The sequence below is a fragment of the Pseudoalteromonas luteoviolacea genome, assembly GCF_021654285.1.
Lineage (GTDB): Bacteria > Pseudomonadota > Gammaproteobacteria > Enterobacterales > Alteromonadaceae > Pseudoalteromonas > Pseudoalteromonas luteoviolacea_J.
Map to the genome: position 1 here is coordinate 57,672 of NZ_JAKFZS010000006.1, position 115,343 is coordinate 173,014.

99 protein-coding genes and 1 pseudogene (2 of these 100 cut by a window edge) are annotated in these 115,343 nt (G+C 41.1%); 48 read left to right on the forward strand and 52 right to left on the reverse strand.

Annotated elements, in window-relative coordinates; genetic code table 11:
- Positions 1-459 (forward strand): annotated as a pseudogene (locus L1077_RS06825) (ISAs1 family transposase); it begins 603 nt to the left of the window's first position.
- Between the two features lie 209 nt (positions 460-668).
- On the opposite strand, the gene L1077_RS06830 reads toward L1077_RS06825, so the two are convergent.
- The 4 genes from L1077_RS06830 to L1077_RS06845 all read right to left on the reverse strand — a co-directional run bounded on the left by L1077_RS06830 (position 669) and on the right by L1077_RS06845 (position 5,385).
- Positions 669-1,175, reverse strand: a complete 507-nt coding sequence (locus L1077_RS06830; RefSeq protein ID WP_063364339.1) for a hypothetical protein — start codon at positions 1,173-1,175, stop codon at positions 669-671.
- A 171-nt stretch (positions 1,176-1,346) separates the two neighbouring features.
- Positions 1,347-2,213, reverse strand: coding sequence for a hypothetical protein (locus L1077_RS06835; protein ID WP_237136146.1), 867 nt, complete (start codon positions 2,211-2,213; stop codon positions 1,347-1,349).
- Complete coding sequence (locus tag L1077_RS06840; RefSeq protein ID WP_237136147.1) at positions 2,213-4,681, reverse strand: fimbria/pilus outer membrane usher protein; 2,469 nt, start codon at positions 4,679-4,681, stop codon at positions 2,213-2,215. The genes L1077_RS06835 and L1077_RS06840 overlap by 1 nt, the downstream gene beginning before the upstream one ends.
- A gap of 8 nt (positions 4,682-4,689) precedes the next feature.
- On the reverse strand, positions 4,690-5,385 hold the full coding sequence (locus L1077_RS06845) for a fimbrial biogenesis chaperone (protein ID WP_237136148.1): 696 nt from the start codon (positions 5,383-5,385) through the stop codon (positions 4,690-4,692).
- A 450-nt stretch (positions 5,386-5,835) separates the two neighbouring features.
- Here L1077_RS06845 and L1077_RS06850 point away from each other — a divergent pair, with 450 nt between their 5' ends.
- The gene (locus L1077_RS06850) at positions 5,836-7,620 is read left to right on the forward strand and encodes a S41 family peptidase (RefSeq protein ID WP_237136149.1); all 1,785 of its coding nucleotides are present in this window, start codon (positions 5,836-5,838) and stop codon (positions 7,618-7,620) included.
- Between the two features lie 56 nt (positions 7,621-7,676).
- Here the strand turns inward: L1077_RS06850 and L1077_RS06855 are convergent, their stop codons facing one another.
- From L1077_RS06855 to L1077_RS06905, 11 genes are all read right to left on the reverse strand, one after another.
- Entirely contained in the window at positions 7,677-9,194 is a 1,518-nt protein-coding gene (locus L1077_RS06855; protein WP_237136150.1) for an NAD(P)-binding domain-containing protein, read from the reverse strand.
- Between the two features lie 2 nt (positions 9,195-9,196).
- Positions 9,197-10,936, reverse strand: coding sequence for an ABC transporter ATP-binding protein (locus L1077_RS06860; RefSeq protein ID WP_237136151.1), 1,740 nt, complete (start codon positions 10,934-10,936; stop codon positions 9,197-9,199).
- 4 nt (positions 10,937-10,940) lie between these two features.
- Positions 10,941-12,227, reverse strand: a complete 1,287-nt coding sequence (gene darE / locus L1077_RS06865; protein ID WP_237136152.1) for a darobactin maturation radical SAM/SPASM protein DarE — start codon at positions 12,225-12,227, stop codon at positions 10,941-10,943.
- A gap of 12 nt (positions 12,228-12,239) precedes the next feature.
- Positions 12,240-12,905, reverse strand: coding sequence for an ABC transporter ATP-binding protein (locus L1077_RS06870; RefSeq protein WP_237136300.1), 666 nt, complete (start codon positions 12,903-12,905; stop codon positions 12,240-12,242).
- Between the two features lies 1 nt (position 12,906).
- Positions 12,907-14,145 carry an RND transporter gene (locus L1077_RS06875; protein WP_237136153.1) on the reverse strand — a complete coding sequence of 413 codons (1,239 nt, stop codon included), beginning with the start codon at positions 14,143-14,145 and terminating at the stop codon, positions 12,907-12,909.
- An 11-nt stretch (positions 14,146-14,156) separates the two neighbouring features.
- Positions 14,157-16,457, reverse strand: coding sequence for a darobactin export ABC transporter permease subunit (gene darB, locus L1077_RS06880; protein WP_237136154.1), 2,301 nt, complete (start codon positions 16,455-16,457; stop codon positions 14,157-14,159).
- 13 nt (positions 16,458-16,470) lie between these two features.
- On the reverse strand, positions 16,471-17,535 hold the full coding sequence (locus L1077_RS06885; protein WP_237136155.1) for a hypothetical protein: 1,065 nt from the start codon (positions 17,533-17,535) through the stop codon (positions 16,471-16,473).
- Between the two features lie 62 nt (positions 17,536-17,597).
- Positions 17,598-17,774, reverse strand: a complete 177-nt coding sequence (gene darA / locus L1077_RS06890) for a darobactin family peptide antibiotic (RefSeq protein ID WP_237136156.1) — start codon at positions 17,772-17,774, stop codon at positions 17,598-17,600.
- A 1,131-nt stretch (positions 17,775-18,905) separates the two neighbouring features.
- Positions 18,906-20,165, reverse strand: a complete 1,260-nt coding sequence (locus L1077_RS06895; protein ID WP_237136158.1) for an extracellular solute-binding protein — start codon at positions 20,163-20,165, stop codon at positions 18,906-18,908.
- Between the two features lie 2 nt (positions 20,166-20,167).
- Positions 20,168-22,180: a HAMP domain-containing methyl-accepting chemotaxis protein gene (locus tag L1077_RS06900; protein ID WP_275424207.1), complete on the reverse strand. Its 2,013-nt coding sequence runs from the start codon at positions 22,178-22,180 to the stop codon at positions 20,168-20,170.
- Positions 22,181-22,461: 281 nt separating this feature from the next.
- Positions 22,462-24,201, reverse strand: a complete 1,740-nt coding sequence (locus tag L1077_RS06905) for an amidohydrolase (protein WP_237136160.1) — start codon at positions 24,199-24,201, stop codon at positions 22,462-22,464.
- Positions 24,202-24,272: 71 nt separating this feature from the next.
- Here L1077_RS06905 and L1077_RS06910 point away from each other — a divergent pair, with 71 nt between their 5' ends.
- On the forward strand, positions 24,273-24,956 hold the full coding sequence (locus L1077_RS06910) for a response regulator transcription factor (protein ID WP_237136161.1): 684 nt from the start codon (positions 24,273-24,275) through the stop codon (positions 24,954-24,956).
- Positions 24,946-26,127 (forward strand): sensor histidine kinase, encoded by a 1,182-nt coding sequence (locus L1077_RS06915; protein WP_237136162.1) that lies wholly within the window; start codon positions 24,946-24,948, stop codon positions 26,125-26,127. Before L1077_RS06910 ends, L1077_RS06915 begins: the two co-directional genes overlap by 11 nt.
- Positions 26,128-26,189: 62 nt before the next feature.
- On the opposite strand, the gene L1077_RS06920 is transcribed toward L1077_RS06915, so the two are convergent.
- The gene (locus L1077_RS06920; protein WP_237136163.1) at positions 26,190-26,648 is read right to left on the reverse strand and encodes an OsmC family protein; all 459 of its coding nucleotides are present in this window, start codon (positions 26,646-26,648) and stop codon (positions 26,190-26,192) included.
- Between the two features lie 134 nt (positions 26,649-26,782).
- On the opposite strand from L1077_RS06920, the gene L1077_RS06925 reads away from it, so the two are divergent.
- From L1077_RS06925 to L1077_RS06935, 3 genes are all read left to right on the forward strand, one after another.
- Positions 26,783-27,712 (forward strand): LysR substrate-binding domain-containing protein, encoded by a 930-nt coding sequence (locus L1077_RS06925; protein WP_237136164.1) that lies wholly within the window; start codon positions 26,783-26,785, stop codon positions 27,710-27,712.
- 292 nt (positions 27,713-28,004) lie between these two features.
- Positions 28,005-28,931 carry a hypothetical protein gene (locus tag L1077_RS06930; protein ID WP_237136165.1) on the forward strand — a complete coding sequence of 309 codons (927 nt, stop codon included), beginning with the start codon at positions 28,005-28,007 and terminating at the stop codon, positions 28,929-28,931.
- 93 nt (positions 28,932-29,024) lie between these two features.
- Positions 29,025-29,279 carry a hypothetical protein gene (locus tag L1077_RS06935; protein WP_237136166.1) on the forward strand — a complete coding sequence of 85 codons (255 nt, stop codon included), beginning with the start codon at positions 29,025-29,027 and terminating at the stop codon, positions 29,277-29,279.
- 400 nt (positions 29,280-29,679) lie between these two features.
- On the opposite strand, the gene L1077_RS06940 is transcribed toward L1077_RS06935, so the two are convergent.
- Positions 29,680-29,964, reverse strand: coding sequence for a SelT/SelW/SelH family protein (locus tag L1077_RS06940; RefSeq protein ID WP_237136167.1), 285 nt, complete (start codon positions 29,962-29,964; stop codon positions 29,680-29,682).
- A gap of 50 nt (positions 29,965-30,014) precedes the next feature.
- On the reverse strand, positions 30,015-30,908 hold the full coding sequence (gene nhaR, locus L1077_RS06945) for a transcriptional activator NhaR (protein WP_237136301.1): 894 nt from the start codon (positions 30,906-30,908) through the stop codon (positions 30,015-30,017).
- A 143-nt stretch (positions 30,909-31,051) separates the two neighbouring features.
- Between nhaR and L1077_RS06950 the strand changes: the two genes are divergently transcribed.
- From L1077_RS06950 to arfB, 6 genes are all read left to right on the forward strand, one after another.
- Complete coding sequence (locus L1077_RS06950; protein ID WP_237136168.1) at positions 31,052-31,345, forward strand: hypothetical protein; 294 nt, start codon at positions 31,052-31,054, stop codon at positions 31,343-31,345.
- A gap of 367 nt (positions 31,346-31,712) precedes the next feature.
- On the forward strand, positions 31,713-32,981 hold the full coding sequence (locus L1077_RS06955) for an efflux RND transporter periplasmic adaptor subunit (protein ID WP_237136169.1): 1,269 nt from the start codon (positions 31,713-31,715) through the stop codon (positions 32,979-32,981).
- A gap of 8 nt (positions 32,982-32,989) precedes the next feature.
- Positions 32,990-33,679 carry an ABC transporter ATP-binding protein gene (locus tag L1077_RS06960; protein ID WP_237136170.1) on the forward strand — a complete coding sequence of 230 codons (690 nt, stop codon included), beginning with the start codon at positions 32,990-32,992 and terminating at the stop codon, positions 33,677-33,679.
- 11 nt (positions 33,680-33,690) lie between these two features.
- Complete coding sequence (locus tag L1077_RS06965; RefSeq protein ID WP_237136171.1) at positions 33,691-35,019, forward strand: ABC transporter permease; 1,329 nt, start codon at positions 33,691-33,693, stop codon at positions 35,017-35,019.
- Between the two features lie 13 nt (positions 35,020-35,032).
- Positions 35,033-36,238 (forward strand): ABC transporter permease, encoded by a 1,206-nt coding sequence (locus tag L1077_RS06970; RefSeq protein WP_237136172.1) that lies wholly within the window; start codon positions 35,033-35,035, stop codon positions 36,236-36,238.
- Positions 36,239-36,446: 208 nt separating this feature from the next.
- Positions 36,447-36,860, forward strand: a complete 414-nt coding sequence (arfB, locus tag L1077_RS06975) for an alternative ribosome rescue aminoacyl-tRNA hydrolase ArfB (protein ID WP_237136173.1) — start codon at positions 36,447-36,449, stop codon at positions 36,858-36,860.
- On the opposite strand, the gene L1077_RS06980 is transcribed toward arfB, so the two are convergent.
- The 4 genes from L1077_RS06980 to L1077_RS06995 are packed head-to-tail and all read right to left on the reverse strand — an operon-like array spanning position 36,850 to position 40,164.
- Positions 36,850-38,100: an ATP-binding protein gene (locus L1077_RS06980; RefSeq protein WP_237136174.1), complete on the reverse strand. Its 1,251-nt coding sequence runs from the start codon at positions 38,098-38,100 to the stop codon at positions 36,850-36,852. The genes arfB and L1077_RS06980 overlap by 11 nt on opposite strands.
- A 6-nt stretch (positions 38,101-38,106) precedes the next feature.
- Positions 38,107-38,799: a response regulator gene (locus L1077_RS06985; RefSeq protein ID WP_237136175.1), complete on the reverse strand. Its 693-nt coding sequence runs from the start codon at positions 38,797-38,799 to the stop codon at positions 38,107-38,109.
- Positions 38,799-39,200: a DUF3019 domain-containing protein gene (locus L1077_RS06990; protein WP_237136176.1), complete on the reverse strand. Its 402-nt coding sequence runs from the start codon at positions 39,198-39,200 to the stop codon at positions 38,799-38,801. Before L1077_RS06990 ends, L1077_RS06985 begins: the two co-directional genes overlap by 1 nt.
- Positions 39,190-40,164 carry a MipA/OmpV family protein gene (locus L1077_RS06995; RefSeq protein WP_237136177.1) on the reverse strand — a complete coding sequence of 325 codons (975 nt, stop codon included), beginning with the start codon at positions 40,162-40,164 and terminating at the stop codon, positions 39,190-39,192. The genes L1077_RS06990 and L1077_RS06995 overlap by 11 nt, the downstream gene beginning before the upstream one ends.
- Before the next feature lie 155 nt (positions 40,165-40,319).
- Here L1077_RS06995 and L1077_RS07000 point away from each other — a divergent pair, with 155 nt between their 5' ends.
- Positions 40,320-42,464: a beta-propeller domain-containing protein gene (locus L1077_RS07000; protein WP_237136178.1), complete on the forward strand. Its 2,145-nt coding sequence runs from the start codon at positions 40,320-40,322 to the stop codon at positions 42,462-42,464.
- An 80-nt stretch (positions 42,465-42,544) separates the two neighbouring features.
- Here L1077_RS07000 and L1077_RS07005 read toward each other — a convergent pair whose 3' ends face one another.
- From L1077_RS07005 to L1077_RS07020, 4 genes are all read right to left on the reverse strand, one after another.
- On the reverse strand, positions 42,545-43,072 hold the full coding sequence (locus tag L1077_RS07005; RefSeq protein ID WP_237136179.1) for a GNAT family N-acetyltransferase: 528 nt from the start codon (positions 43,070-43,072) through the stop codon (positions 42,545-42,547).
- A gap of 27 nt (positions 43,073-43,099) precedes the next feature.
- Entirely contained in the window at positions 43,100-43,834 is a 735-nt protein-coding gene (locus tag L1077_RS07010) for a 5-oxoprolinase subunit PxpA (protein ID WP_237136180.1), read from the reverse strand.
- Positions 43,835-43,851: 17 nt separating this feature from the next.
- Positions 43,852-44,649: a D-glutamate cyclase family protein gene (locus tag L1077_RS07015; protein ID WP_237136181.1), complete on the reverse strand. Its 798-nt coding sequence runs from the start codon at positions 44,647-44,649 to the stop codon at positions 43,852-43,854.
- A 72-nt stretch (positions 44,650-44,721) separates the two neighbouring features.
- Entirely contained in the window at positions 44,722-46,497 is a 1,776-nt protein-coding gene (locus tag L1077_RS07020) for a glycoside hydrolase family 3 protein (protein ID WP_237136182.1), read from the reverse strand.
- A 215-nt stretch (positions 46,498-46,712) separates the two neighbouring features.
- Between L1077_RS07020 and L1077_RS07025 the strand changes: the two genes are divergently transcribed.
- Positions 46,713-47,504 (forward strand): substrate-binding periplasmic protein, encoded by a 792-nt coding sequence (locus L1077_RS07025; RefSeq protein WP_063364303.1) that lies wholly within the window; start codon positions 46,713-46,715, stop codon positions 47,502-47,504.
- Here L1077_RS07025 and L1077_RS07030 read toward each other — a convergent pair.
- Both L1077_RS07030 and L1077_RS07035 read right to left on the reverse strand, forming a co-directional pair.
- Positions 47,501-47,905, reverse strand: a complete 405-nt coding sequence (locus L1077_RS07030; protein WP_237136183.1) for a phosphate ABC transporter substrate-binding protein — start codon at positions 47,903-47,905, stop codon at positions 47,501-47,503. The two genes, L1077_RS07025 and L1077_RS07030, sit on opposite strands and share 4 nt — an antisense overlap.
- A gap of 12 nt (positions 47,906-47,917) precedes the next feature.
- On the reverse strand, positions 47,918-49,117 hold the full coding sequence (locus L1077_RS07035; protein ID WP_237136184.1) for a hypothetical protein: 1,200 nt from the start codon (positions 49,115-49,117) through the stop codon (positions 47,918-47,920).
- 258 nt (positions 49,118-49,375) lie between these two features.
- On the opposite strand from L1077_RS07035, the gene L1077_RS07040 reads away from it, so the two are divergent.
- The 5 genes from L1077_RS07040 (at position 49,376) to L1077_RS07060 (ending at position 56,411) form a co-directional block, all read left to right on the forward strand.
- On the forward strand, positions 49,376-50,995 hold the full coding sequence (locus tag L1077_RS07040; protein WP_237136185.1) for a methyl-accepting chemotaxis protein: 1,620 nt from the start codon (positions 49,376-49,378) through the stop codon (positions 50,993-50,995).
- A gap of 105 nt (positions 50,996-51,100) precedes the next feature.
- Positions 51,101-51,820 carry a winged helix-turn-helix domain-containing protein gene (locus L1077_RS07045; protein WP_237136186.1) on the forward strand — a complete coding sequence of 240 codons (720 nt, stop codon included), beginning with the start codon at positions 51,101-51,103 and terminating at the stop codon, positions 51,818-51,820.
- 135 nt (positions 51,821-51,955) lie between these two features.
- Positions 51,956-52,516: an RNA polymerase sigma factor gene (locus L1077_RS07050; RefSeq protein ID WP_237136187.1), complete on the forward strand. Its 561-nt coding sequence runs from the start codon at positions 51,956-51,958 to the stop codon at positions 52,514-52,516.
- A complete protein-coding gene (locus L1077_RS07055) occupies positions 52,509-53,567 on the forward strand; it encodes a FecR family protein (RefSeq protein ID WP_237136188.1) in 1,059 nt (352 codons plus the stop codon). Before L1077_RS07050 ends, L1077_RS07055 begins: the two co-directional genes overlap by 8 nt.
- Before the next feature lie 12 nt (positions 53,568-53,579).
- On the forward strand, positions 53,580-56,411 hold the full coding sequence (locus tag L1077_RS07060) for a TonB-dependent receptor (RefSeq protein WP_237136189.1): 2,832 nt from the start codon (positions 53,580-53,582) through the stop codon (positions 56,409-56,411).
- Between the two features lie 61 nt (positions 56,412-56,472).
- On the opposite strand, the gene L1077_RS07065 is transcribed toward L1077_RS07060, so the two are convergent.
- The 3 genes from L1077_RS07065 to L1077_RS27560 form a co-directional block, all read right to left on the reverse strand.
- Positions 56,473-58,584: a hypothetical protein gene (locus L1077_RS07065; RefSeq protein WP_237136190.1), complete on the reverse strand. Its 2,112-nt coding sequence runs from the start codon at positions 58,582-58,584 to the stop codon at positions 56,473-56,475.
- Between the two features lie 293 nt (positions 58,585-58,877).
- On the reverse strand, positions 58,878-61,136 hold the full coding sequence (locus L1077_RS07070) for a calcium-binding protein (protein WP_237136191.1): 2,259 nt from the start codon (positions 61,134-61,136) through the stop codon (positions 58,878-58,880).
- A gap of 502 nt (positions 61,137-61,638) precedes the next feature.
- Positions 61,639-62,619, reverse strand: a complete 981-nt coding sequence (locus L1077_RS27560; RefSeq protein ID WP_237136192.1) for a GlxA family transcriptional regulator — start codon at positions 62,617-62,619, stop codon at positions 61,639-61,641.
- Positions 62,620-62,713: 94 nt separating this feature from the next.
- Here L1077_RS27560 and L1077_RS07080 point away from each other — a divergent pair, with 94 nt between their 5' ends.
- Positions 62,714-63,319: a LysE family translocator gene (locus tag L1077_RS07080; RefSeq protein WP_237136193.1), complete on the forward strand. Its 606-nt coding sequence runs from the start codon at positions 62,714-62,716 to the stop codon at positions 63,317-63,319.
- Between the two features lie 71 nt (positions 63,320-63,390).
- Complete coding sequence (glyA, locus tag L1077_RS07085) at positions 63,391-64,743, forward strand: serine hydroxymethyltransferase (RefSeq protein WP_237136194.1); 1,353 nt, start codon at positions 63,391-63,393, stop codon at positions 64,741-64,743.
- Positions 64,744-64,815: 72 nt separating this feature from the next.
- On the opposite strand, the gene L1077_RS07090 is transcribed toward glyA, so the two are convergent.
- Together L1077_RS07090 and L1077_RS07095 are read right to left on the reverse strand one after the other, a co-directional pair.
- Positions 64,816-65,550, reverse strand: a complete 735-nt coding sequence (locus tag L1077_RS07090; protein ID WP_237136195.1) for an MBL fold metallo-hydrolase — start codon at positions 65,548-65,550, stop codon at positions 64,816-64,818.
- Positions 65,547-66,164 (reverse strand): chemotaxis protein, encoded by a 618-nt coding sequence (locus L1077_RS07095; RefSeq protein WP_237136196.1) that lies wholly within the window; start codon positions 66,162-66,164, stop codon positions 65,547-65,549. The genes L1077_RS07090 and L1077_RS07095 overlap by 4 nt, the downstream gene beginning before the upstream one ends.
- Positions 66,165-66,335: 171 nt before the next feature.
- Between L1077_RS07095 and L1077_RS07100 the strand changes: the two genes are divergently transcribed.
- The 9 genes from L1077_RS07100 (at position 66,336) to L1077_RS07140 (ending at position 78,559) form a co-directional block, all read left to right on the forward strand.
- Positions 66,336-68,615, forward strand: a complete 2,280-nt coding sequence (locus L1077_RS07100) for an EAL domain-containing protein (protein ID WP_237136197.1) — start codon at positions 66,336-66,338, stop codon at positions 68,613-68,615.
- 664 nt (positions 68,616-69,279) lie between these two features.
- The gene (locus L1077_RS07105; RefSeq protein ID WP_023398377.1) at positions 69,280-69,489 is read left to right on the forward strand and encodes a cold-shock protein; all 210 of its coding nucleotides are present in this window, start codon (positions 69,280-69,282) and stop codon (positions 69,487-69,489) included.
- 329 nt (positions 69,490-69,818) lie between these two features.
- Complete coding sequence (locus L1077_RS07110) at positions 69,819-70,484, forward strand: GntR family transcriptional regulator (protein WP_237136198.1); 666 nt, start codon at positions 69,819-69,821, stop codon at positions 70,482-70,484.
- Between the two features lie 23 nt (positions 70,485-70,507).
- Positions 70,508-71,386 carry a methylisocitrate lyase gene (gene prpB / locus L1077_RS07115; RefSeq protein WP_237136199.1) on the forward strand — a complete coding sequence of 293 codons (879 nt, stop codon included), beginning with the start codon at positions 70,508-70,510 and terminating at the stop codon, positions 71,384-71,386.
- An 83-nt stretch (positions 71,387-71,469) separates the two neighbouring features.
- Positions 71,470-72,591, forward strand: a complete 1,122-nt coding sequence (prpC, locus tag L1077_RS07120) for a bifunctional 2-methylcitrate synthase/citrate synthase (RefSeq protein ID WP_237136200.1) — start codon at positions 71,470-71,472, stop codon at positions 72,589-72,591.
- A 102-nt stretch (positions 72,592-72,693) separates the two neighbouring features.
- A complete protein-coding gene (gene acnD / locus L1077_RS07125) occupies positions 72,694-75,282 on the forward strand; it encodes a Fe/S-dependent 2-methylisocitrate dehydratase AcnD (protein ID WP_237136201.1) in 2,589 nt (862 codons plus the stop codon).
- Positions 75,283-75,337: 55 nt separating this feature from the next.
- Positions 75,338-76,513 (forward strand): 2-methylaconitate cis-trans isomerase PrpF, encoded by a 1,176-nt coding sequence (gene prpF / locus L1077_RS07130; RefSeq protein ID WP_237136202.1) that lies wholly within the window; start codon positions 75,338-75,340, stop codon positions 76,511-76,513.
- A gap of 119 nt (positions 76,514-76,632) precedes the next feature.
- The gene (locus L1077_RS07135) at positions 76,633-77,238 is read left to right on the forward strand and encodes a LysE family translocator (protein WP_237136203.1); all 606 of its coding nucleotides are present in this window, start codon (positions 76,633-76,635) and stop codon (positions 77,236-77,238) included.
- A 22-nt stretch (positions 77,239-77,260) separates the two neighbouring features.
- A complete protein-coding gene (locus L1077_RS07140) occupies positions 77,261-78,559 on the forward strand; it encodes a class I SAM-dependent methyltransferase (protein ID WP_237136204.1) in 1,299 nt (432 codons plus the stop codon).
- Between the two features lie 3 nt (positions 78,560-78,562).
- On the opposite strand, the gene L1077_RS07145 is transcribed toward L1077_RS07140, so the two are convergent.
- Entirely contained in the window at positions 78,563-79,336 is a 774-nt protein-coding gene (locus L1077_RS07145) for a putative porin (RefSeq protein WP_237136205.1), read from the reverse strand.
- A 162-nt stretch (positions 79,337-79,498) separates the two neighbouring features.
- Between L1077_RS07145 and L1077_RS07150 the strand changes: the two genes are divergently transcribed.
- The 3 genes from L1077_RS07150 to L1077_RS07160 all read left to right on the forward strand — a co-directional run bounded on the left by L1077_RS07150 (position 79,499) and on the right by L1077_RS07160 (position 81,063).
- On the forward strand, positions 79,499-79,879 hold the full coding sequence (locus L1077_RS07150) for an STAS/SEC14 domain-containing protein (RefSeq protein WP_237136206.1): 381 nt from the start codon (positions 79,499-79,501) through the stop codon (positions 79,877-79,879).
- Between the two features lie 86 nt (positions 79,880-79,965).
- Positions 79,966-80,664 (forward strand): SDR family oxidoreductase, encoded by a 699-nt coding sequence (locus tag L1077_RS07155; RefSeq protein WP_237136207.1) that lies wholly within the window; start codon positions 79,966-79,968, stop codon positions 80,662-80,664.
- Between the two features lie 147 nt (positions 80,665-80,811).
- Positions 80,812-81,063 carry a YdcH family protein gene (locus L1077_RS07160; RefSeq protein WP_211036658.1) on the forward strand — a complete coding sequence of 84 codons (252 nt, stop codon included), beginning with the start codon at positions 80,812-80,814 and terminating at the stop codon, positions 81,061-81,063.
- A 107-nt stretch (positions 81,064-81,170) separates the two neighbouring features.
- On the opposite strand, the gene L1077_RS07165 is transcribed toward L1077_RS07160, so the two are convergent.
- From L1077_RS07165 to L1077_RS07175, 3 genes are all read right to left on the reverse strand, one after another.
- On the reverse strand, positions 81,171-81,575 hold the full coding sequence (locus L1077_RS07165) for a hypothetical protein (protein WP_081216640.1): 405 nt from the start codon (positions 81,573-81,575) through the stop codon (positions 81,171-81,173).
- A gap of 130 nt (positions 81,576-81,705) precedes the next feature.
- Positions 81,706-83,043: an NAD(P)/FAD-dependent oxidoreductase gene (locus tag L1077_RS07170; RefSeq protein ID WP_237136208.1), complete on the reverse strand. Its 1,338-nt coding sequence runs from the start codon at positions 83,041-83,043 to the stop codon at positions 81,706-81,708.
- Complete coding sequence (locus tag L1077_RS07175) at positions 83,043-83,600, reverse strand: GNAT family N-acetyltransferase (RefSeq protein ID WP_237136302.1); 558 nt, start codon at positions 83,598-83,600, stop codon at positions 83,043-83,045. The genes L1077_RS07170 and L1077_RS07175 overlap by 1 nt, the downstream gene beginning before the upstream one ends.
- 303 nt (positions 83,601-83,903) lie before the next feature.
- Between L1077_RS07175 and L1077_RS07180 the strand changes: the two genes are divergently transcribed.
- A complete protein-coding gene (locus L1077_RS07180; protein WP_237136303.1) occupies positions 83,904-85,319 on the forward strand; it encodes a chitinase in 1,416 nt (471 codons plus the stop codon).
- Positions 85,320-85,356: 37 nt separating this feature from the next.
- Here the strand turns inward: L1077_RS07180 and L1077_RS07185 are convergent, their stop codons facing one another.
- The 3 genes from L1077_RS07185 to L1077_RS07195 all read right to left on the reverse strand — a co-directional run bounded on the left by L1077_RS07185 (position 85,357) and on the right by L1077_RS07195 (position 89,837).
- The gene (locus tag L1077_RS07185; protein ID WP_237136209.1) at positions 85,357-86,715 is read right to left on the reverse strand and encodes a hypothetical protein; all 1,359 of its coding nucleotides are present in this window, start codon (positions 86,713-86,715) and stop codon (positions 85,357-85,359) included.
- A 187-nt stretch (positions 86,716-86,902) separates the two neighbouring features.
- Positions 86,903-88,306 carry a hypothetical protein gene (locus L1077_RS07190; protein ID WP_237136210.1) on the reverse strand — a complete coding sequence of 468 codons (1,404 nt, stop codon included), beginning with the start codon at positions 88,304-88,306 and terminating at the stop codon, positions 86,903-86,905.
- A gap of 145 nt (positions 88,307-88,451) precedes the next feature.
- Positions 88,452-89,837, reverse strand: coding sequence for an FG-GAP repeat domain-containing protein (locus L1077_RS07195; protein WP_237136211.1), 1,386 nt, complete (start codon positions 89,835-89,837; stop codon positions 88,452-88,454).
- A gap of 277 nt (positions 89,838-90,114) precedes the next feature.
- Here L1077_RS07195 and L1077_RS07200 point away from each other — a divergent pair, with 277 nt between their 5' ends.
- On the forward strand, positions 90,115-91,341 hold the full coding sequence (locus L1077_RS07200; RefSeq protein ID WP_237136212.1) for an RsmB/NOP family class I SAM-dependent RNA methyltransferase: 1,227 nt from the start codon (positions 90,115-90,117) through the stop codon (positions 91,339-91,341).
- Positions 91,342-91,447: 106 nt separating this feature from the next.
- On the forward strand, positions 91,448-91,699 hold the full coding sequence (locus L1077_RS07205) for a DUF2999 family protein (protein WP_063364275.1): 252 nt from the start codon (positions 91,448-91,450) through the stop codon (positions 91,697-91,699).
- 55 nt (positions 91,700-91,754) lie between these two features.
- Here the strand turns inward: L1077_RS07205 and L1077_RS07210 are convergent, their stop codons facing one another.
- The 3 genes from L1077_RS07210 to udk form a co-directional block, all read right to left on the reverse strand.
- Positions 91,755-94,763 (reverse strand): TonB-dependent receptor domain-containing protein, encoded by a 3,009-nt coding sequence (locus L1077_RS07210; RefSeq protein ID WP_237136213.1) that lies wholly within the window; start codon positions 94,761-94,763, stop codon positions 91,755-91,757.
- Positions 94,764-95,146: 383 nt separating this feature from the next.
- Positions 95,147-96,370: a NupC/NupG family nucleoside CNT transporter gene (locus tag L1077_RS07215; RefSeq protein WP_046354077.1), complete on the reverse strand. Its 1,224-nt coding sequence runs from the start codon at positions 96,368-96,370 to the stop codon at positions 95,147-95,149.
- A gap of 17 nt (positions 96,371-96,387) precedes the next feature.
- Positions 96,388-97,017, reverse strand: a complete 630-nt coding sequence (gene udk / locus L1077_RS07220; RefSeq protein ID WP_039610702.1) for a uridine kinase — start codon at positions 97,015-97,017, stop codon at positions 96,388-96,390.
- 310 nt (positions 97,018-97,327) lie between these two features.
- Between udk and L1077_RS07225 the strand changes: the two genes are divergently transcribed.
- The 7 genes from L1077_RS07225 (at position 97,328) to L1077_RS07255 (ending at position 103,923) form a co-directional block, all read left to right on the forward strand.
- Entirely contained in the window at positions 97,328-98,542 is a 1,215-nt protein-coding gene (locus L1077_RS07225) for a phosphopentomutase (RefSeq protein WP_237136214.1), read from the forward strand.
- 17 nt (positions 98,543-98,559) lie between these two features.
- Entirely contained in the window at positions 98,560-99,261 is a 702-nt protein-coding gene (gene deoD / locus L1077_RS07230) for a purine-nucleoside phosphorylase (protein WP_237136215.1), read from the forward strand.
- A 288-nt stretch (positions 99,262-99,549) separates the two neighbouring features.
- Positions 99,550-100,575 carry a hypothetical protein gene (locus tag L1077_RS07235; RefSeq protein ID WP_237136216.1) on the forward strand — a complete coding sequence of 342 codons (1,026 nt, stop codon included), beginning with the start codon at positions 99,550-99,552 and terminating at the stop codon, positions 100,573-100,575.
- Between the two features lie 93 nt (positions 100,576-100,668).
- Positions 100,669-101,688 carry a hypothetical protein gene (locus tag L1077_RS07240; RefSeq protein WP_237136217.1) on the forward strand — a complete coding sequence of 340 codons (1,020 nt, stop codon included), beginning with the start codon at positions 100,669-100,671 and terminating at the stop codon, positions 101,686-101,688.
- 54 nt (positions 101,689-101,742) lie between these two features.
- The gene (locus L1077_RS07245; protein WP_237136218.1) at positions 101,743-102,483 is read left to right on the forward strand and encodes a ferredoxin--NADP reductase; all 741 of its coding nucleotides are present in this window, start codon (positions 101,743-101,745) and stop codon (positions 102,481-102,483) included.
- A 71-nt stretch (positions 102,484-102,554) separates the two neighbouring features.
- Positions 102,555-103,010, forward strand: coding sequence for a nuclear transport factor 2 family protein (locus L1077_RS07250; protein WP_237136219.1), 456 nt, complete (start codon positions 102,555-102,557; stop codon positions 103,008-103,010).
- Positions 103,011-103,185: 175 nt separating this feature from the next.
- Positions 103,186-103,923 carry a substrate-binding periplasmic protein gene (locus L1077_RS07255; protein ID WP_237136220.1) on the forward strand — a complete coding sequence of 246 codons (738 nt, stop codon included), beginning with the start codon at positions 103,186-103,188 and terminating at the stop codon, positions 103,921-103,923.
- A 27-nt stretch (positions 103,924-103,950) separates the two neighbouring features.
- On the opposite strand, the gene L1077_RS07260 is transcribed toward L1077_RS07255, so the two are convergent.
- Positions 103,951-104,142 (reverse strand): hypothetical protein, encoded by a 192-nt coding sequence (locus tag L1077_RS07260; protein ID WP_237136221.1) that lies wholly within the window; start codon positions 104,140-104,142, stop codon positions 103,951-103,953.
- A 291-nt stretch (positions 104,143-104,433) separates the two neighbouring features.
- Here L1077_RS07260 and L1077_RS07265 point away from each other — a divergent pair, with 291 nt between their 5' ends.
- A complete protein-coding gene (locus L1077_RS07265) occupies positions 104,434-106,989 on the forward strand; it encodes a reprolysin-like metallopeptidase (protein WP_237136222.1) in 2,556 nt (851 codons plus the stop codon).
- Entirely contained in the window at positions 106,986-107,357 is a 372-nt protein-coding gene (locus tag L1077_RS07270; RefSeq protein ID WP_237136223.1) for a hypothetical protein, read from the forward strand. Before L1077_RS07265 ends, L1077_RS07270 begins: the two co-directional genes overlap by 4 nt.
- A 53-nt stretch (positions 107,358-107,410) precedes the next feature.
- On the opposite strand, the gene L1077_RS07275 is transcribed toward L1077_RS07270, so the two are convergent.
- The 5 genes from L1077_RS07275 to L1077_RS07295 all read right to left on the reverse strand — a co-directional run bounded on the left by L1077_RS07275 (position 107,411) and on the right by L1077_RS07295 (position 110,793).
- Entirely contained in the window at positions 107,411-107,836 is a 426-nt protein-coding gene (locus L1077_RS07275) for a hypothetical protein (RefSeq protein ID WP_237136224.1), read from the reverse strand.
- 11 nt (positions 107,837-107,847) lie between these two features.
- Positions 107,848-108,636 carry an HvfC/BufC N-terminal domain-containing protein gene (locus L1077_RS07280; protein ID WP_237136225.1) on the reverse strand — a complete coding sequence of 263 codons (789 nt, stop codon included), beginning with the start codon at positions 108,634-108,636 and terminating at the stop codon, positions 107,848-107,850.
- Positions 108,623-109,468: an MNIO family bufferin maturase gene (gene bufB, locus L1077_RS07285; protein ID WP_237136226.1), complete on the reverse strand. Its 846-nt coding sequence runs from the start codon at positions 109,466-109,468 to the stop codon at positions 108,623-108,625. Before bufB ends, L1077_RS07280 begins: the two co-directional genes overlap by 14 nt.
- Before the next feature lie 59 nt (positions 109,469-109,527).
- Positions 109,528-109,992, reverse strand: a complete 465-nt coding sequence (bufA2, locus tag L1077_RS07290; protein WP_237136227.1) for a BufA2 family periplasmic bufferin-type metallophore — start codon at positions 109,990-109,992, stop codon at positions 109,528-109,530.
- Between the two features lie 324 nt (positions 109,993-110,316).
- Complete coding sequence (locus tag L1077_RS07295; RefSeq protein WP_237136228.1) at positions 110,317-110,793, reverse strand: GNAT family N-acetyltransferase; 477 nt, start codon at positions 110,791-110,793, stop codon at positions 110,317-110,319.
- A gap of 194 nt (positions 110,794-110,987) precedes the next feature.
- On the opposite strand from L1077_RS07295, the gene L1077_RS07300 reads away from it, so the two are divergent.
- Positions 110,988-111,827, forward strand: coding sequence for an SPFH domain-containing protein (locus L1077_RS07300; RefSeq protein ID WP_237136229.1), 840 nt, complete (start codon positions 110,988-110,990; stop codon positions 111,825-111,827).
- A gap of 73 nt (positions 111,828-111,900) precedes the next feature.
- Here L1077_RS07300 and L1077_RS07305 read toward each other — a convergent pair whose 3' ends face one another.
- Positions 111,901-113,634: a hypothetical protein gene (locus L1077_RS07305; RefSeq protein ID WP_237136230.1), complete on the reverse strand. Its 1,734-nt coding sequence runs from the start codon at positions 113,632-113,634 to the stop codon at positions 111,901-111,903.
- A 577-nt stretch (positions 113,635-114,211) separates the two neighbouring features.
- Here L1077_RS07305 and L1077_RS07310 point away from each other — a divergent pair.
- Positions 114,212-114,361 (forward strand): hypothetical protein, encoded by a 150-nt coding sequence (locus tag L1077_RS07310; RefSeq protein ID WP_237136231.1) that lies wholly within the window; start codon positions 114,212-114,214, stop codon positions 114,359-114,361.
- Positions 114,362-114,428: 67 nt separating this feature from the next.
- Here L1077_RS07310 and L1077_RS07315 read toward each other — a convergent pair whose 3' ends face one another.
- Entirely contained in the window at positions 114,429-114,869 is a 441-nt protein-coding gene (locus tag L1077_RS07315) for a nuclear transport factor 2 family protein (RefSeq protein WP_237136232.1), read from the reverse strand.
- A 277-nt stretch (positions 114,870-115,146) separates the two neighbouring features.
- Positions 115,147-115,343: the 3' end of a pentapeptide repeat-containing protein gene (locus L1077_RS07320; protein WP_237136233.1), read on the reverse strand. 1,384 nt of this gene lie beyond the right edge of the window; only the last 197 of its 1,581 coding nucleotides appear in the window; its start codon lies beyond the right edge, outside the window — the gene reads right to left on this strand; it ends in the stop codon at positions 115,147-115,149.

Here is a 115,343-nt window from a genome sequence, read left to right on the forward strand (position 1 = left end):
CCAACAAAAATTTGATGCTGGCAAAGGGGGTATGGAGATGAAAGTGACTTCAGATAAGGGGCATGGCCGGGAGGAAACCCGAACTGTTTACAAGCTTAGATAAAGGCGTTAGGCAAGATTGGGCTTGCTATTAAAGCCATTATTGACGTTGAGCTAAAGGACAAAAAACCAGTATTGATACACATTATTACTTAAGCTCATCAACAGATAACTCTCTTCATCAAGAGCAATTCGACAGCACTGGCTGATAGAAAATCAACAGTACTGGATTTTGGATGTCGTGTTCAAAGAAGGCAACAGTGCAACCCATGACCCATTAAGTGCTCAGCATATGGCGCTATTTAGGCGGGTTGTTCGTATATAGTTAAGCAGCACACAAAAAGTAAAGGCTCAATTCGCAGCAAACTCGTTGCAGCAAGTTTCGACGATGATCTTAGAGCTGAGCTTTTGTTTGGTTAATAGGAATTAACAAAGTGTGCTCGCACCCTGATATTTGAAAAATATTTTACAGGAAAGTATGAAGTCGGTTTTGCGAATACAATATTTAATTGGAATAATGAGTGGTTTAGTGTTTTTTATAGCTTGATGGGCTAATTAAAAAATTAACCCATCATCTTATATTAGGCAGTGAAGATTAAGCCATAAAAACTTTGCCGCCTAATATTGAATTAGTTCGGGCTTACAGTAACGGTAATAGTATCAGAGTAAGTACCTGCGTCATTTAAACCGTTTGACTGAGGTGTGATTTTAAGTGAAGTTGCTTGTGTTTCACCAGAAACACCTGTACCAGCTGCTGTTGCTTTTGAATGCTTGTAAGTACCTGTTTGTAAATCAATGCCAGATGTATCACCGATGTTCAGTGTATAAGCAATTTTACTGCCCTGTGCATTGTTTGCTACTAAGAAACCACCATTTGCAGAGGTATATTCTGTTGTTGCGTTTTCACCAGTGTTACACCAAACATCAAGAGTACCGATTTCTTGAGTTTGCTGAGTAGAATCAAGTTTCAGACCTGTGATGCTGTTGTTACTACCACTGCTAGTTTTACACATTGGCTCAATCGTACCTTCAAAAGTAAACTTCGCCTCAGTGCCAGTTGTACTTGATACAGCCGCCGCAGCTGTGATTGATGTGAATGCAGTTGCAACGAATAGTGATTTTAATAGTGTTTTCATGGCTTTTCCCCTTTAAAAAACAGAAGTAGTTTTTATATCTAATTTTAATTTCTAGGTGTGTTCACCTAGTTGGCTAATTAAAAGCAAAGGGTGTGCCAATAATAAAAATTTATTCCAAAAAAATTGTGTGTTTCGTCATAAAAGTTTGTTAATTCTTTTTAAATCATAATGTTATCTTGGGTAAACGGTTAATGATAAATTATCTCTATAGTAACCGGCTGGCATTAATTCGACATTGCCCAAAATGAACTCAAAGCCATACCACTTATTTTTGACGCCTGGATTGAAGTTGTAACTACGATAAATCTGATCAGCTGACGACATTTTGACGTTATCAAAGCTGACTGAGTAATTAATAAGCGCATTGGTGTTGGTTTCATGACGCAAACCATTGAATTCTGAGTCCAAAACGATATCGTATGAGCTATTACTGAGTATCTTTATACCCCAATAAAAGCGCATATTACTTTTTAGCTCTCCGAGGTTAATTTGATATTGACCGTGACTGCCGGCGACTTTGCCTTGGCTGTTGTTGTCTAGAGAAATCGAAACTTGCGGTTCTGAATAGTAAGTCATGTCAAAATATTGTTCTTCAACAATTTGATTGTTTTTGACAATAGAGACTCTAATCGCTCCGTTGTAAGCACCTGCAGGGAATAAGCTGTAATGACGCAGTCGAACCCACATTTGTGTGGTGCGTTCATTCAATGGAGATTTCCAAATGCCATTTCTGACTTTAATTTTCTTAAATTGGGCATCAAACAATTTGGCATACTTGTCTTGGGTTGGCCCTTCAAATACCATGGAGTAGTAATAAACATCTTCTACCCAAATTTCGTCTGCACAGTTTAGCAGCTGCTCAGAAACTTGAACTTTTAGTGGTAAAAAAACGGTAACTCTATTTGTATGCTCAGTGATGATGTCGGTTGAATTAGAAGTGACCCATAAGTTGCCGTAACAGCTATACCAGTCTGCGCGAGCCTTGGCACTGAGTATCAAAAAACTCAAAATCATTAAGGTCAAGATTTTGATTTTCATTATTGTGTGCCTCCTTTAGGCTGCGCAATGTGTGTGGAGATAGTACCTAGCCTAACAAACCTGTGTGCTGTATCAGCAATACTGAATTGCCCGCTCAGTTCATCCAGTTCAATACGATAGTGGCCGGTGCTAATACCTTCGACAACAAAGCGTCCTGTTCTATTGGTAAAGAATGCCCAGCTTTGCGCCTGTGTATCGGTCGTATTTTTATTATCCGAGTCGCCAGCGTACTGTTTGATGATACGTCCTCGTTTCATTGCAATTGGTGTGCCTGAGTGATCAACCAATGTGCCTATCACGGTATAAGATAAGTCAGAACCAATTTGAATATGATGTCCTGTGACTGCGCCTCCGACCTTAACATACATACCTGGCCCCCAGTCATAGCCAAGTGGCGCATTGGGTACATCAATATTGAGTTGCGCTTTACTGTAACCACTGCCTAAGTCTATAAGTGAACCAATTTGATTACTTGGCTTTGATTGAGCTCGTCCCGCTCTGTCGATATTGACCAGTACATCTGCGTCTTGCAACGTTTTATGTTTGGTAATAACGGCAAAGGGTGCTGTTGTGGTTGCACTCATACCGACGTGTCCGTCGGCAATACCTAGGCTGGTTGATAGATTTACACTGCTGGTACTGTCGGAACCGATACCATAGCGAGAATAGTTGCTGGTACTGACATCCGCTCTCATAAATGAACCGGTATAGCTGGCCTCTAATTGTTCTTGCCTAAAGTCTTCGCCTTGCTCAGCCAAGACTTGATATCCGTAGTCATTGACAAAATTGTAATTTGTTTTGCCATAACTGGCGCTGGTGACTTTTGTGCGGCTATTATATTGCGCTCGGGCTCTATGATTTGAACGGCGGCTATCATAGTTCCAGGTAAAGGTGAGGAAAAGTTTGTTATCCGAGACAAACCGCTCATCCTCACTGTCGCTAAAGTTGTAACCTAGCCTAAAACGGATGTCTTCATAGCGTACATTGAATTCAGCAGTGATAATGTCTGTTGTTTTATTGTCATCATTGTCTGATCGAGCAGCATTGAGGTTAATATCCATATGTTGATTGATAAAATAACTGTAATCAACAAATGCACGATTACGATTGTTGAAAGTATTAAACTCAAGCCATGGGGTATTAGTAAAATTGTGGCTGATCTCGTAGCCAAGGCGTAAATTAGGAGAGCCAAAGTTACCATGTCCCCATACACTATGCTCCGTTTCTACTGAATAAATGTTGCCTGTAGTGCCATCTTTATCGCTTTGGGAGTAACGTAATGAAATATTACCGAGAGGACTATTTATGGTTGCCAAAGAGCCAATTACATGACCAATGGGGTGTACTGAACCGTTAAATCCAAAGGTAAAATTGTCACTTAAACCGTATTCGTAGGTACCAGATATTAGTAAATCATCATCGTATTCAAAACGTCTTTCTTCAAATGTTGACAAATAACCGATAGCAAAAGAGTAGTCACTTAAACCTTTGGCAAGTAATCTTGCATTATAGTGTGTCGTAAAATTGAACTCTTCTGTTTCACCATTAGGGTAAGTGGCGATAACGCGAATGTTGTTTTCGCCTGAAGTAAGAGGAAGATCACTGAGATCATAACGACCGGCATTTAGGCGTAGTCGAGAGATTAAAAAGTCATTAATGTAGACTTCCAATATGGCCATGCGTGGTAAAACAAATTGTTGGCTATTGCCAGGCGTTATACTGCGTTGTGGCTGTAACTTAGAGTAGGCTTTGCTTAAGCTGAACCCAGCCAGCTGTGCGCCAGATAAATGTCCTGTGCTCGTAATACTGGTATCACCCAAGGTTAAGCGTAGCGGCTTGTTAGGTTGATCGTAATAAAGTGCAGTTTCTCCTCGGTAGACTTTGCTGTCTCTGCGACTGCCATCTTCCCAAAATAATGAACTGCGCATGTTGACGCCATCCCCGCCGCCAATATTTGCATTCATCAGCCACTCAAACTGAGATCTATGGTCATCATGGTTATTAAAACGTTCATGATTTAAATTAAGGTTGTTCAACATGGCCCAATAAGCTTCTCCTTTGGGCTGCTCAAAATGGGTTTGTCGACCATATGACAAGCTATCAGTTGCCATGGCTGCTTCTGACAGTGTCATATCAATGATGAGATCTTGAGGTTGTAATTTTAACTCAATACCTTGCGCCGAAAACTCTTCTGGTGTGATGGCTTTTTCACCTTGAGTGGTAAGCCACATAATAACATCTTGGCTTAGTTGAGGGCTTAGTTGCTGTTTAAACTCAGCAGCAGAGACGGATTTTAGTTCAAAGCCGTCTGTGGTGGCAGAAATTTGCCCCACCTCGGCAAGATATAGCCGTACTGGAAAGTCCATCTCGAATGAGGCTGAAAAAACACGAGTAGCCCAGAATAACAGAAGTGTGATTAACACACTTCGCAAACGAGTAGGCCAGATATAAGCGCCTATTTTAAACATGGGCTAAATTACTTTTGATTAAATAGGTTGATCAGCTTTGCGCTTTTACTTGGCTTCTCATTTAGAATAGACTGCAAGTCAACTTCCATTTTATGTCCCGGCATAATAAAGCGACCAGAGGTAATAGATTGAAGCTGTGCCCATTCGATATTAGTTTCGCCATTATGGAATTGATAATCAAAGGTCGACAAATCTAAAACGCGCTTCCCAGAATTGGCAATTGTGAGAGTACAATCTTCAATTTTTTCACACTGGACAGAGCTTTGTGCTTGCGCATTTATTCCTTCTGGACTGACAAATACCAGAGTGGCGAAATTAAAGACCATTTTTACCCCAGATTTGTCATCTTCTTCAGGTAAAGGAAGCTGCTTAAAAACGATGCGGTATGAGTGTGTTTCTTTTAGCTCTGGTGAGCCTAAGTATTTGGCGCGAAATACTTGATAGCTGTTTGCTGCAACTTCGACCTGTGGAGGAAGTACGATGAAATCATCTTCTGCTGGTACAAGTACTTCCTGCTGGTTTTCATCAAATGTACGTTTATATACTTCTATTTCGATTGGTAATGTGTTCTCACTGGGATTTTGCAGTCGGTAAGTAACCAATGACTTTTTACCATGTGCTGCAAGGTCAACAATCATAGGTTGAACTTGATAGGCCAAGGTAGGGAGTGATAACGAGAAAAGTAAAAACATAAATAAACGCATTTGACTTCCAACAAACAAGCTTGAATATAAAATTTGCTATACGATACCTTTCCTAGTTTCTAACACAAGCATAATTTGTGTACTTATGAGAAATAAGTATTAGTAGTTTAATCGATTTTGAGTATGAAACAGATTTTTATCAGATCGACTATTTGATTAGAAGCATGCATGGCAGTCGTCTTTAATTTTTCATCGTTCAGGTTCAGGCTCTAAACTACTGTGCAATTTCCTAAAATAATATACTTTTTTAGAGTTTTATTATGTGCTCGCTAGAACGAATTTTGGATATCGAGGTTTAACTTTTGATTGAGCACGATACTAAACAAGCCTTTATTTGGATAAGTTGATATAGATGACTTATTAAATATTTCATCTTATTTGTTAGTAAGTTGACATTAAAGTTGATTTTTATTGACTATAGGTTGTGCAAAATAATAACAAGGAATTGGCATGACAACAAAATATATGAGCTTCGGGGCGTGTGCGCTCGCATTAATTACTATCAGTAGTACGTCTTATGCAAGTAATAAATTTGCGCAAGCATCATCAGATTTCGTTTTCGATAAAGATCAGTACCAAGCAGCATTGCCTGATATTCTTGAGTTTAGTGAATTAGTACACAGGGTGCGTTATTACTATCCCAGTCATGCTGTATCAAATACACAATGGGAAGACTTTTTAGAACATAGCATTAGTAAGATGGTGGAAGCGCCTACTACACAAAGGTTAGAGACGGGACTGTCGCTGTTAAAGAAGGTTGCACCGCATATTTATAGCAATTCAAACCAGCTGCCAACATTCAATGATACCGACGTTGTAAATACGTGGATAAATATTGGCGCTAGAACAATGAATGGTAATTTTCGAGTCATGCAGACCTTTGAGTATGGCAGTATTTCAAGTTGGGACGTGACATCTAAACGTGATGTATACGCTGATGTATATGCTGGGCAATCCATCTATTGGCCACTTTATTTAGAATATCAGCAAGGTCTAAGCGGGCAGGCTTACACATCTTCCAATTTGGGTACTTCTTTGGCTTCCCCCCCAAAATGTATGGCTGCATTGAGTATGATATGGGGAGAAATCAATCATTTTTGGCCTTATTTTGAACAGGTTCCGGTCAATTGGAAAAATAGCCATGAAAATTTACTCACAGCCTGTACAGGGGCAGCGGCAAATATAGAACGTGAAGTGCAAAGAGAGTTTACTAAACTTCAAGACAATCACCTTTTTATTATGCTGCCAGAGCAGTTTTCTAAATTTGGTGACTATCGACTTCCGCTTGATTTAGAGTACATTGATGGCAAAGCCATCTTAAGTAAAAAAACGCATTATTTGACTTTACAAGCAGATATTGGAGATGAATTAATTGCGATTGATGACGTATCAATAGAAGATCTTATCAATGCTGAGTTAGGCAAAACATTTAGAAGCCCGCATGTTGAAAAAAGAATTGCTGTTTCTAGGTTTCATCGCAGTTATAAAACCCCGGAGCTTGTTAAGCTGACCTTTAAAAAGTTATCTGGTGAAATATTTACAACCACAACGGGCACCGTACATAAAGATGTGATGGGGCCACTACATGATCATCTACCAGAACAGCCTTTGCTAGCAGATCTCGGTGATGGCGTCGTTTTATTTAGACTGTTTAAAATGGCTGATGAAGCAGAGTTAGAGCAAGCGGTAGAGGCGTTAAAAAGCGCCAAAGGGATAGTGCTAGACATGCGCAATTATCCTAGTAACTTCTCGTTGACGTTAAGGTTTTTAAGTTATTTTACAGATAAACTCACAACGGTAGGGCCTTTTATTGTTGCAGCTCAGAGATTACCAGAACAAGCGGACTCCGTTGTATTATCAGAGCCACCAAGATTGCCTGATACCGAAAAGCTGTTCAACGTGCCTACAGTTGTCATGAGTGAGCGGAAAAATCAAAGCGCCGGTGAGCATATGCTGATGTTTGTCCAAAGTATGGGGTTCCCAATTATCGGAGAAGTAACAAGTGGTATTAATGGAGACATCATGGTTGGTGAAGTGTTTAAAGGTGATAACGACAGTGCGATTACATACGTGTATACCAGTAAACGCTCCGATCAAGTGGATGGCAGTAAGCTGATTGGCGTAGGTATTCAGCCTGATCACTTGGTACCAGTTACGCAACTATCATTTGCTACAAACAATGATATTCAATTAGAAAAAGCCCGACAAGTGCTTGATGATATGATGGGAAATTAGATATAAGTAGAGTAGATATGGCGCCAAATGGCGCCATATAGATATGTAGAGTAAGGTTAGGCCTCAAATTGGCTTGTTAAAATAAACTCTTTAATACCATTATCAAGTTTATCTAAATCTTCCCATTCGCTATAAATGTCTTCCAGCATGTGTATTTCGTCAATGCATTCACCACCTTGATATTTCATGATGATGGGATGCAAAAAGCCATGTGTTGAAAACTTGGGTTTTTCGCTCTCATCTTTTGGCAGTTTGTAACTGAATTCAAGCGTATAGCCACTGAAGTTTTTAAATAACTCATCTTGTTCAAAGACTAATTTAGGGATACTTTCGTAAAACTGAAAGTTATTCTGCGCATCAAGTGCGTAAACATCATATACGTTACCAAATAAAAACCAGATGGTGGTTGCACGTCGAATTTGCTCGCTGATGGCATCATATAAATCTGTTTCTGCTGTGATTGTTTGCTTAGCTTGCCATGTGCGATTTTGGAGCTTGTTCACCAGTATCTCGGCCAGCGTTTGTGCATTGTGTCGAATGCCATGTACAAAGGGGGTAGAGGAGTCTTTGTAATCATTGCACTGCATATTCGCGCCACAGAAAAACAGATTATCAATATTGGTACTTTGCCATTGATGGTTGAGCTTGGGGAATTTGTCCATCAAGCATAAGTCAGGCTTTAAATCAGCACTATAGTGATCAAAATTGCATTTAAAGCCACTGCAATTGACGATATGATCGTAAGTGTTGAGCTCCCGCTCTCCATCCTCTGAGAAAATCATATCCACTAAGTATTGGCCTTGCTCGGTCGGTTTAATTGACGCAATGGTGCCGTTTAGGATGGCATTTTGTTGCTTGAGGAAAAAGGTATCTAAAAAACCTTGATTGACTGAGCGCAAGTGCCCTGGGTAGTGGCTAACCCATGCAAAATTAAAGTCTTTAGGGCTTATTACATGCGTATTCGCTGATACTTCCATCAGGCTGTCAGCCGTTTCAAAAGCAGAGTTTCCTTTACCAAGGATCAAGATGCGTTTATTTTTAAATTGAGAGACGTCATTGCTCATTTCTGTGTAGGGGATCACATGCTCGATACCATCAATGTTAGGCACATTTAACTCACCAATACCGGTTGCATCGACTAAGATATCAGCGTTGTAAGTTTTGTTGTTACGGCAGTTAATTACAAATTGCGAGTTGGTTTTTGTTATTGAATCGACATGGGTATTAAATTGGATGGGTAATTCATAGCGTGTGGCAAATTGAGCCATATACTCGACCAGCTTATCACTACTCGGGTAGTAACTTTGGTCAAAGTCCTTAAATGAAAAGTCATCATCATCATTGAGCAATGAATTCCAATCCCAACGCAGGTTTTTGGTTTTATCGTCGAATCCGGTATGCACTTTATTTATTGAAATAAGTTTGCGATGTACAGGGTATGTAGCGAAGAAGCTACCTGGAATATCGGCGCGTTCAAGCACAACATGAGACACGCCTGCTTTGTTTAAAAAGTAACTGAGCTGCATCCCGGCAGGGCCTGCGCCAATGATAACAACTTGGTGGTTTGACTCCATTATTAACACTCCTTTTGTAATGACTTAGTCTGTTCACTGATTTTTATAAAGTGTTCGTTGGTAATGATTTGATTGGGTGGCTGAGCAGCCGCAATTTTACCTTTTTCGATGACTAGCACCTGATCAGACAGATTGATACTGTTTAAGTTGTGTGTGATGACAAGGACGATTTTATTCCTCGCGATTTCTCTTAGGTGCTGATGCAGTATCGATTCTGTGGCCCTGTCCAAAGAGTTAGTGGCTTCGTCAAGTATGAGTATGCCGCAGTCACTGTATAGTGCTCTTGCAATGGCAAGGCGTTGTTTTTCGCCACCGGACAAATTGTTGGCATTAGTACTGATATTACTGTCGATTGTGATCTGATTGTTTTTTATAACACGGTCAAACTGTGAGAGTGCAAGTGCGCGGTTAAGCCTCAGCTCATCAATCTTTTTATCGTTATCGACAAGCGTAATATTTTGCCAAATTGTGCCATTGAAAAAAAATGGGTCTTGCTCAATCAGTGCTATGTGTTTGTGTGGATTGCCTTGTTGTGATTTTGCTTCAGCATCAGACAATAAGATTTTGCCTTGGTAGTTATAATACAGCCCAGAAATGAGTTTGATCAGTGTACTTTTTCCAGAGCCAGAGCGACCGACAATGGAGTAAATATGATTGCGCTGAAAAGTGTAGTTGATCCCATCGAGGGCTTTGTCTTTATTATTCTGATAGCTAAACGACAAATCACAAAGTGATATATGCTTGATATCTTTGGCTGGTTTTGTGCTGATGGCGTGCAATTCGTAGTCACATTGCAATAACGTTTCTAAGTTGTTGATTGCACTTTTTGCTTTGGCAGTCACGGTATTAATATCGCTGATCGAGGCAAATGAATATGACATTAAAAGCAATACCATAACAAAAGCGACCAACTCACCTGATGCCATTGCCCCTGAAATGACGTTATGCCCGCCTATCCAAAGCACCAAGATAACACTTGAAAATCCGCCAAATATAATCAAGCCTGAGACAATAGACTCTAATGAGTGCAGCCTTTTTGTCGCGCGGTAGACGTCACTTGCTTTTGACTCTATTTGTTTGGAGAGTAACCCTTCCATTTTGTGCACTTTGATAGATTGGATACCACTGAGAGATTCAATGATGGCGGCGTTGAGCATAGAGACCATCTCTCGTTTATGATTATTGGCTTGTGAGACTTTTTGGCTGATACGAAAGATCATTAAGATCACCACAGGCACGGCAACGATAGAAACGAAGGTCATATAGATATTGGTAGCAAGCAAATAGATAAATCCACACAGCAAGGTGGCAGATGCTTGTATTAAAATACTCAAAACAAAGTGGACATAGACATTAATGGCTTTGATGTCGTAATCGACATTAGAATACAGTTTAGACGGCGCTGTTTGGTCAAAGAGTTGCTGTTGCTTATACATTAACCGGCCAATGGCAAAGCTCATCAACTTGGTGCTCATCATTTCTTTGACATCAAATACGAGTTTTTGTCTCAGGGCATTGCTTGCTACAAAGGTAAGTAACAGAAGTAAAATGATGGCAACAAATTGGTTCAGTTTGGTTGTAGTGACCTCTTGTTTAAACAGCAGCTCAACGGTATAAGCAATCCCAAATGAGCTGCAAACGACAAGGACGTTTAGCATAACAATACACGTTATTGCCCAGTAGCGTTTGGCACATAACGACTTCAGTTTTTGATAAACGGCCCCTTCTACATTGAATTGCATATGTTTAAATCGACTCTTCAATGACTTTTAATAATTTGCCTGTGCCACAACATTTATCGTCGTAGTCTTCTACATGTCGGGCATTGATTACACGATCATGAGGGCAACCGCCATTACAAATTGAAAACCACTTACATTCATGCATGCGAGAGTGTGACTCAACCTCTTCTTGTACTGAGGTTTGGTTATGCTTGGAGTTGGCTAGCAGCGTGGCTAAATCTGAATCCAGCAATGAACCATAAATACTACCTATGTCGCCAACATATTTATCACAGGGCGACACGTCCCCGTTTGGCTCGATGGTAATGATCTCTTGTGAACAGTTGCCAGCCCAATAACAGGCAGAGAGTTGTTTGCTTCTGTCTGCTAATACGTCCATAAAGTTTTCGAACATGCGGATCTGAATAATGCCGCGATATTGGGCATGCCAAACGGTATAAACTCGACTTAAAAACTCGATATACTCTTTGTAACTAATATAGGCATCGCCAATATCATCGCCGGGCTGTGCGCGGTTATCAGGAACAATGTTTAAAAACTCAATGTCATTGAGCTCAATCGATGCGAGGTAACTGAGCAACCGCTGCGGACTTATATTGTACACATCTCTATCAACGACGATCAGTGCGCCATAGGGGATCCCATATTCTTGCAAACGCTTGATCCCTTCGGCAACTTTCAGACTAGTCGGGCGTCCACGGACATCTAGCCGACGGGTATCGTTGATCTCAGGTACCCCATCAAAGCTAATTCCAACGGCCATGCCAATACCCTGTAAAAAGGTGAGCCATTCTTTTGAGATATTCACCGCATTTGATTGCATCGTATTGGTAATAAAATGATCTTTGCGTTTAAACTGCTCTTGCAGCCAGATCAGTTTTTTGAAAAATGCAGGACGTAATAGTGTGACTTCGCCACCATGCCATACGAACTCGACCCTTGAGACATTGGGAATAGCCAAGATGCGCTTTACAATGGAAATGAGGTTTTCAAATTTGACCGTTTGGTTTGGTCCCTCAGCCCATGAGTGGCAATAAGTACACCTGAGATTGCACAGTCGTGTGGCTTTTAGTACCACAACTACTTTGCTTGCGTTGAGTGGTTTGGCTTCAAAATAGGCGTTCTTCTCTCGTTTAAATAACGCAAGTTCTTCTTCATCAAGCATTTCACTGGCTGGGATTTCGCCTATCAATTGTGACGCTAAACGAGAGTATTGGTAATCCGTTAATTCTAGCTGATTGACGGGATTAACGGGTTCTTCTATTACTTTGACGGAAATATCTCCGAGCATGATGTATTCTCCCTAAATGACCAGTTCACCTTGAACCATTTTTACTTGCCGATTGGCCATGCTCGCCGCTTTGTCGCTGTGCGTTACCATGACGATTGTGGCATCGCAGGCGGTATTTGCATGGTGTAGAATATCGAGTACTGTTTGCCCTGTTTTCTCATCCAAGTTACCTGTTGGCTCATCGGCTAAAATGATGCTGGGCTGACATGCCATGGTTCTGGCAATGGCAACACGTTGCTGCTGTCCACCTGAGAGCTGGCTTGGATAGTGGTCGCGCCGCGATGCTAGAGATAGCTTGTCTAGTTCTTGTTCCGCTAAAACCATGCGCTCTTTTAGCTCCACCCCTCTGAATTTAAGAGGCAGCATCACGTTTTCGATCACACTTAAATCTGGGATCAAATTGAATGACTGGAATACATACCCTAAGTGCTCACGACGGTATTTGAGCTTCTTTTTTTGGGATATGCCCGCAACGCTTGTGCCGTTTAGTTCTATGAGACCTTCATCAATATCTGAAAAAAGGCCTATCGCATTGAGTAGCGTTGATTTACCAGATCCCGATTTGCCTGTAATAGCCAAAAATTCGCCTTTTTCGACCTGTAATGACACGTTGTTGAGTGCAGTCGTTTTTAACTTTTTGGTGTAAAAATGCTTGTATACATTTTCTAATTTGATCATGTTACTCAATGTACAGCTCCTCTTTATAATTCTTATTCCAATCCAAAATAATGAGCTCTTTGCCAAGTATGTTGGGGTTATCTACGAGCACTTTATCGCCAATCTGGTCCTTGATTTTCAACAGTGTTTTAACTGCTTTGGACTGGTTGCTTTTCAACAAATAAATAAACGTGTCGTTATTTTCTTTAAATGTGGCATTCAAAGGGACGCTCGGAAGTTCCGCGTCCGCAGTGTCTGTAAGGGATACTTCAATGGATTGGCCAACTTTGACTTGCGTATTCATACTCTGCTGGAAGGGCACTTCAAGGTGCATACGAAATTTACCCTGCTTTACCAGAGGGAAAATTTTGATGATGTTCAATGCAACATTGCGATTCTTGATACTTCCCACGGCTTGCATGGCGTCGTGAACACGGCTTAAATAGTACTCACTGAGTTCAACCTCAATTAAAAAGTCATCAATGAGATCTAAAGAGCCAAACTCTTGCTTAGGTAATATTTGCTGACCAAACTCAATATCAAAGCCGGATAAATTGCCTGAAATAGGCGCTCTTATCACCAGTTGTTGTTCACTTTCTTGTAGCTTGATCAGGAGGGTGTTGAGTATATCTACCGTATCATTGATTTCGCTAAGTTGATATTTAATATGATCTTTCTGTGATTGGTAATAACTTGCCAATACTTGTTTTTTTGCGTGCCAACGGGTGAGGTTACTCTGTACGTCCTGTACTTCCGACTCTTGTGTTAGATTATTTCGTAGTAGCTGTTGTTTTTGAGTAAGCTCCCTTTCCAATACACTGACTTGAAAAATGGCATCCTCTAATGACAGCTTTGAGGTCTTTAATTCTCGACGCAGGTTTAAGCGCATATTTTTAAGATTGCTTATTTGCTCTGATATTTGTGCAATCTTTTCTGTGAGCTTGAGGATGTAATCGTAGTTTTCTAACTCAAGGAGCACCTCGCCTTTTTTTACGAATGAATTTTTTTTATTAAGATAATACTTAACGCGACCGCCAATATCTGAAGATAGCTTAATTGACTTCCTAGGTTTGATGGTACCCACTGAAGTGATGTTTGGATTTACGCTGGCAATTTTAACGCGATTAACGTCTTTAATCGGTATGCTGGAGATTGACTGATTGCTGTATAAAAGCCCCAGTGCAATTGGCAGTATAACGATGATTATGGCAAACATGATTTTAGCTTTGCTGTGTTTTGGCTGAGCTATAACTGTATCCATCTCGTGACTCCTTATTCTGACAGGTACTTTTTACTTATTACGCCAAAATTCAATGAAATGATAAAAGCGATAAGTGTCGCAACGACAAAGAGCGACAGTGAATAGTGGTAGAAGCTAAATTGCATGTGATCTAATGGGATCAATTGCTGGTAGAGAGTGATATAACCGAGCAGTATGCCAACGAATGATGAAGTAATGTATAAATAGACATTCTTTTTAAATATAAAGCTAAAGGTGGCGGTTAAGTCTGCGCCAAGTTGCTTCATTATATGCAGCGAGTCGCTATGCCTTTCAACATCCACCAGTGAATTAGCAATGGTGTTCATCGCAATCAAGACAATGTTTAAAATAACGACAAGAAGCAGGTAGAACACGATTTTACTCAAGTCTGAAAACTCTGCGTCTAGGGCTTGTTCACTAGGTGTTAGAGATAATTGAGGCATTAAGTTTGTTGGACGTTTGTGGTTTACCAGTAAGGTGTTTGTCTTGGTGTCATCAAGCACTATCATAATGGGATCAAAGTCAGCTTTCACTTTACCTAGATAGAAGTTACTCACTACTTGTACAATTTCGACGTCAGTCAAACCTGCTCCGAAATCGGCATAAAATTGATGGTTGATGAGCTGCTCTACCTGAATATTGTCGAACAGTTTGGAGAATGCTTGGGTGACAATGACACGAGTTTTTCCATCGTCATGATTGATCTTGTTCAGCGCTAAGGTCGTTTGGTTACTGCTTAAAACTTCAAGCGCCAGCACTTGCGCAATACTAGGGCCTGCAAAAAAGTAGTGAACAGGAGTAAGTTGCTCATCTAACTTTTGCTGAGCTGTTGACACTGAAATGTAATTCGCTGATTTATCGAAAGGGCGCCAACTACTTACTTCTGACACCCTGCCGTGGTTGGTATTTATATTATCCCGAATGCGAGTAGGCAAACGGTCATTGTGTCCGTCTAATTTTGCATAATGTGTGCGGCTAATATCATAACCATAGTCTGCTTGTTTAGCGGATAACAATTCGTATGTCACGCTCACAGCGACAAACATAACCATAGTCGTTATGAGTGTTTGCATGACGATGGTCAATTGCGTCATCCACATCGTGCTGAGCCCTGCGGATCTTGAAATTGCTTGATTATCTTGTGTAATCACAATTTTACGTATCACAAGGCTGATAATTGCAATGTACGTTAAGACGAGCAATAACAACATACATGCTGAAATTAACCACATATGTGTGGTGCCCAGTATGGTTAAAAGTGGAAACTCAGCGCTTAGAAATTGCATGCCGAAATAAAATACAGATAAAGATAATACACTGGCAACAAGTAGAGATAGTTTGTTGTCAAGTAACGCGCTCAGTGCAATTTGACCATAACTGCCGCCAATACTTAATAAGGTTTTTATGCGCTCTAAGTGTGAGATCTGGATAGAAGACACGGCGCTTAAAAACCCGATGCAGCCGAGTAAAAATGAAAACCCACACACGCCGTAAATGAGATATAAACTTGACTTAGCAAATGTAGTTCCTAGTTCATCAGGTAGCGACAAATCATAATGTAATTGAGAGATAGGGCGCTTAGATAAGTGAATAAATGAAGAAGGTGTGAAAGGGGCGCCAGGTATTTGGGGGGCATTTTCTAACACGATCTGCTCTAGATTCAGAGATGTATGATTTTCTAATTCAACGAATAAATGTACATGTGTGTCATACCAATTACCGTATTGTGATTGAATAACAGGCTCAAAGGTGGAGGCAAAAGCAATCATGAGGTCAGGTTTAATTGATAAGCTCTTATCTAACTCTAATACTTGTGCAATTTTGAACCTGCCCAATTGACCTAGCTTTAGAGTTTGTCCGATTAGACTGGCAGGGTTATTAGTGAGTTGTCGGGCAAATGTGTGTGACAAATATACCTGATTATTTTCGACTGCAGAGATACCATTTGAACTGAGTGACAGCATATTAAAAGCCGCGCCATTAAGTGCATATACCTGTGCTTCTTTTATTTCAGTGGTATTGTGTAATACGTTGATTATTTCTCTATGTGCTATTCCGAGGCGCTTGATATCATTGAGTGAAGATAGCGCAGGTATTAGTGCAGCAGGGGCTTGAGAGCTATTAACTTGCTCTCCATTAGGTAAATTAAACAGGGTTTCAATTTTATAAATATTGTCAGCAACACCATTGTTAATTCTATTATCTGCAAATACGAATGCAATGATTACACCGAGTAAAATAGTGCCTAATGACAGAGAAAAAACTCCCGTTATAGAAGAAAGTCCCTTTGGGCTGCTTAAAAACTTCAACATCTTCAATTCCTATCTATTTTAAGCGCTCTAATGTTTCGATCAGTTTTGTGTTTATGATTTCGTCTGAGTTCTTCGCTATCCGCACAAACTCTGCCTGCTTAAAGCCTATTGATGCTTGTTGCAAGTATTTGTTTGCATTATCGGTTTTAAAGCTGGCAAAGGCTTTTTGCCAAAAGTTTCTTAACCCATACCAGGTGTAACAAGCTTGAATATAGGTGTTGGGGTCCAGCATTCTACCTGTCCAAGGCGATTTGATTGTCTGAGGGTGAAACTTGGTAGGCAAACAAGGCTCGTAAAGCTCTGCAATATCAAATAAGTTATGGGTCATCTCATGCACAATGGCATCTGCTAGTGTTTCAACACTTACTTCATTGAGATGTGGGTTTATTAACACCACAAGTCCGTTGCATATATTGGTAGATGCGCAATTGAATTTATTTTTATTGGTGTCAAATCGAACAGTGATAGAATAGATACTGGCTTTTAAAACATTAAAGCACGCTGGAGAAACGGACTGGATATAATCTATTGCAGCGATAATTTTTGGCATTGTGCTTTCGATAAGCAATTGCGAGACCCCAGTGTCACCCCAAGGGATATCTCTTTGCTCACCGCGAGCAAGATCACTAAAGTAATCAATGAGAATACCTGTTTCTTTGTGTCGGTAGTTACTCTTATACATTGTTTGGGTGAGTGTGCTATATGCTATATCAGAGCGTAAGTTCCAGATTAGTTCTGATTGCTCGATTAAAGCACTATTGGATATAACCTGATTATCTAACTCAGCAAATTTTAGTTCGTTGAGAAAGAGTGATTTTATGTGATCAATATAATCATCTTTACCACGGCTAGTAAAAATGGCTTTCCATAGTTTTGGGAGCTTGAAAAATTGATAAAACTCCTCAGAAGATAGAGTACTCGAAAGCTTATCAAATAATTCCGAGAGCTCTTTGTGTGATAAGATTTCTTTCTTAAAAATGTCTACCAAAAGATCAATCTTGCATTGGCTGAATATATCAGCAAAACCATCGCTGTTAAACTCTAAACACTTGGGCAATTCTTGAGTAAGTGTATTCATGCTTTTGTCCTTAAAAAGCTGCTAAATACAAGTGTTTAGCAGCATGGTTATCACGTCTTAGGTTACTTTTCGAATGACTTCGACCAGTTCCAAGCTGTGATAGGAGGCGCAACAGAAATGCTATCAACACGTGCCTGGTCAACATTAGCAATGTTTAGTGTTTGATCTGAAAAGCTGCTTTTTAGCGCATCAAGTTTTTCAGAGATAGATACTTTCTCTTTAGGTGCTTCAACAATCATTTTTAATTCCTTCTTAAATTTAATTTATTTCATTGAGGAAAATCCTCCATTTCCTTGTACATTATGTTACTTATTTGTGTCAAATCTGTATTTATTTAACGTTTTGGGCGTTTATTGTGCATGAATAAATGGGGTTTTATGATGTCTATTTTGTTTTTTGAAATAATATGTTGTGAGGTATCGAGCGCGGGCATATTCTTTTTGTGTCTCAACTTCAATCTCATAAGCACTTTATGGATATAAAGACGTATTTATTTACATTCATTTTTCAATGAAAGAATAGTTTGCCCTTTTTAAATTTATGAAATATATGGTTTTAATTTTTTATATTGTTTATTGGGTTTGATTATCATTACACTTTTTTTGAGGGGGATGCTTTATATGATTATTTTTAGCTATGTATTTTATTTTGTTAGTGACAACAGATATTTTTTTGATAAACAAGCTAGGCTTTAAAAATTAAAAATAATCACGATTGAACTAATTTATCATATTTGTTTTTTCTTGATCTAAATCAATTTTTTCTGGTGATTTATAACTTATTCCTTTTGTCAAATTTTAAAGTATTTATTTAATTTTTTTGAAGTTCGGCTTAGCTGGCTTAATCTAGCGTCAAGTTTGATGAGCTTAGCCGTTTTTAACCTGGTTATGGTTCAGCTTTCTCTTATGTTAAGAACTTATTTAAGTGTATGTATATTGGGCCTTTATGTTATCTGACTCATACAATAGTGAGGTGAGTACAACAAGCTAGTTTGGTGGCTGACAATAGAAGCTTTACCAAATCAAATAAGAATGTTGAGTGCTTCAGGACAAAGTGATCGCTCGTTTTCTCTTGTGACTGTTTTTTCGTGATTTTTTTTAATTTTCCAAAACTTTTAGCCGCCTTTGACTATGCTTGTCATAGCTGACTTTAGCTGTACTTATATCGTTTAGCTAATCTATCGAGGTGTGTTCAGGTTATGTGTTTATGAGAGTAGAATCTTCATTTTATCTTTGCACACCTACCTCTTAGCGAATTTATATCGTGTTACAGTTGCCTTAATTCAGGTGATAAGTACATCGCTTTATTTTGCGGCTCATGCAGGGGTCACTATGGTGACTGCCTGCATGAAAAAGGTTTGAATTACATTGTTAGTTCTGTAGCGTCAAATCAACACAGTTCTGAGAGCCAATATATTGCCAACTATTTAGACCTTGCTGAATATGTTGTGCGGCTTGCTGCGCTGATGCACCTGAAAACACTTGCTTGATGGCCTCAGCCACAAGTTGCTGATAGCTTGGGGAGTTATGATTTAATGAAGAAGCAGTAAATAAGCTCGCATCATAGCTTTGCTCATTTAATAGCTGAGCTTGCGCTCTAAGGTTTGCACTGCTGATTTGAACTTGTCCATCATAAGCCGGGATTTCATTCAGAGTATTCGCAAATAAGTTGGCGAAAGATCTGGTTGTTGTAAAATCAAGTACCTTTTGTGCAAGGACTGCATGCTCGCTGGTGGCATTAATTTGGTATGTACCATCAGCGAATCCATAAAACTTGCCACTTTGTCCGGGGATAGGCCAAAAGCCAACTTTGTAGCTTTTATCTATTTGATAAAAAACAGAGTTTGGTCCTGCACGCCAGCCGCCATCCAGTGCTAAAGCTGAGTTACCAAGCGCTTTACTGGTGCCCATGCCATGATAGTCTTGCGTTAAGACGTCTTGATTAATAAAACCTTGCTGATGCCAGCTTTTTAAGGTGCTTAAAATATTTACATAGTCAGGATCTGTAAAACAGGCTTGGCCTGCAATAAGGGCTTGTGCTCGTGATGCTTTCAGTAGTCCCGCAGCCATGACTTCAGCAACCACTTGCGATAGATACCATTGGTCACTGGCCATTTGTAGTGGTGTAATATTTTGACGCTTTAATTGTGTAAACACTCTTTCCAATTGAGCAAGAGATTGTGGCTGTGAATTTAAACCATGCTTTTCTAGTAATTTTTTATTGACTAATACCCCTTCTAGCTGCATAGCAAATGGGACACCATATATATTGCCATCGGCACCTGTCGCCGCTGGCAGTGCATTGGCGTTAATAGAAGCTAACTCATTGCTTTGCGCAGAGATCAGGTTATGTTCAATTAGTGGAGCCAGTGCAGCAGGGCCCGGCATCCATTGAAAGAGATCAACACGCTGGTTTTGCATTGCCAGCTGCACATGGGATTGATAAGTATCAAAGTCAATGACTTTCACATTCACTTGTACATCGCCAAGCAAGTTTTGATTATTGATCTTTTCCCATAACAACTGTTCTTGCTGGCGCCAAGTGTAAAGGTCGAGTTGTTGCTTGGCACTGGCAAAGGCAGGCCAAAGCAATAGGATGATTACTAGGTATAAAAGTTTCGTCACGTTCATTTCTATTGCACCTTAAACTGCTCGTTCATTGTCACTAAAGCATCAGATGCCTTGTCTAGCTCATTTGCAGCCGCATTGTTATGCTGAATTTGGTCGAGCGTTTGTAGCGAAAGCTCATCGATGTTTTCAATGCTGGTGCTTATTTCTTGAGCAGCGATATGTTGCTGTTTTGCGGCTTCCGCAATCACTTCATTAAGTTGGTGCGCGTCGCTCACGCCTTGGGCAAACTCTTTAATTTGTACGTCAATTTCCATAGCCATCTGGGTACAGGATTCCGTATTTTGCACTGAACTTCTAAGTGCTTGCACGGCAAGATCTGACGATTTAAGTAACTGATCAATTTTAGTTTGAATTTGCTCTGTGGAAGCTTGCGTTCGCATAGCCAGCGTACGTACTTCGTCTGCAACAACTGCAAAGCCTCGACCATGCTCTGCGGCTCGTGCTGCTTCGATAGCGGCATTTAGTGCTAACAGGTTGGTTTGGTCAGCGATGGTATCAATAACATTGACCACTTCTTCGATCTGACGGCATTCTTTATCCAAAGAGGCCACTACATCAGCAGCAGATGTCATATCACAGCGTAACTGCTCACTCAGGGTTTGGTTTTGTTGCACTAAGCCTTGCGACTGAGTGGCAAGGGTATCAGCTTGTGCCATAAGTTGTGTTGCCTGTACAGCAGTATCAGAAATTTCGCTCGAAGTGGCGGTCATCTCAAGAACGGCACTGGCCACTTGTGTGGTCTGATCTTTTTGCTGATTTGCAATCGTAGTTGTGTGTTGTGCACTGCTTGATAGGGTATCTACCGAATGATTGATTTGTTCTGATTGCGTCTTTATATCGGTAATGATGTTAGCAAAGGCAACTCTTAAGCTTTGTAGTGATTGACGTAATTGTGCAAATTCATCTTTACCCGTTACATTGATTTGCTCACCTAGGTTACCTGTTGCGAGTTTCTCGATATCTGCAACGGTTTGCTTAAGTGGGCGGCTGATACTACGTGTAATATACAGCGCTGTCATAATACCGAAAATGAGTGTGGCGAGTGTTGCTACAGAGATCCAAGTGAAGCTTGATTCAACTGATGCGGTTGTTTGCGACTCTACCGCAGCACTAAAATCTTGGCTTAGTTGGCTGATGCGAGCCATATCTGATTTCAGCTGTTGTAAGCCTGACTCTACTTGAGCTAGGTTGCTGATCAGGACATTTTTACTAGAAAGATAACTACTTTGCAGAGATTTAATGCCATCTTGCTTACCAATGATCCAAGCAAGATCTGTCGCTACAGCGCCAAGTGGAGTAAGAATATTTCGCTCGAGTGCTGCGCTCGATGAAATAGACTGAAGCTGGTAGCCACTTTTAACATAATCAGATAGCCACAACTTGTACTCTTGTGATAGGGCTTGAAGCTCTTGTAAGTTATTGATCAACAAAAACTGCTTCGCGATAGAAATACCATATCTGAGTTGACTTAAAGAGGCGGTCACTAATTGGTTTTGTCTATACTTTTTGTAGCGTTCAGTAATATTCGCAAGTTGCTCATCAAGCTGATTGATCTGTGCTTGATACTGTTTGAGTGTGGCTTTGTTTTTTAGCGCAGTGCTCGCGACGCTCATTGATTTTTGTTGAGCGTTAAATACCTGTGCTTTACTGGTTTCAAATTGCTCAACAACTTGTATTTTTTCAGCGTTATTAGGTAAATTCGTGAACAGCTCTGCCATCGCATCGAGTTGTTGTTGGATCTTTTTCTGATAAGCATTGATGGAACCTTCCAATCTTAACTGTTCAGAAATATCATCTGTATAGTAGTGCTGATAGACAGACAAATTAAGCTGATCAAGCTTACTTTCTACAGAGTTTACTTTTATATCAATAGGCTGAGCGACTTGGGTCACTTTTTTCAAGTTGCTATCAATCTCAGACATTCTAAAGAGAGAGAAAACGCTGATGGCAACCATTGCCAGGAGAACTACCGTGTATCCGACTGATATTCTTGATATTACGGATGCTTTGAACATGGTATGGGTAACTTACTAAATTAAACAGGTTTAAAATTTGCGCAATGGTAGCATTGTCCTTTTTAAAATAATCTAGTATTTATTCAGTATATTTAAACAAAAAAATGTAATGGAACGTGCTTGTTATGTTGAGTAAGTGTTTAGTGTGTATTTGATGCGTAAAAAAGTAACGATACCAACAATGCACTGATAATAAAAAATCATTAAAAGCTAAATATAGTCTTAAGTTGTTGCAATTCAGTGATGCTCGGTGGGGCCGAGAGGCCCCAATTTTACTCAATTTAGCGTTGGTAGACGATTTCTCCATCCAACAATGTCATCGTGACCTGCGTATTTGCGATTTCTTTGACTGTGCTTTCGAATAGGTTGTTATCTAGCACGACTAAATCAGCCAGTTTGCCTACTTCTATACTGCCAACCAAGTGATCTTGTTGCATCGCATAAGCACTATTTAGTGTGTAGGCTTCGAGTGCTTGTGCGAGCGTGATAGCTTGCGGTGTTCTTGATATCGCATTACTGATACCGATAAATGGGTTGAATGGGCTGACATTCCAGTCACTGGACAGCGTTAAGGTTGCGTTGTTTTCAACTAAGCTTTTGATTGGAACCAAGTCTTGGCTGCGTTCTACACCTAAAAGAGGAATATTTTCAGGCCAGTGACCTGGGTCAGTAAAGTCGCCTGCGACTTGTGCATCTGCTATCACGCCGAGTTTAGCAAAGCGCGCATAGTCAGCTGGGTCAACCACTTCTAGGTGCGTCAATCTGTGGCGAGACTGACCCGATGAGGCATTTTCAATGGCATTAAGCGCTTCGTGGATCCCTCTATCACCAATAGCATGAATATTAAAATCGAATCCTGTTGGTTCCAACGCTTTTATGTATTTTTCAAGACGTGCTTGAGTAAAGTAGTTGAGGCCATTGTTACCATCGAGTTCAAGCCAATTTTGGTGATACGGCTCATGCATCGCAGCGGTCGTGTTAACTAATATACCATCTACATAAAACTTGACTTGATTTACTTTTAACAAGCTATTTGGATCTGCTTGATAAAGGGATTTTAGTTTACTTAGCTGGGCAGCATCGTTCATTTGTGGGTAAGCCCACAGACCTAAATGCGCTCTGAGTGTTAGCTTATCTTCGTTGGCAATTTTCAGCCAAGTTTCCAAGTGTCCGCGCTGCCAGTAGGTTCTCGCATCACTGATTGAGGTGATCCCTGCTTTGTTTAGCGCAGGCATGGTATATTCTATAAGTCCTAAATAATCGTTTTGTTGTGTATTGGTCAGGGAGCGCATAGCCAGCTCCATAACTTGGTTACCAGCATTATCGTAAAGGATCCCATCAAGGTTGCCTTGCTCATCTTTGCCAATAACACCGCCAATGGGGTCTAGGCTATTTCTGTGGATCCCCGCTAATTCCATTGCTTTATTATTGAGCCACATTGAATGAGATGTTTGCTCCATAATGATAACTGGGCGGTCGGGTACTGCCTCATCTAATACATCAATAGGACTGTCTTGCATTTCGAGTAAAGTGCCAATTGAGTGCCCATAGCCAATCAACCATTGGGCATTTGGATTTTGAAATGCGGCGTCTGCAACAAGGTCGATATAAGTATCGGTAGACTCGGATTCAGGAATGGTAAATTGAGTGGCATCAGATCCAGACTCTAATGGGTGCATGTGTACATCATGAAAGCCTGGCATCATCATCTTGCCTTTAAGGTCAATAACTTGGGTATTTTCACCAATATGTTGCTGCACTTGCTCTGTGGTGCCGACAAATATAATTTTATTGTCTTTGATTGCAACCGCTTGCGCCCAAGGTTTGTCCTCATTCACTGTATATATGTCACCATTTACAAACACCATGGTTGATTTGTCTTGTTGAGTTTGACTAGGTGTTGTCTCTGGCGTATTGCTCTTAACGGAATTATTAGCCGTAGGGCTTGAATCTGAGTTACAGCCAGACATACAAAGGCCAGCTACAATTAAAGGAATTAAAGACATATTTGTGACTCTCATGGTTGACTCCTGTTAGTTGGCGCTACAATATCAATGGCATGGTAACCACAAGGTAACAGTGTAGAGGTTTTATGCTTGTTTTTCTGGTTGAAGATGATAGAGCTTTAGCTGCACAATTAATCGACTTTTTGCAATTCGAAGGCATTGAAGTGGATTATGCCACTTCGGTCTCAAGTGCAAAAGAAATAGCGGCACAAACGCAAAAATATACCCACTATGATGCGGTGATCTTGGATATGGACCTGCCAGATGGGAGCGGGCTGAATTTATTGTCTGAACATATTCTTGGCCAAGGTGTGCCTGTGTTGTTTTGCACTGCAGCGACATCACTTGAAGATAAGCTGGCTGCTTTTTCAGCAGGCGCACTTGATTACATGACCAAACCATTTGCGCTACCAGAGTTGGCAATTAGGCTTAAAATCCTGGCCCAAAAGCAGGTCACGCAAACAACCTCGATATTTGAACTAGATAGTTTGTTTATTGATTTTTCATTGAAAATAGCAAAGCGAGGAGAGCGAGCTTTGGTACTGTCTCCTCAGCAATGGCAACTAGTATCTCTGCTTGCCAAGCAAAGTCCAGAGCCTGTGAGCAAAGATCAGATCTTAGCTCAAATATGGCCAGATCAAGACGTCAACAATAATATGTATAAGTCATTACTTACCCGGTTACGTCGTAATATATCGAAAGCGGCTGAATTAGAGCTGATCCATACTATAAAAAGTCAAGGTGTGGTCTTAAGGTGCAATGATGAATAAGCCCCAAAGCTTTGGACGTTATTTTATCCTTAGGGTAGGTGCATTCTTTCTGGTTTTTATTGTAATTTGGATCCAAGTAGCGACTTGGGTCTATCATTTTGCATGGGATGACACAACAGAGCATTATCTCTATCAAGATTTAGCATTGGCGCACAGTGGACAGCTTACACTGCCTCTGATGACACAGGAGAAGTTCATCGGCTTTTTAGATGATATGCCACTCGAATACCAAGCTGTTTTGAATATTGACGATATTGAATTTGAGCATACGTTTTTATTGTCATCAGTTAATGGTGATATGTATGTCCTCAAAAGTGAAGATACTGAGGGCCGCTCATTATTTATTATTCACTTTTTTTCTCACCAAGACTCACCAAGTTTAGTGCCAATCTTCATCGTCTTGAGTAGCTTCATGCTAATTCCTTTAGGGTTATTAGTCTGGCGGGTTTGGCGAGCTATGAGTCGTGATTTAAATAGAGTTACGCGCAGCTTAGAGACAGATGAAGTGCCGAGTGCGCGTTTTATTGAAATGTCCGAACTACAGTCAACGGTAAAAATGGCACGTTTTGCACAGCGACATGCGCAAAAGCAAGAACGTTTGTTTTCGGCATTTTTGAGCCATGAAGTGAGAACACCATTGACTCACATTCATCACAGTATGAGCCGGTTACAGCAAATTGACGAAATACCTTTGGCAGCGTTAGACGTGCTTGATGAACTGGAAAGTGGGCAACAGGCTCTGACTGACATTGCTGATGCAGTCCTACTATTGAGTCAACCTAATAAAGCAAAGCTTGAACGCCACGCCTTGCAGCCTTTGTTAATGAGGTGGCAAACAAAATGGCGTGAACACGGCCTGAGTATAGAGCTTGAGGATGATCACCTAGTGGGAAAGCAGGCTATTGAGCCTAAATTGTTTGAGTTGTTTTTAATACAAGTGGCGAAAAACGCATTGCAACATGGTGATGGTGCGCTGCGATTAAGGTGTGATGAAGGTGGACTGGTTTTTGACAATACCATTAAAGCAGAGCCGACACACTCAGGACATGGTCTTGGTAGTCAAATGATGTCGCAGGTCTGTGATTGCTTCGGATGGACACTAAACGTGCACATTGATAGTAAATATACGCTCAGCATTAATTGGGAACCGACTAACACCGAGCTTGGTTGATACATTCAGCTCGTTTCTATGCGTGAGTTAATATCAATGGTAAGTGCATTGCCATTGGCTGTTTATTCAACCCTGATACGTGTATTTACAGAGTTTGCAATGAAACACGAATCATGGGCTTGATGATGCAGTTCAGAGATAGTTTTTTCATCAATATAGCTTGTGTGATGCCATGTGATTTGAGGCTTGAGTATCACGTCTGTGATCGCTGCTTTTCCGTGTGTATTTTTACCCATTACCCCTGAGGCATTATCAGTATAGGATTCAATAATTAACCCTGATTGTGCTGCGAAATGAAGAAAAAATAGCATATGACAACTGGATAGTGATGCAACATACGCTTCTTCTGGATCCACATTGTTTGGCTCTGAGTATGGCAAAGGTACAACCGAAGGGGAAGATGATGCAGCGATTTCAATGCCACCATCAAAACGCCAAGTATGTGCTCGATTATATTTTGCATCAATAAACGCTTCATTTGGTTGACGATGCCAAGAAACAATTGCTGTATGAATAGACATAGGTATCCTCTGAATTTAAATTGCACACTGGCTTAGTCCCGTGTGATTACTAAATACGTGCTGATTATTATGAAATTGACAGCTGACATATAGAAGCGATAATAACTCAAAGTGACTTGAGGTATTCTCACATCATGAGTAATTTAAATCTCTCATTGACCGCACTGCATACTTTTTCAGTGGTTGCAAAAGAACTTAATTTTACGGCTGCAGCAGGTATTTTGCATATTTCTCCTAGTGCAGTTAGCCATCAAATGAAGTTGCTCGAATCTCAGTTAGGTATGAGCTTGTTTCATCGCAAATCAAAAGGTGTGACCTTAACGCCAGAAGCTGTGCGCCTTTATGAGTATGTGAGTAAAGGGTTTAATGTGCTAGAGCATGGGGTGATTGCTGCTCGTCGTTCGATTCAAGTTGAGCGAATTGTGCTGGCAGTGATCCCGTCGTTACTGGAGCACTGGTTAATTCCTAAGTTGGGAGAGTTCTACCAATGCTATCCCCATATCGAGCTGAACTTAATTGCACAAGATCAGCTCATTGACTTTAATCGTCACCATGTAGATGCGCATTTACATTTTGGTCATGGGCAATATCAAGGACTCAGCTGTACACAGCTTGCACCTGAGTGGGTTTACCCTGTTTGTGCACCAAATTATTTAAAAGCGCTGGACGAAGGTGCTCCTTTGCTAAGTTACCAAGGCGGGATAGAAGACGCACCTGGTTGTATTAATTGGCAAACTTGGCTTGAACAGCACTCTGTTGACGGCATACCTAATCAAAGCATTAGAATATTTAGTCATCTTGGTCATACATTGACTGCGGCTAAATATAGCCAAGGTATCGCACTAGGTTGGCACCACATTGCCAGTGAAATGTTGACACAAGGTGCACTCGTCAAATTACCCTATGAACCTATTTTAATGCCATTTTCATACTTTTTTGTCACGAGTCAAAACACAGGCAATCGTGAGGCATTAATGTGTTTACTTAACTGGCTTAAACTTAAATTCGTTGAATCATCAATGAAAAGTGAGTCAAATTGCTCCGAAATGAGCAAATCCTATTAAGATTAATCATGTGCCTTTTCAGTTACTATAATAGGGGTTGTAATTATTATATTAAATAATATCAATGGTTTGTGTTTTTATAATATGCTAAAAATTCAATTAAATTAATATTAAATAATTCATTATTGCTTTTATATCGCCCAAAGATTGCAATTTGCCCTCAATGTATGGCTAAATTTAGTGTACAACTTTTAACAGTTTATGATGTCTAAGTAGTTTAGATTACAGCGTTAACTGTTGGATCAAGGAAGCGCAATTTATTTAAGGCCTGAATTAGAGGTGTAGGTATAAGATGTCTCAAACAAAAAACAATATAGCATTAGGCGTTGCATCAGCGGCACTAGCGCTGGCGTTGTATTCTCATTTCTCAACTGAACCTAGCAACCAACTATTGCTTGCTGAAAAGCCACAATCTCAACAGCAACATGTCCACTCTCAGGTGGACAGTGCTCACCTTGAGATGCATGACAATGAAAGCTACGAAGATATGGATAACAGTGCTTTAATCGCACGTATCGAATATTTAGAGGAGCGTCTATTAGATATTGAAAATCAAGCTTTCGGCACTGGTGCCTCGAATGACGCGATGGAAGAAACAATCCTTGCTGTGCTTGAAGAGAAAGAGCGTAAAGAAAGGCAAAAAAGAAGTGAAGATAATCCTGTTTATGGGTTTTACGAAGATTTGCCCAAAGACTATGACTTGAAATTAAAGACGGATCCAGAGTATGCATCTCAAGTGAGTCAAGATTTAAGAGGTAAGGTGCTTGACCAAACTTTAACACCGCAAGAGCGCCTCTCTGCGATGGGACAATTACAAATGAACATGTACATTCTTAATCGAACACAAGGCGAAATGTTTGATTATGAGACTGTAGATGCCGTCCTTGAAATTAGTAGAAATAGTGCTGACGACAAACTCAAGGTACAAGCATTGGAAGTGGTTGCTCACTCACCTGTTGTGGACAGCCGTATCGCTAAGTCTTTACAAGATATTATTGAAAAAGAGCCTAATAAATATATGAAAACAATGGCTGCGGAAGGTCTGATGGGCCAGTATTATCAAGCAGGTGAAAGCGATCCAGAAGTTAAGCAGCAGCTAGCAAACGATATTTTAGCAATGTACGATAATGCAAGTAGCTCTGAAATTCAGGCGGTCATGCAGCGATTGATAAGAGACGATGAGTTACTGCAACAAATACGCAGAGATGCGGGTAGGTAATTGGATTTCAAACTCTACTATTTAGTGCCTTTACAAATATTCTGCTTCATAGCGTCACTGTGCGCTGTGAAGTAGTGACAGAAGGAGATGTGAATGAGTTATTTTGCGGTGTTTTTTTGCGCAATTGTATGTTTTTTTTTGCTGTTGCCTTTTTACAAAAAAATGTATTCGGTTGTTAAAGATATGGATGATGAGTTTTCAGCCGGAATTAAAAAAGAAAGCGGATTTACGAATGGTGCCGAAGGCAACTTCTTTATTGCGAAATTTTACGTTATGTTACTGCCATTAGTATGTCATGTTATAGCGTCTTTTGTGCTTTATCTTGTCGCATCTAAGTTGTTTTTATAGCCTGCAATATGGTCAATTTTACGTTGAAATTGAACCATTTGAAATCTTGTTTGCTCAAGCAGGGCCTAAATAAAAAACAGCAAAGGTTTTTAATCGTTTTATTGGTGATCAGTGCGTTAATACCGTTTTATGCCATATTTACTGCATTTGGTAATCGTTTTCTAGAGTTAGCTTGGCAGTTTCGGCATTGGCTCGTTATTGGGCTGCTACAATTAGCTTGTTACATAGCACTTGCATTACATGTGATAAAGGGCTGTCAGGCGTATTATGTGACTGTTTGCTTTAGTATTATTTTATGCTTATCTCAGTTTATATTTACTATCTTGATGATAATCCTTGGTGCTTCGGAACTAAGAATATAAACAATAGCTTTACCCTAAGGGTTATGTCGCTGTTTAAATTAACCTTGGTGTTTATCGATATGGCCGAGGTCACGGTTAGGATCTAATTTATCTCTCACGCGCCTTTTAAGTTCTTTCGCTTCTGGAAAGCCGCCATCTTCTACTCTGCACCAAATCAGTTCATCATCATAATAAACCTTGAATATGCCTTTACTTGCTGGTGAGAGCGACACTTCTTTAAGATCATCGCTAAAGGTTGATAATAGCTCTTGGGCTAGCCAACCACTTCGGAGCAACCATTGGCATAATACACAATAGTGTATGGTAATTTTGGGTTTGTGCATGTGAGTATCACCGCCTTTTGAGTGTATATGTGTGTAAAAGCGAAGGGACTTTATTCACCTTCGCGTTGTGCATTTTGTACGAATTCAGAATAAATCGTGTCTTTGATTAGTCTATCTGGAGTGAAGGCGTAATAGTGTTGGTAGACGTTTTCAATGTTGCCAATAAATGTTACGTCATAGTGACGCTCTATCTCTTCTCTGATTGATAAAGGGGCTGGGAATATACCAAATCCTTGTTGACCGAGTGACTTCATTAATGCACTGTCGTCCACATGGCCTGCAACAGACATATTGATCCCGAGATCTTCCAGCCAGTATTGAATCGCGTTTGTCACCGGGCTCGCTTTAGCGGGCAGAATGATCGGCATATCTTTTAAGGTACTTGGGAAGTTTTTACTTAGTTTTGCGTAGTATGCAGAATTTCCGTACAGTCCAAGTTGGCTTTTACCAATTTCATGACAAAATGCTTTAAAAGGTGTCGAGCTATCTAACGGTTTATCTGCGAGGACTAAATCAATCTTGTGTGTTGCCATTTGGGCTAATAGCTCAGATTGCTGTCCATCAATGCAGTGTAAATTCGTAATACGCTCATGTTTGATCAGTGGAGATAACCACTTTGAAACGAGAGATTTAGGCAGAGCATCAGAGATCCCCACCTTTAATGTGCGATTTATATTATCAAGGTCACCTCGTGTCGTCTCTAGCCACTCTTCCGCGACACTGAACATATCATTGGCATATTGCTGGGTAAGCTGCCCATATTCTGTCAACCTTAATCCTCTACCTTCACGAACAAACAGCGGCTTGCCCAATCTTTGTTCTAAGCTTGTTATTTGTGCGCTGATGGTTTGTGGCGTGAGATGCAATACTTTGCTAGCAGCAGCAATACTGCCTAGTTTACTGACTTGCCAAAAATAATAGAGGTGGTTGTAATTTATATTCATCATACTTCGTAAATTTCGATGTCTAAATAAGATTTAATCAGCTTTTATCTTTGATTCCACCTTAGTAGATTTAACTTAACGGCGCAATCATTTATTTTACCAATATCGGTAATTAGCGCATATTTATGAGCGAGGTCAAAGATATGAAACTTAACTTAAGAATGACGGGTAAAGCGATAGGCAGTTCGGCGAAGGCGAAGGTATCCAAGATGGTCAGTGAGCAGCTAATTAAATACGTTACCAATATTCGTAAGGTTAAAGTTCATATCGATGATGTTCCCTCGAAATTACATGGCACGCTGACTCAGTGCAGTATTGAAGTACTTTTACCTGGTTTGCCTAGCATTCGCGTTAAAGCAAAGGGTAAAAGCTTAGCGCAGGCGATCAGCCGTGCAGTGAGCAATAGCGAAACGGTATTAACTCAGAAGCTTTGTTAACATTTAGAGTAAGGCTTCTTAGCTTTTAGTTGACCCCCTTGACTTTACTTGAATGGAATAGATTCCCAAGCACTTGCTGCGGCATGGAAGCTGCACATTTTCTTCCCATCTCCTCTTCATTGATTGTTAAAACAACCTGTAAAAAATTTAATGTTGATTAAACTATGTTTGTGTTCATGTTAATATTGAGCGGCCATAACGCCTTCAAAATTAACACTGTGAAATGACTGTGTATAAGGCGTAATCGTTTTTAGGACAGCCTCATATTATTATTACTTTAATAAAATGTTTATTTTAAGTGACATTGCGAGGTTGGTTGTGTATTTTAATCAATGATAAGCAGTTACATAATGCTCAAGGAAGTAACATGACATATATATCTGATACCAGTGCGCAAGACACGCAAATTGAAAAAAAAAGGAACTATAAACTCTACGTTGCAATCGTTGTTGGTATCGTTATTTTTCTGACTTTAATCGTTCCCCAGATATCTATTTGGCTCAGTGGTACAAGTGCTGTTCGGTTAGAAAAAATTCGCATTGCTGAAGTACAAAAAGGGCAATTCGTTCGTGATATTTCAGTTCAAGGTCGTGTGATAGCAGCGAAACGGCCTACGGTTTATAGCCCCGCACAAGGTACTGTGACATATTTGGTTACGCCTGGTGATACAGTTGCGTTAGGTGAAGCGCTTGCTGTTATAGATAGCCCGGAGCTAACCAGTTTGCTAGCACAAGAAAAGTCAGAATTGACAAGGTTAAAAACGCAATTAGAACGTGAAAAAATACAAGTTAAAAAACAGGATTTAGAACAAGAAAATTATATAGGTAAAGCGCAAGTCGCACTGAATGCTGCAAAACGTGAAATGCGTCGAAATGAAGAAGGTCAAAAGAATCAGGTTGTCAGTGACATTGATTTTCAAAAGGCTAAAGATGACCTGCAAAATGCTGAGCGAGAATATCGATTGGCAGTGAAAGAAGTGGCGTTATTAAAGGAAAGTCAAAAGTTTGAAATCAAAACCCGTGCGCTTGAGCTGGAAGCACAACAGGTAGTTGTTAATGAGCTACAAAGACAAGTTTCATCTCTTTCAATTGTTTCGCCTGTTGCAGGCATCGTTGGTAATTTAACGGTTGAACAAAAAAATACGGTTACCAAAAATCAGCCACTACTAAACGTTGTTGATTTGTCGCAGTATGAAGTCGAAGTAAAGATCCCAGAAAATTATGCGGATGATTTAGCGCTAGGTATGGGAGCAGACTTGATGCTTAATGGCAATAAATACCAAGGTGAACTGACTGCAATCTCACCTGAAATTGTCAGTGGTCAAGTTGAAGGAAAGATCCGCTTTAAAGACAAAGATATTAAAGGGTTAAGGCAAAATCAAAGGTTGACTAGCCGGGTTGTTTTAGAAGAAAAAAGTGATGTTTATTATCTACCGCGAGGACAGTTCACTGAGTCAGGTGGTGGGCGTTTTGTATACGTAGTAGAAGAAGGCACTGCCGTTAAAAAATCGATTAAATTAGGTTCAAAGAGTTTAGGGCAAGTGGAAGTTATTTCTGGCTTAGCGATGGGCGATAAAGTCGTAATTTCTGACTTGAGTATATTTAAAGATGCAGGAAGTGTAAGAATCGTACAATAGGGGGTAGTATGTTAAGGATGAATAAATTAGCGAAGACTTATCGCACAGATGAAGTGAAAACGAGCGCGCTTCGTCCATTCGATTTAGAAGTAAATCAAGGTGAGTTTGTAGCTGTTGTGGGGCCGTCAGGCTCTGGAAAAACAACTTTTCTTAACATTACAGGTTTACTTGAAACAGCCAGTGAAGGGCAGTATTGGCTTGATGGTATCGAGGTATCAACATTGGGGGATAAAGCCAAGTCTCGTCTTAGAAATGAAAAAATTGGTTTTGTATTTCAAAGTTTTAACCTGATCCCAGAATTAAATATTTACGACAATGTTGAAATGCCGCTGCGCTACAGAAAGTTATCTGCGTCACAGCGTAAAGAGCGGGTTGAAAAGGCGTTAGAGCAAGTAGGCCTTGCTAAACGTCAAACTCACTACCCTTCACAGCTTTCTGGTGGTCAACAACAGCGTGTTGCGATCGCCAGAGCGCTTGCAGGTTCCCCCTCATTTTTATTGGCAGATGAACCGACGGGAAATTTAGATTCTAAGATGGCCAGCGGTGTAATGTCCTTGCTACAAGAGATCAACCAAAAAGGGACTACCATTATTATGGTAACGCATGACCTGTCACAGGTTGCGTTTGCCAGCCGAGTCATAGAAGTAAAAGATGGTGTAATTAATGATGTAGAAAACTACGCTCAAGAAATAGCTTAAGGGGATATTTCATGGGGATTTATTACACCAAATTGGCGATGCTGAGCTTGTGGAAAACCCGTTATATGAGCTTGTTGGCAATCATCATTATAGCAGTGGGTATTGCGGCGACGATGACGACTTATACCATCAACTATATGATGACAAAAGACCCTATACCATCGAAGTCAGATTCCCTTTTTTTAGTGCGAATTAATAATTGGAGCCCAGACGTCATTTATGGCAACGAGGATGAAGAGCACGCGCCTATCTACATGGCTGTGCAAGATGCTGTCAATCTAATCCGCCACGAGAAAGCTCAAGCGCAAATTCCAATTGCTGGGTTTAAGGATATGCTTAAATTGCCCACGCAGGATGCTGTTGATGCAAAGATGACGTTTGTGCGCAGCTCCACTCGAGATTTTTTCTCTTCCTTTGATGTGCCTTTTTTATATGGGTCACCTTGGCCCCAAGGCAGTGATAAGAGTGGTGAACAAGTTGCGGTTATTTCAAAAAAACTTAATGATCAGCTGTTTGCTGGTAAAAACTCGGTTGGACAAGTAGTTGAACTTGGAGGGCACCAACTTACAGTGGTTGGAGTGCTTGACGACTGGTCTATTTTACCGCGCTTTTATGGTGAGTCCACGCGTGCATTTAAGGGCCCGCGAGATGTATTCGTGCCATTTCAAACCCAGTTGAATTTAGAGCTATGGTCGCCAAACGTGCAGGCTTTTGAGTGCTGGAAAGAGGCTGACAATGCATCAGTAGAAGCGTTTTGGGCATCAGAGTGTATTTGGGTCTACTTCTGGGTAGAGCTACATAATGAACTAGAAAAAGATGCTTATATGGACTTTTTAGAGTCTTATGTAGAGCAACAAAAAGCGTTGGGTCGTTTTCAACGTCCCATGTTAAATGAATTGCAATCACCTGCCGAGTATTTGAAAGAACGTGAAGCTTATTCATCAGACAGTGAGATAGCGGTTTGGCTTGCTATTTGTTTTTTTGCACTGTGCTTGTTAAATGCGATGAGCATCATAATGACCAAATTCCAAAGCAAAGCGGGTGAAGTAGCGCTTCGACGTGCAGTTGGTGCTAGTAGTGTTGATTTGATCCAACAGTATATGATTGAAACAGGCATTATCGGCTTATTTGGCGGCCTGTTCGGGTTGCTACTGAGCCAAGTTTGCTTGATGTTGTCGAGCCAACTTTATACGCATTTGAGTAAAGATATCATGGCAATGAGCGCACAGTTAATGGTGGTGACAGTCTTGTTGTCTATCGTTTCTAGTTTGATTTTTGGATTGTTCCCAATCGTGAAAGCAATTCGAGTTCAGCCTGCAACACAGCTGAAAAGCTTGTAATGGAGAAGGATGAATGAAGGATTTATTACCAATTATAAAGTCACTCAAAAGTAACTTGAGCGCGTCACTGCTGTTTATTTTACAGGTTGCGATCACCTTTACGATATTAGTTAATGCAATATTCCTTGCCATGGATAAACGGCAGTCGATAGGTCGTGCCTCAGGTCTCGATGAGCAAAATGTATTCTATATTGCGACTAACTTACCCGTTGAAGAGGATGAGCGAGCGAGCATGTTAGACCAAGACCTGGCCAACCTCAATGCGTTATCAGGCGTTGAGTACGCATCGGTTTCCTCCGGAGTACCGCTAAGTGGCTGGGGCCGATTTTTAGAAGTTGCAACTGAGCCCGACGCCAGATATGACACTTTTTCGGGTTACTACGGTGGCGACTTAAATCTATTTAATGCATTCGGCGTAAAACTTGTTGCAGGCAGTGAATTTAGCCCCAGCTCAGAACTGAGAGCCCGTACAGATGGCCACAAGGTTGCCATTGATATTATGATCACTAAGTCCCTCGCTGAATCATTGTACGCTGAGCAATGGGAGCAAGTTGTTGGGAAGACCATTTACATTGATAAAAAGCCACAGCGAGTTGTCGGTGTTATTGATAAATTACAAGCAGCATGGCCAACTTGGGTCGTTGTCGAACATGTCATCTTGGGGCCGGTCAAAGAGGCTGATGCCATGGTGTATTACATTGTTAGAACACAACTGGGGCAGCAGAGTGAAGTGATGGAGAGTGCCTTGGCGTATCTGATGTCCTTTCACGGTAGAAAGATAGACAAAATTGAGACGTTTGAGCAAGTAAAGGCTAATGCCTACAGTGCTGAAAACGCAGCAAGCAATACGTTATTTGGTGTGATTGGTGGCTTACTGGTGGTAACGGCATTGGGGATTTTTGGTCAATCTCGCTACAGTATTATCAAGCGCACTAAGTTGATTGGTATTCGGCGTGCTATGGGTGCAAGTAAAGGGCAAATAATTCGATATTTTGTGTTAGAAAACTTTGTACTTTGCAGTATAGGAATTGCCATTGGTATTGTGTCAGCGATAGTCCTGAGCAATGCTTTTAGCAATGCGTTTTCCTTAGGCACTGTCCCTGTACACTACATGTTTTACGGTACGTTGTGCACAATTTTGCTTGGCCAAATAGCTGTATTATATCCCGCTTTAAAAGCATCCCAACTGTCGCCTGCGATAGCGACGCGCACGGTGTAGCCTCTTTTAACTAGAGCGCGGCAAAGTACTAAGTTCTAGGTAGTGGTATTTAGAGCTTAGTACCTTAAAACATCCCCATTACTTGTCTTTTTGTTATAATGTGTATTGCAAACAACGATACGCTTACACGCTTATTTACGATGGTAAGACGTTTCATTCGGTTTACATGCGAGTATGTGAGTCAATACAAAAAGGCAATTTAGTTAGTATGTTACGTTTATCAAATAATGTAGAGCTGTCCGCTTGGGAAATAGAATTAACGGCAATTAGAGCACAAGGTGCCGGAGGCCAAAATGTCAATAAAGTATCGTCAGCTATTCACTTACGTTTTGATATAAAGCGCTCTACTTTACCTGCTTTTTACAAAGAACGCTTACTTGCACTTAAGGATAACCGGATCAGCAAAGAAGGCGTCCTCATTCTAAAAGCTCAGACGTATCGTACTCAAGAGCAGAATAAAGAAGATGCACTTAATAGGTTGAAGCAGCTGATCCTTGATGCAATCAAAGTTGAGAAAGCACGCAGGCAAACAAAACCGACGAGAAGTTCGCAAAAAAAGCGATTGGACACCAAAAACAAAAGAGCGCAGACGAAAGTGCTCAGGCGTTCCGTTAAGTTTTAGCGTTTAAATGAGCTGGCAATGAAACGTTGAAGGTCGCCCCTTGCATTTCAGACTCTGTTATCCAGCACTTACCATTGTGCCAACTGAGTATTTTGGCCACAATGGCAAGACCTAGGCCGAACCCACCTGTTTCTTTGCTGCGACTGCTATCAAGACGTATAAATGGGCTAAATACATTTTCACGTTTTTCTTCAGGTATGCCAGGACCATCATCAGATATGGATAAAATCGCGTGTTGCTCTTTGAACTTGAGTTCAATCTGAATTTTTTGAGCGCCATATTTTTCAGCGTTTTGCAGTAAATTTTGTATCACTCGCGCGAGATAATGGTCGTTTCCTTTAACATAAATGCCAGATGCAATCCGTTGTTCAATTTGCTTGTTAGATGACACTAAACACTTATCTATCTGAGCCTCAATCAAGTCACTTAAAAGAATCGTTGTTTTGCTCATCTCACGCTCTGAAAACTCTAAGCGGGCATAACTCAACATTTCGTCAATTAACAGCTCCATTTCTGTGACATCTTGATTCATAGCCTGAACTTGCCGTGGGTCTTTTGGTGCCAACATAGCAAGTGCGAACTTTAATCTGGCAAGTGGGGTTCTTAATTCATGTGAAACAGCGTTAACCAAGTGTTTTTGGTTTTGCATCAGGCTGGCAGTTTGCAAAGCGAGCTTTTGTATATGTTGAGTAAGCGTTGAAATGGCGGAAAATCTTGAGGGCTTTGCCACGATATCCAGCTGACCTGTCGCCAGTTGCTCTGTGATCCGTTTAAGTTGTTCTAAGTCTTGCCAAAGCGGGCGCAGCCACAGAATTAATAGCAAAGCTAAAATAGAGAATGAGATGAGTTTAAAACCATATTTAATCCAAATAGAGGGTCGCTTGGGCTCGAATGGTCCCAGTTTGACGATACTTACCTCATCAGCTAATCGCATGAAAAGTTGGTAGTTATCACTACTGTCAAATGAAATGACCACATCGCCTTTTTCTAAAGCAGTGCGCTGCTCTGGAAACCAAGCGACATCGTTAATATGAATAATATCTAGGCCATTCTTTTGGGGATAATTTTCAATGCTAACATTGTTTAAAACGTCTCTTAAGTTGTCCGCAACTTGTTTTGCATAGCCTAATTCACTGGGTGTTTGATTAGCCCAGTGTTTCCATATGTACTCACTACTTTGATTGATAGCGATAATACTAAAAAAAACAAAGAAATATAAACTCGCTAACAGTCGGAGCATGACGCATTAATCCCAAGCTGATTTAGAGCACAAGTAACCTTTGCCCCAAACAGTCACTAATCTAAATGGCTGATCAGGGTTATCACCTAGCTTCTTACGTAGGCGAGAAATACGTACATCTACACTGCGATCTAAACCATCATATTCACGCCCAACGACTTGATTATAAATATGTTCACGGCTTAAGGTTTGTCCTGCGTTATTAGCAAGCTCCCACAGTAAGTCGAATTCATAACTGGTTAGTTCGACTTCGTGACCTGATAGGTAGGCTTTGCGGGCAGCTTTGTCCACTTCTAATTGACCAAGCTTAATATTGTCGGTATTTTCTTCTGGCTGTTTTCCTCCGCGTCGTAGCAGTGCATTAACTCGAGCGAGCAAAACGTACGGTTCAACTGGTTTGATGACATAATCATCGGCGCCAATTTCCAAGCCTCTTACATGATCAAAATCACTGTCTTTGGCTGTTAAAAATAGCACAGGGCCTGAATAGGCTTGTCGTATTTCTCTACAAATAGAGAAGCCATCTAAATTGGGTAACATAATGTCCAAAATAACAACGTCAGGCTGTTGATCTATGATGGTATTTACCGCTTTAGCACCATCATTAACTATGGTGACAGCAAAGTTATTACTTTCAAGAAATTGTCCGGTTAGCGTTGCAAGTCTTTCATCGTCTTCAACAAGGATTACTTTAGCCATTAAAAAAAGCTCCAGTCAGATTTTAGTTTGCGCCTATACTTTCGGCTTACTGCTGCGTTTATCTTTACTTTTTGATTTGCTAATACATGCATTTTTTCGTTTTTAAGTGAAAAAGTCATGTCTTCAGAAATAGAGATACTAATATTGGTTTTTGCTTTTTGCGTGTTCTGCCAACATTGCAAAGAGGTATCGTTTTTAAATAAGCATACATTTTGCGGCACTTTGATAGACCAGTCGACCGAAATTGTCATCTCACAAATTTGGCCCATAGATTTAACCATGCAAACCATAGGTTTAATTTCAAGTTTTGCTTTTTTTGTTGGTGCTGCATTAGCTTGTGCGTTAACCATTTTTGATAAGAACAAACATAAAACAAGGATAGAGGACAGCTTAAAACTCATATAATCCCCCAATAAAAATATTGGACGAAGAGCTTTGATCTACAAGCGGACTATCTTTAATGCCTGCTCCGATCCAAGTGTGTCTTGCACTAAACTTGAATTGCCAGTTTGAACTTAATTTATAGTTAAAAGCCACGCCTATATAAGGGTTTACAGTGGCTTTACCTTGATATAAATGGTGTTGCGATTGTGAGTCTTTGAGGCTGATCCCATAATAATAATCAACTAAGTGCTTGTTTTTGTATTCTGCTCCAAGTTTGACTTTTAAACGGGATGGACTGTCTGTTTGTATTGGAATGACAAAACTGTAATCGAGGCTGCCGTGATACCCCTGATAAGTATTTGTAACATCATGCAGCCAAACCAAGGTTAACTTAGATGAATTTGCAAAATACCAATGTGCAAGTATGCCGCCATCTAGCGCCCAGTCTCGTTTAGAAATTGTATCCAGTGAAATGGATTCAGCTGGCTTGTTTGGTTCCGGCTCTTCTTTATCACTATTTGAATCATTATCACCATCAGAGTCCACGCCATCTGAGCCTGGCTGGCTTGTCGGCGGGTTCGATTCATCTGGTTCAGGCGTGATTACTGGACTACTGGATTCCCCTGTAAATGAATTTTTGACTAATATATTACTCGGGTGGAAGCGTTCAAAATATGCTTGCTCAGTGTTCAGTTGGGTAATGAAGCTGACATCGAACTTGTCTTGTTCTACAAAAGTGTAGCCAGCAGTTGTGTTGTCAAAGAAGAACTTATCGCCGTAATAACTAATGTAAGGCAATATTACTAAAGGCACGTTATCCCCGCCCCTGACAGGGTTGGTGGCAACACCTGCACCTACGGCAACAGAAAAATCCCACCTGCCTATTTCGGTGCATTGCTCATTGTTCTCACTACAGTTTGCAAAACTATCCTTCGCGAATAAGCTGCAGCACAGAGATAACAATATGAAAAACTGTTTCAATCAATTTACTCCTGTAAAACCTAGAGCTAAATTTACCAGTAATTTTCGTAATTACCAGAAGTGGTTACATTAAATAACAAATAGATCGAGCGAAATAACAGAACAATGTCGTGACTGTATTAAAGTAAAGTTACTTTCATTCAAGGAGCAAAACTATGTTTTATTCAAAAGTTACGCTTTCGTTAGTACGAGCTGGTATTGCATTGGCTGTACTACCTGCTTTGGTTGCATGCGGAGGTGGCAGTGATAATAATAGCAATAGTGATAATAACGGAGATCAAGGACAGTCGACATTACCAACCAGTGTACCTGAATTGAATTGGTTAGGTGAATCATCAGCTAAATTAAAAAAAGCATCGTCTAGCGAGTTTAGTGCACTACTAAAAAATGGTGCTTTTTTAAGTCGGGTACCAGTTAACGAAACTGATACTTCAGTGCCCGTTAATGCTTCACCCGTTTCAGATGGGGAGTCAAGCGCAGGATTTTCTTCTACTAATGTGGTTGAAGCGGGCGTTGATGAAGGTGATCGCATTGAATATGATGGGGACTATCTTTATATAGCCGCTCATTCTGAGCAAGAACTCTCGCAAAGTGCTGTATTTAGGCAGTATGTGCGTGTAATGAAGCGAACTGACCAAGGTGTCGCAGAAATTACACAAATAGAAGCCTCTGACTCGCTGTATAGTCATCAGGATTTATATTTACATGAAGGGCGCCTTGCATCGGTATTCAAATACCCAGTGCTCACTCTAGAAGGGCCTACTGATTCCAATGAGGCTGCCTCTACTTCTCCTTCAGTAAATACATTTTCAAACACGTTTGAATTGAGTTTTGCGGATGTTAGTTCCCCTGAGCAACCACAAGTTATCAATCAGTATCGCATTGAGGGAAATATCCTTGATAGCCGAGTGATAGGTAATGATCTGTATGTAGTCAGTGAATATCATGCTGCGTTTGATACCGATGAAACGGATGAACTGGCTATTTACCAGGCACTTTATCAAGCTAATGTGTCTGATCTAATTCCTAAAATTAAGGATTTAAACTCAGGAGAAGAGTCTCCATTGTTTGATGCGAGTGCTTGTTACATACCAGCAGATGTAACTGAATCAGACAGTGCAAATGCAATTACGACCATCACTAAAATCTCTATGCAGAACCCTACAAGTATAGAATCAACTTGTGTTAATGCGCCTTCTGACGGCGTTTATGCCTCTCAAGAAAGTATTTATCTGCATAAGCGTTTTTGGCCTAGCGATGAATCTAGTTTCGATGACTTATCGCAAACCGCTTTACATAAGTTTTCACTCAATGATGGGGTGGTTACCTATAGTGCATCTGGTGTGGTAGAAGGGTCGCTCGGTTTTGGCGGTAACCTGATAGGTATGATTGAACCTATTCTTGTGTCAAATGTTAGTAATGCGGCCTTCAGGTTGAGTGAATATAACAGCCAATTACGCGTTGTCACTACGCGTTTTAGCGAGTCAAAGGGCATGGTACATCAGTTATTTGTATTGCAGCAACAAGGGACTGATCTTGAAGAGATAGGACGTTTGCCAAATGAAGCCCATCCGACGCCGATAGGTAAGGTTGAGCCAAATGGTATGGTAGAGGAAAATATCTACGCGGTTCGCTTTATGGGCGAGCGAGCTTATGTGGTTACTTTTAGACAGATAGACCCGTTGTATGTATTGGATTTATCTAAGGCCGATGAACCTATTATGGCTGGTGCGCTCGAAATCCCGGGTTACTCTGCATACCTTCACCCCGTATCTGAAGATTTGCTGATTGGTGTCGGGCAAAATGTCGATGACTTTCCATTTAATACCGCAAATGACGCATCTACTGATATAGAGCCCAATTTTGGTGCCAAAGTGAGTTTATTTGATGTGAGTGATATAACATCACCCAGTTTAATTAAAGAACATGTTTTTGCAGGTGGATATACCCCCGTCGAGTTTGATCATCACGCTTTTAGCTATTTAAAAGTCAGCGAGCAAACGTTCCGTATGACATTACCTGTGGAGTCATGGGAGGTCACAATTCAAGATGACAATACCAGTAATTGGGGTAACAAAAATGAGTTGGCAGCTTTTGAGGTTAGCACCGCAGATTCAGGATCTTTAACTTACATCGGTAGTAGTGTTGCAACCTATGATGAGCCCCCGCAAAGCGTTCCTTATGTGCGCGCAGCAGATGATAGAGGCGTCATTCATGGAGATACGATCTTTTATGTCCATGGAAATTTCGTCTGGTCTAGTTTATGGCAGTCGCCTGATGTAAACGCTGGCCCTTTCTAAATCGCGCACATTGATGTTCCAAGCGAAATCTTGGACAGACCAAGCGCCACCTAATTTACGCAGGGTGGCGCTTTTATGTATTATCGATGTGGGTTGTGCAACGTAAGTTGGAGATCATCAAATATCTGTCCACCTATTTGATAATTTTGTTTAATGACCTGAAAAACAGTAAACCCGAGTTTGTTAAGTAACTGCTCAGATGCATTATTTCCAACCGTGACAGTAGCCAATAATGTGTCATAACCTTGATGAAGAAATGCATAGTCAATAACGGCTTTGGATGCTTCAAACGCAAAGCCATAGCCTTGTTGAGTAGGGCATAGCATGAACCCCAGCTCTGCGATATTTGGCTTGTCAGAGAAGCTTTTAAACCCATGTAAGCCGATACACTCTTCTGTATCAACTCGCTCTATGACTAGCGTGAGCCACGCATCAGTTTGTTTTTGCCAACGAGTACAGCGTTCATCAAAAAGTGATTTCAAAGCTTGCTGTACTTGTATTTCTGCGACGTAAGCCATGACATCTGGATTTTGATTTAATCTCTTAAATAGTTGCCAGTCATTTTTAGTCAGCGGCCTAAGTCTTAATCGCGGTGTGATCAGCTCCATGGTTATCCCTACTTAAAATGCAAACAGTTACTGTGGAGCGTTGAGCATCGTTCTTATTTTCTCTATTTGTTTTATGGCGTGAAGGTTATCGCCGTGCACGCACAGAGTGTCTGCTGCCAGCACGAGTTTGTGCCCGCTTGCGGTTATCACGGATTGACTGCCTGCGAGCAGCTTTACTTGCTCAAATAATTTCTCTTCACTATGCACTGCGTGAGGCTCAGAGCGAGGTGTGAGCATCCCTTCATCGGTATATAATCTATCGGCAAATGCTTCCAAGAGTAAAGTCACCTTGTATTGCTGGGCAAGGGCGCGGTGCTGCTCTGCTCGTGATGTGGCTAAAATCATTAACTTCAGATCACTTGGGTATTGATGGAGCGCTTCCATGAGCGTTTTTAAAATGGACTCATCACGCATCATGTCGTTGTATAGCGCGCCATGTGGCTTAACATAACTGAGCGTCATTCCAGCAACTTTTGCCATCCCTTCAAGCGCTGCTATTTGATAGTGGATGCAGTTGATGAGCTCTTGTTTAGCCATAGTGAGCGAGCGGCGGCCAAAACCTTGCAGATCAGGGTAACTAGGGTGGGCGCCAAGTAGTACATTATGTTGCTTAGCAAGTGCTATCGTTTTCTGCATAACACTTGGATCACCTGCGTGAAACCCACATGCAACGTTTGCCATGTCTATGAATGGCATGGCCTCTTTATCAAGCCCCATTTCCCAAGCACCAAAGCTTTCGCCCAAATCACAATTTAACTGCATGCCAACCTACTTTTTAATTATTGTATTAACAGATCCATATCTGGCCTATCTGTGACCAACATATGTTGAGGACTGTTTATAATACACAATTCTGGTGCTGCACGGGTAATTGCAAGGTGAGCGGTGAGGCTGGTTGTCCAAAATACAGGTTGCTTGTCGTCTGGAATGAAAATCGGGTCGCCAAAGTTGGGCTTTTGCAAATTATTAATCCCAATATCAGCTGGGTTGCCAAAATGAACAGGAATACCATGTGGCACGCGACTGATGCTACCGGCTTGTATGGCACGAATAATTTCTTGCGTATCCATTGGCCTTAAACAGACCACTTTATTCCCTTTAAACGGCCCTACCGATTCGCTAGGTATGTTACTGATATACATGGGTAGGGTATGTGCAGGGCTGGACGTGGTGTTATCAAAGCCAAAAGTGTGTAATACATAATCAAAGGCGACATAGCTGGCAAGGGCAAAAGTGACGAAGTCATCGCGCCAGAGCTTTTCAATGTCAGTGACTTCATCTACCAGTTGCCCATCGCGCAGCACTCGATATTTAGGCACATCTCTACGTATGTCGATATTAGTTCCCAGGGCACTAAGGTGGTATTCGCCGTCGTTTACACTGGTTGCTAGTAAGGGACAACAATCATGGTTATTTTGGCAATACTTTTGAAAGTCAAAAGCATAAGCCTTAGGCAAAATCACAATGTTACATTGCGTGAAGCCGGGCACAAATCCATTGGTTGGACCTGAATAATCCCCAGCTCTGATCATTTCTCGAATCGCGTTAGGTGCCGTTAAGGACGCCTTTGGATCCATATTACCCCCACAAAAATAGACGTGATTTTATCAATGCGAGGCAGCTGTTAGGTGACGTATTACTAGTTTGGGTCACTTATTATCTATGCTGACTGGCAATGTCCCATGGGCTTTTGCGTTACCAGTTATCACCTTTGCCAATGCTGTATATGCAGGCCCGCGCACATCATTTTCAATAACTACATCCACATTATAGGCATAGCTTGCTAAAACCGCTTGATTGTACGGTGCATATTTTGCAATTTCGTATGGTGCACGCAAGCTGATAAATAAACTTTCTTTTTTATGTGTGTGTGCAAACTGCATTAGCTGAAATAATGCTTTGGGCTGTTGCTGCTTTGATACTTCATAAGACGCCAGTTCTGCCAAGTCATCCATCCCGCCAATTTCTGCCGCGCTTTGCTGAGGCGATGCATAGGCACTTATCACCCAATCAGCTTTTAATATTCCCTGTTTTGCTCGCTCTGGTTTAAAAGCTTGTAGGCTAGTAACTGAGATCGTAATATCTTTATTTATCTCAGTAAGCAAAGCTAGCTTTAAAGCCGCCGCTTTTTGTCTATCAGGCATAATTAAATGAATATGGGCACCTTCTTCAGCTTTGATTGGCAGCAAATTTTGATTTTTCACTTCGGTTATCGCCGCAAGCGCTAATTCAGCTTCAATTTCTCTATGCTGCGGGTTGCCAAGCATACTTTTTGCGATAGCAAGACTGGGTGTTTCATTTTTGCTGAGCATGCGAGATTTGAGTTTGGCAATTCGTTGATTTGACTTGATCAGGTCATGTTGATTTAGTTTACCCGTTTCAACTGCGTTTACGAGTGCATCAAAAAACGTGATAAATTCTGCCAAATCTTTTGGATTTCTCACCTGTATTGGCATTAGCGCAATATCCACCCCTGCATTAAAGGTTTCAATGACCGCGTCAACAGGTGTAAAGAAGTCACTGACACCAGCCATATCAAGCGCGTCAGTGATAGTTACACCTTGGTAATTCATTTTACTTCTGAGCAAGTCATGCATAATGGCGCGCGACATCGTGGCAGGGCGAATCATTTTTTCGCCTTGTTTATTCGTCACTGTACTGCTGTCTAATTCTGGGTATTGAATATGTGCAGTCATGATCATACCCGGTTGTTGTTGCTTGATAATCTGTGCAAAAGGGTAAAGGTCTTGGCGCTCAATTTGTGCCAATGTATGGTCAACCCTTGGCAGTCCAGTATGGCTGTCTACATGGGTATCTCCGTGACCTGGAAAATGCTTGAGTGCAGAAATAACCCCGTGATGCTCAAATGCTTTCACTTGTGCTGCGCCTAAAAGTGCAACTCGATTTGGGTCTTCGCCAAAAGAGCGGACATTAATAACTGGGTTTAGTGGGTTGGCATTTACATCAACAGTAGGCGCAAAGTTCACGTTGATCCCAAGGCTGCTCAGTTCCTTGGCGATCACTGTTGCAACGCTTGTAGCATACTTATCACCGTGTTTTTCATAGGTTGCACCTATGCTCATATTGCCAGTGAACGAGGTTGCTTCTGCACGGTTGATCCGCGCTACGCGTCCGCCTTCTTGGTCAATAGAAATAAATAGTGGCGTCTCGCTGGCCTGTTGTAAGTCGGTTGTGAGTTTAATGATTTGTGCCGTTTGCTGCACATTTTCAGCAAATAAAATCACGCCACCAATATGATATTGTTTGATGAGCGAAGCCAACTCAGGGGGCAAGGACGTCATGGGCTGACGGCATTGGGCGTCGTTTTGGCAAAAGTAGCGAAAGTCCAGCATGAGCTTTTGTCCAAGCAGCTGGCGAATATCGGTTTGGGCGCTGTTGGCGCAGGCTAGTGTACTCATTGTCATAATGCTCAATAAACCTACAATTTTGAGAGAATTAAAAATACGCACGGCATCAAGTAGTTAATTTTTTGCTTACTGTATCATGTGAATGGCTGAGTTTAGAGGCTTAAAACTGAATTTAATGAAGTTTTTAAACGACCTAGTTGGTACTTGTTCAAGGTCTATTTATTTTAAATGGTCTATAACTAACAATAGGAATTTGTGGGCGCGAGAGCCGCATGAATAAGCAATGTTGCATATGTCTATTTTTTTGCCTTTTTAAAAGTGTCGCAAGTGATGCCCAGTGCACGTTAGTGCGTTTGTCTGGTAGTCCAGATATGCCGCCTATTAGTTATGCCATCAATGATGAAAAACAGGTAGGAATCGGCTTTGAGTTTGTGCGTACCATTATACCCAAAGAAATCACGGTTGAGGTAACAAGACCTGCGCCAATGCAGCGCGTGATGCAGTGGGCACGTGATGGTCATATTGATATGTTTGTTGGCTTACAAAGCGATAATTACCCCAAAGATTGGTTTACTGTGTTACATCCTGCCATTACGGATTCTGCTTATGCGGTATTCTATCGTCGTGGCAAGCGCGTTATGAACATGAATAAGTTATATGGTTTGAGAGGTGCAATTTTGCGCGATATGTCGCTTAACCCAGAACCTTCGCTTAATCTTGAGATAGATAATTTACAATTACTTCGTACCGACAGTATCGCTAAAGCCATTCAATTAATTAAATTAAAAAGGATCGACTATTTTATCGCACCTCAGTGGCAAACAATTAATACGTGGTTTGAATCTGGCAAAACAGTGCCTTTGGCGATGTTACCTGAGCCTATTCAAATTAATCATGTTTATCTGGCTTTGTCTAATTTCAGCCCCTGTTTAGATCATAAAGCCTCGATTGAACAGGAAATTGTAAAAGCAAAGCGCAGTGGTGTGATGGAAGCTCTACTAGAGCAGAGCTTCTTATATACTAAAGCAATTGATCAGTTTTATAACTTGATTGAGTCACCTTAGAAGGACATGAGCACTTTAACATTGCCGTCGGCACTGCCACTGGTGACATATCCAATTACATTCGGGTTATCAGCAACTAACTTCATAACTTCCTGATCATTCGCCATGCTTTTCGGCGGTTGACCTTTTCCTGTAAATAAGAGTTTGGACCAATAGGCTTTCAGTTGGCTAGCACTGCGACCAACGACCTTGGTATTGAACTCTTCCGTTACTGGATTGCTGTCAACTTGGCTAATGGGAATAACCTTGGCTGAACCATCAAAAGTTTTTAATTTACCCAAAAAGATTTGCTCAATTTTGCCTTTATCTAGCGCAGCGTTATTAGAAGGGTGGACAACCACATCAACGGCGAGAGCTGAGGTGGATAACATAAGTACAGTAGTAAGTAGTATAGCTTTCATGTTGTCACCCCATTAAAAAACGATGTCTACGCCAGCGCTCAAGACAGTAAAATCTTGGACGTTGGGGCGCGTGTCTTCACCAGATAAATACTGGAATTTGAACGCGGCATTAGAGTGAAAATCATAGCGAACTGACACACCAATCGCATCAAACTCTCTGAGCGACAGTGTATTTCTCAATGCTTTTGCAGTAGCAAATAAGGTTGGGTGAGAGATGCCTTTGAGGAACTCTAAATCCCCTTCATCTTGAATCGATTTCTCGTGATGGACGGTAACAATTGTTTTATCCATCAAGCGATAGCCAAACGCGGTATACCAAGCTCGGTTGAAGCCATCTGATGAGTCTTCAACGCCATAGTTAGCGAATTCGAAATCAACAATAAATTTCTCATAGTCGATATGAAAGCCTGAATAACCGTATAAGCCGTCCTTACCACCCCAAATGACAGCGTTTTCGTATTCTGTAACCTGTTGCGCGGTCGCGCCCTGGCTAACGGCTAGCTCGACTGCACTTTTAGTGGCACCTAAAATGGCATTGCTGTCGACACTACCCCCTTCAATTTCCACCATGAAGAAGCCTGCAAATACGGTCCACCAGTCTTTGCTCAACTCGACTCTGACAGATATTTCGTCTTTAAAGCCAAATGTTTCGTCATTTTGTGTTGCAGCAAGGAAGGTGGTGCCATCCCAATTACCATAAAGTACCTTAGTAACAAGTGAGTAATCACCAAAAGTGAAGTTACTGTCTAAGGCTATCCCTTCAATGGTTGAAAAATCAAAACCTGCATAGACAGCTCGAGGAAGGCGACCAAAATTATTGGTAAAGCCCACGTTTTGATATTCAGATTGGTAAAAGCTTGGGTTTGCAAAGCGGCCCATGCTGATGGTGTGCTGAGGCGATAGCTCATAACTGATGTATGCCCAACGAGCCTCAGCGTCAAAATCCTCAGTGCCTTCAGCCATAATCTGAATGGTTGCACTGAGCCCTTCGCCAAGGTCGGTTCTCGCTTGAAGTGCAAAAAGAGATTCATCTGAGAATGAGATGTCCCCATCAGCTTTGTGTGTGGGAAATGCAGATGTTCCGCCGTCACTATCCGCTGAGGTTGCGCGCAGTGATGCGAAGCCATTAAATACCACGTCTGCGTAACTGCAGAAGCTGCATGATGCAAGTGCTCCCCCAATTAACAACTTTACAGCATTATTAGATTTCATAGTTTCACCCTGTCCTGTGGTTGTATTAGGTGCAACCGACTACATGCACCACTCTAACCGTAGAACAAGATTACTTATTTACTAGTTTGTAAAAAAAATTTCCTATTACGAAGACGAAATAACTAGATTTATCGAAAATTGTCGAATAATTGGCAATTTACGTAATTTTGTCCAAGATTATATTTACAAATGTACCAAATGAAGCTGTGTGGGTTATCCCTACTGCTTTTCTAATGACGCTCATGCAGGATACTGAACATGTTGTGGTTCAAAAACCTTCCGCTATTTTATAAAGTTTGTCTGATCGTGGCTCTGTCCATTTCTGTCTTTATTATCAACTTAATCATAAACTTTGCCGCTTTTAAAAGTACGCAACAAGAGCTGTTATTGTTGGAGCAAAAAATATATAAAACGGTTCAATTATCGACGATTAATAGCGTGCTTATCAAAAGAGCAGATGAGTTATTCAGTCAATCAGTGTCTTTTGCTGACAAAGATGTACTTGCTCAAGCGTCGCAGACAGTAGCAGAATTGACCGACAATATTGCCCAACTGGCTGATTTAGATGATAACAATCGGGCCATGCTTAACGAGCAACTCGTGGTGATCGACCAGTATCGCACATTATCTGAAAAGCTGGCTGATGGGATGATCACAAACACCATTGATTTTAGTCAGTTACCTACGCTTGCAAAGCAAAAAGCCGATTTATTTGAGCAAACAGATGCTGACTTAACAAACTACAGGGAAGTGGTCGGACAGTATTTTAAGGAAACCATTGAAAAAGCAAATCAAAGTGGTAACGATGGGCTTTGGATGTCGGTGCAAGCAGGTCTTGTGTTGAGCATTCTGTTATTGGTCGTGGCACTGTCTGTGGCGAAAAATATCAGTAGCACTGCGAATGCGCTGCGTTTATCTTTAAGGGAACTTGCTGATGGGAAAGGGAATTTAAATCAACGTCTAACCGTGATTGGCAAAGATGAGTTGGGGCGCACGGCATTTAACTTTAATAAGTTTATGGATACCTTAACAGAGTCCATTAAAGGCGTGATGGCAGTTTCTCAGCCTTTGCTGGATACGTCAAAAAAGCTAGTACACAGCACGGAAAATGTGCGTAACCTCACTGATGAGCAAGCGTCACAAGCTTCTCAAACTCAGCAATCTATTAATGAACTCATTCAGTCAATAACGAGCATTAGTGAAGCAGCCTCTGCGGCTAACACTGCGGCGCAAGAAACGGAAATTGAAGCGCAGAATGGCCTTAGGGCGGTATCTGATAATATTGCAAATTCTAAAGATTTAAATTTACAAATTGGAGAGGCCGCAGATGCGGTCAATGATCTGGCTAAAGGCACAGATAGCGTTTCGTCGATTTTAGATGTAATAAGCTCAATTGCAGAACAAACAAATTTGTTAGCGCTAAACGCGGCGATTGAAGCGGCTAGAGCGGGTGAGCAAGGACGTGGTTTTGCTGTTGTGGCCGATGAAGTAAGAACGCTTGCATCAAGAACCGGTGATGCAACAACAGAAATACGCACTTTGCTGGACTCTCTACAAAATGCGGCTGATCGCAGTGTGAAGATGATGACGCAAGCCAATGATCAAGCCAGTAGTAATGAAACGCGTTCGCTTAACGCGGGGCAGGCGCTTGAGGAGATCCAAAGCAAGATAGCTAATATTACCATGATGAATAATCAAATTGCGTCTGCGGCGGAGCAGCAGAGCTCTGTTGCTAACATCGTTGCTGAGACGATTGAAAGAATGAATATTTCCCAGCAGCAAGTACATGCCTCGTTTTCTGATTTAGATGAGGTATCACATCAGCTACATGATGCTTCGGATCATTTAATGGAAGCAACAGGTAAGTTCAAGATGTGATCTTTTTTAGATTGAAACTCATCTTTGAATTTATTTAAAAAGTTTGGACGATTAATATCCGTTACCCGTCATACTTGCAATGAGTGTAATTGTGAGGTGTTAAAGTTGGGTTTAGCCATTTACGGTTATGACCGCTTAGTTATTGTTATGGCGAAAATTTTATTGTTTGAACGAAATGAAGCATTTGCAGATAAATTAGCTTTATATATCAATGGCGAAGGACATCAGTGCTATCAGCTGAGAAATGAAAATCATATTGTAGATTGGATTTTATTGAACCACCCTGATCTTGTTATTCTCGACCAAGCTTCCTTTGTAGGTAATGCTATAAGGCTGTGCTCTGAAATATACTATTCATCTAGCACATTATTGATCATGACAAGCTGTAGTACACAAGGGGTAGATCAATTAATAGCGCTGGGTTCTGGCGCAGATGATTTTATTTTTAAACCTTATTGCCCTGAAGAAATGTTGGCACGGGTCAACGCCATGTTACGCCGGTTACAAAAACTAGCTGCAATGCGCCATCGTGTTCAATTACTTGAGCACCACTTTAGGGTCAAATATGCGGATAAAGAAGTGCAGCTCACAGAGGTTGAATATAGTTTATTTCGCTTACTGCATAGCCATCCTCATACCGTCTTTAACAGAGAGGATATTCGCAAACATATTTATAAAGATCATCGAGTTGTATCTGAAAATACAGTGAATAGCCACATTCGTAACCTACGTCGGAAGTTAAAGGTTATTTCCCCTCAACATATGTTGATTACTAGCGTTTATTCAGCGGGCTACAAATATCAACCATGCTTAGATCAGAAATGAGCGTAATTTGGGCACTCAGTATTGCGTTTTCGTAAATTTGGCTGACTTGTCATATTTAAGGGCACAGTGATAAAATCGCGCATCATTTGGCCATTTCATTGCCATCGTTTTACTTTTGAGCTAGAGAGCACGCACTTGTCTGAGACAGTAAAGACAACATCAAAAATCAGCCATTTAAAAAATCATTTGCTCACTAGTTTGTACCACAAATACAGCCAAGAAATTTGTGCTTTTTTAAAAAGTAAGTTTGGCGAGCCACCAGACTCTGAAGATATAGTACAAGCAACATTTGAGCGCTTTTCCCGGCTTGAGCATCAAGATAAAATCGAAAATCACCGTGCATTTTTGTATAAAATGGCGCAAAACTTGGTGTTAGATTTTAAGCGTTCAGAAAAAACACGACAGCGCTATATTGACGAACAAATCTCTGATCCTGATGTCAGTTTGGACGACAGAGAGCCTTCATTTGTTTTAAACAATAAGCAAAAACTGGCATTGATAGATAGAGCTTTAATGCAGCTTCCCGCGCAGCAGCGACAATTATTTCTGCTCAACAGAGTTCATCAAATGTCTTATGCCGAACTTGCCAGACGTTGCGAGATGTCGCAAACAGAAGTAAAGCGTCAGGTCGCTAAAGCAGTGCTTGTTTGCAGTAATGCGTTAAATCACCAGACAAAGGTAAGTGCTAATGACTAAACCTAATGATGTTTTCGGTACTATTGATACTGATTTAAATACAACATCTTCGAAGCAACTTATCGAACAACAGGCTACCAACTGGTTGCTCATTCAAGATGAATTGGATCTAGACCAAAAAGTGCAATTTGAACAGTGGCTGATCATAGACCCCGAGCATGAGCGTATTTATAGATGCCTAGAGGAAGCGCTTTCATTAGTAGAGCAAGTACCGGTGGCACAAAGCTTAGATCCTGAAATGCTGGTTGCGCAATTAAAAAATTCGTCAAAAGTAACCATCAGTACTGATAAGTCAGCAGCGAATAACCGCGTATATCGTTGGTTTGCTGTTGCGGCGAGTGTCATGTTGATATCTATGTTGGGTTGGTTTGGGTTAGAGCAACAAAAGGTGAGCCCTGTAATAGCACAGCAGATATATCAAACTGAAACAGCGCAAGTTGAAACCCATTCGTTAGCGGATGGCAGTGTAGTGACGCTTGGCCCTGATAGCAAGTTGTTGGTGTCTATGTCAAATCAAGCACGGTCATTGAAGTTACTTTCCGGTGAAGGGTATTTTGATGTTGTTAGTGATAAAGCTCGGCCCTTTATTGTCTCATCTGGCCAAGTGGCTATTACCGTAATAGGCACAGAGTTCAATGTGCGTTTCAATCCGAGCTCGATCCAAGTGGCGGTTGCACAGGGGAAAGTTGAAGTGGAGCTGCAAGACTGGCATGCCAAACTTCAAGCAGGAGAGGTCATTATTGCAGACAATAGCAGAGGGTTGAGTGAAGTTACGTCAATTGATCCGACGTTGATTGATGACTGGCTGCAAGGTCAGTTGATTTATCAAGATGCGCCTCTGGGGCATATTGTCGCTCAGCTAAATCGGTATTACGCTGGCCAGATCATTGTGGTTGGTGAAGATGTAGAACAGCTGAGAGTCACAGCCTCATTTTCAACTCAAGATATCCCGTCTGTGATACAAGATCTGGCTGCGATGTTGTCATTAGAATACACGCAGTCAGGGGACACATGGTTACTTACGAAGCCTGCCATGATTAAAACGAATTAATGTAAGAGTGTAATGCGAAATCTATTTTTATTGTTGAGTGGTCTGCAGTTAAGCACATTAGCAACTGCAAGTGAGCAAAGTATTCGTGTTGATATTGAGCCTCAGCCCCTAGTCCAAGCGTTATTTCACGTGGCTAAGCAAAGTGAGCAATCTATTTTTACTCAGCCCGCTTTACTGAAAGGCTACCAAACGGCACAAGTGAAAGGCCAATTTACACTTGATGAACTACTTCAAATATTGCTAAAAGATACTGGTCTTAAAGTTAAGCAAGCCAGTTCTGGCTACATTGTTTATCGGCCAAAACAGGCAGATGATACCAAAAGGAAAAAGCGTAAATCTGGGTCTAAAAATAATAGTGAGATCGAAAGAATAAGCGTATTAGGTCAAAAGGGAGCAAGCACTGAGGCGGTGTGGCTGAAGCACAACTATCAAGTGGGTCTTGTTGATTTAATTGCTGCGGATGATATTGGCGAGCTGCCGGATATTAATGTCGCCGATTCATATCGCCGCATTGTCGGTGTGCACACCATCAATGATTCAGATGAGGGCCAGCTAGTGACTGTTCGAGGTGTGCAATCAGGCATGAATTCCGTCACGCTAGATGGCATGGCCCTTGCCAGTGACAGACAGCATACTCGAGGCGTTAATTTAGAAACTATTCCGGCCTCTTCAGTGGGCCAGCTGTGGCTGTATAAAACGCCAGATGTGAGCTTTAATGGCAACTCTGTTGGGGCGGTGATGGATCTTAAGAGTTACAGTGCTTTTGATAAACGCTCCCCACACTTCAGGTTTGATGCTGAATTATCTCAGTATAGTTATCAAGATGTGCCCGATGACGACGACAAGTTGGGCTTAAATATACGTAGCCAATACAGCCGTGTTTTTGGGCAAGATTCACAGTTCGGTTTGGTTGCATTTGGTATGTATTCAGAAAAATCACGAGACCAAAGCAACCTCAGTAATCAATATCATGTCAATAAACAGGGGCAAGCGTTTATTAGTCGCTCCCGCCAATCGGCATATTCAAATGTCTGGGTACGTCAGGGCGGTTCAATCAAGCTTGAAGCGGTGCCAACAGAGCAAAGCTATGGGTTTTGGCATAGTTATTATTACCAACAAACAGAGAATGAGCCGCGTAATAGCTTTGCATTTGAGCAAGTGCCCAGAACGCCAGTAAAAGTAAGTCGAAATCAGGCAGAGATTGAACAGGCCGATTTGGTGCTGGATACCATCTACAGAGACACTACACGAAGACAGCTTGGCAGTCATATACATTTTAAAAATGAGCTTAGCTCACGTCAAAACCTCAGCTTTGATATTGCTTACAGTGAAGCTAGCTCAGATAGGCAAGATGAAGAAAGTGTGTGGCAAAGCGCAAGCAACCCAGAAGAATATCACTTGTTGGGGTATCAATATACGGGGTTTGACAGCGATAGGAGCTGGTCAGTAAACGATCCTCGTTTTGCACAGAGCCCGCATGCCATAAAGTTTGACGAATTTGAGTTACAACGCAGAGAAAATAACAACACCATATTAGACTCACGAGTATTGTATAGCTGGCATGCCGGTGGCAGCAGGTTGGGTTGGAGTGTTAAGTCTGGACTGCGCTATACACACAGCAAGGTGCGATCTAATAGAGATGTAAATCGATACGATGTCAAAAAAGATATCTCAATTGGCAAGCTTGTTGGTGAAAGCAGGTATTCGGTAGATGCTTTTGGACTTAATTTACCTTGGTTGTCTAATGAGTATGTAAGTAATTACTTTTATGGTAATTTCAACGATTTTCAGTTAAACAACAATGCCAGTGAGTTTGCAAGCTTGAGGCATGACTTTAATAGCGTCGATAAAGTCAGTGCTGCACATTTGGAGTTAATTAACCAATCTGATAAGTGGCGCTGGTCTATCGGTGCTCGTTACGAGTCATGGCAGCAAGAAACGCAAGGGCAAGATATTAATATGAATACCCGAAGCGTGATGCCCAATACACTTTCTCTGAAAGACTCACAGTGGTTGGGCGTATTACGCGGTCGCTATGATATCGCTGACAATTGGCGCATATTTGCCAGTGTTGGGCAAAGCGTTGCGAGACCAGATTATTTTGCCAGCAATAACCTAAACTCTGTGAATGAAAGGCGCGACTATACCGTTATTAAACGAAGCGATCCAAACTTAAAAACCAGCCTTGCAGAGAGTTGGGACTTATCAACTGAGTACTATTGGCGAGATGGCAATCTGGCCTCAATGGCGCTATTTAAAAAGTATATTGATGACACCGCAGTGGATACGCGCACAGTACTGGGTGAGCAAGATAACAAAGTGATACTTGAGCAAAAGTCTAACTATGGTCAATCTGAAGTCAATGGCGTTGAACTCAGTTTAACACTGCAGGATTGGTCTGCATGGTCAAAGCACTTAAGAGGTTTCGGGCTGGTGGCAAATGCGACGATTTTGTCTCATGAGGTTTGCTACGAAATACCCAATAAAGCGGTGTCTTGCTTAGACTACCAATTTGGTCAAGCTGATAAAACGGCGAACGTGATTGCACATTATCGATTTGGTGGCAGCAAAACCGAGATCCGTTTGGGCTATCATTACGCTGGTGAGTACTCACCTTACCAGCCATTACCGCTTACTGCTCAAACCCGAGAGGTGTGGCAAGCCTTTTCACAATGGGACATGCAGCTGCGCTATGACGTCAACAAAAACTGGGTGATGAAAGCCAAAGTACGCAATCTCACCAACGAAAAGCGTCGCAGTATGACAGGTGAACATCAACACATGTTGGCCAGTGAAATTGAATTTGGCCGCTCTGTTTGGTTTGGGTTCTCTTACCGAGGGTAATAGAGCTTATGAGTTATCAAAGCCCGATAGTTCGGGCTTTTTTAATTTCTAAGTTAATTATTTAATGTGGTGATTGATACACCATGACTTCCCATTGCTGATGCTGTGCACCTATATGATTACTGAGTGTAGGGTGGTTGATGTAAGTCCAAGCCACTTTGCCATCACCAATGTAGATCAGGTCATCTAGGCCACCCCAACCATAATCTGTGAATGATAATGTTTCAGTGAGTTTGTCACCTTGCTCATTAATTTCAACCAAGTGATATGTTTTTGGTATGAGCGCGCGGTCGGAGCCAAGCGGCTGCAAGCTTTGGTTGTCATCAACGCATTGGAACTTGGCATAGCCCAGTAAAAATCGACCATTATGCAGGTTGACCAATTGCGGATTTGAGTATTGGCAATTATTATCGACCACTAGCCAACGTGTGGAACTGGTTTGATCTTCTCTAGGTGTATTCCTGCTGCCACCAATTGGAATGCCAAATAAGCCAATTCTTGTGGCGCTGGTGCTGTCCATGTGTTTTTCGCCCATTAAGTTTTGTGTCGGAACAAGTGGGTAGTGCTCAATTTTGATTTCATTGTGGCGTAGCGCAGATAAGTAATCTAACTCACAGTTTGAGAATATCCCTTTTTTTAAACAGTTGGTACGGTAAACATCTTCTTTTGGTGTGATATTTAAATGTGCTATGAAGTTTCTAAGGTCTGATTCAGCCACTTTCTTTGGGGCTACAGCAACAGACAGGCCGTAATTGTCACGAACAGGCACAAAGTTATGTATACCGCCTCGAGTAAAAGATGCGTTGTTTGCAGGAACAGTAAATAGATATGTGCCAGGACCTCGGTTAGAGTTTGCTTCAGATTTTATGGCGAGCAACCCGTGTGCACGTTTTGGAGATTTTTTATGGGGTTTGACAGCTTTTGAGAACTCTTTATCGGTCATATCTGTCGTACACACCGCACCAAACTGGTCGTTGTTGGGGTCATAATAGCCACGAATATGTAGTACATGTCCTTTGCCGCAGTTCCACTCCCAGCCACGTTCATTATAGTCGATCTTGAGAGTCGTTCCTTCGCGCTGTAACACGATAAGCTGCGCTGACTTATGTTTGGTACCATTAATATGGTTAAACACCGCAGCTACATTGGCGATGGCATAGCTTTGGTCCTTTTCTGAATAGTTTAATGACACGTTTCCTAGGTGTTGAGACTTCATTTTCGTCGCTACATAGGCATCGTACTCGTGGTTAAGGGGCTCGTTGTGCCATTCCAGTAGCCAGGCCTCGGTGTTTTCATTTTTCGCCATCGCTTCGACACACGTTAGAAATTGCGCTTTTTGCTCATTATTCGGCAAAGCGTTTAGTAAGTATTGCCATCTATCTTGTTGTTTAAACGCATTGCCTTGTACGACACTAGAGAAGGATTTGAGCTTTTTTCGATTTGCCCCATATTGATTAACCAAGGTGTCGATATAAGGTGTAACAGACAGGGTATTATATGGGTTATTGTCCAAACACTGAGAAACATAATAGCGGTTGCTGGCTATCAGTGAGGACAGTGTCATGGGGGATTTTCGTGATTTTCGAATACTTAAATCATGCATTGCTCTGTCAATGGTGGCGTGATTATCGGCGTGTTTATTGACAAAATTTCCTTTTGTTTGAGCTGGTAAATCAATCACATGCTCATCCCGCTCAGATGCGCCATGCGGCTTTTCACACACCACGGCAATGCGCTTGCAGTCCTTACTCACGCTAATGCCATGGCTTGCAATGCACTCATTGAGCACACGTTGGTTTTCTGTGTTTTCAAAGATGCCGCTTTGTGGGTTGAATTTGAGCTCGTAGACCGCGCCAAATCTGGGTGATTGTGTATCACCGCTGATTGATTGAACGGTTGTAGATACAAACATACTGGGCGAATCTGTATGGGTATTGCAGCTGGCGATATAGTTGCGGTGGGGGATTTGTACTTGCTGCTGTTTTATCTCTTGCGCGGTTCGGCCAATATAGTGGGCAACGGCAGGTCTCTCTTTGGCGTTGAACATATTATCTGGCAGTGAAACCATCGCACTACTCACCCTACCAGTAGCGTCGTTTGTCGTTGCGTGGCAGGCCAGTGAGGTGAAAAGTGCAGTGACTAATAAGGATGACTTAAACTCTGTTCTAAACATCAGACATTCCCTCTTTATAATTAAAACTCATTGCTTGGATACCTGTTTTGATGCGTGTAAAACAGGCGATGACAGCCTGAGTATACTGACGAGTAAGAAGGAAAAAATGGCTCGCAGTAATGTTGCATACAATCTGCATAATTGACGCAGATTTCTGCACATTTTGCAGGTTTTTTAGTGATTTTATATGAGGTTATTTGCTTATGTTTGGAAGAACAGATGTGCGTTTGGCTGAGTATAGAAATAAAAAAGCCCCGCATGAGCAGGGCTAAATAGTGATTTTTTAACTCGTATTAATCTTTGGACTCGATAAAACTAATTTCTCCAAGATAGTTTTGCAGCATCATTGATATGTCTTCTGAATATATAAAGGTGCTTTTTTCTCGCCTTTCAATGATGATATCCGACTGCAACAAACCGAGTTCAGACAAATCAATACGATCATGTTTACCAAAGTCTTCTATGACATCATTGCCCAGACTCATCACGAATATATCGCGGCCAGAGCCACCAATGAGAATATCATTGTTTGCGCCACCATTGAGTGTATCAGCGCCTTTGTCACCTACTAATATGTCTTGACCATCATGGCCGTATAGCTTGTCTGAGCCTTGGCCGCCGGCGATGAAGTTTTCTAAGTGGTTACCATGAAGTTCATCCACAAATGGAGTTCCCATTAGGTTCTCTACTCGGTCAGAAATTTGTGATAGTTTGACTGTCTGTCCGGCAGCTAAAGACTCCAGAGTTATTGTATCTATGCCTGTACTTCCGTAATAAAAGTCATTTCCTAAGCTGGCGATAAAGAGGTCGTTCCCCATACCACCATATAAGTTGTCATCACTTTGCCCACCACGGATCACATCGTCGCCTTTACCACCTTTGAGGGTATTATTAAGTGCTCCTCCAATAAGGACATCATCTCCTGAACCTGATAAGAAAGTAACGAGTCCACCTTGTCCAGTAAATACTTGATTTATTGTAATATTACTTGCATCAACAGTGAAGTGTTCGGGTATTAAGTTTACGTCTTTAGTTTCAATAGTTTGATCATGATTTAAAGTTGGTAAAACTTGTCGCCAATGCAGGCTCTCAATGTTACTTATTTCCATCACTTGTAGCGCATCAGATTTGACTTTTATCTGGCCATTTTGCAGTTGGTTAGCTTGAGTTGTACGCATTAATTGACTAATTTTTATCTCAAGGGCATCTTCACCGAGGCCGCCATTGACGATTTCAATTTTGTCACCTCGTGTGGCGTCTAGTCGCAGAATATCGTTTCCATCACCACCGTCTAAGGTATCTAAACCGTTACCTGCTTCAATCAAGTCGTTACCAAAACCGCCCTCTAATACATCATTTTTATTGGTACCAACTAAAAGGTCGTCCTCGGTGCCACCAAATCCGTTTTTAACCCAAATGAGTTTATCCTTGCCGCTGCCACCATAAGCTTTATTCACACGGCTTATAAAATCGCCTCCTTCACCACCAAACCCTGCTATTTCACCATAAATTGATTTACCGATGATGATGTCATCGCCCTTTTCTCCATACATACCACCACTGTTGAAGTTAGTGATAAGGTCATCACCATCTCCTGCAAAGGTATTACCTTTCGCATTGGATGCCATATACAAAAAGTCATCACCGCCACCACTTCTTACATTACGAAACTTGATATACGCGTCTGAAGAGTCAGTCGGCATATTAATACTGTGCTTAGAACCCGCAATATACACAAGGTGATAATACTTGTTTGGACTATCATAATGATGCATATGGTCTTTAGATGAGTCATATGTATGCTGTTGTAATTGCGCTGTATCGCCATACTGTTGGTAATACTCTGGTCGTTTTTGTTTTTTGGTTTGTTGAGGTTGTGAGCTTGAAGAATTATTACAGTAACCCGTATAGTTGCATGTTAGGCCAACTCCTACATCTTCATGCATATCAATATATTCCTTTGCGAAATCAATAGGGTTATTTGTGAGCTTATAACTTAACTCTGAAAATGAGTAAGCAGTCCCCAAAATAGCTTGATTGGGCACATCGATTAACTCGTCTACCCATTCATACTTACCCATATCTACATCTTGACCAAAAAATGCTTTACTCGGTGCTTGGGTTGCAAACTGCTTATTTGGAAAATAAGCAGCAGCATTGTCTTGGCCTGCGACTCGCAGGACGCCACCGATCACACGACCGGCGTAGTCTAATGCATAATATGTCAGATAAGTGCCCGGCGTGGATACAATAAAACTGCCTTTAAGCGCTGGGAAGAATGTACCCATATATCCTTGCATTGTAGTGAGGGCATACATAGTGCCTGAGAAAATATAAGAATTGTCATCGCTGATGTTTTCAGTTTGCATAGACTGGGAAACTGGTAATAAGTGCAATTGTTCTGGGAGCTCAATGTCATAAAAATGCTGAAATTGTTGCTCTACTTCACTGAGTGTATCAAGCTCAACGGTGTCATCAATATGTGTATTTGCCAAACTTTGTTGAGTTGATAAGCTCAATAGCAATGCTAAACGGATTTTGCTTAACTTCATAATTTTTTCCTGTGTGAATGAAGAATTTACCCATAAGACGGCTAAGTCTCTTCGTTCGTCCAAGTTTTTGGTTTACTCAGATAGCAAATTGATGTTCAAACTCATTATGAGTATGAACTTAATCGTTTTCTCTTAATTTATAGGACTCATTTATAAAACTTTCGCTCAAGTTTATGACATGGTTCATTAGAGGTTTTTTCCCATATTTAGCCGTGTTTGTTGAGTGCGATTGTATAGAGGGCTGAGAACGATGGGGGATTATGGCACCTACAGCACGATCTGAACCCAGCGGGTAGTGTTGGAATTGAGCGTATTTACCCACTGCTTGATATGCATGCGTAGGAGATTGCGCAAAGCACGGTATAAACAGACAGATGAAAGTACTGAAGTGTGTGACATAACTGCACGTCAAAAACATAATAAGTTCCATTCTTATCATTTATTTATACTGTGACGTGCAAGTCAATGTAATCGTCCAAGCCTTTTGAACTTAACGAATATTTTACTGCGAGGCTTCATCTCGCACTTTACTGGGAGTCTTATTAAAAAAGCGCTTAAACGCCTGCCTAAAGTATTCTTGATTATCAAAACCAACTGACTCTGCGATTTGCGAGACGCTTTGTGGCGTATTGAGCAGCAGCCACCGCGCCTGTTTCATTTTTAATTGATGTAAATACTGCGAGGCAGAGCATTGAAATTGCTTCTCCATTTTTCTATCAAGCTGTCGGCGGCTGATCCCTGTACGATTAGCAATTTCTTCGATAGTTTGTCTGTGCGCAATAGACTCAAAGATATAGGTCAGAGCTTTGTTTAGTAGAGGGTCATTGACATTGGGGATATCAGCAAAATTTGGCTCTAACTGATTACGCCTGGGTTGCTCAATGATCATGTCAGCCAGCCCTTTGTTAGCCTGTGGTTTGCCAAGGTACGTTGAGATTAACTCTATCGCGAGCTCAACGGTTGCAGTGCCCCCAACACAGGTTGTGATCCTATTTTGCGTTTCGAATAGTAAATCTTTGGCGAGGTTGAGACGAGGAAACATAGTTAAAAACTGCTGGTGATGTCGCCAATGTACAGTCACTTTCTGGTTACTTAACATTCCTGACTGTGCAAACGAAAACACCGCATTGTCAATTGATACCAAGTGCGCGCCTAAAGCATATGCTTTTTTTATTAACGGTTTTAGTGTTTGTGCTTTTTCAATCGCAGATGAAATATTTCTCCCACCAAAAACAACAACGAAATCAGATTGATAGAAGGGGGTTAAATTATGTTCGTTAGATAAGCTCATGATTTTATGCATGCTGCCACAGCTGGAGGCAACAAGATCTTTATCTAAAGCATAGGATGTCCAACTACAATATTTCTGAGAGCTAAAATCGGCTTCATCGGAGGAAAAGCGCAACTTATCTAAAAAGCTAGCATAAGGCAGCAAAGAAAACTCCGGTAGGAGTAATAATGAAAAATGAGGTCTTTTTTTCACACGACATGACCAGAAATCATTAAAAAAAGTCCAGATAACATAGCACTTTTTTCCTCCCTTCTCCATAAAATGTCCCTCGATTAGGGAGGTTTTTATGGTTCTAAGTGATTGGTTTATTTTGGTATTAGCATGCAGTGCTATGTCTTTTAGTCCAGGTCCAAATGCCATGTTAGCCCTGACTACCTCAATAAAGTCAGGGCACAGTAAGGGGCTGCAATTAGTTTTAGGCGGTGCGCTTGGCTTCGCTGTACTGATTTTATGTGCATTGTTTGGACTGAACTCTATGGTTGTGGCATCCGAGCAATTAATAGACTGGTTTAAGGTCATAGGTAGCGGCTATTTGTTGTATTTAGCAACGAGTACTTGGATAAATAGCTCGAAAGGTTTGGTTGAAGCTAGCAGTGAAGTGCGCTCAGGCTATTTTTTCAAAGGTTTTTTGCTGGCGTTATCTAACCCCAAAATAATTTTGTTCTGGATTGCGTTTATTCCAACGATTGTTGATGTCAGCACGATAGATTTTTCGTTTGTTTTAATTTTACTACTTACTTTTTTAGTGATTGAAGTCTTTGCCGAGGGTGGACTGGTTCTACTTGGGGCGAAGGCACAAAAAATACTGCAAAAGCATGTCACCCGTATTGAGAGGGTAAGTGCCATTATTTTAGCTGGGTTTGCGGTTTTAATTTTATCTGCCAGCCAGTAGCAGATGTTTTACATAACCATTCATATAAATATATTAATAATTAATGACAAAGAGGCGTAGAAGGAGCTTTTATGAACTTTGATAGACAACTTATCTCAGGGCAACAAGGTTTATTAGAAAAGGGCATACTCGAATTAAGTCGGCAAGACGCTGAACTTGCACGGTTACTTGATGATGAGGTTGTCAGGCAGCACAATACATTATCATTAGTGGCATCTTGCTGCACTGTAGACCCTAGAACGCTGGCCGCATCAGCATCTGCTTTGGTGAATGTGACAGCTGAAGGCGGACCGGGTAAACGTTATCATGCTGGGTGTTTAAATGTTGATAAAGTTGAGTCATTGGCCATTGAACGTGCAAAGTCACTGTTTGGAGCGCAATATGCGAATGTTCAATCACACTCAGCATCTAATGCAAATTACCAAGTGTTTTCAGCATTGCTTAAGCCCGGTGATACTTTTTTAGGGATGTCTCTAGATCATGGTGGACATTTAACGCATGGCAGCCCAGTGACCGTCTCTGGCACTTTTTATAAAGCAATTGGCTATGGGACGACAGATGAGGGTTTGATAGATTACGAGGAAGTTCGCCGACTAGCACATGAGCATCACCCAAAACTGATTGTTTGTGGCGCAACAGCCTACTCAAGGGTGGTTGATTTCGCTCGTTTTAGAGAGATAGCGGATGAGGTCGGTGCTATTTTAATGGCTGATATTTCTCATATTGCGGGGTTAGTAGCCACTGGGTTGCACCCAAGCCCTGTTGATCATGCCCATATAACGACAACTTGTACGCACAAACAGCTAGCAGGCCCTAGAGGTGGGCTAATATTGTCTGGTCGAGATGCAAATGACACCGTACCTGGCTTCAACTTGCCATTTTCTCGTATTCTAGATCGTGCTGTGTTTCCTATGATGCAGGGCGCCCCCGCGGTGAACATTATTGCTGCAAAAGCCGCTGCATTTGGTTACGCTCAAAAGCCTGAATTTAAACAATATATTACTCGGATCCGCCATGCTGCTGATACCATTGCAGATGCGTTTAATGCTCATGGGTATGAAGTGATTGGCGGTCAAACAAATAATCATACAGTGCTAATCAAGCTCAGAGGAGAGCTCACAGGTACAATCGCTGAAGAGGCGCTGGAAGAGTGTGGGATCACGGTGAATAAAAACAGGATCCCAGGTGAGACCCGCTCTTCATTTGTTACCAGTGGACTGAGAATTGGCACCGGTGCACTTGCGCAGCGACATATGGATGAAATTGGCTGTAAAAAGGTGGTCGAGTTGGTGTGTCGTATTTTAGATGTCGTGCAAATTCTCAGCGAGAAGGAGTACCGTTTGAATTCAGAACTCAGAGATGGGTTTATCAATGAAGTACAAAGTGTGTGTCGTGACTACCCTATTTTAAGTTATACCCAGTAGCTACATAAAAGACCAAGCGCTCTGATATGACAGAGCGCTTTATTAATTTTTACTGACTGACCAATCTAGTGTTCATTTGGCTGCGCTACCGACATCTAATTTATCAAACCATTCCAAAAACTCTTGTACTTGCTCGCCTTTGTAGAGCTTGCCATGATTGGGTGCAAGTATATTAATGTCAAGCTCTTTAACTCTGGCGATCCAGTTTGCTTTAGCTTGGTTAGACGGCATCCAGCGTTTGTGAAATTGTTCGATATGTTTCACATGAAGTGAAAAATCTTCCACGAATTTAGTATCGTTCGGTGCTTTGATTGCTGAACCAACATTAGCACTCATTAAAACTTTAGCTGTGGGATCATATAGGTGAAAATTGCCAGCAGCGTGCAAGTAGTGTGCGGGAAGTATGCGTAAGCGCACGCCACCCAATTGAATTTCCCCACCCTCATCACTGACGCCTTCAAAATGAAGATTGTCTAAATCAAAGTGGCTGATAAAGCGATCCCACAAAGAGGGCGCGTATAGTGTGGCGTTTGCGATGGCTTTATCCCATAAACTTAAGGTTGCGATAATGTCAGGATCTTGATGGGATGCAAATAAGGTTGTCAATTTATCGAGTTCAGTATGTTGTAAAACAGCCGCTAACATGGGAGAGAATAGCTCAATCCCACCAGGGTCTATTAATAGTGATTCATATTCATTGTGAATGAAGTATTGATTAACCGCGCTGTGTGCGTCGCTTTTTGAGCCACTGCATTCAAGCATCATCCAACTGTGTGTTTTTCCTTTGTATAATTCAGCTAGCTTCACTTTAAAACTCCCCTTAGAGTATGGATTTCACTTAAGTTGTATACAACAGCGGTTTTGATTGTTTTGGCTGCACTTGCAATAAAATCAGATACAGATTGCAAACTGTCACTAAAGTCTCCAGCATTGGTGGCCTCAACTCTACTGGTAACGGCAATATATTCAGCGCTTTGCATTTGTTTTTGAATGTCTTCGAAGTGATTTTCAAGTTCGCTTAGAGCAAGGGATAGTTGTGACGCCGCGCGACGTTGAGATTTAAGCGCTTCCTGATACAAGGCATCTGCCTGTCTAGAGTTTATTTGTGTTTTGAGTAGTGTCATTTGATGATAATACTGACTACAGCGTACTAATTTATGTGCGAATTTAAACAGCTGATTAGATAAGTCCGCAATTTTAGTCGTTGAAGCTATGGTTTGTTCTGAGAACTCATCGATAAAATTAGTAATAGGTTTAAAACCAAGTGCTGCATCCCCAGCTCTTAGCGCTACGACTCGTGCATTTTTAGCGGTGAGAGAAAGGTTTTTCGCTTGGGTTAATATGGACTCCAAATTCGCGATTATTTGTGCTACTCGCACGAAGTTTTCAACCACTTTTACATCATCGCCTATGCTCATCATTGCCTGATCTCGATAACCTCGCCCTTATTAGATTTAGGACAAAAGTGGGCTAAATTCCAGAAATATAAATAATCAATTAATTGCAGTGACTGTTAAAGTTGGCCATCAGAGTCTACGCTTAATCAATACTAAGGATATTTTTATAACTTCTTTGATTTTGCGCGAATGCATATGAATCGACTCACACAAAAACTGTTACTCAGTATCTTTTTCCTGCTCGTTGGCCTCTCATTTGGTGTTCAGATAAGTCAGTTTATAGAAAATTGGATTTTTACTGAGGTAGGTCAGTATGGTAACGAATCTCTAATTGAACTTTTTAACTACTTTTCTCTAGGCATCATTGGCTTTGTGATGGCCATTGTTTTAGGCGGAGGCGTGATTTATTTCGCGCGAAAAAAGCAGCAAGAAATTGGGTTTGGGGAACATGGCGAGTTGTATTATGAGGTGTTTAGAGAGTGCTTAACGGCACAGTTTCTGGTTTGTGAAAATGGCACCTTATATGCTGTTAGCCAAGGGCTATGCAAACAGCTTCGTACTTCGGAAGAGACGTTGGTTGAGTTAGGGTTAAAGGGGCTCATTGACGAGTCTAGCTTTGAGCAATTTATACGTTGGCAAAAAGAGGGGGATGACTTTGCCCAATTGACCTTTAGACCTCTCAATGCAACACAGGGTCAAGATGAGTTTATCGTTTCAATCAATCATACCAATTTACAAGGGGTGTTTCTTGGCCAGTTGGTTGATGTCGCTAAGCAAAGCGAGTTACAAAAACAGCATGAGTTACTGGCAATCACGTTAAGCTCTGTCGGCGATGGGGTTATTTGCACAGATGTAGATAACAAGATTACCTTTATGAACCCTGTTGCTGAAGCTGTTTTGGCCCTGTTGAGCGATGAAGTCAAAGGGAAAGCATTTCAAGAAGTCATGCCACTATTTCATGAAGACAGCAAAGAGCCCATTAATGACCCAATGCAGCAATCGATGCAAGAGCTTCAAACTATTTGCTTGAGTGAACTGATTTGCTTTAGAAATCATCTTAGCCTCGACTTTGCGATAGAGGTGTGTTGCTCACCTATTTTCATTCGCGGCGATAAAATTGCTGGCGCTGTGTTGGTGTTTCAGGATGTCACGGAATCGCGCCTGATGCGAAAGAGAATGAATCACTTGGCCCATCATGATGCATTAACTGGTTTGCCAAATAGGTTACTTTTGCAAGACAGATTGGTTCAGTCATGTAAAAGAGCTAAGCGTCACAAGCATCAGTTTGCGCTGATATTTTTAGATTTAAACAAATTCAAGGCAATTAACGACTCCCTTGGCCATGACAGTGGCGACGAATTATTGAAGCAGGTGGCCAAGCGTCTAACCGCAAGTATCAGAGCATGTGATACGGTTTCACGTATTGGCGGTGATGAGTTTGTACTACTGATTGACAGCATGGACGACAGAAAGCATGTTCGGCATGTGGTGGAAAAAATATTTCACGCTTCAAGTGGTGATTATGATTTGAGAGCGACTCAGGTGAATGTGTCATTTAGTGCGGGCGTCGCCTTGTACCCTGAAGATGGTGAAAACGCCGACATATTAATGAAAAGTGCAGATACAGCGATGTATAGAGCTAAAAAAGTGGGGCATTCTAATTACCAATTCTATTGCGCTGAGCTAGATAAAGAAGCTGAGCTATATCTTGAGAAAGAAACTGCCATGATAAAGGCACTTAGAGAAAAAGCGTTTTTACCTTACTTTCAGCCTATATTGAATGCGCAGACGTTGGTTATTGAAAAGATAGAAGTGCTCGCACGCTGGCAACATCAAGATGAACTTATCGCGGCTGAACAATTTGTTGATGTAGCCGAGAGTGCGGGGATCAATGGTCATTTAAGTATGTATGTCTTTGAGTTGGCTATGCCACATTTTGTAGAGTGGTTAAAAGACTATCCTAATTTACAATTGTGTTTAAACTTATCGATAAAGCATTTGTTAAATGGCATGTTTACTGAGCAGCTGATGGCACTGTTGGACACATATCAGTTAAGCCCACACCAGTTTGAATTAGAAATCGCAGAACGTCCGTTACTAGAGCGCGCGGATGAACTTAAGTCAACGCTCAATGCGTTAAGCAGCTTGGGCTTTAGTTTGGCTATCGACGATTTTGGTCTTGGCCACACCAATCCTTCTTTGCTCAAAGAATTGCATTTTGATTCGATAAAAATAGATCCTAGCTTTATTAATGAAATCGGTGGTGCCGAGCATCAAGATGATCTGGCTTTGGTGATGATTAATATTGCTAAAAGCCTTGGTGTTAACTGTATTGCTGAAGGCGTGGAATGTGATGTACAGGCAACGACACTTACTTCCCATGGATGCGATCAACTACAGGGACATTTATTTTCAGTGCCAGTATCCAGTGCTCAGGTCGGAGATTTGTTGGGCCAGCCTATGATGATTAAATAAGTGAGTTACCGCATTATTTACTTTTCGAACTCGATGCATTCAAAATACACAGTAATTGTTAATATTCGCTTTTTTGGCATTGATGGTGCTAGTTTACAATAATGGCAAAACTGGACCTTTTGGATAAGTTGTTTTTGTTGTAATTATTGCAACTTTAACTTTTGGATAGGGCAATTATACCTGCGGCTGCATAGAGCTATATTGTCCTATATTTAAAGTATTGGAAAAACAAATTCATGCGTAAATACATGCACTTTAAATGCTGTTTTTATGCAGAAATATCAATAAAAATCAATTAGCCGTAATATGCATTAAAGCCTTATTTTTACTGGGGCTGCAGCGGTGTCTCTAATTGTTCACAATGCTTATGTGATTATGTCATGAAGCATTCATAAATATGTTTAAAAATTAGTTGACTTAGAGGGGCATCCCTATAAGATGAACATAGACAGAATTTCGGTCAGTGTTTATAAATCTCCATTACGTTGTTGTATAAGTGTTAGCTTGTAGTAGTACCGTCCTGAAGTTTTATCACCGGCAAAATTTAGGTCTATGCGCCCACAAGGGCATAGGTTTGCCAGTTTATAAAGATGGATTCTCTTTAAGCAGTGTAGAATTTGCTTTTAAGGATTGGCATTTATATTTTTTATCAGGATTTATTATTATGTCTAATACTTTAACAGGTACAGTAAAGTGGTTTAACGAGTCAAAAGGCTTTGGTTTTATCGCTCAGGAAAATGGCCCAGACGTTTTTGCACACTTCAGTGCAATCAAAGGCGACGGTTTCCGTACTCTAGCTGAAGGCGAGCGTGTAGAATTTAAACTTACTACAGGCCAAAAAGGTCCTCAAGCTGAGGAAATCGTTAAGCTGTAACTGTCACAGTTGATACGAATTTTAAAAGGCAAGCTTAGCTTGCCTTTTTTGTTGCCTACAACTCGCTGCTTTTAAACTGTTCTCTTCTCATTCTGCTCACTACCTTTGCAATGTTTGCTGTTTTTTTGCTTGTTTATTAAAAAGCATGTCACGTTAGTTTATTACTTTATCAGTATTATTAGATTAGTAGGTGTTTGCTCAACCATAATAAATAAGGTGAATAGTGTGAATAATAATATTGTCGACAATTTATCTGCTTGCAGGTTGACGTTAACGTAAAGTGTATCTATATTGTTGGCAATTGATAAAAACTATTGCGTGACAATTTGATGAACTTCTTTCAAGAGAAAGCCGTAACTGCTTCAGATAAAACGTTTTTTCATTTAAGGGAAGATATTGTTGAAGGTCATATATCATCAGGTTCAAAGCTGAGTGAAGTTGAATTGTCGACAAAGTATGAGGTTAGCCGAGCAGTCGTTCGTGAAGCCATTAACCGCTTAGAAGCATGTAATATTGTTGAACGCAAAGCCAATGTTGGTGCGCGCGTCGTGACTTTAACGTCCGAAGGTTTGCTTGAGCTATATCAGATCCGTGAAGCATTAGAAGGCATGGCGGCAAGGCTGGCAGCACAAAAGATGCCTGATGCTGAGATCAATCAATTGAGCAGTTTGTTAGAAGGCCAGCAAGATGAGGTAAAGCAGCGCAACGTCTACTATCAAGAGGCGGGAGATTTGGACTTTCATTACCGCATTATCGTTGGCAGTCAAAATCAACAATTGATCACTATGTTGAGCAATGGGATTTACCATTTAGCAAGAATGTATCGAGTTCAGTTAGGTATGACTGGACCAAGAGTGACAACAGCTTATGACGAGCACATACATATCGTAAGGGCCATCGCAAATCGTGATGGCGAATTGGCTGAGATTTTAATGCGACGCCACATTCAATACTCAAAAAATAATATCGCCGTCAAGCTATCAAACATGAAGTAAACATCACAGGAGAGTACACCATCATGAGTGCAGGAAAAAAATTTCGTGACGCGTTAAATGCAAATCAACCATTACAAATTGTAGGCACGATTAACGCTTACAGTGCGATTATGGCAAAGCAAATAGGTCACCAAGCAATCTATTTATCTGGTGGTGGTGTTGCAAATGCATCATATGGCTTACCTGATTTAGGTATGACTTCTTTAAATGATGTTATTGCAGATGTTCAGCGTATTACATCTGCTTGTGATTTACCCCTGATGGTGGACATTGATACAGGATGGGGCGGTGCATTTAACATTGCTAAAACGATTCGCGATATGGAAAAAGCCGGTGCTGCGGCGGTACATATTGAAGACCAAGTTGCACAAAAGCGCTGTGGCCATAGACCAAACAAAGAAATCGTATCAACAGAAGAAATGGTCGACCGAATTAAAGCGGCGGTGGATGCGCGTACTGATAAAGACTTTTTCATTATGGCGCGTACTGATGCCTTTGCTCAGGAAGGTTTAGATGCTGCGATTGCACGTGCAAAAGCCTATGTAGAAGCGGGCGCTGATGGCATTTTTGCAGAAGCGATTCAAACTGAAGAACACTACAGAGCATTTTCAGAAGCGCTAGATGTGCCAATTTTAGCGAACATGACAGAGTTTGGTAAGACTGAGCTATGGAGCAAGCAACAGCTGGGTGAGTGGGGCGTAGGCATGGTGCTGTATCCTCTGAGCGCATTCCGTGCGATGAATAAAGCCGCCGAGTTGGTATATCGTACTTTATTGAATGACGGTGACCAAAAAGCGGTTGTAGATACCATGCAAACACGTATGGATTTATATGATTATCTTGGTTATCACGAGTATGAGCAAAAGCTTGATGCATTGTTTGCCCAAGGTAAAAACAAGTAACAAATAATATAAACGAGCGTGTTTTAGCACGCTCAGAAAAAAGATTCTAAAATTCAGCAGGTAAAAATTTTCAGGAGAAAGTGATGGCTAAAGTACTAAGTGGTGCAGGTCTACGTGGTCAAGTAGCAGGGAAAACTGCATTATCAACAGTAGGAAAATCTGGTTCAGGGCTAACTTATCGCGGTTATGATGTTAAAGATTTGGCTGAGAACTGTCAGTTTGAAGAAGTTGCATACCTTATTCTTAAAGGCAAACTGCCAAATCAAAGCGAGCTTGACGAATATAAAGCCCTATTGAAGTCAATGCGTGGTTTACCTGTGGCACTTAAAGATGTGTTAGAGCGCATTCCAGCAGATGCACACCCAATGGATGTACTGCGTACAGGTTGCTCTATGCTGGGTAACTTGGAAGGCGAAGCTAGCTTTGATGAGCAAGGTAAAGTGACAGACCGAATGTTGGCGTGTTTCCCTAGCATCATTTGTTATTGGTATCGCTTTAGTCATGATGGTGTTCGCGTTGATGTTGAAACAGATGATGATTCAATTGGCGCGCATTTCTTACACTTACTGCGTGGTGAAAAGCCATCAGAGCTTCATGAGCGCGTTATGCATGTATCACTTATCCTCTATGCTGAGCATGAATTCAATGCATCTACTTTCACTGCGCGTGTATGTGCGTCAACACTATCAGACATGCACTCTTGTGTGACAGGCGCAATTGGTTCGCTGCGTGGTCCACTCCACGGTGGTGCTAATGAAGCCGCGATGGAGATGATTGAGCGCTTTGAATCAGCGGATCATGCTGAACAAGAAATGATGGGCATGTTAGAACGCAAAGAGAAAATCATGGGCTTTGGCCATGCGATTTATTCTGAGTCAGATCCACGTAATGAAATTATTAAAACGTGGTCTGAAAAACTGGCTGCAGATGTTGGTGATACAGTGCTTTACCCTGTGTCTGTTCGCTGTGAAGAAGTGATGTGGCGTGAGAAGAAGCTATTCTGTAACGCGGATTTTTTCCATGCATCAGCATATAACTTCATGGGGATCCCAACGAAGCTATTTACTCCAATTTTTGTGATGTCTCGCCTAACTGGTTGGGCTGCACACGTGATGGAGCAGCGTGCGGATAACCGTATTATTCGCCCTTCTGCAGAATATACAGGTGAAGATCTTCGCCCTGTGCCTGCGATTACAGCACGCTAGTTATAGCCGGCGACTTATATAGATTGTAAGTCGTGAGCATGCAGTGCTTGATAGCGCTGCGTGCTAAGCACACCGTCACATCTTCAGTTGGAAAAAGCAGTTATGAACACCCAATACCGTAAACGATTACCTGATTCTACTCTATGTTACTATGATACGCGCGAAGCCATCGAGGCAATAAAGCCCGGCGCATATGATGGATTACCTTATACCTCAAAAGTCCTCGCAGAAAACCTAGTGCGCAGAGCAGAGCCTGAAAAGCTTAATGACTTCTTGACGCAAATAATCGAAAGACGCAGAGATCTTGACTTCCCATGGTTTCCTGCGCGGGTTGTGTGTCACGATATTCTTGGTCAAACAGCACTGGTTGATTTAGCAGGTCTTCGTGACGCCATCGCAGAAAAAGGAGGCGATCCTGCCAAAGTTAATCCGGTCGTACCGACTCAGCTAATTGTTGATCACAGTTTGGCTGTTGAGCACGCCGGTTATGAGGAAAACGCATTTGAGAAAAACCGTGCGATAGAAGATCGTCGCAACGATGACCGTTTCCACTTTATAAACTGGACAAAAACAGCGTTTAAAAATGTCGATGTGATCCCTCCGGGTAACGGTATTCTTCACCAGATCAATCTAGAAAAAATGTCGCCAGTGGTTCAGGCGCGAGATGGTGTTGCATTTCCTGATACACTAGTTGGTACTGACAGCCATACACCGCATGTTGATGCGTTGGGCGTCATTGCCATTGGTGTGGGCGGCTTAGAAGCAGAAAGTGTTATGCTTGGCCGTGCATCCTATATGCGACTACCAGATATTGTGGGTGTTGAGTTGGTGGGTAAACGCCAGCCGGGTATCACTGCAACTGATATTGTTTTAGCTATTACTGAATTTTTACGTAATGAAAAAGTGGTCTCAACCTACTTAGAGTTTTTCGGTGAAGGCGCAAATGACTTAACCCTTGGTGACCGTGCGACTATTTCAAATATGACGCCAGAATATGGTGCAACGGCTGCTATGTTCTACATAGATCAGAAAACCATTGATTACTTAAAGCTCACGGGCCGTGATGATGAGCAAGTCGAGTTAGTGGAGAAATATGCCAAGCTGACTGGTTTGTGGGCTGACGCTATGACTGAAGCCAAGTATGAGCGTGTATTAAAGTTCGATTTATCCAGTGTAGGGCGTAACTTAGCAGGTCCATCTAATCCGCATCGCCGTGTGGCAACGCAAGATTTGGCCAAACAAGGGATCGTGGCAGATTACGAAAAAACAGAAGATCAAATGCCTGATGGCGCAGTGATCATCGCTGCTATCACCAGTTGTACCAATACCAGTAATCCACGAAATGTCGTTGCAGCTGGGTTGCTAGCAAGAAACGCCAATAAACTTGGCTTGAAGCGCAAGCCTTGGGTCAAAACATCATTTGCACCAGGCTCTAAAGCGGTGCGCTCTTATATGACAGAAGCAGACTTACTGCCAGAGCTTGAAGCGCTTGGCTTTGGCATAGTGGCGTTTGCATGTACTACGTGTAACGGAATGAGTGGGGCACTTGACCCTAAAATTCAACAAGAAGTCATCGACAGAGACTTGTATGCAACGGCTGTATTGTCAGGTAACCGAAACTTTGATGGTCGTATTCACCCATATGCAAAGCAAGCATTCTTAGCGTCACCGCCATTGGTTGTGGCCTATGCTATTGCCGGTAGTGTGCGCTTTGACATTGAACAAGATGTCCTTGGTCATGACCAAGCGGGCAATCCGGTAACACTAAAAGATATTTGGCCAAGCGATGAAGAGATTGATGCGGTTATAGCAAAAAGTGTAAAACCACAGCAATTTAGAGAAGTATACGACCCGATGTTCAACCTCACGGTTGATTATGGTGAAGATAACGACCCATTGTATGAATGGCGCGAGATGAGCACTTATATCCGTCGTCCACCATATTGGGAAGGTGCGCTTGCAGGCGAGCGTACGATGAAAGGCATGAGGCCGCTGGCTATTTTAGGTGACAATATTACTACCGATCACCTCTCACCTTCTAACGCAATTATGGCAAGCAGTGCAGCAGGTGAATACCTGGCCAAAATGGGCCTACCTGAAGAGGACTTTAACTCTTATGCCACACACCGAGGAGATCACTTAACCGCGCAGCGTGCAACGTTTGCGAATCCGAAGCTGCTGAATGAAATGGTGAAGGAAAATGGTGAAGTGAAACAAGGCTCTCTTGCACGTGTTGAGCCTGAAGGCCAAGTGACCCGTATGTGGGAAGCAATCGAAACATATATGGATAGAAAGCAGCCGCTTATTATTGTGGCAGGTGCGGACTATGGTCAGGGCTCCTCGCGAGATTGGGCGGCAAAAGGGGTGCGTCTTGCGGGTGTTGAAGTGATTGTTGCGGAAGGGTTCGAACGTATTCACAGAACCAACTTGATTGGTATGGGTGTATTACCGCTCGAGTTTAAAGCTGGCACAACAAGATTGACACTTGAGTTAGATGGCACAGAGACCTATGACGTTGTGGGTGAGCGCACACCGGGTACAACGTTGACGCTGGTGATTAATCGTCGAAATGGTGAATGTATCAAAGTGGATTTAACGTGCCGATTGGATACCGCAGAAGAGGTATCTATTTATGAAGCGGGTGGCGTATTGCAACGTTTTGCTAAAGACTTTTTAGAAGCCAACGCTTAATCAACATTATCAAAATAAACCCAAGCAATGCTTGGGTTTATTGTTAGGAAGGATCATGAGTTTTAAACCACAAATAAAAATACCCGCTACATATATGCGTGGCGGGACATCAAAAGGTGTATTTTTCAATCTAGAAGACTTACCTAAAGGCGCACAAGTCGCCGGAAAATTGCGCGATGATATTTTACTTCGCGTGATCGGCAGCCCAGATCCGTATGCGAAACAAACGGATGGCATGGGGGGGGCGACTTCCAGCACCAGTAAAACGGTTATTTTGTCAAAGAGCACGCAAGCCGACCATGATGTTGACTACTTGTTTGGGCAAGTGGCGATCGATAAGCCATTTATCGATTGGAGTGGTAATTGCGGTAACTTAACCGCGGCGGTTGGTGCTTTTGCTATCAGCAATGGTTTGGTTGACAGTACTCGCATACCTGAAAATGGGATTGCAGTTGTCCGTATTTGGCAAGCAAATATCGGTAAAACCATCGTTGCGCATATTCCAATCACCAATGGTGAAGTGCAAGAAACTGGCGACTTTGAGTTAGATGGCGTGACGTTCCCGGCAGCTGAGGTGGTTGTTGAGTTCTTAGACCCTGCCGATGCTGATGCAGATATGTTCCCGAGCGGCAATTTAGTGGACGTACTTGAAGTGCCTGATGAAGGCGCTTTTGATGTGACCATGATAAATGCTGGGATCCCGACTTTATTCTTTAGAGCTGATGATTTGGGTTTTAACGGCACTGAATTGCAAGAGGCAATTAATGGTGATGCAAATACGTTGCAAAGGCTAGAGAAAATCCGCGCATATGGAGCGCTAAAAATGGGCCTGATCAACGATTTGGAAGAAGCTAAGGTTCGTCAGCATACGCCTAAAATAGCTTTTGTTAGTGGCCCTTGTGCGTACTCAGCATCCAGTGGCAAAGCCATCAGTGAGCAAGACATCGACCTAAATGTACGAGCGCTGTCTATGGGTAAGCTGCACCACGCCATGATGGGCACGGCCGCGGTGGCCATAGCGACAGCTGCGGCAATTCCGGGTACTTTGGTCAATGAAGCTGCTGGCGGTGGACAACGAAATCAAGTCACGTTTGGGCACCCGTCTGGCACCTTAAAAGTCGGCGCTGAAGCAGAGCAAAATGAACAAAGGTGGATAGCGGAAAAAGCCATCATGAGCAGAAGTGCACGTGTATTGATGGAAGGCGTTGTTCGCATACCGTCACCTGAATAAAACGCAAAGGGTTGAGGTGTTCACCTCAACCGTCCCTCGTCATTTTAACGACGAACTCAACACAAGAAAAAACAAAACATAATACAAAACATAAAACAAAAGGAAAGTTTGGAGACCCCATGCTAGAAGCCATTATTTCGCTCGCATTTACAACCTTTTTGTTACTTGGCTCACCTGGTCCGGCCCCATTGGCGCTCGCCGCTGTTGGTGCAAGCTCTGGGGTTAGAGAAGGAGTGCCATTTTTACTGGGTATTTTGAGTGGCTTGCTGGTCGCTATTGTCGCGTCGGCAACAGGGTTAGGTGCGTTACTGTTAAGCTTCCCGCAATTAACGCAGGTATTGCAAGTCGCGGCTTTACTCTACTTACTTTACGTTGCATATAAAATTGCTACCAATAAAAGTGCGTTATCTTCAACTGGAGATAAGTCTGTTGGTTTTATGGATGGGTTCATTTTAAATTTGTTTAATCCCAAAGCGTATGCTGCTTGTATCGCTATATTTGCTAATGTCGCCTTGCCGTTTGAATCTCAAGTGCAGGCCAGTGTGGTTGCGGCCAGTATACTGTTTGCGGTTGCTATAGTGGCAGATGCGCTATGGCTATATTTTGGTGGGGTTTTACACCGGGTTGTAAAAACTTCGCAACAGCTCAGATATTTAAGACTGTTTTTTGCAAGCCTTTTGGTTTTACTTTTGGGGTATGTCACTCTATCCTCAAACTTAGTCTAAGTTTATAAAAAATAGGGAAGTTATGGGGTTATCTAAATCACAGTTTGTCGATGTTGCGCAGTTTTTACTGAGTGCGCCAAAAGGGGCTGTCGATAAAGTTGATATCAAAGCCATGGTGGACTATTTAGGTACTGTTACCGGGATATTTACCAGCACAGATATGAATCAGTCTGATAAAACAGACACCGCGTCAGGTGTTGCGATTTCTCCTGTGCAAGCGGCAAAATGTTTTGAAGAAACGGTGAGAACACAATTATTTGCTCAAGGCGTCGCACAAGCGATAAATGACTGCACTAGAGAAAATGACGCACCCGTTAGAGTACTTTATGCAGGGACTGGGCCCTACGCTACTTTGCTTATACCTTTATTAGCAGTGAGTGATAACTTACCTGTTGAGGTTACCTTAATTGATATTCATCAAGAGAATATTGATGCGGTGCATAAGTTAATTAACCACTTTAATCTTGGTCATTACCATATTCGTACGCATCATGCGGACGCGACGTTATGGCGTCCCGAGTCGTCTCAAGAACGCTTTGATATCATTATTTCAGAAACCATGACGGCTTTGTTAAAACGCGAACCTCAAGTTTATATCTTTAAACATTTGGTTCAGTTTTTAGCGCCTGAAGGTGTGCTTATTCCGCAGCAGGTGAGCCTAAAAGCGTGGCTGACTCAAGGCGAGAATAAGGATGAGCGAGCTGAGTTACTTGGCGAGTTTTTCTGTTTAGATAAATCAACATCTTTGGCTCTAAGTCAGGAAGATTTAAGCTGTTTCTCATCTTGTCTCACTATTCCTGATAAAGATTGTTCAGGTTATACAATTAAGCTCACCACGGATATTCAAGTGTATGGTGATTTAGTATTGAGTGAAGGTGATTGCAGCTTAAATATTGCATTTCACTTTAGCCCTTATGATGTCGTATTGGCAGCAAATGAGACTATTCAGTTTGATTATGTCGCACCAAGTAGCCCAGACTTTTCTATTGTCTTCCCAAAAGCAAAGTGGCAGTACAGCGATTATGCACTTCCGATAAGTGACGATGTTGGAAGGCTTGGCTTAGTGCAGTTGAAGCGCAGCTTTCAAAGATCGTTTATGATAAAGCGAGGGGAACGTTTTGAGGTGCCTGATCCAGAGTGGCACGCTGAGTTAGTTATTTATGACATGCTAGGGCTAAGCTGTGCTGAGGTAACTGCAAACATGTTTGCGTTAGAGACCTTTGTCGACTTTGAACTATGGATTGAAGAAAATGCGGTCGATGTGTCACAAATAAAAGTAGAAGCTATCAATGACGCTTTTCGTCGACGGTTACATATTTGAGGACTAGAATTGAGCTTGCATAGACATCTCTAAAGATTGTTCATCATCGCTTTGCTCTTGATATCGTGCTTTGACAAAAAAGCTATGATTAACGAAATACTTGCCTTCGACAAGTAGATGAGAATCGTTGCTGCCTAGTCCAAGGGCAAAGTGTTGGTTAAAATAATAATTCGCAATAAAGTTATTGTGATTTTTACTGCTTGAATTCTCGTGAGTTAAATCAAGCGTGAAGTACTGTTGCTCACCAAGGCGTCGAAAGTAGCGTACTTCCACCTGCCAGTTGTCCAATTCGTCATCACTGACAATAGTGGTACCAACATAAGCATTTTCATCGATATCTATGTTGAGCTGACCTTGCAGCCAAATAATATCGTCTGCGCCTGTCTGTTGCTGATGTTTGGCGCTTACTTTTAAATTATCAAAAAATAAATAGCCAAATCCGATAGTGTAGTTGTCGTCGGTCTCTCCTAAGTCAACAATACTTGCCGTTGCAAACCAATTTGAAATAAACAGTTCACCTTCCAAACCTGTAAATGCAGATTGTTCATCATTGGTATACGTTGCCAGCAAATTGGTGTCTGTATCCAGATAACCGAAGTCATCCCACACCCAAAAATTGGCTTGAGGTGCAAAGTAATAGTGACTACTCAGCTGCAAGGTATGTGTGTCTGCATCTTCTAGCTTGGTGTAAGCGGCTTGATTGAACCAAGTTTTCTCTGTTTGTGCATAGCTGTACGTAGTGAGGAAACTCACTAAAAAAAAGATTATAATTTTCAATGGCTTTTCCATTTTTTTAGGCTTACTCGGAGCAAAGGTTTTAATGAGCGCGTTTTTTTAAGGATAGTATATTTATTAAAATGTGCGCGATAGCTTAAATTGAACTATTGTAAAAAAGGATATTGTTTACTTATTTTTTACTTTCTAAAAGCGGCATTTGCAATGAGTGAATTCCATGGTATTTCAGTTGGTACAGAGCGTCGGGACTTCGGCTTATTACTGAGTTTTAAAGCCGTTGGCAGGCTCACTCACCAAGACTATGTGGTTGTCTTACCCATAGTTGATCAAGTGGTCATGCACAGTATGAATGAAGATATTTGCGTGTTAATTGATCTAACTGAGTTACAAGGGTGGGAAGTAAGTGAAGCATGGACTGATATTCGACTTGCTTGTAAATACAGTAATCAATTTGCACGTACAGCCGTAATTGGCTGTAATCGGTGGCAGCGAATTATGTCCATCATTGGCGGCTGGGTATTAGGCGGGCAAACACGTTATTTTTCTGAACCTCATTCTGCGCAGCATTGGCTAAATCATATGTGATCATCTAAGGTAATGTTGTTACCACTTGATTTGTATCCTCTTATTCGTTAAAACTCCTTTATTTACGGATCAAGTTTGGAATATATATGGCGTGCGTACTGATCACTGGGGCAAACAGAGGCATTGGGCTTGCTCTTGCTAAAGTATATCTAGATTCTGGCTGGCATGTTCTGGCAACCGTTAGAGACATAAATTCAAGCGAGGCCTTACGTGATTTGGTCGGGGGGAGCGCATCAGGTGTGCTTGATATATACCCATTAGATGTTACTAACTATATTCAGCTTGACGACCTAGCTAAGCAACTGAGTGCGCTGGCGATTGATGTTGTGATCAATAATGCTGGATTATATGGGCCGAAGGGTTATGGTTTTGGGCAGTGTGATGTAGAGGCTTGGCGTAGGGTAATGGAAGTGAATGCGATTGCGCCTGCCAAGTTGGCTGAGGCATTTTATCCACACCTGTTACGAGGGCAAGGTAAGATCTTTGCAGCCTTATCTTCACGTGTAGGCAGCCATACAGAAAATACCAAAGGCGGTGGGTATATTTATCGAAGCTCAAAAGCTGCGCTTAATTCCGTGGTAAAGAGCTTGTCAAATGACTTATTGCCGCAAGGGATAAAAACAGTTGCATTACACCCAGGTTGGGTAAAGACCCAGATGGGGGGTCCAAATGCTTTGATCACGCCTCAAGAATCGGCATCAGGGCTAAAACGTGTGTTAGATGACTTACAAGATAAGCAAAGTGGTCGCTTCTTGAGTTTTGATGGTAGCGTTATACCTTGGTGATTGAACATCTTTAAGGCGTAATATCTATGCTGTTGAAGTGATTTGATAAGGCGGATACCCAATGTATTGCTGATACAGATCAATAACCTTTTATGTGTATCAGTAACAATGTAGTTAAGCCAATAAATATCTCAGAAGGATCCATTTATGAGCATAGAAAAACACGACTTACTGCACGAATTCCCAGATCATCATCACACTATCCGCCACTTAAAAATGAACGACAATCACTTTGCAAAATTGTTCAATAAGTACAATGAGCTAGACAAAGAAGTGCGTCGAATCGAAGAGGGTGTTGAAAACACCACTGACGATTACTTGGACACGAAAAAAATGGAGCGTGTTCAGCTTAAAGATGAATTATTTGGTTTGATAAAAAAGACAGAAGCGACAATTTAACTTGTATGCTTTTGACCTAATTTAAAATAGGAGGTCAGTGACCCCCTATTTATACATGGTATTTTCAACCATATGCAACGCTGTTTAGCTTATGATGCCAAACTTGATTATTGGCATTTTATTGTTGCATAAAGCTGATAACACTGGTTTTTACTGCCTGTGCTCTTGTATACCCAAGACTTACCATACCAGTCGTAATTTGCATATGAAGACTCATCTTCACCACATGTGATTGTGCTGCCACTGACTTCTTGGTTGTGACCACGCTCTTCACAGAACTGGTTACCATTTGTTGAACCTACAAAAAACGGCTGAAGACGACCATTTACCCAAACACGAGGGCTGTAATACGTTACGACGCTTGAAGCAAATACACCTTGATTGGCTGCGATAGTGACTTCTGCTTTTTCAAACGCCACATTACTATTTTCCATTGTTTCTAGTTCAATTGCATTGGCCGCTGCAACACCAGACAGGCTTGTAAATAAAGCTGCGATTACTAACTTTTTCATTTTATTTTCCTTATTTGAGTTTAATTGCCTGTCTCATTAAACGGTTCAAATATTGAAATAAGATGTGCTTTTTGTTTAATTTTTGATCTTTTTGTGTGTCTATCACAACAGACTCTGTTATAGCTTGCGACTAAAACAGACGATCCTTAAGTTGCGCATAGTGATAAAAACCCAGTTGACCTAAACGGCTAAGTCGCGCAAAGGGCACTTTAGGCGCGGCGGATTGGTAAATGGGCAGTGATGGCGTATCTAATGACATAGTCATTTGTGATAAACGATAAGCGGCTTGGGTACTGAAGGCGACGCCTGCGCCACAGTAGCCAATGGCATAGCCAACGCCATCTTGGAAATAAATATGAGGATGGTCATCCAAAGTCGCTGCAATATAACCATGCCAGTAATAATCTGTCTCGATTGAATTAAGTGCTGGAAAGCCACTTTTCATGGCGCCTTTGAGGTGGGTTTGGTAGGATTGCTTGTTTTGATCTTTCCCATACACAGCACCTCTGCCGCCAAATAGCAGTCGGTTGTCTGGCAATAGGCGGTAGTAATATTTAAGCGTTCGGGTATCCATCATAACTTGGTGTGTTTTGAGTCCCGTCTCGCTCAACTCGTTACATGTCAGTGGGCGCGTAACCAAAATACTACTTAAAATCGGGATATATTTATGATTAATCGCAGGGTGAAAACGTTTACTGCCATAAGCATTTGCGGTAATAAGAAGCTTGTTGGCACGCAGTAAAACATCATTTACTTTTACTACGTGAGTATTACCGATTTTAGGCATATGCTCTGCAAGACTGTGCTCGAATATATCCACACCAGCTTGCAATACCAAGGCTTTGTATGTACTCAGGAGCTTTAAAGGGTTTAGTCCAAAACCATGCAGGTTTCTTACAGCTCCATGGGTGTTAGGCATATTCAGGTAGTGTTCTTTTAGCTCATTGGGCGTGATAACCGATAGCTTCTCATCACAAAAGGCCTTTTTTGCAAACTCATAACCTTGATGTAAGGTCTCCATTGCAGGTTTAGAGTGGGCAATTTTCAAATATCCATGTGATTGTTTGTCGCAGTCAATATTGTGCTCTTGAATTAACCCTTCTAAACGAGAGACACCATTTTGGTATTCTTGATATACCTGTGAAGCAATATCTTGTCCCCACATCTTCACCATATTTAATGGAGTTAATCTGCCTGTGGTGGGCAATGCAAACCCGGCATTTCTCGCGCTTGCACCAAACCCCACTTGGTTCGCTTCAAGTACACACACTTTTTGATTGTGCATGGTGGCAAGATAGAAGGCGGTTAGTAACCCGGTAAAGCCGCCCCCAATAATGATGACATCATACACATCTGCTTTTTTAGGTTGTCTAATGGCTGCATCTAGCGAGAATTGACTTGCCCAGTAACTTGAAGGTAGCGGTTGATCTTTGCAATTAGTTTGATAAAGAGGGTCGTATGTACTCATTAAAATTCAATCACCATTTCAGCAGCTTGACAGTGGCACTCATTACCACAGATAGGGCATTCGTAGCCATCATTTATACAGTTTTCAAGCCATCGATCATCGTGCAGTTTTACCAGTTTTCCCCCTGATTTGGTGAAATATTTGACCGCACCATTCCCGGGGCTTTGACGCCAGAGATGAGCAACGCCTGCTTTTGCACCTTGCTGTTTTAATACGTTGATTGAAGCTGCTAATAATTTGGGGCCAATGCCTTGTCCTTGTGCATCCGGATGAATGGCAATACATTTAAAGTAGGCCATTGCGTCAACGGCAACGGGCCATTGTGAGGGAGTACACCATTTATCTATTTCCCATTGGCTCGGGCAGAAAGTCAGCCTCAAACCAACGACCAGATCTTTTTCATCAACAGCAATAAATGAAGAGTTTAAGCCATTTTTTAGGCCCATTTGATAAATTTTCTCAAGCTTTTCGTCATCGAGATAGTTTTCTCCATGTACCAAATTACCGAGAGAAATTACTTGAGAAAAATAATCATGGCTTAGCTGAGTCAATTTAATCATCTTACTTCTTCTTTTTTCTAATAATATTTCCCTATTTTGCCGAAGGCTGAGTGATAATCAAGTGTACAATTGTTCAAAAAATGGGTAATTCACATTGACAGCGATGTCAATGTGTAATATTTGTTAATTTGATGAATATTGATATTCATCAAGTCAAAAGCAGCTGGTTACTGCTTTTTAGATACAACAGACAAAGAAAAATTGAATTCTAAATTCATTTAATTCAACAACATGTAAAGGTAAATTATGAATAACGGCAAAAAAGGGGTAAGTAAGCTTACCAAACTCGCGGCTTTGTGTATGCCAATATTGTGTGCAAGTGCATTTACACATGGGATGAATGTGCAGCCAGATCCAAACAACCCCGGTGGATATGTTGTCTCCCGTGCGGATTTAAATACAGCGGAGCAAGCATTAACTTCAGATCCTATGTATGCAATTTGGTCTAAGGCACTTGAAACTCGCAGCAATACAATTGTTGAGGCCATTTTACCAGGAGCTGCGAACAACCCAAGCAACGTAAAGCGTGTTGAGCGAGTTTTTGGTCAAGCTGAATGGGATTTCTTAACGCAAATGGCTGCGCCTGAATATACATATACGCGTTTTTTACGTGCGATTGGTAAGTTCCCAGCTTTTTGTGGCGAGTATACTGATGGCCGAGATGCAGACGCAATTTGTAAAGAGTCTATCGTTACTGCATTTGCTCACTTTGCTCAAGAGACCGGCGGTCATATCTCTAAAGATAACACGTCTGACAATCCAAATGGATTAGAAGAGTGGCAGCAGGCTCTTGTACATGTCCGCGAAATGGGCTGGTCTGAAGGGCAGGGCGGTTATCGCACTGGATGTGGTCAAAATGATTGGCAAAATCGCCGTTGGCCTTGTGGTGATGGGCAAGGCTATTTTGGTCGTGGTGCAAAACAGCTCTCTTATCACTTTAACTACGGCATGTTTTCTGAAGTTATGTTTGATGGCGATGCCACGGTACTGTTGAATGACCCAGGTCGCGTCGCTGATTCATGGCTTAATTTGGCGTCTGCTATTTGGTTTTTCTTAACACCTCAAGCGCCAAAGCCTGCCATGTTACATGTGATTGATAGAACTTGGGTGCCTTCACAGGTTGAGCTCAATGCGGGCATTGGATATGGCTTTGGTACAACCATCAATGTCATAAATGGTGGTATTGAGTGTGGAGAACACAATCGTTATAAAGGCCAGCCTGTAAATCGTATTCGCTACTGGGAAGGGCTATCTCATTACTACAACATTCCAATCGAGGCTGATGAAGAGAATACGTGTTGGCAGCAAACCCCGTTTGGCAGCCTGAACCTCGATGGCGCAAGTGGTGTGCTTTACACCAATTGGGAAGCAAACTGGGCACATTATTCAGACAGACCAGGCGGGCACTCTTTTGAGTGTAAATTAGTTGGATATCAAACTGCTTATTCTGCACTTGTCCCAGGCGATTATGAAAAGTGCGTAACAAATTTCTACCAATCACATACAGGTTGGCCAAGTGTAACTGTGGTTGATACATTACCGCCAATCGATGTTAAACCGCCTGTCGGTGGAGCAAAAGCTTGGGATAGCAATAAAGTGTATCTTAAAGGTGATAAAGCCAGCTACCAAGATAAGGTCTACGAAGCGAAGTGGTGGACCAGAGGGGATACGCCAAGCCCTACAAATACCAGTGGGCCATGGAAGTTAATAAAATAAACAAGCTGGGGAAACTGCGCGTTTCCCCAAAAAATGATTATGGCTTGTGAGTGAGGCTATAACTGGCCATTTTATCAAACAGCTTAGACCCTACGCGTTTCTCGAAGCTTATCATACTGTTGAGATAGGCCGCTCTTAAGTCATTAAATGTGTGCTCTGTATTGAGCGCGCTAAGGGTTAATGTGACTGATAAATTATCAGGTTCAACTTCCTGCACGACATCATCAAATTTTAGCTGTGGAATCGTTTCTTCTCCATCAGTGATAATTTGCCAGTGAGTTTTGCCTTGTATGTCATTCTCCCATGCGTAATTAACAGTGACGAGGTTTACCCTGTGATCCACCGCACTAAAATCTAACACGGCCATGTGGGACTCTTCTTTAACTGAATTAACGAATGATTCATAGGCTGAAGTGAGCACATCATTTAGATGAATATGGGTAAGATCTGATATTTTTCCTTCATCACTGACACGATTCATCGCAATGAAATATGAAGTAAATGACAGATCATCAGTAAGCTGCATATGACGTGGGCGATTTAAAGATAAATAATTGACCGTTTCTAGGCCATTGAAAATCACCAGCTGGTTCTTGTCTTTATAAGATGGGTGTGTGTATGCGGCTTGATTAACCACCACTGAGTGTACTTCGTTATTACCCGAATAGGATGAGAAGTTAATTGTCTCTTGGTCATCAAACTGCATATTATTTAAATCGACCAGTGTCCCAGATGCTGTGATTTGCTGATCTGATAATGTGATAGTTGCCGCTTTCGATGTATCAAACAATCCACCTTTGTGACCTGCTTCCGATTGAGTAAATACAAGTGTTTGGGCTTCAGCTGTGCATGTGTTGAACTGCGCTTGTGCCTCTGATAATAAAACAGGTGTTGCGCCGACATTAAACACTGTTGAGTCAGGCGATTCGGCTTTAAGTGTCGTCAAGTCATATGTGATTGCAGTGCATCCACAAGGTTCTTTATCGTTAAAGCTGAGCGAATCGATTTTGAAACCTTCAGCGACATTTAATAATGTTTGGATCTGGAGGTGCTTCTCACCATTTTCAGTTGTGGCATTATAAACGAGAGAAACATGTTGCGTATTCTCAGGAAGCGTTGATGCTACTTCACCAGACGTAGATGTTTTCTCTGAAGAGATAAAGCTTCCATCAGCACTGTGATAAACAATGTCGGCAACAACTGCTTCACTACCACATGCATTGCTTTTAAATGTAGTTAATGAAAAATTTGGCTCTACAGTGCTTGGTGGGGTCTCTGTGCTTGGCTTTTCCGCGACTGGAGGAGTAGCCGGAGTATTATTATCACTCTCTCCACACCCTGTGAGTTGTATTGCACCTAGTATGGCAATCAAAAGTCCATTTTTTTTTACGTTCATTATATATCCTTTGATAAGTAGAAATTTGCTGAAAAATAATCATACATCAGGGCGGTTGGTTTTTGAATAAAATCTAGTGGTTTATAAAAATATAAATAATAAAAAATTATTTATAATCGGATTCTTTGTAAGGGATTTTAAAGTGGAGGGTTTAGGAGAAGCTTAGCTTCTCCTAATTATGTGTTGATTATTGCTCTGAAGATGTAAATGAATAACTTGCCATGCCATCAAATAATTTAGAGTCTACGCGCTTTTCAAAACTTTCAGCGCTCTCAAAATACAGCTCTCGCATATCATCAAAGTTTTGTTCAGTATTTAAATCTAGCAAAAGGACTTCCATAGATACATTATTAAATGACATTGAGTCACTAGGTAAAATGCTTCCAAAATCAATATCAGGAATAACATCTTGGCCATCAGTAAAGACATTCCAGCTGACATTTCCGTGGTCAAAGTCAGACCAATTCATCTTAATCATAACCGCATCGAGATTACTTACCGTAGATTTTATGTTAATTGCTATGTCATTAGATTCATTTGCGTTCATTTGCATAAAGAAATTATACACACTGCTATACGCATCAGTGTTATCAAAGTGCTGTGGCCGGTTGGTATTACCTTCGTTATCAATAGGAGTTAATGCATATGAATGTGTTCTGATAAAGCCACTACCTGTAAACTCTTCGCTAAGTTTTGAAGTAGATAAATAGCTGACGGTATCAAGGTCACTAAAGGTCACTAGCTTATTGTGAGGCTCACTAAATAGATTATTAATCGCTGCCCTTGGTAAATTTACATTGTATACAGCTTCATTTCCAACATAAGATGTTAAGTTAATACTTTCATTAGGCTCAAAGTTATAGTTACTTAAATCTAATGGTGTGCCCGAAGCCATTAACTGGTCATCAGATAATGCTATAGTGGTTGACTCAGAGGTGTCAAATAGGCCTCCTTTATAACCTGCCGGTGAATGAGTGAATAGCAATTTTTGTTGCTCTGGCACACATGCGTAAACCTCATTTTCTGTGTTTGACAAGTCAATAGTATTGTTTGTAGCGTTGTGCAAGTCAGCATCGGGGGCCTGTGCAATCAATGTCTCAAGGTTATATGTAATATCGCTACAGCCACATGTATTAGGGTTGTTAAATACGAGTGCATCAACTTCAAAGCCATCTTGAACATTCAGTATAGTTTGTACTTGAGTATGCAGTGTATTTTGACTGTCTGTTGTTTTTAGTATAAATGAAGCATGCTTTGTATTTTCTGGTAACCCAGTATCTATTTGTCCATTTGAATTGGTTTTTCGACTCGAAATAAATGCGCCATTTTGGTCGTGAAATATGACATCAACAGATATGGCTGTGGAGCTACATTGATTATTTTGGATAGTTCTTACGGCTAAAGGCGCAAGTGCTACTGATGTCGATGTTGATGTTGATGTCGATGTTGATGTTGATGTCGATGTTGATGTTGATGTTGATGGTCTTGCTTCAGCACTAGAGGTTCCTTCATTACTGCCACCGCCACCACACCCAGTCAATTGAATTGCGGAAAGAACGGCTAACATAAGTGCATTATATTTTTGTTTCACAATAGTTCCTTTAGTAATTTATATTTATATAACAAATAATATCGTGATTTCTTAATTTAATAAATATAATGGTTTGAAATTAATTTTTTCATTATTTTTTTAAAAGTTAAAGTGATGGATTTTCTTTACTTGATTCTAAAGTTTTCTAGTTTAAAAGCGTGTCAATTTTAACCTTACCTTGTTTGTCCTCATATTTAAAAACAAAGTCTTTTGTGCCATTTTTATCTATATCCACAAGCACAATGTCATTTGGGTTTTGAGGAAGAGGGTGTTTGATTTTTTTTCTATTTTTACCTAATAAATCATTAGAAGCGCCAAAATATATACTCAACGTTTCATCGTCAGACTTAAAAACCAAATCATGCTTATTATCGCCATTTAGATCGCCAGTATAATAGGGCATACCTTGCATAGAGCGCTTCATATCAACTTCTAGTTCAATTTCCTTTTCTGTATTTGGTGTCGTTTTAAATAATGTATGTGGATGTTGTTTAAAAAAGTGCATGTCAACGTCAATATCAGCCTTTCCCCCACCTAGTGCCATTGCTGCAATGGTCGTTAAACCAATGTCGACATTGAGGGTTTGCAGATCAAGTAACCCGTCACCATCAAAATCATATTCGATACGCATTCCCCCAGCACCTATTGTGTGGGGTAACTTTATAGCACCGGAGTTAAAGCCTTTAGCTTGACCAAGATATAAATCATATTCTATTTTAGCCTCAAGGCCTGATATGCCTTCAGTGACAGGTCTTATTCTAGTGACCAAATCTAAATGTCCATCTTGGTTAATATCTAAAAGATCTTGTGTGGTACGAATGCGGTTACCTGCAATTTTTCCAAATGAGGTAGGTAGGTGAATATATTCCACACTTGGTGCGTAACCTGTTTTATTACCATACAGCACAGCGACTTCTTGACGCGTACGAAACACTAAATCGGTAAAGCCATCAGCATTAAAGTCATGAACAATGGGTAATGAGGTAAAGTTTGTGCTGATTTCGAGTGATTCCCTATAGGAGTTACTCCTCAGGGGCAAGTTGTATTCAAAATTATGCTTTATAAATTGCCCATTTGGCTGTTGAACAAAAAGCTCATTATGAGTAAATCCCGGTAAATAAATATCACTCAAACCGTCACTATTGGCATCTAAAATAAATTCGACTTTTTCAAAGTCATCTATCTGCAGCCGAGTGAGCAAACTATTTGATTCGATAAGTTGTGCCGTTTTGTTCGGAGTGACCAAATAAACGCCATCATTGTCCAATACAAATGCTTGAACCTCTTTGAAATTCACGAAGTGTCCAAAATGAAACCCTTTGGATGTTGAACTGATTGGTAGTTTATGAGAGGTACTTTGGCTCAAATTGATACGTTCTAACGCTTTTTTTTGTTTATTAACGGCGAAAACGACCGGAGAGCCTGTCAGGACTAATGGGCTGTCAGTATCTATTTTTAGTGGCATCTGAGCACTATAAGCATGGCTTGATACGATCATCCCAGTTGTCAAAATAGCTTTAAAGTTCATCATGTTTCTCCAAAACACAAATCTACCCTGTAAGAGTACAAGATTTTATTGGGTTATTATTACCAACTAGATTGGCTGAGTTAGCTTTGTTAACTCGGTATTAGTTGTATTTGGCTATAAATAGTTCAATTTAGATGCTATGTGAGCTGTTATAAGTGTGCAATGTGGAGGTTGTAATTATTTGTGACGGCCTGTATGAAAAGGAGTGGTTTATTAAGTGGTGTAAGTACTATAAAAGCGCTACAATTCGCGCCTTGTACGATACAAATGAGAAACCACCGTGACTGCACCCCGCCAACTGCTAGAGAGCCTAAATAGTGCCTTATTACAGGCATCAACATTGGAACAATATGCTGATAAAGTAGTGCAACAGCACTTACAAGCAAACCCTGCTTGGACTGTCGAACAGCGCGCATATTTTGTTACAACTCTCTACGATTTGATCCGCCATAGTCGAAAGCTTTGTTGGGGGCTTGGCCGTCGAGATTTAGTTGACTCTATTACTGGATTAAATTCTGATGATGCGTGGCATATGTGGGGCGCGCACACTTTGCTGAGCGGACAAACACTCCCAGAGATCCCAGAAGTATCGGTACTGAATATAGCTGATATCGAAAAGGAACTCGTCAGTGCGCCTGAAGATGTGCTGCTGAGCATGCCCACTTGGCTGGATGAGCGAGCACGAAAGGAGTTGGGCGCAATATGGGATCAAATTGCCAGCGCGCTCAATAAGCCAGCTGAGCACTTTATTCGAGTGAATTCACTCAAAAGTGACGCTGTAAGTGTTCAAGGAAGTTTGGCGAAAGAGCAGATAACCACTGTGCCTGTTGATGGTTTACCAAATACGCTTAAGGTTGAGCAAATGGGGTATTTGTTTAGAACAGATGCATTTCAAAAGGGTCACTTTGAGATGCAAGACGCCGGCTCTCAGCAAATAGCCAGTTTATTGGATATAAAGCCAGGCATGAAAGTCGTGGACGCGTGCGCTGGTGCGGGAGGTAAAAGCCTTCATATTGCGGCTTTGCTTGAGAATAAAGGGCGTTTATTATCGCTAGACATCCATCAATATAAGCTGGATACGTTAAAAAAGCGTGCTAAGCGTGCAGGTTCTCATGTTATAGAAACGCGTCTGATCCAAAATAGTAAAACGGTCAAAAGGCAAAAAGAAAAGTTTGATCGTGTGCTGTTAGATGTGCCTTGCTCAGGTACGGGTATATTGCGACGCAACCCTGATGCAAAATGGCATTTGAATGAGCAAAATATTAATGACTTAATTGTATTACAAAAAGATATTTTGCAAAGGTACAGTCAGATGTGTCGAGTGGGTGGAAAGCTTGTCTATGCGACTTGCTCTATTTTACCCTCTGAGAATAGGCAACAGGTTCAAGCATTTTTAGCCAATAATCCACATTGGACTTTAGAGGAAGAATTAAGCTTAGTGCCCGGTGTAAATAGTGAATATGATGGTTTTTACGGCGCAGTATTAGTTAAAAATGATATTTCATGATTTATGGGGTTGAAGTTACAGACTTTAGACCCAACAAAAAAGAATATATTACTAGGCGCATATTTGACTGCACCTAATGAACACATTAATCGTTTAAGGTTTGACAATGAATCCTATCATCGCACTACTTAAAGAGCACAATATTTCTGATGAACAAATTAAAGCGGTTTTTCAGGCATTAACTGAAAACCCTTTGATGGCAATGGCGACTGTACAACAATTGCCAATTCCACCTGAAAAATTACAGCAACTGATGGGGCTAGTCATGCAAAATCCAGCCTTAATTAAAGAGGCCGTTGCGGAACTTGGATTAGATTATTCGAAAGTAGAAGCTGCGAAGGCACAGCTAAATAAGTAACTGACGATAACATCCGTTTAAGAAAGGCTTCAACATGAAGCCTTTTTTGTATTTGTTAAAATGTGATTTGTGCACCCAATGAAACAAAGCGACCTCGTCCGCCACCATAAGCACTATGAAAGTTGCCATTCCCCCCTATGATAAAGGGCCCATTGTTATTAAACAGGTTTTTTACATTGCCAGAGAGTCTTAATGTTGACCCTTGTAGTTTCTGACGATAAGAAAATTGGAGTGAGTGAGTGGTGTATGATGGAAGGTCATTACCCCAAAGAGGTTCAGGGTTGTCGATACAGGTGTCTGACAGCTGTGTACATTGTTCACTATTATCTTTCAAAAAACCAAGCCAATTTTCATATACTTGCTTATTGCGTGTTATACCGCTTTTAAATTGTGTATGCCATGACACTTGCCATTTATCGTGTTGCCAAGAGAGAGAGGCTTTGCCTGTATCTGCAAAAATATGGTGATTTAAATACCCTTCGTGTATTTCAGTTACTCGTCCATTGATGTGATCAGATATCAATGCATGCTCAATAACGTGATTCCAATTCAATTTAAATCTGAGCTGGCCAAGACGATTTAAAGTGTGTGTATAGTGAATCGCCGCATCATAGCCTTGTGTAAAAAGCTGGTTTGCATTGACCAAGCGCTGTTGCAACTCAATAATTTGTCCTTCACTATCTCTTTTTATCGCCTGACAAAATGGATTATTAGGATCAAAAGGTGTGTCTGTTTGATAACACCTATTCATAATATTTTGATGTGAAAGTGATGTGATGACGTCTCGTATGCTAATCCGATAATAGCTTGCATTAATGGTCATGTTAGCGATTGATTGAGGCTCAACTTGGAGCTCAACCGCGAAGCTATCGGCTGTTTCTTCGGTGAGCTCTGGATTTCCCAAATTTGGCGAGTAGCTGTTATTACGATCGTGAAAAATCCCCTCTTTTTTTATTGTTGCATTGATACTCGCTTCCTTTCTGCAGTTGTCATGACCCATCAGCGTTGATGTTGCTGTTACGCCATCACATAAGTCTTGAAAGGCGTTGTAGTCGCCTCTTATTGGAGACATAAGCTCAGTGATTGTTGGAGCTCGCATCGCCTTTGCCCAATTAAACTTCACAGCATAATGTGTCGTAGGGGTGTAATTAAACCCAAGATTATAGCTCTGAATAAGTCCCATATTTGACCAACTATAATCCGCTGCGCGTGCAGCCAATGAGAGGCTTAATTGGTGTGCAAATCGCTTATCTTTGAGCAAAGGCACTGACGCTTCCATAAAAATTTCATAGCTGGTGACATCTCCAGAAAAGTTAGGAATATAGTTAAAAGTCACTCCGCCTTGAGGCACATTGGTGGATACGTTTTGACTGTCCCTTCGGTAATCTATACCAAAAGCACTTAATACAGGGCCTGATGGCAAGTTGATAAGTTCACCACTGAGTGCGGCGGACAAGGTTATTTGAGAAAGGCGAGTGGTCAGTTTAGGGTTCGCTCGTATATAGCTTGCGGCCGCTGGGCTAATCGCGTTTTCTCCAAATAAGTTGATTGGGGTGCAGCCAGCTTTTCTGGCGTCTTCATCTATGCACTCTATGGAACCATCAGGTAGCTTGCGGGCGTTAAGTGCATTTCTGACATGAGCAACGTTTAGTTCGTTATAACGGGTTTGTTGTTGAATAAATTGACCAAAGCCAAGTGAGGCATCCCATTGCCAGTTATCCCACATGATTCCGTTGAGGCCGGCCCATGTACGCAGTGTGGTGCGCGAGTTATCATTGGTGACAGCGCCGACTTCTTGAAACAGGCGATCCCATTTTATATCTTGGTTATTTGCACTTTCTCTGATCTTTGCCGGAATATAGGGGTTAGTGTAGGGGATTGCGCCAATACAATCTGAGCCAAATTGTTGTGTATATGCGTTATAGGTGATGACCAGATCACACTCATCTTCGTTTTCTGGGGACTTTATATTTTGACTATCATTTTTGCTGTAATGCAATTGAAAATAAGCCTGCTCACCTGATTTAAAATCAAATTCATTTTTGATTGCTAAGTTGAGTTGCTGACTGGGTAATTGCAGTAAGTTGTATTGATTAAAGTGCAAACCATGCACTTCTTCTTGCCAGTCATTTCGTAATGTTTGCTCATCAAACCAAAAGCCTGAGTTAGGCTTAAAGCTACTCGATTCATTAAAAACCCCGCCAGGTAATGCATCGCTTAATGAAGTCCAATCGCTTTGATCAATATCACGCATACAGCGATATGCACTCTGTTGCTTAGGCTGGTACAGTGCCGTGAGCATAGTGTTACACATTCTTTTTGGGTCATATCGCCAGTCATCCTGCTGTTGAGCACGGTCTCTATCCCAGTAATCCAAGCCAAAATGTTTAATGTAAGTGGCGCTTAGCAGAAGTTGTCCCTGTTGGTTGGTATACTGAAACCCAGTATCCGCATTAAAGGCGATTTCACGTGCACCGCCCGCCACGCTCTCGCCTACAGTTAAATTAATAGTTGTGTCGTCTTTGCTTTGCTTAGTAATGATATTGACGACACCTGAGATAGCGCCAGAACCGTATGCTGCTGACGCGCCACCTGTAATAATTTCGATATTTTTTATCATACCCTTTGGTATGGAAGAAAGGCTGACCAACTCACCTGAGTAACTATTTGAAACGACTCGCCTGCCATCAATTAAAGTCAATGTTCTGTTAAGTCCTAAACCCCGTAAATCGACAGTTGAAAGGCCTGAGTTATGCGTACTATTTTGAGAATTTACATTACTTATTCCCTCATTAATTTGAACAACTTCATCAATGAGAATATCCGATAAAGAGGCATATGCTGACTGATCGAATATGTCGTTGGAAACACGAGTGAGTAAATGCGTGCTAGTACCTTGTGCTATGTGGGATCCCGTTACTGTGATGCGCTCAATACTTTGAACCTCTTGTTTATCTCGTTGTTTAGCGATGGGCGCTGCGTCCCCTTTACTCGTATTAAAAATACAGAGGGTAACAAGTATAGATATATACAAAGCGTTATTAATTTTTTTACTCGATGACACTAAACTTCCTTAAACACACTAATTAGGCAGTAAAAAAACGCACGTAATAAGAAGCTTCTCTTCTGTGAAGAGTTTCTTTCACGTTCTCAAGAGCAGTTTGCAGTATGGTTATTGTTTATTAATTTATAATTATATGTTTATTAAATGTGAATTAAAAGTGGGTTTAGATGAGAAAATTGATTACATAAAAGTTGTTTGAGAATTGTATTAATGAGGCTGTTGGAAAGTGATGAGAGTCGAGGTGACTGAATTTATGATGTATCAGAAACGATAAAAGGGCCATAAAGGCCCTTTGGAAGTATCGTTCAAGTTAGTATGGTTACCCTAACCCCTTAAGGCAACCAACCAATTGTTTTGCAAAAGCGGCATATCTCGTTAAGTTTCTAAGCTAGCGAGAGGAAAAAACCTGCTATTGCTGCACTCATTAGGTTAGCCATTGACCCTGCTAAAACCGCCCTGAGCCCTAAGCGTGCGATATCCTTTCTACGACTAGGAGCCATACCACCTAGTCCGCCTAGTAAAATTGCAATCGACGATAGGTTAGCAAATCCACATAACGCAAATGTGACAATTGCTTGGGTGTGTTCAGATAACCCATCGCGATAATTCATAAAGTCTAAGTAAGCAACGAATTCGTTAACTACTAATTTTTGGCCGATAAAACTACCTGCCGTTACAGCTTCTGCCCAAGGAACACCAATCATCCAAGCCACTGGTGCAAAGACATAGCCTAAAATTTCTTGTAATGTCAGCTCTGGGTGATTAAACCAACTGCCAATTCCGCCAAGTAAACCGTTCATCAGCGCGATTAATGCGACGAAGGCTAGTAGCATAGCACCTACGTTAAGTGCTAAATGCATGCCGCTTGAAGCGCCTGCAGCCGCTGCATCGATAACATTAACTGGCTTTTCTTCACCACTGTCTACTTCAGCTAAGTTTTCTTTGGTTTTTTCTGTCTCTGGCACAATCATTTTGGCCATTAAGAAACCACCTGGAGCTGCCATAAAGCTTGCTGCGATCAAATATTTTAAATCGACACCAATAGCAACATAGCCCGCCATGACTGAGCCTGCAACAGTTGCAAGGCCACCAACCATAACGGCAAATAACTCTGATTGCGTCATTTTTGGAATGAACGGCTTCACAATAAGAGGTGCTTCTGTTTGTCCAACGAAAATATTCGCGGTAGCAGAAAGCGACTCAGGTCGTGATGTTTTAAGTAGCTTTTGCAATCCGCCACCTAAAATTTTAATTATCCATTCCATAATCCCGAGGTGGTATAAAACACCGACCAACGCCGAGAAAAATACAATGACAGGCAAAACCTGAATTGCAAATACAAATCCAATTGACTCTTGCGCAGCCAAAGGACCAAATAAGAAGCTAATTCCATCATTGGCATAGCCAATTACTGAAGAAACTGCTGACGACATAGCGGCCAACGCGTTTTTACCAGCTTCTATAAAGAGTACAAAGCCGCCAATGACGACTTGCATTAAAAATGCGATACCTACAGTTCGTTTGTTTATTGCGCTGCGGTTCGTTGAAGCCGCGAAAGCAATACCTAGTAGCATCATCATGCCTACTAGGCTCATTATTGTTGTCATGCCAAAATGTTCCCGTTTTATTCTTGCAGCAAATATTTTATTTTACTTTTAATAATATCAATCGCAACGCGATTCATACCGCCACGGGTCACGACCAAGTCGGCATTGTGCTTCGATGGTTCGATAAACTGATAAAACATCGGTCTAACCGTTGCTTGATACTGCTCAACAACAGAAGAAATACTTCTGCCTCTGTGCTCGATATCACGCTGCATACGGCGTAATAAGCAAATATCAAGCGGGGTATCAATAAATACCTTTATATCAAATTCTTCTATTAATGCTGGGTCGCTTAACAGTAAAATCCCTTCGACAATTAATATTTTTGCCGGATTTACTGTGCGTGTCTCACTACTGCGCGTGTGTTGAGCATAATCATAAGTAGGTACTTGTACTGATTTACCTTGACGTAATTGTTCAAGATGCTCTTTCATCAACGCATGCTCAAACGCATCCGGATGGTCATAATTTGTTTGAGTTCTATGCTCAAATGGCAAATGCGATTGATCTTTATAGTAAGCGTCTTCTTCTATAACGGCGATAGCGCCTGATTCAAGTTCATTTACTAATTCGTTATATATTGTTTGACTAAAAAGAGACTTACCAGACGCAGAAGCGCCAGCTATGGCTATAATTGTTCGTGTCACTAAAGTTCACACCCAGCTATTGTTGACGTTGGAAGATCACAATAGCAAAAAAGACACGATTAATCTCTTTTGCCTCGCTTAATGAGCAAATTTAAATGTTTTGCCCCATTCAAAACAGGACTTATGTCCGCTGGTATAACCAGATTTTTTATTTATTTAAAATGGGGACTAAGAAGATATATTATGGTTTTGTGACAGCGGACTAATGTCCTGTACGATATATTTAGCTATCAATAAAGTAACGACCTCTGGGAGCAAAGATGCTTTATAAAAACAAAATACGGCCCAGACAAAAGATGAGAGGTGATATATGGCAAGAGCAATTATTTTAATGGCAGATAGCCTCGGCGTTGGTGCAGCACCAGATGCTGAAAAATTTGGTGATGTAGGTGCCAACACGCTCGCTCATCTTTTGCAAGCATATAAAGAGGAAAAAGGTTCTGCACTATCTATCCCTAATTTAACAAAATTAGGCTTAGTAGATGCATGTGAAGCCGCAGGTGGAAAAACATGTGAAGTTGCTGAGCGTATTGAGCCGGTAGCAGCCTGGGGTTATGCCAAAGAGCTTTCTAGTGGTAAAGACACGCCGTCTGGTCACTGGGAAATGGCAGGTGTACCAGTTTTATTTGACTGGGGCTACTTTCCAAATACACAACCTTGTTTCCCGCAAGAGTTTATTGATGAGCTGTGTAAAAGAGCGGATCTCCCAGGCATTTTAGGGAATTGTTACGGTTCGGGCACAGTGATTCTAGAGCAACTGGGTGAAGAGCACGTCAAAACTGGCATGCCTATTTGTTACACCTCAGTTGATAGCGTATTTCAAATAGCCGCTCATGAGCAATCATTTGGCCTTGAAAAGCTTTATCAAGTATGTGAAATCGCACGGGCACTGCTTGATGAAATGAACATAGGACGAGTGATTGCGCGGCCGTTTATAGGCACTTCGAGTGCCGACTTTATTCGTACAGGTAATCGTAGAGATTATTCTGTTTTACCACCGGCACCAACTGTTTTAGACAAGTTGGCTAATAGCGGGGGGGAAGTGATCAGTATTGGTAAAATTGCAGACATTTATGCACACCAAGGGATCACACAAAAACACAAAGCACCTGGTTTGATGAATTTATTGAACAAAACCAGTGAAGTGATTGACTCAGCGCCTGATAACAGCCTGATCTTCACTAATTTAGTAGATTTTGATGAAAAGTTTGGTCATCGTCGCAACGCAGTCGGGTATGCCGAAGCGTTGGCCGAGTTTGACGCCTACTTACCGACAATTTTAGGTAAGTTAAAAGATGATGATGTGCTATTCATCACGGCGGATCACGGTTGCGACCCTACAGCACCGGGTACCGATCACACAAGAGAATACGTGCCAGTATTGGCATACCGAAATGGGATGAACAATACTCCATTAGGTGAAAGAAACAGCTTCGCAGATATAGGTCAAACACTTGCCCAGTGGTTTAACCTAGAAGAATTAGAATATGGTGACGGCTTTGCCGACAAGTTGGTTACAGCTTAAGTTAAAGGAAACATGTTATGAGTACTCCGCATATTAATGCAAACCCAGGTGATTTTGCTGAAACGGTATTAATGCCAGGTGATCCACTACGTGCTAAGTATATTGCTGAGAACTTCTTAGAAGATGCTCGCCAAGTGACAGACGTTCGCAACATGTTTGGATTTACTGGTACATATAATGGTAAACCAGTGAGCATCATGGGTTCTGGTATGGGTATCCCATCGATGTCAATTTACGCACGTGAGCTTATTGTAAGCTTTGGTGTTAAAAACTTAATTCGTATCGGTACTTGTGGCGGTATTAATCAGGATACAAAAATCCGTGATGTGATCTTTGCACAAGGTGCAAGCACAGACTCTAATGTAAACCGCGCTCGTGTGCGTGGCTTTGATTTTGCTGCTATCGCCGACTATGGTCTTCTTGAAAATGGTGTTAATGCAGCACGTCGCTTAGGCATTGAGGCGAAAGTAGGTAACGTTTATACAACAGATACTTTTTATCAGGCTGACAGCAGCTTTTACCCGGAGCTAGACAAATTAGGCGTTTTGGCTGTTGATATGGAAACAGCTGGCCTTTACGGTGTTGCTGCTGAATATGGTGCAAAAGCAATGGCTTTATTCACTGTAAGTGACCACGTCATTACCGGCGAAGCAACGCCACCAGAAGAGCGTCAAAGTACGTTCAACGAAATGGTTAAGATTGCTCTAGAATCAATTTAATTTAAAGTAGCGCACGCTTTGCGCTGCTAGAACAGTTCCTTGGTAACGTAATCGCAGAGTTTTGGAGACACGCCTAAAACAAAGCGAATCACACCCAAAAAGCCGCACCTAGTGCGGCTTTTTTTTATCTTTAAACTTGTTCTAACTAGCCTTAGCATTTTTTTCCTTACTTAGGGGAAGATCCCTCTCTACTTTCTTCATTCTGACACTATGCCAGGTGCATGTAGGAATTACTTAATTTGCTTAAATAGTCTATGGTTAAATCAGGTAATTATTCGGTCGGTAATAATGAAGTACATGAGTAATATTGGGTTTTTATTATTGGCACTGCTGCTCACATTGCACGTAAAAGCGGTTGAAAATTTAAAGGAAAACTTCGCCACAGAAGATGACAAAGTTAAGTATTTATCTTTGAATTACCCAGAGAAAGCAATCCAGTTTTACAAACAAAACGCCCCACGTCTATCAGAAACAAACAACGAGCAAACTGTATCTATTTACACAAGTATACTGGTGGCAGCGAGTAATATTCGCGATATAACACTTATAGAGCAAATAGTTGAGGAAGTTACACAGAATCGACTTGCTCAATTTAGGCCGCCTTATGATTTTTCAATCATTAATGTCATCGGTGTATCGTATGGTATGAATTTTCAATATGCTGAGTCGGTTCAGGCGTATCAATGTGCGCTAGAGTATTCACGAAACAACCTGGAAAAAATGATTGCTAAAATGAACTTAGCGATTGCTTATCGCATGGCTGGACAACCAGCCTTTAGCTATCAAATTTTACAAAGTGTTGATGAGGCGATATTAAGTGGTAGAAGGCTTGCGAGCTTGTTTGTTGTAAGAGGAAATACAGCAATGGCTTTAAAAAAGGTTAAGGCAGCGATAACAGATTATAAGGCAGCCAGAAATCACTATTTAAAAGGAGAGCATCATCGCAATGCGAACAGAGTGACTGTGAATTTACTCGGAGCCGCATTAGTTGATAGACGGCTAACGCTATTTGATGAGTTTCGTAAATCATTGCAGCCTGAATCACAAAGCTATTTGACAGAGAATGAGCAAGCATATTTAGCATGGTTAGATTTGATGTATAAATCTGTGCGGCAGAAAAAGCTGTCTAAGCTTGCCATCAACAACACAAAATTGCTTTTACCTAAATTGATTGCAGGTGGCTACGAGCCAGTTGTTAATCAGCTTTTTAGTTCTTTCAGTGCAGAGTATATCGGGCAGTCAAAAGTACAACCAAATAATGTCGAACGAAGACTAAATGCTGGGTTAATCGCTTCTTGGTGTCCAGCGATTTGAAGTTTGTTCAAGCCCGGTTCTTAAAGTGAATACTGTTTATAAAAGCACATTGATGTACTATTGTTAATTCAACAAATTGATATGATAACCTAAATGAAGTATTTTATTTCCCTGCTTTTACTGTTTTTATTTTGTCAAAGCAGTGTTTCTGCCAGTGAAAAACAGGATCTAGACTTTGCAACTGAGTCTGAACGGGTCAAATACCTTGCGCTTAACTACCCAGCAAAGGCCGTGAGTTATTATGAACAAAATGCTCAAAAATTGCTTGTACAAAGCTCTGCTCAGACGGTCTCCATTTATAGTAGCGTATTGGCTGCTGCCAGTAATACAGGCAATATTAAGTTAGTTGAAGAGCTTGTTTCACTGCTGTCTGATGAAAGGCTGACTCCACATAGTTCAGGTTATCAATTTACTATCATTAATGTCATTGGCGTTGCCTATCGATTGAATCGCCAGTTTGATGACGCAATTACAACGTATAAATGTGCACTTAAGCATGCATACAACAGCATGGAGAAGATGACCGCGAAGGTGAACCTTTCCATTGCTTATCGGATGAACAACCAGCCTGCGATCAGTTTTCAAATTCTTCAAAGTATTGATGAGGCTGTTCTCAGTGGTCGACGAAGAGCGGGGTTGCTAGTCGTTAAAGGCAATACTGCAGTCGTTTTAGATAAACCAAAAGCGGCTATAAGTTATTTTATTGCAGCGAGGCAACATTATTTAAAAGACAAGCATCAGCGCAATGCCTCGAGAGTAACGGTTAATTTATTAGGTGCTGCTTTAATCGCAAGGCGTTCAGAACTTTTTGAAAAGTATCGTAAAAAACTAACACCGACTTTTGAGGCATATCTACCACAGAGCGATCAGTTGTATCTACAGTGGCTTGATCTTATGCATGAAAGTGTGAAATCAAATCGAGTTGCTGATCATACTTTGCGGTATACAAAAAAACACCTTTCTCGATTAGTCAAAGAAGGTTATGAAGGGCCTGTGCAAAAGCTACTCAAGTCGTTAAATGCAGAGTTTTTGATGCCTGAAAAGTCGCGACGGCACTTAATCCTGACGTCGTTGCGTGTTGATTTAGCTAAACCTTGGTGTCAGGAACTTTGACAAGCTTTTAAACTATGCCATTGTTTTAGTATATGCATTTATAGTGGTGCAGATATGACAAATTGGGTAATAGGAAAAGTTGTAGAAGTAAATTGGTGGACGCCGAGCTTATTCAGCCTAAAAGTTGCGGCTGATATACAAGACTTTACAGCAGGTCAATTCACGAAATTAGCACTGGATATCGGTGATAAGCGAGTGGCACGTGCTTATTCATTTGTAAATTCGCCTTCTGATCCCTTGCTTGAGTTTTATCTAATAGAGGTTGAAGATGGTGCGCTGTCTGCTAAATTAGCTCAACTGAATGAGGGAGACGACGTCTGGGTTTATAGTAAGCCTTCTGGATATTTTACTATCGATGAAGTGCCTCAAGCCGATACGTTATGGATGTTATCTACGGGTACTGCAATTGGCCCATTTTTATCTATTGTTAGCGATGGAAAGCTTTGGAAACAGTTTAAGCGAGTTGTCCTTGTCCATGGTGTACGTTTGAACACAGATCTTTGTTATCAAGATCAAATTCGGGCAACTGAAAAGTTGTTTAAACAATTTACATATATCCCTCTGGTAAGTCGTGAAAAGTCAGATGTAGGATTAAATGGCAGAGTGACAGATATTATTAAAAATGGAGAGCTTTTGAGCTTTTGTAACCTGTCTGCAATGCCCAAAGATAGTCATTTTATGTTATGTGGCAACCCCGAAATGGTGAAAGATACGACTTTACTGTTACAACAGCTTGGTTTTAAAAAGCACCGTAGAGTAGAGACAGGACATATCACGATTGAGCAATACTGGTAGGCTGAACCTAGGCTGTATTACATATAATAAAATTGTTATACTCTACTTGCCCGTACCAAAAAGGGGGAAGTATGAGGTATTTTTTTCTATTCGCTTTGTGTATATGTTCGGTCGTTTCTGCGAATCCTGCATTTGAAGATAAGGCCAGCGAATATAATTTACAAAAAACAGAACAAGAAAAAGCAGCAGAGGCTGTTATTGATAAGCTGATCCGTGCATATAACAATCAAAATATTCGCCAGTTTTTGGCCTTGTATGCGGAGGATGTTGAGTTTTATATGTACCCTCAAACTTTGATGTTCAAAGGTAAGAAGCCACTTATTAAGCGCTATGGGTTAATGTTTGAGAAGATGCATTGTATGAAATCAACGTCTATCAAAAGGATCACGAACGGCAATATCGTTATAGATCATGAAACGTCAGAAATATGCACAAAAAAGGACGGTGTGATTGATAAACGCTCTGAGTTTGTGACAAGTTATCAGATTGAAGATGGCAAAATTCAAAAGGTCGTATTCTTTAGGTAATCACCTCAGTATAGAGCTATCTTCGTATGGCAAAGCGACAAACTATTGTTGCTTTGCATGTATTTACTCATTTTATTTTTCTCATCACATCATAACGACTATCCTTCTAATAAAGCGTAACGAAAAGATTGTGTAACAATTGTCATTGTTGCATCGGTAATTATTTGGAGGAGTCGTGATTGACAGGTTGGCACTATTACTAGTGCTTTTGTTTTTTTGTATCCAAAACGATGCTTTTGCTGACATACCTAAGCTTCAGGTGGTTACTGAAGAGTGGGTGCCATACAATTATGCAAACCAACAGGGGGAAATTGTAGGGCGCGCGACAAAAAAAGTGCGTGAAGTGTTAGACCTTGCGGGTATTGAATACGATATTAAGCTATACCCCTGGGCTCGTTCAATGAAGCTGACAAAAACACGACCCAACACAATGATTTACTCTATCTATAGAAGCCGTGACCGTGAAAGTCAGTTTGAATGGGCATGCCCTTTAATGCGGCCTGTAAGACAGTACTTGTTCAGATTAAAGAGTAGAACTGATATTCAAGTGAATTCGCTAGAGGATGCGAAAAAATATGTCATTTCGATTGTTCGTGGCAGTGTGGTACATGAATTTTTAACCGAGCAAGGATTTGAAGCGGGCACAAACCTAGATATCACCGCAGATCCAAGCGCATCTCAGAGAAAGCTATTAGCAGGAAGAATAGATTTCTTGCTGACAACAGAGTACACCATGCATGCAACATTGAAGTCTATTGGTGTTAACTATGATGTTGTTGTGCCTGTGCTAGAGGTACGGAATAATTCTGATAGACGCGCATGTATGGCGTTTAATCTAAATACAAATAAGCAGCTAATTGATAAAGTAAGAAGGGCATTAGCTGAGCATAATAGTCGCTATCTTGGCCCTTAATACAGAGAGAAGTGTTTTAGCGCATTCTTACCAAGGCTTTAAAGTGTTACGATTTCTTTTGGGCTTATCTACAAGATATTTATCGAATAGTCGTTTACCATTGTCGTATTCAAGAGAAGTATGTTTGGTACTTGGATTTACAACAATTGCTAGTATCGCGAGCACACTTGTCTTGATAAATTCCATTTCAATAAGATAGATAAATGATAGCGTTGTCATTGCTATACACGTTATAAAGCGAATTAAAAAAATCATGCCTTTCCCTTTGCAAATTTCTCAACGTCACTTTAGAGTCATTATTCAATGATTTCAAGAGGTCTGATGAGTTTTTAGTTATGATTACAAGCATTTACATGTTTCGCCTACAGGTTTTGTGGGTGATATCTCACAAATTAAAATCTTTAGTTGTTTTTTTCAACAATATTTGAAATAAAAAAATAGTTTATTAGCCAGCAATCAGTTTATCTCTTACTATGCTGTAATATGAAGTGCACACAGTTGGAAAGACTTATGGTGAAATATTTAGTAATTTCTTTCATGGTACTGCTAGGATCTTTTGATGTAAAAAGTGAAACAGATTTGTGGTCAGAGCTTGAAGGTAGGCAAAATCGTAGTGGTTTAAATACGCTTTATTTAGACACAACGATAATGAGTCAACGTTTTGCTGACAATGGTGAAGTTAAAATATACTTGCCGTCACCGAAAGGTGACCTACTTGAGTTTCGCTTGAGTCCATACTCGGTGATGCCTAAAGAGTTAGCAAGTAAGTACCCGGATATTAAGACGTATATTGGCGTCCAAGTTGATAACCCTGCGGTGAAGGGAACCTTTGATTATTCTCCTTCTGGTTTCTATGGCGTATATGAGCTAGCAGGAAGCCGAGTATTTATTGAGCCTATTGATAGACAAATTCGACAAAAAAGAGCGTTATATAGAGTATATAATAAACACGCAATAGTTAATAACAATACGAAGTCTGATTATGTATTGCATGAACCGATTAAACGTCATGAGCATAGTGCTAAAAAAGCACGAGAGAGTGATACGCTTAAACTTAGGTTTGGTATAAATGAAGATCTTAAATATCGATTGGCCATTGTCACTACGGGGGAATATGCACAGTTTCATGGAGGGACAAAAACAAGCGTAATGGCTGCGTTAGTGACTCTTGTAAATCGTGTTAATCAGGTTTATATGCGAGATTTATCAACGTCTTTTGAGCTTGTCTCAAATAATGATGATTTAATTTTTTTAGACCCAGCAACAGATCCTTTTGCCAATGACGATACTGACATTGACAAAATTGCAGATGCAATTGCCAGTGTGACCAGCACTGACAGTTACGACATAGGGCACTTGGTTGGAACTGGGGCAGGCGGGCTTGCTGGATTTGGTGTTGCATGCACAAGTGCAAAATCCGAAGGGGTGACAGGCAACCCTCAGCCTATCAATGATGCGTTTTCTATTGATTATGTTGCCCATGAATTAGGGCATCAATTGGGAGCAGATCATACTTTTAATGGGCTGGTTGGTGCATGTGATGGTAATCGCGTTAATGATGCCGCATTTGAGCCTGGTAGTGGCTCAACCATCATGGGTTATACAGGCATTTGTGACACACAGAACCTTCAGGCAAACTCTGATCCATACTTTCATGTGTATTCACTAGAACAGATGGCTGCATATACTCGACAAGCAGATGGCAGCTCATGTGGAATAAGAACTGCGAAAACTAATCAAGCACCAGTTGTTGAGGCTGGCGAAAATTTCACGATTCCCGCAAGAACGCCTTTTACCTTAAGCGGCAGTGCAACTGACGCGGATGGTGATTCATTAGTGTATAGTTGGCAGCAGAGCGATTTAGGAGGCGCAACCAATAGTGCTCAGGAGGATGCAACTGATATGGGCTCTGGACCGCTATTTAGGGTCTTTAACCCGGTGTCAGAGGGGGAAAGAACATTTCCTAAAATGGCAGATGTATTATCAGGGCAAGTCAGTTATGGAGAAGTATTGCCTACGACCAGTCGCAGCTTAAACTTTAAATTATTGGTGCGAGATGGTTCAGGCAATATTGCCGACGATGCAATGACTGTAACAGTTGTTGGCAATCAGCAAGGCTTTGCCGTGCAAGATCCAACCAGTGGCACTCTTTGGATGCTTGGTACACAAACAGTGCGTTGGGAAACTGCAGGTACTGAAAATGCACCGATATCGTGTGGAACTGTTGATATTTTATTATCACTTGATGGTGGTGAAACCTTCCCAACAGTGATTGGTGATAATGTTGCAAATGATGGGGAGCATGAAGTTACCCTAGGTGGGCTCGTGAGCTCTGCTGATGGCAAATTAAAAATCAAATGTACCGATAATATATTTTTTGCAGTGAACAATGGCAATTTGCAAATACAGGGCAGCTCTGAACCGATAGCGCCCAACATTACTGAGCAAGAAAGTTTAACTGTTGCGGAAGATACCAGTATTACTTTGGAGATCAGTAACTTTAAGTATGAGGGGGGATTTAATGCAGAGTCCATCACAGTTGGAAATGGCGATAACTATACTGTGAGTGGTTTAACAGTTACACCCACTGCCAATTTTAATGGTGCGCTCACCGTGCCTGTTACCGCTGTTCGTGGCGATCTTACAAGCGATGCCTTTAACGCCAGTATTAGTGTGACGGCTGTTAATGATGCACCCTCCGGCCAAGATGACTCATTTTCAGTGACTGTTAACACACAAAATAACCTTTTGAATGTATTGGCTAATGATACAGATGTTGATGGCGATAATTTAGTGATTGGCACTGTTAATTATCAAGGTACAGGTAGTGTTATTGTATCCAACAATCAACTTTCCTATACACCTGCCACAGACTTTTTGGGTTCTGAACAGTTGTCATATGTTGTTAGAGACGCAGCAGGTGTTGAGGCTACGGCACAGGTGACGATAACTGTGGCAGCGGCACCAAGTAACGATGACGGTGGATCTTCAGGGCAGATGTACTACCTCAGTTGGCTGATGTTGCTACTAACGCTTACTAGAGCTAGGCAAAGGAGATCAATTTGAAAACGTACATTGGTTTGATGTTATCGGCTTGGTTATTGGCTGGATGTGCAGATGGGTATGGTGAGCATCAGAATGAGTCAACCACAGACATGACATTACAAAAAGATGTGTCTGATGCCATTGCTCGCGCTGTTGAAGATAAAGACTTTAGGCTTTATGCAACAACGGGGCGTCGTCCTGTTTTCCCTGGACTTGAGCAGTTTGACTTTGATGAGCTTAAAGTATCGTGTGGCCTTAAGTATTTACCTAGTACTGGCGATGTAATTAAATCTGAGCAGGATAAACTGCAACGTCTAAAACAGTATGAATTTGCTAAGCGCTATAATTTAAAAATATATGCTAGGTGTAAGGAGAACGCTAAAGCTTAGCGAGTTGAATAAGAGTAGACAGACCAAACACGAGCTACTTATTTAATCTGTTTTTAATTCAGTGAGGTTAGTAGCTTTTTGATGCTGACTCTCACTTGGTCAATATCCTCAACTATGAGTAAAACGGACTGGTTATCGTCAGGCACTGACTCCCAATGCTCAGACCAAGTTTGGCGTAGCGCGCTCGAACTTGACTGTACGTCTTGGTTGGCTAAATAACTAAAGTCTGTGATAAGGCCTACTCTTATCCAGCCTTTTCGAGGGCTCGCCGTATTGATATCTTTATCATAATGCGCGATATAAATGAGCTGTTCTAATGCAGCAAGTTCTTTGAGTATTTCAAAACAGGCAAGGCGAACATTACTATTATGCTCAGACACTTCTAATCGCCAAGTGTTATAACTGAAGCCGATTAAAGCAAATAGCATGCTAAAGATGACACTGATTTGGTAGAGCTGAAGCCTTTGTCTCATTTTCATATCAGTGCCTATTATTGTGTTGCAGAGGTCTGTAAAAACCAACCTAGCTCTATTCCTTGCTGCAGTAACTGCATGACTTCGAGCGTACCTTGTTGTTGATCGCCAGTGACATTTGCTGCGGCTTCACAAATAAAGCCAAACGGTAACCCTTGCTTAATACTCATCAAGCATTGAAAGTGGCATTCAGACAAAGGGTAAAAGCCAGTTCGTTTGTCGCGCGCTCTGGCGATGATCCAGTACTGAGTGCTATTTAATTCTGGCGATGGAGGGGATGTATTATTTTTCAGTGCTTGCCAACTCTCAACAGCCGAGTATTTGCAAATAAGCATGTGCACACTATGGTGTAATTGCAAAACGATATTAGGCCAAGCTGTTTGCTCAATGGATTGTAGGTGGGCAAGCTCTAATAATTTGCCATCAGCGGCATCGAATGCTCTCAGTAATAGTCGTTCAAATAGGGCTATTTCGGATAAAATACCGTGCTCTTTAAAAGGTGTATGGGCGCTGAGAAAATCTGGAAGACGTTCACCATACTCTCTAAGGGATGATGATTGAGAAGGAAATAGCGCTAAATACGACTCAGCCATTTGATCGAATAATTCATCACCTAAATACAAGCCAAGCATTTCATGGTCTTGTTCTAGCACTTTTTTAAGCCTAATTTGATACGCATTTTGATAGATTTCGCTGCGTTGCTCGGGCGACAAGCCTGTTTGCTGTGCGATATGATCTGTAAAACTTGTATTGTGACCTTGTAGCATCGCTATAAAGTCACTTTGTAATTGTTCAAGCGTATTCATGATTTTTCCAGTTGCTTGGGGCCAAAGATCTTGCATGTGTTAGTTCAGTCATGATTTCTTTGAAATCAGGGAAATTATCATCTCTTTCTATCATGGTATTGACTGGCGCATGGCTGTTTGCAAACTTCAAGAATAATTCCCATACGGCATCACATACAGGTTGATCGTGTGTATCAATGATGTGGCTGCCAAAATCGCTGTGCCCAGCTAAATGTATTTGCGCAATAGCTGCTGAGGGAATAGCGTCTAAAAATTCATTAGGGTCAAATTGGTGATTGCGAGCACTGACATAAATATTATTGATGTCCAATAAGAATTGGCAACCTGTTCTGTTGTGCAGCTCAGCTAAAAATGTCCACTCGTTCATCTCTGATGCTTGATAGGTGAGGTAACTGGATACATTTTCTAAAATAAGTGGACGCTCTAAATAGTCTTGTACAATGGATAAGCGTTGACTCAAATGCGTCAGAGACTCTTCTGTATAGGGCATAGGGAGCAAATCATGACTGTTAAAGTCGCCTAGAGAAGAAAAACATAAGTGGTCGGATATCCAAAGCGGCTGAACACGATCAATCGTCTGCTTAAGCTTATCTAAATAGTCAAAGTTGACATCAGATGTACTGCCAATAGACATGGATACACCGTGCATCACAATGGGGTATCGCTCCTTTATTTGTGATAAATAGTGCCAAGGTTTACCACCTGCAACAAAGTAATTTTCTGAGATGATTTCAAACCAGTCTACCTTTGGGTTAGTCGCTATTATTTCTTCAAAATAACGAGTGCGTAAGCCAAGTCCGAAACCAACATAAGGGGGGGATGTGCTGTTCAAGCTGTTCTCACAAGATTGATTGTTCAGAGCCTGTTTGGAACAGGCTCCAAATAGAGTTATTAACTACCGACTTTACCGCCAATATCTTTACATGCTTTTGCTGGCATATTCACAAAGCCAGTGCCTTTGCACGATGCTTGCGCTGCACAGGCGTTATTAGCTGTTTTACAGTCATTATGACCACCGCAAATATTGACATCGTGGCAGTGCACTAAATCTGCTTTTGCAATACTGCCTACCCAGCTGTCTTTTTGCTTACCGCCTACATCGGCACATGCTTTTGCTGGCATACCAACAAACCCACTCCCTTTACAAGATGCATGGCCAGCACACGCATTATTTGCCGTTTTACAATCGTTGTGCCCACCGCAAATATTCACGTCATAGCAATGCACTAAATCTGTGGTTGCCCCTTTAGAGCTTGCAGCTGCACTGGCATTGCTTGATTGGCTCGAATCAGTTGCGTTACAGCCTACAAGACCCGCTACCATCATTGCCATTGCGGCGCCTGTTAATGCTTTCATTGTCGTTTCCTCGTGTTTTGGTATTGCCAAATTTATAGAGCAAACCAGAGTGGGCTGTATTTTGTATAGGAAAAGCACCACTCCAGCGCTCGATGTATTGACTTTTTTTGCAAATTCGCGCGATACAAAAAAAGCAAACTTTATGCGCTCCGGACGACTTGCTAGAAAAGACCTTGTGAGCTGCAGAATAATTTCAGTTTAGACGAAAAAATTATTTTGCGAGGAAACATGTAATAAGAATTACTCAGTGAAATTAAGATAAGATGAAGTAAACACTGATGTAAGCCCAGTGCACCAATAACAGCGGAACACCGGGTGTGGGAGTTACTTTTTAGTGTTGACTTTCATCTCTAATAGCGACGGCTTAAAGCCAAGCTTTTGATATGCATTAATAGCAGCTTGATTGTCATTGTACACATCTAGATAAAAGTCATAAATACCTTTAGATTCAGCCCAATCAATCAAGCGCTGGGTGATTTTTTGGTTTACCCCTTGGCCTCGAAACTCAGGGTTGACAAACATGAAACCTAAGTAACCATGCTGGTCATGCTCAAGGGATTGCTTTGATTTTCTAATTTGTACATAGCCTGTGGCGATGATTTGATTGTTGCATTCTGCCACTTGTACGCTCGCATGTTCACTTTGAAGCAGGTTATCTAAATCATAATAATGTGCATCTGTCTTAATTTGACTGTTATATGGCCGCTCCGCGTCGATGACGGCTTGTTCGAGGTCTAATAATTCAGTTTTGTCTTCTGAGGTTGCTGCTCTAAAGAGAATATGGTGTTGCTCATTTGTCATGGTGGTTCCTAACTGCTTACTGTTTTAGTATAGAATCAGAACAAACATATAGTATAAGGGTTATTATTTCTACAAAAATAATTTATTGGGTATATATTTTCTTTAAATTGGAGTTAATATAATTTTTTTATTAATTTTGTCTTTTTTTATCACTCAACGTATTATGTGTTTTTATATTTGAATAAATCATATTTATGTTTGCAAAAAAGTCAGCTCCGATTGGAACCATTTTTAGTATTGTCGCCGTTATTGTATTTTTCTTATTCGGGTTGGGCTCCTGTAGTAACCCAAGTACACCGGCTGGACATGAAGGGTACGTTTATGAAAAGCCTAGAATGTTTGGTTCTGGCGGTTACCAAGGTACCCTTCAAGGGCCTAGTAACTATGGTATGTCTGTATTACGCAATGAAGTGATCAACATAGACATGCGCCCGAATACCTACACTGAAAAATTCAGAATTCTAGCTAATGATGACTTAAATATTGTTTTTGATTTTCATGCTGTCGTTGCTATTAGATCTGGCACCGTTAAAGCCGTGGTAGAAAATTATGGTGGTGAAAATTGGTATGAGCGATTTGTTAGAGAAACATTCAGAACATATGTACGTAATGCAGTGCAAAAGTTTGATAGTGGAGAGTTAAAAGCACGTCGAGATGATATTGCAAATGAAGTGACCACTAAACTACAAACGTATTTAAATGCAACTCCTTTTGAGGTTAAAAATATTGTCGTGGGTAATATAAATTACCCAGACATTGTTGCTAAAGCGGTTGAGAAAAAACTTGCAGCACAGCAGCTGCTTTCTGAAAAAGAAACGCAAAAGCAAATAGCTAAAAAAGATGCTGAAATTCGTATTGAGGAAGCCAAAGGGATTGCTGAGGCACAAAAGATCATCAACTCAACGCTTACAGAAAATTACCTGCAGCACGAGGCGATTAATGCTCAGCTTAAAATGGCTGAATCACCAAACCATACAACCGTTTATATACCTGTTGGTACCAATGGTATGCCGCTAGTGAAAGGCTTAAAGTAAAAAATTGCCTCATAAAAAGGTATGGATAGAAATACGGGCTAATACTGACCAGTATTAGCCCGTATTTTTACAATTACTTTGTTATCTTGACATCGACATCAAAGACAATGCCTTTGTCGTCAATATCGTATTGAACGTGCATTTTACCGGTTTGATTAAACAAATCTTTTAATTCATCTGGAATTGGCTCACCAGACTGTTTTGCTGCTTCAAATAGCTTTGGAAATATTTTAGCACTGTCCAGTCCAAAGCTAGCAAACCCATTGATTGTCACTGCTTGGTTACTTAAATCATTTGCCGCCTTTTCTGCCATATCGCCTTTATATAAAGCCAGATGCTGTCCTTTTAATGCTAAATAAACAGGGGTTGATATTGAAACACCCTGTGGTAGGTAATCATTTATTTCGATGGCGGTGCCATCGCCAGGCAAGGTTAACGATGTAAATTCGGGCACCAAGCTTTTTGCCATATTAAACAGCGCTTGTACATCATCTGCAGAGACTGTAACCAAGGCATCCAAAGCTGTTGTATCAAATTCATCAGGTTGGTAAAAAGTCGTGACATCCATATCAAAGATTGTTGCGCTTATACCTTTGAATGAACCGAGCATACCCGTAGCCATCGCAAGTGGGGCAGGATTAACGCCTTTTGTTTGTGCTTGCAGAGTGTTAAGCGGTGCACAATCAAATTGGGCGCTTGCAAATGCAGCCCATACTGTATTGACGGAAGAAGAGAGCTGATTAGCATTGAGTCCTAAACCCAAAGTGACCATAGCATCGTTACTGCTTTGTGTATGCTGAGGTAAAAAGCCACGCATATTTTGCAAGGCACTGAGTATTTTTGTATCTGAAGACGCGATAACCGTCGACACTTTAAGGTCGGCAAACTGACTGGTTATGTCCACTTTTTGTGTACCGGAAATAATCGCTGGCCATTTTTGAGTGATGTCAGAGAAGTCTTGCTGGCACTCTGGTGTTCTGATGCTGTCAAATGCGTTGTCTTCTCCGGCTAAACTTGTCAGTTTATCCAGCATTAGAGTGGCTTGGCTATCTGGATTTTTAGCCGTAAGCATCTCGGTAATAAGTTGAGTATCCAGATAAGCTAGACTGTGGCCATCTAACTGATGACCCTTTATAAATCCCTCTATTTTTCCGCTGTCGCTGAGTGCGTGAAGTGGTTTAGCTAATCCCAAAGCTACTTTTACATCATTGGGTTGGTTAAATGGCGTATCAATAGTTATTGTAAGCCAGTTGCCGTTGCTTGCAATTAATAAATCAAATATGCGCTCACCCTCGTAATCAATAAAGTACTTAGTTACTGGGGCGCCTTCGATTTGAATCTCTTCGTACTGTAAGCCTGCCTCATCAGCTGCTTGTTTGATGGTGGCCTTGAATATGTTTGGATCACCAAATTCTGCACGCAAAACGGGCAGTAAACCAACGCTATAGGCTAGGAATTTTAGGTCATTGTTAATACCCCAAGTGCCTTGAATGTGCTCGGATGACTCCGCACTTTTAGAATATTGCTCAAGGATGTTGAGAATAAAATGTTGATTTACACCCATATCATCACTTTTCATTGTCGCAATCACGTCTTCTATTTGCTGCACATTTTTATAGCTTTTTGGCAGTAGATCAAAATACTGTAGGTAAGGAAAGCTTTTCAGTTGTGACCATAAAAATAGGGTGTCTGCAGGCACATAGTCCAATTGAGGTAATGGTTCTGAATTACTATTTTTCTGTGTGATGTAGTAGCCGCCTGATGCGATAGCAGTACCTGTAACCAGTGCGAGAAGAATTTTTTTCATTATTACTCCATGTTTGTAGGGTCTTCCAATTCAACGTAATGATACCAAGCACGCAAAATTGAACAAACAGTTTTGTTCTTTGGTTTGGAGTGCTTGAAACATGCAATTGTCTTAGTCAGGTATATTTATAATTAGGTGTCGTTTAATTTTGTGGGAGGACTTTATCGCTTTGAGGTTTTAATTTTTTGATTAAGGGGTTGATTTGTTGAGGGTTTTTGTTAAATGGAAAGGGGTTTTTAAATTGGGTGGTTAAGTTTTATTGATATTTTGATTACTAGATTTTTGGTGGTTTTTAAATTAAGTATGTTGGTTTTTTACTTTACAGTACCTTTATGATCTTACATTGAGAACTAAGTTAATGTATGTAGGCATTCAAATTTACCCGATAAAGAAGTGAATGATGTGTGTTATGTCAGTTATCATTTTTCGCGAAATAGGTGTGTATTGTTACAAGGTGCTATTAACCAAACTCTAAGGCTTTCAATAGGGTATTTAACTCCATGGTTCATATGAAGCTGGTGCTAAACCAAATGACATAATAAATGAGGCTTTGATTGGTAGAAATGAAGGATTCGATGTGTTTGTTTGTAAGGGGAAGCACGGCCATCACACCGTTGTGGGGAAATTTGTGCGAGGTCATGGCTGTTATTATGGTCAGGGTGGCAGAGAGTTCTTACTAAAAGTGAGTGATGATAACTTTTCTGTTTTGACTGATAAGCTTCAGTAAGATCCAAGATAACAAAGAGCGCTCTAATAGGCGCAAAAAGCGCCTATAAATTAGAGGATTTTGATTTTTATTGTTCGGGCTTTCTTGAGATGTATTGTGCTACTTTACTTGTAATTTGCCACTGCTCACCATCAAAAATGAGATTGATGTAATCTACGTAACCATGCTGTTTTTCTTTTCCCCAGGTGAACTCAACTGTGGCATTGGCAACATTTTCAGTGATCATCATATTAGTGATTTCAACTTTAGCAGCCCATTTATTACCTGTATCGATCCGTTGCATGAATTGATCACGGCCAAAGATTTGATACTGGCCGCGCTCGTCAAAGTATTGAATGGTAGCTGTTTTTTGAAAAGCCATTTCAATATTTTTACCGATGCCTAGAGTGACACCTGTAATATAGGTGCCAACTGCTTTTTTTGGTGTGTTAAATTGTGCTGCGCTGGCGTTAAGAGCAGTGAATGTGAGAAACATACAACTTGTTAAGATAAACAATAATCTGGCCATTAATCCTCCTTGTTTTAAATTAAATTTCGAGTTATTGCTGTATTAATCTACTAAATTTTTTTATTGTTAACCAGTCTGTTTACTCTGCTTTTATAGATATGTTAAGGGGCGCGTTAAGCGATGTTTTTTTAGCTTTTAGATAGGTTGAATACGATGTGTAATTTAGTGTGTGGAATATTTCTATTGGGTTATTAATTAAGTTGTTTGGGGCGAACATTGTTATAATTTTTTAGGTGAGTAAAGCCTGCTTTACTCACCTTGGAATAAAAACTTACAGCTAACGCATTTTCTTCTGTCTGAAATAGCGATTTCTATATGCAAGCGCGATCAAAAATGCAAAGAAGATAGTTAAAGAACTATGTATATAACTGAATAAAGTGTGATTCTTACTTTTAGGTGCCTTAAAAAGCGCTGTTTTGCTTTTTTCACTTTTCTTCATTAAATATGAGGAAAATGGTAGTGCATTTGCAATTG

What these genes read in the sequence shown, in the direction of transcription:
- L1077_RS06830 (WP_063364339.1), bottom strand. Translation starts at nt 1,175, where the DNA reads ATGAAAACACTATTAAAATCACTATTCGTTGCAACTGCATTCACATCA.
- L1077_RS06835 (WP_237136146.1), bottom strand. Translation starts at nt 2,213, where the DNA reads ATGAAAATCAAAATCTTGACCTTAATGATTTTGAGTTTTTTGATACTC.
- L1077_RS06840 (WP_237136147.1), bottom strand. Translation starts at nt 4,681, where the DNA reads ATGTTTAAAATAGGCGCTTATATCTGGCCTACTCGTTTGCGAAGTGTG.
- L1077_RS06845 (WP_237136148.1), bottom strand. Translation starts at nt 5,385, where the DNA reads ATGCGTTTATTTATGTTTTTACTTTTCTCGTTATCACTCCCTACCTTG.
- L1077_RS06850 (WP_237136149.1), top strand. Translation starts at nt 5,836, where the DNA reads ATGACAACAAAATATATGAGCTTCGGGGCGTGTGCGCTCGCATTAATT.
- L1077_RS06855 (WP_237136150.1), bottom strand. Translation starts at nt 9,194, where the DNA reads ATGGAGTCAAACCACCAAGTTGTTATCATTGGCGCAGGCCCTGCCGGG.
- L1077_RS06860 (WP_237136151.1), bottom strand. Translation starts at nt 10,936, where the DNA reads ATGCAATTCAATGTAGAAGGGGCCGTTTATCAAAAACTGAAGTCGTTA.
- darE (WP_237136152.1), bottom strand. Translation starts at nt 12,227, where the DNA reads ATGCTCGGAGATATTTCCGTCAAAGTAATAGAAGAACCCGTTAATCCC.
- L1077_RS06870 (WP_237136300.1), bottom strand. Translation starts at nt 12,905, where the DNA reads ATGATCAAATTAGAAAATGTATACAAGCATTTTTACACCAAAAAGTTA.
- L1077_RS06875 (WP_237136153.1), bottom strand. Translation starts at nt 14,145, where the DNA reads ATGGATACAGTTATAGCTCAGCCAAAACACAGCAAAGCTAAAATCATG.
- darB (WP_237136154.1), bottom strand. Translation starts at nt 16,457, where the DNA reads ATGTTGAAGTTTTTAAGCAGCCCAAAGGGACTTTCTTCTATAACGGGA.
- L1077_RS06885 (WP_237136155.1), bottom strand. Translation starts at nt 17,535, where the DNA reads ATGAATACACTTACTCAAGAATTGCCCAAGTGTTTAGAGTTTAACAGC.
- darA (WP_237136156.1), bottom strand. Translation starts at nt 17,774, where the DNA reads ATGATTGTTGAAGCACCTAAAGAGAAAGTATCTATCTCTGAAAAACTT.
- L1077_RS06895 (WP_237136158.1), bottom strand. Translation starts at nt 20,165, where the DNA reads ATGAACGTGACGAAACTTTTATACCTAGTAATCATCCTATTGCTTTGG.
- L1077_RS06900 (WP_275424207.1), bottom strand. Translation starts at nt 22,180, where the DNA reads ATGTTCAAAGCATCCGTAATATCAAGAATATCAGTCGGATACACGGTA.
- L1077_RS06905 (WP_237136160.1), bottom strand. Translation starts at nt 24,201, where the DNA reads ATGAGAGTCACAAATATGTCTTTAATTCCTTTAATTGTAGCTGGCCTT.
- L1077_RS06910 (WP_237136161.1), top strand. Translation starts at nt 24,273, where the DNA reads ATGCTTGTTTTTCTGGTTGAAGATGATAGAGCTTTAGCTGCACAATTA.
- L1077_RS06915 (WP_237136162.1), top strand. Translation starts at nt 24,946, where the DNA reads ATGATGAATAAGCCCCAAAGCTTTGGACGTTATTTTATCCTTAGGGTA.
- L1077_RS06920 (WP_237136163.1), bottom strand. Translation starts at nt 26,648, where the DNA reads ATGTCTATTCATACAGCAATTGTTTCTTGGCATCGTCAACCAAATGAA.
- L1077_RS06925 (WP_237136164.1), top strand. Translation starts at nt 26,783, where the DNA reads ATGAGTAATTTAAATCTCTCATTGACCGCACTGCATACTTTTTCAGTG.
- L1077_RS06930 (WP_237136165.1), top strand. Translation starts at nt 28,005, where the DNA reads ATGTCTCAAACAAAAAACAATATAGCATTAGGCGTTGCATCAGCGGCA.
- L1077_RS06935 (WP_237136166.1), top strand. Translation starts at nt 29,025, where the DNA reads ATGAGTTATTTTGCGGTGTTTTTTTGCGCAATTGTATGTTTTTTTTTG.
- L1077_RS06940 (WP_237136167.1), bottom strand. Translation starts at nt 29,964, where the DNA reads ATGCACAAACCCAAAATTACCATACACTATTGTGTATTATGCCAATGG.
- nhaR (WP_237136301.1), bottom strand. Translation starts at nt 30,908, where the DNA reads ATGAATATAAATTACAACCACCTCTATTATTTTTGGCAAGTCAGTAAA.
- L1077_RS06950 (WP_237136168.1), top strand. Translation starts at nt 31,052, where the DNA reads ATGAAACTTAACTTAAGAATGACGGGTAAAGCGATAGGCAGTTCGGCG.
- L1077_RS06955 (WP_237136169.1), top strand. Translation starts at nt 31,713, where the DNA reads ATGACATATATATCTGATACCAGTGCGCAAGACACGCAAATTGAAAAA.
- L1077_RS06960 (WP_237136170.1), top strand. Translation starts at nt 32,990, where the DNA reads ATGTTAAGGATGAATAAATTAGCGAAGACTTATCGCACAGATGAAGTG.
- L1077_RS06965 (WP_237136171.1), top strand. Translation starts at nt 33,691, where the DNA reads ATGGGGATTTATTACACCAAATTGGCGATGCTGAGCTTGTGGAAAACC.
- L1077_RS06970 (WP_237136172.1), top strand. Translation starts at nt 35,033, where the DNA reads ATGAAGGATTTATTACCAATTATAAAGTCACTCAAAAGTAACTTGAGC.
- arfB (WP_237136173.1), top strand. Translation starts at nt 36,447, where the DNA reads ATGTTACGTTTATCAAATAATGTAGAGCTGTCCGCTTGGGAAATAGAA.
- L1077_RS06980 (WP_237136174.1), bottom strand. Translation starts at nt 38,100, where the DNA reads ATGCTCCGACTGTTAGCGAGTTTATATTTCTTTGTTTTTTTTAGTATT.
- L1077_RS06985 (WP_237136175.1), bottom strand. Translation starts at nt 38,799, where the DNA reads ATGGCTAAAGTAATCCTTGTTGAAGACGATGAAAGACTTGCAACGCTA.
- L1077_RS06990 (WP_237136176.1), bottom strand. Translation starts at nt 39,200, where the DNA reads ATGAGTTTTAAGCTGTCCTCTATCCTTGTTTTATGTTTGTTCTTATCA.
- L1077_RS07000 (WP_237136178.1), top strand. Translation starts at nt 40,320, where the DNA reads ATGTTTTATTCAAAAGTTACGCTTTCGTTAGTACGAGCTGGTATTGCA.
- L1077_RS07005 (WP_237136179.1), bottom strand. Translation starts at nt 43,072, where the DNA reads ATGGAGCTGATCACACCGCGATTAAGACTTAGGCCGCTGACTAAAAAT.
- L1077_RS07010 (WP_237136180.1), bottom strand. Translation starts at nt 43,834, where the DNA reads ATGCAGTTAAATTGTGATTTGGGCGAAAGCTTTGGTGCTTGGGAAATG.
- L1077_RS07015 (WP_237136181.1), bottom strand. Translation starts at nt 44,649, where the DNA reads ATGGATCCAAAGGCGTCCTTAACGGCACCTAACGCGATTCGAGAAATG.
- L1077_RS07020 (WP_237136182.1), bottom strand. Translation starts at nt 46,497, where the DNA reads ATGACAATGAGTACACTAGCCTGCGCCAACAGCGCCCAAACCGATATT.
- L1077_RS07025 (WP_063364303.1), top strand. Translation starts at nt 46,713, where the DNA reads ATGAATAAGCAATGTTGCATATGTCTATTTTTTTGCCTTTTTAAAAGT.
- L1077_RS07030 (WP_237136183.1), bottom strand. Translation starts at nt 47,905, where the DNA reads ATGAAAGCTATACTACTTACTACTGTACTTATGTTATCCACCTCAGCT.
- L1077_RS07035 (WP_237136184.1), bottom strand. Translation starts at nt 49,117, where the DNA reads ATGAAATCTAATAATGCTGTAAAGTTGTTAATTGGGGGAGCACTTGCA.
- L1077_RS07040 (WP_237136185.1), top strand. Translation starts at nt 49,376, where the DNA reads ATGTTGTGGTTCAAAAACCTTCCGCTATTTTATAAAGTTTGTCTGATC.
- L1077_RS07055 (WP_237136188.1), top strand. Translation starts at nt 52,509, where the DNA reads ATGACTAAACCTAATGATGTTTTCGGTACTATTGATACTGATTTAAAT.
- L1077_RS07060 (WP_237136189.1), top strand. Translation starts at nt 53,580, where the DNA reads ATGCGAAATCTATTTTTATTGTTGAGTGGTCTGCAGTTAAGCACATTA.
- L1077_RS07065 (WP_237136190.1), bottom strand. Translation starts at nt 58,584, where the DNA reads ATGTTTAGAACAGAGTTTAAGTCATCCTTATTAGTCACTGCACTTTTC.
- L1077_RS07070 (WP_237136191.1), bottom strand. Translation starts at nt 61,136, where the DNA reads ATGAAGTTAAGCAAAATCCGTTTAGCATTGCTATTGAGCTTATCAACT.
- L1077_RS07080 (WP_237136193.1), top strand. Translation starts at nt 62,714, where the DNA reads ATGGTTCTAAGTGATTGGTTTATTTTGGTATTAGCATGCAGTGCTATG.
- glyA (WP_237136194.1), top strand. Translation starts at nt 63,391, where the DNA reads ATGAACTTTGATAGACAACTTATCTCAGGGCAACAAGGTTTATTAGAA.
- L1077_RS07095 (WP_237136196.1), bottom strand. Translation starts at nt 66,164, where the DNA reads ATGATGAGCATAGGCGATGATGTAAAAGTGGTTGAAAACTTCGTGCGA.
- L1077_RS07100 (WP_237136197.1), top strand. Translation starts at nt 66,336, where the DNA reads ATGAATCGACTCACACAAAAACTGTTACTCAGTATCTTTTTCCTGCTC.
- L1077_RS07105 (WP_023398377.1), top strand. Translation starts at nt 69,280, where the DNA reads ATGTCTAATACTTTAACAGGTACAGTAAAGTGGTTTAACGAGTCAAAA.
- L1077_RS07110 (WP_237136198.1), top strand. Translation starts at nt 69,819, where the DNA reads ATGAACTTCTTTCAAGAGAAAGCCGTAACTGCTTCAGATAAAACGTTT.
- prpB (WP_237136199.1), top strand. Translation starts at nt 70,508, where the DNA reads ATGAGTGCAGGAAAAAAATTTCGTGACGCGTTAAATGCAAATCAACCA.
- prpC (WP_237136200.1), top strand. Translation starts at nt 71,470, where the DNA reads ATGGCTAAAGTACTAAGTGGTGCAGGTCTACGTGGTCAAGTAGCAGGG.
- acnD (WP_237136201.1), top strand. Translation starts at nt 72,694, where the DNA reads ATGAACACCCAATACCGTAAACGATTACCTGATTCTACTCTATGTTAC.
- prpF (WP_237136202.1), top strand. Translation starts at nt 75,338, where the DNA reads ATGAGTTTTAAACCACAAATAAAAATACCCGCTACATATATGCGTGGC.
- L1077_RS07135 (WP_237136203.1), top strand. Translation starts at nt 76,633, where the DNA reads ATGCTAGAAGCCATTATTTCGCTCGCATTTACAACCTTTTTGTTACTT.
- L1077_RS07140 (WP_237136204.1), top strand. Translation starts at nt 77,261, where the DNA reads ATGGGGTTATCTAAATCACAGTTTGTCGATGTTGCGCAGTTTTTACTG.
- L1077_RS07150 (WP_237136206.1), top strand. Translation starts at nt 79,499, where the DNA reads ATGAGTGAATTCCATGGTATTTCAGTTGGTACAGAGCGTCGGGACTTC.
- L1077_RS07155 (WP_237136207.1), top strand. Translation starts at nt 79,966, where the DNA reads ATGGCGTGCGTACTGATCACTGGGGCAAACAGAGGCATTGGGCTTGCT.
- L1077_RS07160 (WP_211036658.1), top strand. Translation starts at nt 80,812, where the DNA reads ATGAGCATAGAAAAACACGACTTACTGCACGAATTCCCAGATCATCAT.
- L1077_RS07165 (WP_081216640.1), bottom strand. Translation starts at nt 81,575, where the DNA reads ATGAAAAAGTTAGTAATCGCAGCTTTATTTACAAGCCTGTCTGGTGTT.
- L1077_RS07170 (WP_237136208.1), bottom strand. Translation starts at nt 83,043, where the DNA reads ATGAGTACATACGACCCTCTTTATCAAACTAATTGCAAAGATCAACCG.
- L1077_RS07180 (WP_237136303.1), top strand. Translation starts at nt 83,904, where the DNA reads ATGCCAATATTGTGTGCAAGTGCATTTACACATGGGATGAATGTGCAG.
- L1077_RS07185 (WP_237136209.1), bottom strand. Translation starts at nt 86,715, where the DNA reads ATGAACGTAAAAAAAAATGGACTTTTGATTGCCATACTAGGTGCAATA.
- L1077_RS07195 (WP_237136211.1), bottom strand. Translation starts at nt 89,837, where the DNA reads ATGATGAACTTTAAAGCTATTTTGACAACTGGGATGATCGTATCAAGC.
- L1077_RS07205 (WP_063364275.1), top strand. Translation starts at nt 91,448, where the DNA reads ATGAATCCTATCATCGCACTACTTAAAGAGCACAATATTTCTGATGAA.
- L1077_RS07215 (WP_046354077.1), bottom strand. Translation starts at nt 96,370, where the DNA reads ATGACAACAATAATGAGCCTAGTAGGCATGATGATGCTACTAGGTATT.
- L1077_RS07225 (WP_237136214.1), top strand. Translation starts at nt 97,328, where the DNA reads ATGGCAAGAGCAATTATTTTAATGGCAGATAGCCTCGGCGTTGGTGCA.
- deoD (WP_237136215.1), top strand. Translation starts at nt 98,560, where the DNA reads ATGAGTACTCCGCATATTAATGCAAACCCAGGTGATTTTGCTGAAACG.
- L1077_RS07235 (WP_237136216.1), top strand. Translation starts at nt 99,550, where the DNA reads ATGAAGTACATGAGTAATATTGGGTTTTTATTATTGGCACTGCTGCTC.
- L1077_RS07240 (WP_237136217.1), top strand. Translation starts at nt 100,669, where the DNA reads ATGAAGTATTTTATTTCCCTGCTTTTACTGTTTTTATTTTGTCAAAGC.
- L1077_RS07245 (WP_237136218.1), top strand. Translation starts at nt 101,743, where the DNA reads ATGACAAATTGGGTAATAGGAAAAGTTGTAGAAGTAAATTGGTGGACG.
- L1077_RS07250 (WP_237136219.1), top strand. Translation starts at nt 102,555, where the DNA reads ATGAGGTATTTTTTTCTATTCGCTTTGTGTATATGTTCGGTCGTTTCT.
- L1077_RS07260 (WP_237136221.1), bottom strand. Translation starts at nt 104,142, where the DNA reads ATGACAACGCTATCATTTATCTATCTTATTGAAATGGAATTTATCAAG.
- L1077_RS07265 (WP_237136222.1), top strand. Translation starts at nt 104,434, where the DNA reads ATGGTGAAATATTTAGTAATTTCTTTCATGGTACTGCTAGGATCTTTT.
- L1077_RS07275 (WP_237136224.1), bottom strand. Translation starts at nt 107,836, where the DNA reads ATGAAAATGAGACAAAGGCTTCAGCTCTACCAAATCAGTGTCATCTTT.
- L1077_RS07280 (WP_237136225.1), bottom strand. Translation starts at nt 108,636, where the DNA reads ATGAATACGCTTGAACAATTACAAAGTGACTTTATAGCGATGCTACAA.
- bufA2 (WP_237136227.1), bottom strand. Translation starts at nt 109,992, where the DNA reads ATGAAAGCATTAACAGGCGCCGCAATGGCAATGATGGTAGCGGGTCTT.
- L1077_RS07295 (WP_237136228.1), bottom strand. Translation starts at nt 110,793, where the DNA reads ATGACAAATGAGCAACACCATATTCTCTTTAGAGCAGCAACCTCAGAA.
- L1077_RS07300 (WP_237136229.1), top strand. Translation starts at nt 110,988, where the DNA reads ATGTTTGCAAAAAAGTCAGCTCCGATTGGAACCATTTTTAGTATTGTC.
- L1077_RS07305 (WP_237136230.1), bottom strand. Translation starts at nt 113,634, where the DNA reads ATGAAAAAAATTCTTCTCGCACTGGTTACAGGTACTGCTATCGCATCA.
- L1077_RS07315 (WP_237136232.1), bottom strand. Translation starts at nt 114,869, where the DNA reads ATGGCCAGATTATTGTTTATCTTAACAAGTTGTATGTTTCTCACATTC.